Genomic DNA, 110044 nt, shown 5'->3' on the forward strand with positions numbered 1-110044 from the left:
CTAGAGCGAAGGTCGTCGTCGCCAGCAGCGCCGCCGCCCTCGTCAGTGATCGGGCTTATAGACCCCCATCCCCGAACACGTCAACAGGGATTTTCATGGACCCGACATAATTCTAACAACGTATTGAAAACAAACGGTATTTCTATCAACAAGCAGCAACGGTCACTTTCCGCACATGAAAACGGGCGGAAAACCGCCGGCAAAGGTGGGTTAACCGGCCTTGGCCTCGTCGTTGCCCCGCAGCAGGCGGATCAGAGCCGAAAAGTCCTCGCCACCATGACCGAGCTTCTCGAACATCGAATAGAGTTGCGCCGCCTGCGCGCCCATCGGCGTCGTCGCTCCGGCGGCACTCGCCGCCTGCTGCGACAGCTTCAGATCCTTCAGCATCAGGCTTGCGGCAAAGCCCGGCTTATACTCGTTGTTGGCAGGCGAGGTCGGAACCGGGCCGGGCACCGGGCAATAGGTCGTCAGCGACCAGCACTGGCCGGACGAGGTCGACGCCACGTCGAACAGCGCCTGGTGCGACAGGCCGAGACGCTCCGCCAACACGAAAGCCTCACAGACACCGGCCATGGAAATGCCGAGGATCATGTTGTTGCAGATCTTTGCCGCCTGGCCCGCACCGACACCGCCACAATGGACGATCTTCTTGCCCATGGCGTCGAGCAGCGGCTTGCCGCGCGAAAAAGCCTCGTCGCTGCCGCCGACCATGAAGGTCAAGGTGCCAGCCGAAGCACCGCCGGTGCCACCGGAAACCGGCGCGTCGAGCGAGGGGCAGCCGATCTTTTCCGAGAGCGCATGCGCCTTGCGGGCGCTATCGACGTCAATCGTCGAACTGTCGATCAGCAGCGTGCCCGGATCGACGAAACCGAGAAGCTCGTCCCAGACGTAAAGGACATGGGCGCCGGCCGGGAGCATGGTGATGACGCATTCGGCGCCGCGCACCGCATGTGCAATCGAGCCGGCAACGGAAACACCGGTCTTCGCCGCAGCGTTGCGCGAGGCCTCCGACAGGTCGAAGCCCGTGACCGCATGGCCCGCCTTCACCAGATTGGCGGCCATCGGACCGCCCATATTGCCGAGCCCGATAAAGGCGATCTTCGTCATGGCATTCCTCCTCGCATTGAAACCCGGCCGAAGCCGAACCGCGCCCCGTCCTCAGGCGCTAGAACAGTGATAGATGATCCTTCCCGTCGAAGCGCGACAGCAGGGCCGGCGTGACATCGGAGAGCCCAACCGACCATTTCGGATTGCGGTCCTTGTCGATCACTGCGGCGCGCACGCCTTCGTAAAAGTCTGGATTGGCGAGCATGCCGAGCGTCGCGGAATACTCCCGCTCCAGGCATTCGTTCAACGAGACACTGCGGCGACCGGCACGCAGGAGATCGAGCGTCAGCTTCATGCTGAGCGCGGAACGGGAGTTCAGGAGCGCAAGCGTTTCCCGGGCGAAATCGGAACCATCGGCTTCGAGCGCCGCGAGGATCTCTTCGATCGTATCGAAGGCAAAGCAACGGTCGATCAGGGCAAGATGGTCTTGAAGCGGCGTTGCCGGCGCTTGCGAAGCATGCTTGGCAATCACGCCGTCGACATCCGCAATGCGCGTGCTCGGCGCGAGTGCGGCGAGGCCAACGATCAGTGCTTCCAGCTTGTCCGCAGCCACAAAACTGTCCGCGAGCCGCGCATGGATCGCGTCGGCCGCAACGATATCCCGGCCGGTGAGACCGAGATAGGTGCCGAACTCGCCCGGTGCCTTTGGCAGCAGCCAGGTGGCCCCGACATCCGGGAAGTAACCGATGCCGGTTTCGGGCATTGCAAGCCGGGTGCGCTCGGTGACGATCCGATGGCTGCCATGAGCGGAAATCCCGACGCCGCCGCCCATGACGATGCCGTCCATGATAGCGATATAAGGCTTGCGGTAGCTGGAGATGCGGCTGTTGACGACGAACTCCTCGCGCCAGAACTGGGCGCCCTCCTCCGGACGCTCGCGGCCGCTTTCATAGATCATGCGGATATCGCCGCCGGCGCAGAGCCCGCGCTCGCCCTCACCGGTCACAAGCACGGCGGCCACTGCCGGGTCGTTTTCGAATGCGGTCAGCGCTTCGGCGATCAACCGGATCATCGGCACGTTGAGGCTGTTGAGCGCGCGCGTACGGTTCAACCGGATCCGACCGATCGCGCCCTGGCGCTCGACGATCACTTCCGGTGCTGGCGTCTGCATTTCCATGAGCGGTCTTTCCCGTTTCTGGCCTATTTCCGGCCGATAAGCGAACGCGCAACGATGAGGCGCATGATCTCGTTGGTGCCCTCAAGGATCTGGTGCACCCGGAGGTCCCTGACAATCTTCTCGACGCCATAATCTGCGAGATAACCGTAGCCGCCATGAAGCTGCAGCGCGTCGTTGGCGACGGCGAAGCAGCGGTCGGTGACGAAGCGCTTGGCCATGGCGCAGAGTTTCGTCGCTTCCGGGTCGCCGGCATCGAGCGCCGAAGCGGCGCGCCAGAGGAAGGTGCGGGCGATTTCGAGATCGGTCGCCATATCGGCGAGGCGGAACTGCAGCGCCTGGAATTCGCCGATCGCCTTGCCGAAGGCGCGACGCTCCTGAACGTAGGCCAGCGCCTTTTCGAAGGCGGATTGAGCACCGCCAAGCGACGCGGCCGCGATATTCAGGCGGCCACCATCAAGCCCACCCATGGCGATCTTGAAGCCGTCGCCTTCGCCGCCGAGGCGGTTTTCAGCGGGTACCCGCACGCCGTCGAGCATGACGGCGCGGGTCGGCTGCACGTGCCAGCCCATCTTCTTCTCATTGGCACCGAAGGTAAGTCCCGGCGCATCCTTCTCGACGATGAAGGTCGAGATGCCCTTGGGGCCGTCCTCGCCGGTTCGCGCCATGATCACGTAGAGGCCCGATTCGCCGGCCCCGGAGATGAACTGCTTCTGGCCGGTCAGGACATAATCTTCGCCGTCCTTGACCGCCTTGGTCTTCAGCGCCGCGGCGTCCGAGCCGGAACCGGGCTCGGTCAGGCAGTAGCTTGCGAGCACGTCCATCGTCAGGAGCTTGGGCAACAGCCGCTGGCGCTGCTCGTCGCTGCCGTAGCGGTCGATCATGCCGGCGCACATGTTGTGGATCGACATGAAGGAGGCGACGGCCGGACAGCCGGTCGCCAAGGCTTCGATGATCATTGCAGCATCGAGCCGCGTCAGGCCCGTGCCGCCGACATCGTCACGGACATAGATGCCGGCCATGCCGAGCGCCGCGGCCCCGCGCAGCGTATCGACCGGAAAATGCTTCTGCTGATCCCAGTCGATCGCGTGAGGGGCGATCTCGTCGCGGGCGAAATCGAGCGCCATTTGACGAATGGCCTCCTGTTCCTCCGACAGGCGAAATTCCATATGCATGTCCTCCCTGACCGCATACCGCTGCAGATTTCCTTAAAACCCGCAGCAACTCAGAGCGCCACAGCGACCTTTAAGCGTCTCAGAGGACGCACGTCGCTGCAGGCAATTGAGGCCTAGTTACACCAACTTTCCGCCAGGCCCAGATGCAACTTCTCACAGGGTCTGTTCAAAAATGAACAGACGGCCCGATCAACTCTCGCTTAGACGATACGGCAGAGCGCCACGTAAGTCATGATCCACAATCAGGCGACGCTTCAAGGGCGGTACGGCGCGGCTCGCGCATTTCGTCCTTTCGCAGATACGGCAGGAAATGCCGATCGGGTCGAAGGCGGCACGGTTGCCGAGGTCCATGTCGTCGGCATAGACGAAGGCGTCGGCGTAGGAGACCTCGCAGCCGAGCGCCAGCGCATAACGCGGCTGCGCGGCGCGGAAACCGCCGCCACCCTTGGTGATCTGGGTGGCGAGACAGAGATAGCGAACGCCATCGGGCGTTTCGGCCAGTTGCCGGATGATCCGGCCCGGCGTCTCGAAAGCCTGGTGCACGTTCCAGAGCGGACAGGCGGCGCCGAAGCGCGCGAATTGCAGCTTGGCGGCGCTATGGCGCTTGGTGATGTTGCCGGCGCGGTCGATGCGGGCAAAGAAGATCGGGATGCCCTTCTGCCCCGGCCGTTGCAGGGTCGAGAGGCGATGGCAGACCTGCTCCAATGAGGCGCCGAAGCGGGCGGCGAGCAGCTCGATATCGTGTCTCAGGTCGCGGGCGGCCCTTGAGAATGCCTGGTAGGGCAGGATCAGTGCACCGGCAAAGTAGTTCTGCAGGCCGATGCGACAGATCTCATAGGCCTCTTCGGTGCGGAAACCGGCGCTGCCGGCCACCCGGTCGATCTCCTCGCGGGCGTGAAGCTGGGCGATCTGTAGGGCGATCTGAAAATCGCGCGTCGCGGGCGGGGCATAGGGGTTGAGGGTCAGGATACGGGCACGCGGATCGAAGCGACGGATGGCCTCGTCGCCGGCGGCACCGCGTACGACACGGACGCCATGGCGTTGCTCCAGGTGGCTTGCCAGTGCCGCGTGGTTGTCGCCTTCGCCGAGCCCGAGTTCACTCGCCAGCCGCTCCGCGAGCATATCGATCTCGTGGATGTAGTTGTCGACGAAATGGAAGAAGTCGCGCACTTCCTCATAAGGCGTGGTTTCGACGAAAGGCCCGCCGCGGCCGATCGTGTCGTCGATGCTTGCAAGCTGCTCGCTGTTGCGGCGATAGGCCTGGTGGCAGGTGATCAGCGCATGCGCCAGCCCCGGCGCGTTCTGGGCGACGAGCTTCAACTCCTGCAGGCTCGCGGAATAGGTTTCAAACAGGGGGTCGCTGAGCGCTTCCGAGAGCGCCGAAAGCAGGCGATCGCCCTCTCCTGTCGAAAGTTCGGCAATATCGATCTGGAATTTTTCGGCGAGCGCCAGCAGAACCGCCGCCGAAACCGGCCGCTGGTTGTTCTCGATCTGATTGAGATAGCTGGTGGAAATGCCGATGCGTTCAGCGAACTGGCCCTGTGTCGCCTTGTTTGCTTCGCGCATTTCCCGGACCTTGCGGCCAATATAGAGCTTGCCGATCGCCATGTTTGCAACTTTGCAATTTACGTTTCACAAATTTCTCTATTTCACATTTGCACATGAAGAGACGTTTTTCCATCCAACCTTCGACGCTATTGCGAAGGTCGAAGTGCCTCTGCACAATCATTGAAAAAGCCGGGCATTAAAAAAATCGGGAGGGCACCATGCGCGCCATACTAGAACAGGTCGAAGCCCGCCGGGCGGAAGCAAGAGCCGGCGGCGGCCAACGGCGGATCGACGCCCAGCACGGCAAGGGCAAGCTGACGGCGCGCGAACGCATCGAGGTCTTGCTCGATGAAGGCTCCTTTGAAGAATACGACATGTATGTCACGCACCGCTGCGTCGATTTCGGCATGGAGGGCCAGAAGGTCGCGGGCGACGGCGTCGTCACCGGCTGGGGCACGATCAACGGCCGCCAGGTCTATGTCTTTTCCCAGGACTTCACGGTGCTCGGCGGTTCGCTGTCGGAAACCCATGCGCAGAAGATCTGCAAGATCATGGATATGGCCGTGCGCAACGGCGCGCCGGTCATCGGCCTCAACGATAGCGGTGGCGCCCGCATTCAGGAAGGCGTGGCGTCGCTGGCTGGTTACGCCGAGGTATTCCGCCGCAATGCCGAGGCCTCGGGCGTCATCCCGCAGATCTCGGTGATCATGGGGCCCTGCGCCGGCGGCGCCGTCTATTCGCCTGCCATGACCGACTTCATCTTCATGGTGCGTGACTCGTCCTACATGTTCGTGACCGGGCCCGACGTCGTAAAGACCGTGACCAACGAGATCGTCACGGCCGAAGAACTCGGCGGTGCGGGCACGCACACGAAAAAGTCCTCCGTCGCCGATGCGGCCTACGAGAACGATATCGAAACGCTGGAACACGTCCGGCTACTCTTCGATTTCCTGCCGCTCAACAACCGCGAGAAGCCGCCGGTCCGCCCGTTCCATGACGATCCGGCGCGGCTCGAAATGCGTTTGGACAGCCTCATCCCCGATAGCGCCACCAAACCCTACGACATGAAGGAGCTGATCCTGGCGCTTGCCGACGAAGGCGACTTCTTCGAGCTGCAGCAGAGCTTCGCCAAGAACATCATTACTGGCTTCATCCGCATGGAAGGCCAGACGGTCGGTGTCGTCGCCAATCAGCCGATGGTGCTCGCCGGCTGCCTCGATATCGACAGTTCGCGCAAGGCCGCGCGTTTCGTGCGCTTCTGCGATGCCTTCTCGATCCCGATCCTGACGCTGGTCGACGTGCCTGGCTTCCTGCCCGGCACCGCGCAGGAATATGGCGGCGTCATCAAGCACGGCGCCAAGCTGCTCTTCGCCTATAGCCAGGCGACCGTGCCGATGGTGACGCTGATCACCCGCAAAGCCTATGGCGGCGCCTATGACGTCATGGCCTCCAAGCACATCGGCGCAGATGTCAATTATGCCTGGCCCACCGCCGAGATCGCCGTGATGGGCGCCAAGGGCGCGACCGAAATCCTCTATCGCTCGGAGCTCGGCGACGCCGAGAAAATCGCGGCGCGCACGAAGGAATACGAGGAGCGCTTCGCCAATCCGTTCGTCGCCGCCGAGCGTGGCTTCATCGACGAAGTGATCATGCCGCATTCGTCGCGTCGCCGCATTGCTCGTGCCTTCGCATCCTTGCGTAACAAGCAGGTCGATGTCCGCTGGCGCAAGCACGACACGATCCCGCTCTGATGGAGGCGATGATGGAACGGGAGCCGGAGCGCGTGATGACGCCGGAAGAAGCCCGACGCGACCACTGGCAGATGCTGCGCTACATGACCGTCAACGCGCTGATCGGCGTGGCGATCGGGGCCATAACGGCCGGCGTTCTCATCTGGTTCAATATCGGCGCGGTCGGCACCCACATCATCCGCTCGACGAGCCCGGTGCTTGCCACCCTCATGGTCGTCGTGCCCTTCGGGCTGCTTTTCGGCGGCGCTGCAGCGGCATCCTCGATCGCGCTTCTGCCCTATCGCCGCAAGTTCAAACGCTGACGCGCAGTCCTCAGGATTTGAAAGAGAAACAGATGTTCAAGAAAATCCTCATCGCCAACCGTGGTGAAATCGCCTGCCGCGTCATCAAGACCGCAAAGAAGCTCGGCATCGCCACCGTTGCCGTCTATTCCGACGCCGATCGCGACGCGATGCATGTGCGCATGGCTGATGAGGCCGTGCATATCGGACCGTCGCCCTCCGCGCAGTCCTATATCGTCATCGACAAGATCATCGATGCTATCCGCAAGACCGGCGCCGATGCCGTTCATCCGGGCTATGGCTTTCTCTCGGAAAATGCCGCCTTTGCGCAAGCGCTTGAGAAGGAGGGTGTTGCCTTCATCGGCCCTCCTGTCGGCGCGATCCAGGCGATGGGCGACAAGATCACCTCGAAGAAGCTCGCGGCCGAAGCGGGTGTCTCCACGGTGCCTGGCCACATGGGCCTGATCGAAGATGCCGACGAGGCGGTCCGGATCGCCGGTTCGATCGGCTATCCCGTGATGATCAAGGCGTCCGCCGGCGGCGGCGGCAAGGGCATGCGCATAGCCTGGAACGACCAGGAGGCGCGCGAAGGCTTCCAGTCCTCGAAGAACGAGGCGAAGAACGCCTTTGGCGACGATCGCATCTTCATCGAAAAATTCGTGACCGAGCCGCGCCATATCGAGATCCAGGTACTTGGCGACAAACACGGCAATACGCTCTATCTCGGCGAGCGCGAGTGCTCGATCCAGCGTCGCAACCAAAAGGTCATCGAAGAGGCCCCCTCGCCCTTCCTCGACGCCGAGACCCGCAAGGCCATGGGTGAGCAGGCGGTCGCGCTTGCCAAGGCCGTCGGCTACCACTCGGCCGGCACCGTCGAATTCATCGTCGACGGCAAGCGCAACTTCTACTTCCTCGAAATGAACACCCGGCTGCAGGTGGAACATCCGGTGACCGAACTCATCACCGGGCTCGATCTCGTCGAGCAGATGATCCGGGTTGCCGCCGGCGAAAAGCTCGCCTTCGGCCAGGACGACGTGAAGCTCAACGGCTGGGCGATCGAAAGCCGGCTCTATGCCGAAGACCCCTATCGCAACTTCCTGCCGTCGATCGGCCGGCTGACGCGCTATCGTCCCCCGGTCGAGGGCACAAGCGACAACGGAACGGTGACGCGCAACGACACCGGCGTCTTCGAGGGCGGCGAGATCTCGATGTTCTACGACCCGATGATCGCCAAGCTCTGCACCTGGGGACCGGACCGGCAGACGGCGGTCGAGGCCATGGCCGACGCGCTCGATCAGTTCGAGGTCGAAGGCATCGGCCATAACCTGCCGTTCCTGTCGGCCGTCATGCAACAGCAGCGTTTTAGAGAAGGCCGGCTGACGACCGCCTACATCACGGAAGAATTCGCCGACGGCTTCCATGGCGTTGCGGCGGAAGCGCCGGCGCTGCGCAAGCTTGCCGCCGTCGCGGTTTCGGTCAATCAGGCCCTGCAAGAGCGCGCCAGCCAGATTTCCGGGACGATCGGCAATCACCGGCGCGTGGTCGGCCATGACTGGGTGGTCAGCCTCGGCGATCACGCCTTCGCGGTAACGGCAGGGTCATCCGCCGACGGCGCCTTCGTCCGATTTGCCGATGGCAGCTCGGTTACCATCGCCGGAGACTGGGTGCCTGGTCGCACCCTTGCCACCTTCAACATCGACAATGAACCCTTGAGCGTCAAAGTCGATCTAGTCGGAACCGCCATCCGGCTCCGCTGGCGCGGCATCGACGTCGTCACGCATGTCAGAAGCCCGCGGGTTGCGGAGCTGGCGCGGCTGATGCCGAAGAAGCTGCCGCCGGATACGTCGCGCATGCTGCTGTGCCCGATGCCGGGTGTGATCACCTCGGTCACGGTCAAGGCCGGCGATACGGTCGAGGCCGGACAGGCGCTTGCCGTGGTTGAAGCGATGAAGATGGAGAACATCCTGCGCGCCGAAAAGAAGGCCGTGGTCAAGCGCGTGGCGGTCGCCGCCGGCGCCAGCCTCGCGGTCGACGAACTGATCATGGAATTCGAATGACTGTCATAGCCGCCCTCATTCCTGTGCTTGTCACAGGAATCCAGCAGCGTCGCGTCTGCGATGCGAAGAATTCACTCTTTCACGCGAAGGACTTCGCGTGACTGGATCCCTGTGACAAGCACAGGGATGAGGCAAGGAAGGCGCCCTTTTTGGGCAAGGAGCTAACGATGAGCCAAAAGACCATCAAGGACTGGGAAACGCTCGCCGAGCGCGAACTGAAGGCCGCGCCGGAAAGCCTCACCTGGCAGACGCCCGAAGGCATCGCGGTGAAACCGCTCTATACGGCTGATGACCTCGACGGCATCGATCATCTCGCGTCACTACCGGGCTTCGAGCCGTTCGTGCGCGGGCCGCGCGCCACCATGTATGCCGGCCGCCCCTGGACGATCCGCCAATATGCCGGCTTCTCCACGGCCGAAGCGTCCAACGCCTTCTACCGCAAGAACCTCGCGGCGGGACAGAAGGGCCTCTCGGTTGCCTTCGATCTCGCGACCCATCGCGGCTACGACAGCGACCATCCGCGCGTCGAAGGCGATGTCGGCAAGGCGGGTGTTGCGATAGACTCGGTCGAGGACATGAAGATCCTGTTCGATGGCATTCCGCTCGAGGAGATGTCGGTGTCGATGACCATGAACGGCGCGGTGATCCCGATCCTCGCTTCGTTCATCGTCGCCGGCGAGGAACAGGGCGTGTCGCGCGACAAGCTCTCAGGCACGATCCAGAACGACATCCTCAAGGAGTTCATGGTCCGCAACACCTATATCTACCCGCCGGAACCCTCGATGCGCATCGTCGCCGATATCATCGAGTATACGGCGAAGGAGATGCCGAAGTTCAATTCGATTTCGATCTCCGGCTATCACATGCAAGAGGCCGGGGCGACGCTAGTGCAGGAGCTCGCCTTCACGCTTGCCGACGGGCGCGAATATGTGCGCGCCGCCCTTGCCAAGGGGCTGAACGTCGATGAATTCGCCGGGAGGCTTTCTTTCTTCTTTGCGATCGGCATGAATTTCTTCATGGAGGCGGCGAAGCTTCGGGCGGCGCGCCTGCTCTGGACCCGGATCATGCAGGAGTTCGAGCCGAAGAAGCCGTCATCGCTGATGCTCAGGACCCATTGCCAGACATCGGGCGTCTCGCTGCAGGAGCAGGATCCCTACAATAACATCATCCGCACCGCGTTTGAGGCAATGTCGGCGGCCCTCGGCGGCACGCAATCGCTGCACACCAATTCCTTCGATGAAGCGATCGCGCTGCCGACGGAGTTTTCCGCCCGCATCGCCCGCAACACCCAGCTGATCCTGCAGCACGAGACCGGTGTCACCAAGGTCGTCGATCCGCTCGCCGGTTCCTATTATGTCGAAAGCCTGACCAACGAGCTCGCCGAAAAGGCTTGGGCGCTGATCGAGGAGGTCGAAGCGATGGGCGGCATGACCCGTGCGGTCAACGCCGGCCTGCCGAAGCGACTGATCGAAGAGGCGGCAACGCGCCGCCAGGCCGCCGTCGACAAGGGCGAGGAGATCATCGTCGGCGTCAACAAGTACCGCCTCGACAACGAAGAGCCGATCGACATTCTGGAAATCGACAACAGTGCCGTGCGCGCTGCACAGATCCGCCGCATCGAGGAGACCAAGCGGCGGCGCGACAGCGCGAAGGTGAAAGAGATCCTTGCTGCGGTTTCAAAGGTCGCATTGAGCGGCGAAGGCAACCTCTTGGCGGCCGCCGTCGAAGCGGCGCGAGCGCGCGCCACCGTCGGCGAAATCTCCGATGCGATGCGCGGCGCCTTTGGCGACCACGCCGCCACCCCCAAGGTCGTCAGCAAGATCTACGGCAAGGCCTATGAGGGCGAGCCGGAACTCGAAGTGCTCTCCGGGCGTCTCGACGAAGTCTCGGCGAAACTCGGCCGCAAGCCGAAGATCATGGTCGCCAAGCTCGGCCAGGATGGCCACGATCGCGGCGCCAAGGTGATCGCGTCGGCCTTTGGCGACATCGGCTTCGACGTGCTTGCCGGGCCGCTGTTTCAGACGCCGGAGGAAGCGGCCGACATGGCGCTTGCGAGCAAGGTCAATGTCATCGGCGTCTCTTCGCTTGCTGCCGGCCACAAGACGCTGATGCCGCAATTGGCCGAAGCGCTGAAGAAGCGCGGTGGCGAGGATGTCATCGTCATCTGCGGCGGCGTCATCCCGCGCCAGGACTATGACTACCTGATGGAGAATGGTGTCTCCGCGGTGTTCGGTCCCGGCACCAACGTGCTCGACGCGGCCCGCGCCGTGCTCGACCTGATCGAGGGCAAGCGCCGCAACATCTGATGCCGGGCGACGCGGAGGGCATTGTCCCTCCGTTCGCCCCAAGCGGTTGTCGTTACCGGCCGACGCAACTATGGTGTCGGCATGACGTCGATCGCCGAAGTGTTCGGACCCTTTGCCCTGATGGCGCGCCTCTTCGCCCGCTTCTGGCCGCAGCTCCTGCTGATCGGCGCCTGCGGCGCCATCGCGCACGACCTCCTGATGCGGGCAGCGGTCTGGATCGGGATGCAGCATCCGCTCGGTGGCATGGTCACGCTCTCCCTTGTCGTGCTGGCGAAGCTCGTCGTCATCGTGCTGATGTTCATGGTCCTTCGACCGGGCTTGCCGGCACTCGAAGCGCTCCGCCAGCAACCGGCGACGGCGCCTGTCGAGACAAAGGCGCCTATGGCCGAGCGCAGGCTGCTCGCCGTCACAGCCGCTGCCCTGCTGCCGTTCTTTGCCTACTACGCCGCCTGGGGGTTTCTCGGCGATACCGTGCGCGAATATTCGCGATCAGCACTTGCTGCCGTGGCTTTCGGCGAAAAAGCCAACTTCTTCGATATTCTGGGATCGCGCGGCGTTCTCGTGTCGATCGCGTTCTGCTGGCTGTTGCGCTGGGGCGCAAAACGCATGAGCAAACGGAGCGAAGCGCCCTTCTGGCGTCTTCTGATCGTGGCCGCAGATGCCAGCTGGATCTTCATCGGTCTCTACGGCCTGTCGGTCTGGAAGGACCAGGTGATCACCTGGCTTGGCGCCGGCAAGCTTTTGAGCATGAACGGCTTCGCCTTCACCGGCATTGCGTACGCCGCCGAGACCTTCGTGCCGGTGGAACTGAGAAAGCCTGACTGGAATAGCGAGGCGACAGGCCTGTTCTTCTATGCGCTCCTTCCGGTCATCTGGCTGGTCATGGCGGCCATCATCAACGGCTACGAACTTTCGAGCGCAACACAGCGCGCCCGGCCGGCATCGGCAAAGCCGCGCCGCGCCCGCACGCTGCGCAAATGGGTCGCCGATTTTCTCGACCACTTCGTCAGCGATTATCGCTCCCGTTATGCGCCGATCTGGACCTGCCTGAAGCTGACGCTCGGCTCGGGACTGGCGGCACTATTCGCTTTCATCGTCGCCTACAATGCCATTTCCTGGCTCGGGGCCTGGGCCTGGTATGCGGCCACACGGACGCTGGACGTGGCTGATTTCGCGAACTGGCGGCTCGTTTTCAATGCCTTGAGCCTTTTCATCGGCAGTCCCAGCGATCTCAACGGCGGCATCGTGCTCGATTCCCTGCGCATCACCCTTTTGGCAGCGATGCTCGAACATGCCGTTTCCCGTCAGGCCGATAAGGCAGAGATCAACTACGCGTCCACTTGAGCACCAGCGTCTCGTCACTGGCGCCTGGATATTCGATCCGGAGCGAAAGATCCCGCGCCTCCGCCGGAACGATGAAGCTCTCGGCCATGCGGACGGCCGTGCCGGCCTTGGCATCGGCAAAGGCCAGGACACTGCAGCGCGGACGCTCGGCCACCTCCGGATACATCTTTCGCACGATCGGCTCGGTCAGGGTGACCGGTTCGAACTGACGTCCTTTGCCGTCGATCAGCCGGACGCGGCAGGCGCCCTTCGACAAAGCGGCGAGATCGGTCGACGATGCCTCGAATTCGGCGAGAATAACGCGTGCGTCGTCGGTGCGCGGCAGGCGCCGCATATCCATAAGCTTCCATTGCCCGCCGGCGAAGGCCTGCGCTGCCCCATCTTCGACGACGATTTCCGCACTGCCGCCGGCGAGCCATTGGCTCTCAAGAAGGCTGTCCCATGCGCGGGCGACGAAGGCGAGTGGCAGCGCGATAATCAGGACCAGCAGGCAGGTCCAGAAGGTGCGTTTCTCGCTCATGACTGCCTCCCTCAGCGCGCGGCCAGCGTCCAGGGCGCGCCGCTGCCGCTGCGCGCAATGGTGACGGTCGGCTTGATCTCGGCCGGCTTCTTGTCGCCGAGCACAATCGAGAGTTCCTCGGCGAGCGGCGACACACGACTGCGTGCGACGAGCAGCGTGCCCTTGTCGACGGCGGCCTCGGGGAGCTCGAAGGCAAGCAGCACGGGCCTCGGCAGGCCAGGCTCGAGCCGCTCCGTCGGCAGATAGCCCGGCACGGTCGAAAACCGCTGGCTCAGTGCATAGCGCAGGCCATTGCCCGCCAGCCATTCCGCAGACATCAACGTCATCGTTTCCGTCTTGGCAACGGCCGCGCCCTCGATGATCAGCCAGACACCTGACGTGGAGTAGTCCTTGACCCGCCCGAAACTCTCGACCGTGAGCTGGCGCGCCAGATGCACATTGGCCGCGCCGAAGGCGAAGTCGCGCGTTTCCGCCCGCTCGCCGACAGCACCGTGAATGGCGATCGGCGCGGTGATGTCGCCGTAGCCGGGCGTGCTGTTTCGCATCGTATAGAGCGCGGCGATCGCAAGGCCGCAAAGCAGCAGCGTACGGAAAGCCGACATCATTGCTCCGTCGTCTCCGAGGCCTGCGTGACCGGCAATTCGACGACCGCAGCCTCACCGTCATCGAACCAATTCGGCGCGCCATAAAGATTGTCGCGCGGCTTGTAGATCTGTTTTCCGATCGCCAGCGAAAGCGTCTGCGGTTCCGGGCGGTCCGCCGGCCACTCCCAGGCCGCGACCAGTCTTTCCGGCATGTTCGGATTGATCGCACTGGCGATCCATTTGTCCCGCGCAAGGTAATAGGTGGGCTTGGGCTGCAGCGGAGCGGCGTCATCCTGGATCGTGATCAGGTTCATGAAGCCGTTGCTCGTGGCGACGGACTGGTTGTCGACTTCGAGATCCACCAGCAGGAACCGCTTCGGTTCGAACGGTTTCGTGCCGGTCGGCGGCAGGGACGACATCTGGGCGCCGTTGATGGTCACTTGCCACCGGCCCGTATCGACCGCCTGGCCTTTGCCTATGACCGGCACGGGAACCGGATTGGCTGCATCATAAACCGCCGAAGCAAAGGAAATCGCAGCCGCCGCCATGCCTCCGACACCGGTGACAAGCATGATCAGCAGGCGCTGCCTGATCTTCGATCGCCGTACGATCGGCATATGTCCTCCATCCACCCTGCAGATGTTGCAACCGGAAGATAGGAAAGTTTGTCGCGGAAATCAAAACACGCGTGTCGGAAACGGTTTCTTCGGCAGACGCGGCGTCAGAACGAAAGCTCGAATGTGGAATATCGGAGCGTTGGAACGAAGCCCTGCGTCACGTAGACCGCACGAGCGGCTGTTGCCGACGTATCCATGCTGAGAAAAACCGCGCTGCACCCTGCGGATCGCAAATCGTCCAACGTCGCCCGGACGAGCGAGGTCCCGATCTGCCGACGGCGCGCTTCGGGCGCAACGGCCAAGTACTCTAGCCGCCCGAAATCCGTGTCCGCGACCTTCAGCCAGACCGCCGCACCGAGAACGGCGTTGTCACCGTGCACATATCCAGCGTGATACCCTTCCGCCAGATATTCCCTCAACCGACCGGCGCAGTCGTCATCCCATTGAAAATGGTCTGCCAACAAAGTCGCAAGCTGAGGCAAGCGAGGATCGTCACGGCCAGTCAGTCTTTGCACGGTCCAGGCGCCACGCCCTCCCGCCTTCGGTTGACCCTCGGCAACCCAACCCATTTCCTGATTTTCGCGCCCCTCCACCCAGCCTCGGTTGAGGACGATTTCGCGCAGGTCGAGATTTGCAGCGCTGACGCAAAGCCGGAGAAAGCCAAAACGCCGGCCTGCCAGCCGCTCCATAAAAGCGAGCACGTCCTCGGTCGCGACGGCCGCTTCGTCGAACCGATAGGGTCCCACGGCAACCGCAGCCTCGCTGCGATTTATCATCGTCCTACTCCCGAGATCCTCGGGGCTATAGAGGAGACCAAAGGCGGCGACAGGCCTTCCATCCGCCGCTTCAAGGATTCTCAGTTCCCTTCGCCAGTCCAAACCGTAGAGCTTGAACTCGGCGATGAGTTCCCCCGTCGTCTTGCATCTCGGATAGGCTGTGCCGCTGTCAGGGTTGTCGAATTCGCGCTGGAGCCGCGCCTCCAGCAAGGGCAGATCCGCGCTGCGGATCGGCCTGAGCTTCAAACTGTGCATCGTTGGATATCCTCTTCAGGCACGGCTCAGCAGTGCAGGGTCTTGTCGAAGGAGACCCTCTGAGACATGGGGCTGCAGTCGCCGCGGCCTCGGACACCAGTGGCGGTTGACCGTCGTCGAACGATGAAGACTTTGCCGGCTTTTGAGGAGAGCCGCCGGCCGGTGACCGGCGAATTGGATCAGATGCGGTGAATCTGCTGCTGCCCCTCGTCGGAGACAGGAGGCCTCTTCTCAAAGGTCGCGCGAATGGACATGGGCGCGCCATCACCGCGCGACACCACCATGAACATCTGCAGTTGGCCGCCACGCCGAACGAACTGGATGCCGAAGCTTCTGCCGCCATAGGCGCCGGAAACGGTTGGCTGCCACTGTCCCTTGCCTGCGGCAAGCGGCAGGTCGGCAAAACGCTCGACGTTCGCCACGGCCTGCCAGCCATTGTTGCTGCTCACGGTCAAAAGGTCGCCGTGACGGACGATGCCGATATAGCATTTGTCGCACTGCCCGGCCGTGGAGGTCAGTTGCCGCCACTGTCCGACAAACGCATCACCATCAGCCCTGACGGGAGCAGCAGCGGAAAGAAGCAACAGGCCAGCGACGCCGGCTTTGTACAGGATCTTCATGCTTCCCTCCTCGTCGCCGACCGACAGACACAACGCGACACAGTCTTTGATTGCGTCGCACAAGAAAAACAACCAAATCGAAGGCGGTCAAGATCAGGTGGGCTCAAAGCTGTGCATTGCCCGGCCACAACACGTTCGCCGCCCGCCAATTCCCCCGTGATTGGCGCTTGCCTTCTGCCCGCGACGGGCGACAATTGCATGCGGTGGAAAGCGGGGCCAGGAGCCATTCGGCCCACATTGTCCGCCGATCCGGGGAGGCCGGCTATGCGCAAACTGCAATCGCAAGGCGTTCACCACATCACGCTTGTCGGGGCGGACCGGCAGACGTCGATCGATTTCTGGGAAGGGCTGCTCGGCATGCCCTTCATTTTCGAGCAACCGAACCTCGACCGGGCGAGCGAAAGCCACCTCTACTTCGATCCGGGCGACGGCCGCCTGATCACGGTCTTCACCGACGAGAACCGCACGCCAGATCCCGAGCGCACCCCGACCGACATGGGCTGCGTGCACCACATCGCCTTTGCCGTTTCGCGCGCGACATTCAACCAGGCCGTGGAGCGGCTCGACGAGCGAAAGATCCGGCACAGCGGCGTCAAGGATCGCGGCTTCATGGATTCGATCTACTTCGAGGATCCGCTTGGATTGCTGGTCGAATTGGCGTCCTATCGCTTCGAACCGCCTGCGGGCCACAGCCACGCCGAGGTGTTGATGGAAGCCCACAAGATCAGGATTGCGCGCGGCGACTACAACATCGCCGAGGTTCACCTTGCCGATGCGATCGAGGCGCTGGTCGAGCGCACGCGACCCACGCTTTCGCCCGATCGCCTGGCAAAAGACCCGTACGGCCGACGCTAGCATCGGTCGGCGCAGGGAAAGGCCGCTCGATTTGCGCAGGTGGCTCAAGCAAGAGCAGCACCTGCCGAATGGCGCTAAAAAGGGAGGAATGCCATGTCCGCAATCCAGCTCAACGTCATCAAGCCCAGCGTCAACAACATGACGGCGCGCGTGTTTCTCAGGGCAGCCAATCTCGATTTCAGCGAAAACGACGTCTACGGCCAGACGCGCACGCCCGAATATCTGGCCCGAGCGCCCTCGCACCTGACACCGATGATCGAGACGGCGGACCTGCCCAAGGGCGCGCTTTGGGAAAGCTGCGCGATCATGCAGTACCTCTGCAACAAACATGGGTTGGATGACTTCTACCCGAGGGAACCAGAGGCACGCGCGATGATCGACAGCGCCATGTTCTATCTAATCGGCACGTTCTATCCCTATCTCGCCCGCGCAACCTATCCGGCGCTGAACTTTCCGCTTTACGCGGGCGAAGTCGGCTGCAGCGATGCCGATGCGGAGACGAAGGAGATCGCCCGTCAGGCGGCGGTTGCAGCCCTTGCCGAACCGCTCGAGGTATTCCGCACGTTCTACATCGGGGACAAGCCGTTCATCGGGAGTGCCAAGCCTTCGATCGCCGATATCCGGCTCGCCGCAACGCTCGAGTTCCTGGCCGCGATCGACTATGAGCTGCCGGACTGGGCAAAGACCTACATGGCGAACATCGAACGAACGCTCGGACCTGCCTATGCCGAGCCCGCCGCCGATGTCCGTGGCTATATCGGCTATGTGAAATCGCAGCGTCAGTAGGCGGCTGCCTTGCGCTTCATTGGATGAGAAGAACGACGCCGGTTGCCCCGAGTGCGAGCGACCAAAGACGATCGAAATTGATCCAGGCCGAACGCAGGACCGCAAGATCGAACCAGGAGAAGACGGCAAGCGCCAGCGCGGCGGTCACCGTCAACATCGCGATGCTATGCACCGCGACGGCCGCGAGCGAGATCGGCAGCGAACTTGCCATCGCCAGGTCGCCTGCGTGACCTGCAAGACAGAGGCTGAGCACCGCCGGCACCAGCATGAGGCCGGCCCCGTGGCTCGTCGCCATCAGGAAGGACCAGAGCGCAAGTCCCGCCATGCCAGCCCGCATCCCGATCCGGACGCGATGGCGATGGCCATAGATGGCGGTGTAGCCGGCGGCGCCGAGAATGAGCACCGCCGCAGCGATCCTGAAGGTGTTCGGATCGAGCACCGAGCCGAATGCTGCGAACACCGCCAGCACGGTCGCGACCGAGATCGCGTGACCGACCGCAATGGGTGCCAGGGACAGCCAGACGACCCGGCTGCTCTGGCGATGAAGCCCGAGTGCCACGGCGAACAACCAGCCCATCGCAGGATTGAGGCCGTGAAAGGCGCCGAGGCCGGCGAGCGAGAGCCATGGCCAGACCGCCGTCATTCCTCGTGACCGGGCTGCACTGCGCCCTCCTCCTCACGGATAACAATAGGAATCGGACGAGCAGTCGCCACCTTCGAGGCGAACCTGATGCGGACGATGGCCCTTCGGCCAGTCGACAAAGAACTTCTCGTCGAAGGCTATTCCGCCACTATCGGCGACATCGAGCTTGACCATCCAACCGTCGATGCCTTCGGGATAGAACTGCGGGTCGATGGCGCCATAGAGCGAGTTGGTGAAATAGACCCGCTTGCCGTCGCGGCTGATCTCGACCATCTGCGGCCCGCCGTTCAGCGCGCCGTTTTTCGCCTTCGGATGGCTGGCACGCGAAACGATGCCACCGATCCTGACCCGCCCCGTTTCCTTCGGTGCGAAGGGGTCGGAGACGTCGTACTGGATCATGTCGCCGGTGCCCCAGCAGGAAACGTAAAGGAACCGGTCGTCCATCGAGAGATCGATGTCGGTGACGAGCGGCGCGACCGCACTGAAGCCTTTCAGCACCGGCGGCAGCAGATCCGGATCGGCCGGTTCTGCCGGGATCTCGATCACCTTTTTGACCGCCCATTTGTCGCCGTCGCGATACCAGGTCCAGATCGACGCCGAGAGATCCTTGAGGCTGATGACGCAGCCAACGAAACCATAGGCCTTGGTCGGGTCGTGCGCCGGGCGCAGTTCGAAGACGAGCTGGTGTTCCTCGCCAAAATCGATCTCCTGCACGTGCTTGCGCTTGTGCAGGTCCCAGAAATGCAAGCGCCGGCCGTACTTCGAACCAAGCAGCACCTCGGGAACCAACCCGTTCTCGAACGTATCGGGCGTGCCCCATTCGCTTGTTATCATCGTGTCGTGGCCGAGATGCCACCAGAAATCATAGGCGAGCTTCTGCGGCCCACGGTCCATTTCCCATTGGCCAAGAACGTCGAAGCTCTGATGGTCGAGCAGGAAGATGCCGCCGGGCGCCTTGCCGTCGCGATCGGCAAGCGCGTTGACGTAGATGCCCTCAGGCCCGCAATGGGTGGTGTGCAGCCGCGAATAGTTCGCCTTCTCGGCGATTTCGGCGGGCTCGATCACCCGCACGATCTTCGGATTGCGCGGATCCGGCTTGGTGTCGATGATGTGCAGACGCGAGGAGCGCAGGCCCGGCACCACCAGGTAGCGGCGCTCGACATGCGGATGCGGCGCGTTGGGGCACAGGCACGAAGAGCAGGCGTTCCAGCCGAAATGATGCAACTCGTCGCCGACATTCGGCATCTCGACCTGCCCGACGATCTGCGAATAACTCGAGGACGTCGGATCGACGTCGACGACGGCGATTGCATCCGGCCGCCTTCGCTCCGGATCGAACGCCGCCACATAGGCGAGCGTCTCCTTTGGAGCCTTGGCCGCCATGCGCGGTGATGGATAGAAGGAAGGATCGGGTCGCCACGTCGCCATTGCCATTCTCCCCCAAGAGAAGTCCCGAATGCGCGGTTCCTGATGCAGGCTCCGGTCATGCGGCAAAAACGCGTCGGAAATGCGGCCCTTGCCTTATTTCCTGACGGGGAACGGAACGCTTCTGGTTGGATGAGACGGGACCGCGACCAGCAGAGGTCGGTTTAGAGACCTCACGTCTCGATCCGCAGCTTCATCCGGTCAGCGGCAAAACGGCTACGGGAATACTCGATCGGTTTGCCGTCGAGATCGGCGTTGATCGACTGGGCTTCGAGCACGATTGCGCCGGGCGAGAGCTTCAGCATCGAAAGCTCCTCGGCGTCGGCATGCCGGGCGACGATCTCCGTCGAGGCGCGTACGTAATCATCCAGGCCTTGGGCTGCAAAGGCCTTGGTGACGGAGTGCAGCCGTTCGAATTCCTCGGCCATGCGCGGAAAGCGATGCGCCGGATAGTAGCTCGACGACACCGACAGCGGCCGCCCGTCGCCACTGCTGACGGTCCTGAGCTCGATCACCGGCTCTCCGAGGGCAATAGCAAGCGCCTTTGCGACCTCTCCGGTCGCCGGCAGTTCGGCATGGCCGAGCAGCCGCGTGCCGATCTCCTTCACCTGGTGCCCGAGACCTTGCGAGAAGCGCGTGCGCTTCGAGATCGGGTAACTCACCCGTTCCTTGCGCTCGATCATCGTGCCGCGCCCCTGGACGGCGCGCACCAGACCCTCTTCGGCGAGCGCCGCCAGAGCGCTTCTGACCGTGTGCCGGTTGACGCCGAACTCACCGGCAAGCACCGTTTCCGGCGGCACCATGCCGGTCGCATCATAATCGCCATTGCTGATTGCCAGGCGGATCCGGTCGGCGATCTGCCGCCAGAGGGCGACGCCGGTCTGGCGCTCCACCACTTTTCGCATCGCCGTATCTTTTCGCATTGGCATGTCACAAGCCTGTCATTTGCGGACGTTATGAAAAAGTATAAGATGTATAGTTGTCTAGATCAATAGACATTTGAGGTGAAGATTATGGATGCGAAGCTGAAACAGGAAAGCCCGCCGGATCCGGCGCGCAAGAAGGCCATGGGGCTGCTCGCCCGCGCAACCCTCGACGAGCTCAACGCCGCCTGGGAAGCGCTTGCCGACAAGCCGGACGTTCATCCGGTCCGCGGTCCTGAAACCGGCCTTGTCATGGTGCGCGGCCGAATCGGTGGCGGCGGCGACGCCTTCAATCTCGGAGAAGCCACCGTTTCGCGTGCCACAATCCGCCTTTCGACTGGCGAGATCGGCCACGGGCAGTTGCTCGGCACGGACCGGCAGCGCGCGCGGCTCGCGGCCATCTTTGACGCCCTTGCCCAACGTGATGGCGACAGGGTGGGCGTCGAGGCCCTGCTTGGCCGCGTGGCCGACCGGCTTGCCCAGGAAGAACGCCGAAAGGCGGAGGAGACCGCGGCCACCCGCGTCGACTTTTTCACCATGGTCCGGGGAGACGACTGATGGCCAGCCAATCGCAGATTTATGCCGGCGCCTTTGCCGATCCGGTCTTTGCAGCCCAGTCCGTCTTCCGTGACCTGATGGATGGCTTTGCACGTCCGGGCACGATCAAGCGCCTTGGCGCGACCAGCACGCCCCCCGTTCCGCTCGCTGCGGCCGCCGGCGCCGTGGCGCTGACCTTGTGCGACCATGACACCCCCGTCTGGCTGACGCCGGCGCTTTCCAAATCGGCCGTTCCGCAGTGGATCGCCTTCCACACGGGTGCTCCACTTACCACCAGCAAGACCGACGCGCGCTTTGCCTTCATCGAAAAGGGCGCAGCCTTCCCCGGTTTCGACCAGTTCTCGCTCGGCACGCAGGAATATCCGGACCGCTCGACGACGCTCGTCATCGAAGTCGAGGCGCTGACCGGCGGGCCGGTGCTGACCGCCAAGGGCCCCGGTATCAAGGACGTAACGGACGTTGCGGTGAAGGGGCTGCCGGACGTCTTCCTTGAATTCTGGACGGCCAATCGCGCGATTTTTCCGCGCGGCGTCGATCTCGTGCTGACGGCCGGCGACAAGCTCGTCTGCCTGCCGCGCACCACCCGTCTTTCGCTCAAGGAGGCGTGAGCCATGTATGTAGCCGTCAAGGGCGGGGAAGCCGCCATTGCCAATGCCCACCGCCTTCTCGCCGATCGCCGCCGCGGCGACCGCAATCTTCCCTCTATCACCATCGACCAGGTGGTCGAGCAACTCGGCCTTGCCGTCGATCGGGTGATGGCGGAAGCCTCGCTCTACGACCGCACGCTCGCAGCGCTTGCCGTGCGCCAGGCGCGCGGCGATATGATCGAAGCGATCTTCATCCTGCGCGCATACCGCACGACGCTGCCGCGCTTCGGCTATTCCGAGCCAGTCGATACCGCCAACATGAAGGTTGAGCGCCGCGTTTCGGCGACCTACAAGGATCTGCCGGGCGGTCAGCTGCTGGGCCCGACCTTTGACTACACCCACCGCCTGCTCGACCCGTCGCTCATCGCTGACGAGGCTGTCGAAGAACCGGCGGTCAAGGAGCCCGGCGAACACGTGATGCGCGTTTCCGACATTCTCGACGGCGAAGGCCTGATCGAGGGTGACGGCCAGATGCCCGAAGGCCACGTCATGGGTGACCTCACCCGCGAGCCGATGGAGTTTCCGATGGCCCGGGACCTCCGCCTGCAGGCGCTCGCCCGCGGTGACGAAGGCTTCCTGCTGGCGCTCGCCTATTCCACCCAGCGTGGCTACGGCCGCACCCATCCCTTCGTCGGCGAAGTCCGCATCGGCGAAGTGGAGGTCGAGCTCGACCTGCCGGAACTCGGCTTTGCCGTCTCGCTCGGCTCGATCCGCGTCACCGAATGCCAGATGGTCAACCAGTTTATGGGCTCTGCCAAGCAGCCGCCGCAGTTCACCCGCGGTTATGGCCTCGTCTTCGGCCAGAGCGAACGCAAGGCGATGTCGATGTCGCTGGTCGACCGGGCACTGCGGACCGACGAATTCAATGAGGACATCGTCGCCCCCGCCCAGGACCAGGAATTCGTCATCTCGCACGCCGACAACGTCCAGGCGACGGGCTTCGTCGAGCACCTGAAGTTGCCGCACTATGTCGACTTCCAGGCCGAACTCGACCTCGTCCGCCGTATGCGCCGCGACTACGACGCCGCGAATTCGGGCGAGGCGTCGAAGGAACAGCGGGAGGCGGCCGAATGATCGGATTTTTCTCCAGTCTTAACGGCTCAGTCGCCGCCACCGTCCCCGCCGCCGCAATCGCTGCCATCACCGGCATGGACGCCACCGGCGTGGCCCCCGCCGTCGTTGTTGTGCGCTCGGCTGTCCGGTTCTCGCGCCTCCCGGCGGGCAATGCCGAACAGGCCTGCGACCGCGGAACACACCACGAAGATTCCAACCACCCAAACGAAAATCTCGCTCAAATCCTGACCCCATCAGCGGTCGACACACTCAAGGGTAATCGGCGATGAACGACCTTGCTACCTATAATTTCGCCTATCTGGACGAACAGACGAAGCGGATGATCCGTCGCGCGATCCTGAAGGCGATCGCTATTCCCGGCTATCAAGTGCCCTTCGCCTCCCGCGAAATGCCGATGCCCTATGGCTGGGGCACCGGCGGCGTCCAGGTGACCGCCTCGATCCTCGGACCGCAGGACGTGCTGAAGGTCATCGACCAGGGCGCCGACGACACCACCAATGCCGTCTCGATCCGCGCCTTCTTCCAGAAGGTCGCCGACGTTGCCGTCACCACCCGGACGAAAGAGGCGACGATCATCCAGACGCGCCACCGCATCCCGGAGGAGAAGCTCTCCGAGGGTCAGACACTCGTCTACCAGGTGCCGATTCCGGAACCCTTGCGCTTCCTTGAGCCGCGCGAGACCGAGACGCGCAAGATGCATGCACTCGAGGAATACGGGCTGATGCATGTGAAGCTCTACGAGGACATTGCCCGCAACGGCCATATCGCGACGACCTACGCCTATCCGGTCAAGGTCGAGGGTCGCTACGTGATGGACCCGTCGCCGACGCCGAAGTTCGACAATCCGAAGATGCACATGTCGGAAGCCCTCCAGCTCTTCGGCGCTGGCCGCGAAAAGCGGATCTATGCCGTGCCGCCCTATACCGAAGTCGTCAGCCTCGATTTCGACGACCATCCCTTCGAGATCCAAACGTTCGACAAGCCCTGCGCGCTCTGCGGCGCAGAGGACGTCTATCTCGACGAGGTGATCCTCGACGACAAGGGCGGACGCATGTTCGTCTGCTCCGACACCGATCATTGCGAAGACCGCCGCGCCTGCGGCCATGCAGGTCACATGCTTGCCCGAAAGGAAGCCGCAGAATGAGTACGCTCCCGCTTCTGAAAGTGAACGACGTCTCGAAGTTCTACGGAAGCCGCATCGGCTGCCGCAACGTTTCCTTCGAGCTCTATGCGGGCGAAGTGCTCGCCATCGTCGGCGAATCCGGCTCGGGCAAGACGACACTTCTGTCGTGCCTCTCGACCCGTCTGATGCCGACCTCCGGCATCGTCGAGTACCACATGCGCGACGGTCAGTACCGTGACCTCGCCCGCATGGGCGAAGCCGAGCGCCGCTTCCTGATGCGTACCGACTGGGGCTTCGTGCACCAGAACCCGGCCGACGGCCTGCGCATGACCGTGTCTGCCGGCGCCAATGTCGGCGAGCGGTTGATGGCCGTCGGCGATCGCCACTACGGCAATATCCGCGCCACCGCCAGCGACTGGCTGGAACGGGTTGAAATCGGCATCGACCGCATCGACGACCAGCCGCGCGCCTTCTCGGGCGGCATGCGCCAGCGCCTACAGATCGCCCGAAACCTCGTCACCTCCCCTCGCCTCGTCTTCATGGATGAGCCGACCGGCGGCCTCGACGTTTCGGTTCAGGCACGCCTGCTCGATCTGGTGCGTGGTCTCGTGCATGACCTCGGCCTTGCCGCCATCATCGTCACCCACGACCTCGCCGTCGCCCGTCTCCTCTCGCACCGCATGATGGTGATGAAGGATGGCGCCGTCATCGAACAGGGGCTGACCGACCGCGTGCTCGACGATCCGCGCGAGCCCTACACCCAGCTTCTCGTCTCCTCGATTTTGCAGGTCTGATCATGGCTACGCCCCTTGTTGTTTCCGAAGTTGCAAAAAGCTTCACCATGCACCTGCGCGACGGCATCCGCCGGCCGGTCGTCGCCAACGTCTCCTTCTCGGTGAAGGCGGGCGAATGCGTCGTTCTCGGCGGCCCCTCCGGCGTCGGCAAGAGCTCGATCCTGAAAATGCTCTACGGCAATTATGGCGTCGACGAAGGCCAGATCCTGATGGATCACGACGGCAAGCTGGTGAACCTCGCAACCGCCGAGCCGCGCACCGTGCTTGAAGTCCGGCGCACCACGCTCGGCTATGTCAGCCAGTTCCTGCGCGTCGTGCCGCGCGTCTCCTCGCTCGACATCGTCGCCGAGCCGCTGCAGGCTCGTGGCATGCCGCTCGAAGAGGCCCGCACCCATGCGGCCGAACTGCTGAACAAGCTGAACCTGCCGCGCGAACTCTGGAGCCTGCCGCCGGCAACCTTCTCCGGCGGCGAGCAGCAGCGCGTCAACATCGCCCGCGGCTTCATCACCGACCACAAGATCCTTCTGCTCGATGAGCCGACCGCTTCGCTCGATGCGAAGAACCGGGCGGTCGTGGTCGAGCTGATCGCCGAGAAAAAGGCCAAGGGCACGGCCCTGATCGGCATCTTCCACGACGAAGAAGTGCGCGACGCGGTTGCCGACCGCATCCTCGACGTTTCGGCCTTCTCGCCCAGAAAGGCTGCCGCATGAGCCAGAAGCTCGGGCTCGAGCCCTTCATCCACCCGACGGCGAGCGTCAACAATTCGACGCTCGGCCGCTATACCGAAGTGCAGGAGCGCTCGCGGCTCGACGAGGTCGAGTTCGGCGACTACTCCTACATCATGCAGGACGGCTCTATCTGGTGCGCGACGATCGGCAAGTTCGTCAACATTGCCGCTGCCGTGCGCATCAACGCCACCAACCACCCGACCTGGCGCGCGACACTGCACCACTTCACCTATCGCGCACCGAACTACTGGGATGATACCGAACTCGACCACGACCTCTTCGCCTGGCGGCGGTCGAACCGGGTGACGATCGGCCATGACGTCTGGATCGGCCACGGCGCCACAATTCTGCCGGGCGTCACCGTCGGCAACGGCGCCGTCATTGGTGCCGGTGCGGTGGTCTCGAAGGACGTCGCGCCCTACACCATCGTCGGCGGCGTCCCGGCGAAGCTCATCCGCGACCGTTTCAACGAAGGCGTCGGCGAGCGCATGGACGCGCTTTCCTGGTGGGATTGGGACCACCAGCGCCTGCGCCGCGCACTCGACGACTTCCGCGAGTTGACGGCCGAGGAATTTTTGGTGCGTTACGCCTGAGTGATACGGCGCCGGGCAGAGGTTCGGCGCCTTTTCGAACTGAGAACGCGGCGGTTACGGCCCGTTCACCAGCCTCAGGATCAACTGGTGAATGTTGCCGCCATCCGTCAGTTCCACCTGGTCGAAATCGCGGCTGCGCTGGCGTTGCGCCTGCGAGAGCGCACCCAGACGCTCGGTCATGACTGTCCTGATCTTGCGGCATTTCGGATCGTCGGGAACGGTCAGCCCCAACGTTGCCTGCTCGATCGCGTGCACCATCTCCTTGATGAAGTCACCATGTACGAGCTCGTGCTTGCGTACGCCGTCGATGAAGACGTCCCAGTTTTCGCGCGTGCCTGAAGGCAGCGGCTTTGCCGGTTTCGGCAGGGTGTAGGTGATGATCAGCTTCGGTTTTGCCACCGTCAGCACGCAGGCGCCGCCCTGCTCTTCGTATTTTCGCGTCCAGGTCAGCTTGAAGTTGGTGTGGGCGATCGCCCTGCCGATACCAGCCTTGGGGCCGCGCTCGCCGATCGAGGCATAGAGCTCCGCGCCCGTCTGTCCGTTGACGGTGTAGAGCGCTTCCTTTTCGACCGCTTGCCATTCCGCCGAGGCGGTGTGCGGCGCACTTGCGAGACAAAGGGCAATCAGCCCAAAGCAAAGGCTTCTGTTCAATCCGGTCCCTCGACATTCGCTCTTATGGCGCCAACTCCCGCTGGTCTTCCTTAACCGCGAATCGGAGGATGGCAACAGCGCAAAATACAAAGGCACCGCACGCTCGTCTGAGTGTGCGGTGCCTTTGTTGTCATATGCGTCCCGTCGAGCCAGCCATGGGAGGAGCAGCGGCCCGCCGCCGGACGTTAGTTGACGGCCGTCAGCGTCATCGACGTGCCGGTTGCGGCCAGGTTGAGGCCGATCTGACCGGTCACGCTGATCGTCTGCAGGTGGATCGACCCAGAGGTGCCGCCGACGAGGATGTTGGCACCGATACCGGCGCCGACGGTCGCTTCCGCGGTTGCACCCTGATAGAGGCCGCCGAGCGAGCCGCGGTGGTAGCCGGCGGTCGGGGCGAACACGGCCCAGATCAGGCGGCTTTGCGTCGTGAAGCCGACATCGACGCCCATCTTGCGGATGGCGCCCGAATAGTGGTCGGACGCTTCGGCGCCCATGGTCGAGCGGAAGACGCAATCGACTTCCTTGGCCGACCCGAGCACATAGCCGACACCGCCGGCGATATTGCAGTCGAGGTAGCCGATCTTGACGCCATTGCTGGTGTCGGGCTCAGGCTGCGGTTGAACTGTCGCGAGATCGGCTGCGTTTGCGGCGATCGCGCCAGCGAGAACCAGAGACGCTGCGGACACCTTCACGGCAAAACTCTTTTTCATTCTTGTCTCCTTCTCGGAACGTCAGAAATGATTGTCATTTGACCGGCGGCACGCGAACTCAAAAACATAGCGCACGCTGCAGGAAAACAAAGCCATAGCCCGCGATCGGGCAATTCCGTGGCAAGCTTTTAGCAGATGATAAAATTGGTCGGGTTTCCCCAACAATGACTGCAGATAGTGTTGAAAAAGCCACGAAAGGCGGGGCTTGAGCCTTCTGCCAACGCGTTCTGGCGCGACATCGTGTGACGGCGGCGCCGAACGGCGCAGAGGGAGGCGGTCACATCGGGAGAGGTTTCCGATCGGGCGGCGACGCCGCCCGATCGGAGGAGACAATTAATCTCAGGCCTTTGCGGCCTGCGCCAGCACATCGGCGGCAACGCGAGCCGTCAGCGCCAGCGAAACGGCGCCAGCGTCCGGATGGCCGATGCTCTTTTCGGCGAGCGGCCGTGCACGGCCGAGCTTCGGCGTCAGGCTGGACGTGGCTTCGGCCGCTTCGGTCGCAGCCTTTGCCGCCGCCTGCCATGCCTCGATCAGCGGCTTTCCGGCGGCAAACTCGCGCTCGAGGGTCTCGACGAAAGGCACCAGCGCATCGACCAGCGTCTTGTCGCCGATACGCGCGCGGCCCAGGCGGGTCACGCCATCGAGCGCACGGCGGGCGCCGTCGACAATAGCGGCATCGCTCGGGGCTGCATCATCGTTGAAGGCATTGCTCCAGGCGCGCAGCAGCAGGCCCCAGATCGCGCCCGACGTGCCGCCGGCCCGGTCCGCCCAGGCATCGCCCGCGACCGCCAGCACGCTGGCGGCACCTGCGCCGGCAGCCACAGCGGCCTTTGCCGCTTCGTCGGCCGCCGCCGAACCGCGGCGCATACCCTGTCCGTGGTCGCCGTCACCGGCAAAGGCGTCGATGCGACCAAGCTCGTCTTCCGCCTGCTTCAGCGCTTCGGCCATTTCGCCGATCAGCCGCGCAATGCACACGCCGCTCTGACGGGAAGCCTCGGAAGCCGGCGCGAAGGAGATCGCTTCGTCATCGTCCTTGAGCGTATCGGTCGCGGGTTCCGTGGCGATGATTGCGCCTTTGCGCAGCGCCGGCGCATCGCAGGCAGCGCGCCAGTAGGTCTCGAGCTCGTCGTTCAGCCACATCAGCGTCAGCGAGCAACCCTGCATGTCGAGGCTGGTGACGAATTCACCGCATTCCGGATCGACGATCTCGAGGCCGGCCGCCTTCAGTTCCTTTTCGATCGCGACCCAAAGCACGAAGAGTTCTTCATACTTGGTCGAGCCGAGGCCGTTCAGAAGCGGTGCGACCTTGCTCACGTCGGCCGGCCGCTCGGCAAGCAGCTTGCCGACGAGCAGCTTGGCGAATTCTGTCGCCGAAACCATCTTCTCTTCGCGGATGCCCGGTTCGCCGTGGATACCGAGACCAAGCGCCATCTCGCCCTTCGGCACGGTGAAGAGCGGTCCCTTGGCGCCCGGAAGCGTGCAGCCACCGAAAGCAACGCCGAAGGAGACGGTGCGGTCGTTGGCAAGACGGGTGACGCGCTCGACCTCATCGAGATTGAGGCCCGCTTCGGCAGCAGCCCCAGCAACCTTGAAGACCACGAGGTCGCCGGCGATGCCGCGGCGCTCGGCCGGCGTTTCAGCCGACGCGCTGGCGACGTCATCCGTCACCGGCACGATGCGCACGTCGATGCCTTCGGCCCGCAGGCGCTCGGCGGCAACGCCGAAATTCAAGACGTCGCCGGCATAGTTGCCGAAGCCAAGCAACACGCCGCCGCCCTGGTCGGCCACCCGGCAGACGCGGGCAACGGCCGCCGTTGACGGCGAGGCAAAGACATCGCCTGCCACGGCGGCATCCGCCATACCCGGGCCGACATAGCCGGCAAAGGCCGGATAGTGGCCGGAGCCGCCGCCAACGACGACGGCGACCTTGCCCTTCGGCACCTTGGTCGAGCGCACGACCCCGCCCTTCACGAGACGGACGTTGCGCGCGTAGATCGAGCTGAATCCGGCAAGCGCGGTGGTCGCAAATTCTTCCGGTGCGTCAAAGATTGTGGTCATCGCGTCTCTTCCCTTAGTCGCGAGGCAGGATACGCCTCAGATAGTCCCGATTGGCGGCGCTGACGGAGAGCCCGTCGCCACCGTAATGCTCGCAGAGGAACGGGCTGTCGAAGCCATGCGCCAAGGCCATGCGAATCGCCGCCCGATAGTTGATGACGCCGAACTCCAGCGGCGCCGGATGAGTAACCACCAGGCCCGAGGTCTCATCCTCGGTGCGGTAGTAGTTCTTGACGTGCCAGTATTTGGCAAAGGGTGCAACCTTGGCCATCATCGGCTGCCAGTGCTCCACCGGACGGTGAAGGCGCACGAGATTGCCGAGGTCGGCATTGATGCCGACGTTCGAAAGGCCGACATCGGTGACGAAGCGCACAGCGCTATCGGCCGAGCCGATATAGGTGTCCTCGTACATTTCGAGCGCGAGCTCGATGCCGAGTTCCTCGGCATGGCGACCGAGTTCGCGGATGCGCTGAACCGCTTGTCTCCAGATTGCCGGATCTTCCGGGTTCTTGACGCCATCGACGGTCCAGAACCAGAGCGCCTTCTTCTGGGCGTCGGTCAAGGGCCCGAAGAAGCCGAAGGAGACCGAGCCCGCGCCGATCGCCGCGGCCGTGTCGATGACCCGATGCCCATAGGCGAGATATTCGTCGCCATGTTCCGGATCGATGACGCTACGACGCGCCGTCGAGATTGCAGGCATGGAAAGGCCGAGGTCTCGCGTCAGCTTGACGAAGTCATCCCGGCGCGAGGCCGACAGATCGGCGAGCCGGATCCAGCTGTCGGTGGGGTCGAGCTCGGTGAAGCCGGCGTCGACGACATCGGCAAGCGTTTCTGCCCATTGTTCGACCGACTGATCCTGAACGGAGCTGCCGTCTGCTAGCACGTTCGGATACTGGATCATCGCGGCCGCGATCGGCCAGGTTTCACGGGTCCATTTGCGCGATGGCTTCGCCATGGTTTTCCTCACTCATTCTTGCGACGCAGTCCCGAAGGGGGCCCGCGCCGCGTTTTTCCGATGCGCTCGTTTGGGGTGCGGCGGCTCCGTCAAGCCGCCGCGCTGCCGTCGCCATGCGGCGTGGCCGCATCTTGCTTGCGCTTGCGGGTGAGGCCGATCAGCCCGAAGACAAGCGGCGACAGCAGAAGGGCAAGAGCAAGCGCCATCAGAGAGGAAACCAGCGGGTTTGACCAGAAGATGTTCAGGGTGCCGCCGGATAGAAGCATCGACTGGCGGAAGGCGTCCTCAGCCTTGTCGCCGAGCACCATGGCCAGAACCAGCGGCGCCAGCGGGTAGTCGAGCTTCTTGAAGACATAGCCGAGCACACCGAAGCCGATGACCATGAAGATATCAGAGACCGAATTCGCCACCTGATAGGCGCCGGAGAAGATGACGGCGACGATGATCGGGCCGATGATCGCAAAGGGCACGCGCAGGATCGAGGCGTAGAGCGGCACGGTGGCGATCACCAGGAAGACGGCGACGACGTTGCCGAGATACATGGACGCGATCAGGCCCCAGACGAAGTCCGGCCGCTCGGTAAAGAGCATCGGGCCGGGGGTCAGGCCCCAGATCATCAGGCCGCCCATCATGACGGCAGCCGTTGCCGAGCCGGGAACGCCGAGCGCCAGCATCGGCAGCAGCGCCGAGGTACCGGCCGAGTGGTCGGCGGTCTCGGGTGCAACGACGCCGCGCGGGTCGCCCTTGCCGAACTTCGACTTGTCACGGGCCGAGCGGCGGGCAACGCCGTAGCTCATGAAGGAGGCCGCGGTCGGGCCGGCGGGCGTGATGCCCATCCAGATGCCGATGATCGTCGAGCGCAGGATCGTGAACCAGTAGCGCGGGATCTCGACCAGCGTGCGGCCGATCTCGACGAGCTTGACGCGCGCCTTGATGCCTTCGAAGCGCAGGCCTTCTTCCGTCGTCAGCAGCAGTTCGCCGATGCCGAAGAGACCCATGACCGCGATCAGGAAGCTGACGCCCTTGATCAGGCTCGGGATATCGAAGGTCAGGCGCAGGTCGCCCGAGATCGTGTCCATGCCGACGGATGCAAGCGCAAAACCGAGCATCATCGAGACGAGCGTCTTGAAGGGTGATTGCGCGCCCATCGAGATGAAGCTTGCAAAGGCCAGGAAATAGACCGCGAAATATTCCGGCGACGAGAACCGCAGCGCGAAGTTCGCGACCCAACCGGAAAGCAGCGTGATCATCACGACGCCGGCCAGCGCACCGATGCCGGCGGAAACGAAGGCGAGCGTCAGAGCCCGGCTCGCCTGCCCGGCCTTGGCCATGGGGTAGCCGTCGAACGTGGTCGCCACCGACGAGGGTTCGCCGGGAATGTTGAACAGGATCGATGTGGTCGATCCGCCGAAGAGTGCGCCCCAGTACATGCAGGAGAGCAGGATGATGGCGGAGATGGGATCCATCGAGAACGTCAGCGGCAAAAGCAGCGAAACGCCGTTCGGCGCGCCGAGGCCGGGCAGCACGCCGACCAGAATGCCGAGCGTGACGCCGATCATCATCAGCAGGATATGGTTCCAGCTGAGGATGTGGCCGAAGCCATCGATCAGAAGACCGATATTTTCCATGTCATTCCTCCCGGGGCTTAAAGCGCGTCACGATCCTTGAGGTCCGCTCCCTGCGCTTTAAGTCTTTGATTTTTTGCTTGTCGTTAGCGCAAGAGCGCCGTGCGCGCTTGCGCGACATGCCCTTGGGCGGTCGGGATCAATACATCCCGAACCAGTGCTCGATCGGTCCCTTGAGCAGCGGAACCTTGAAACCGAACTCGAAAATGATGAAGAAAAACAGCGAAACGGCGATACCCGACGGCAACGCGATCCACCATTTGTAGCGCCCCTGGAAGAGCATCGTTCCGGCGATATAGAGCGCCGTGCCAACGTAAAGGCCGAGCCAGGCGGATACGCCGGCAAAGGCGACCAGCGGCAGCAGGAACGACGTCACCACCTTGGCGCGGTGGCCGTCGATGAAGATCTCGCCGGACCCGCGATGTTTCACGAGGGCGTGGATCGCATTGGCGACGCTTCCGAGAAGGATCAGAAGGCCGACATAGAAGGGAAAATAGCCGGCTTCGGGACCGAATTCCGTCCAGCCCGCGCCGATATCGAGAGATCCGTAGCAGACCGCAGCACCGAAGGCGCCGGTCAGCGCGGCAACACCAAGCTCAACCGCGAAGCGGGAGACCCCATTCGCACCGTTCTCGCTCATGATCGTGACCTTTCAAAGCGAATGACGGGCGCCGGATGGCACCCGTCCCGATCGTCGCCTGTTAGTTGGCGAGCCAACCTTCGCGCTTCAGCACTTCGCCGACAGCAGCGCCGTCCATCTCGATGGCGGCCTTGAAGTCGTCGCCGGCGATGTAGGCGGGCGACTGCGACGTGTCGGTCAGGTACTTCGCCCATTCCGGCGTTTCCGAAACCTTGCGCATCAGGTCGGCATAGAACTTGACCACGTCCTGGTCAACGCCAGCCGGCAGCCAGACGGTGCGCGGCATCGAGTAGTTGTCGATGGCGATGCCCGATTCCTTGCAGGTCGGAATGTCGCTCCAGCCCTTGTCGCCAGCAACCTTGGCGTCGTTGGTGAGCTTGACGCTCTTGAAGACGCAAAGCGGCTTGACCATGCCGGCCTGCCACTGACCGAGGTTTTCGCTCGGGTTGTTGACGTTGGCGTCGAGGTGCTCGCCGGCGAGCTGGACGGCTGCTTCGCCGCCGCTCTTGAACGGGATGTAGTTGATCGTCGCGCCGGTCGCCTCGTTGATCATCGAGGTCAAGATCTGGTCGACGTCCTTCGACTGGCTGCCGCCGATCTTCAGGCCGCCTTCCTTCGCCTTGGCGGCAAAGTCGGCTGCGGTGTTGTAGGACGCCTTGCCGTTGACCCAGAGGATGAACTCGTCGGAGGCAAGCGCTGCAACCGGGGTCAGGTCTTCGATCTTGTACGGAACCTTGGCACGGACCGGCAGGAGGTAGGCGTTGTTCGTGCCGAAGGTGAGCTTGTAGGCATCGCCCTTGTTGGTCGCCGTGTAGACGAAGCCTTCGGCGCCACCCGCGCTGCCCTTGTTGGTGACGACGACCGGAGCCTTCATCAGCTCGTACTTGCCGATGATCGCCTGGATCGTGCGCGCGAAGATGTCGGTGCCGCCGCCGGGACCGGCGGTGACGACGAATTCAACCGGACGGTCGGGCTCGAAAGCGGCGGCCGGAGCGGCAACGCCGAAAACGGCTGCCATGATGCATGCGATGGATACGGTATTCTTCATGCGGGTCCTCCCGTTTATGTGGTTCTGCGGCGCAAGACCTCCTCCTGCGCCGTTATTGCTTGAAAGCGTGCGAAATCAGGCAGCAGCCTCGAGAGCCGCCTTTTTCTTCGCCATGCGCACGGCCAGAAGCAGCGCTTCGCGGCTGGCGCCGACGTCGGCAATGCCCTTGCCGGCGATGTCGTAGGCAGTGCCGTGAGCCGGCGTGCACAGCGGGAACGGCAGGCCGCCCATCATCGTCACGCCCTTGTCAAAGCCGATCAGCTTCATCGCGATCTGGCCCTGGTCGTGGTACATGGTCATGACGGCGTTGTAGCCTTCCTTCAGCGCACGGCCGAAGACCGTGTCGGCCGGGAACGGGCCATCGACGTTGAAGCCGAGCGCTTTGGCCTTTTCGACGGCCGGCTCGATGATGTCGATCTCTTCCATGCCGAAGCTGCCGCCGTCGCCGGCGTGCGGGTTGAGACCGGCAACAGCGATCTTCGCCTCGCTGTAGCCTGCTTCCTTGAGGCAGTTCTGGGTCAGTTCGAGCTCGGCAAGGATCGCCTCGACCGAAAGATTGTCGGCCACTTCCTTGATCGGGATGTGCGAGGTGACGCGGGCGTTCCAGACCTTCTCGAGAACGTTGAATTCACGGATCTTGCCGGTGAAGCTCAGGACGTCGGAAACGAAACGGATCTCGTCGTCGTAGCCCGGATAGGCAAAGCGCATCGCCTTCTTGTTGAAGGGCGTGAAGCACACCGCCTCCGCCTTCCCGGCATGCGCCAGCTCGAGCGCTGCGCGGAAGTTGCGGGTCGCAAAGGTGCCGCCCGCAAGCGTCGCCTCGCCGCGAACGACGTCGGCCGGATCGAGATGACCGAGGTCGACGAAAACATGCCGCTCGGTTCCGGCGGCATCGAGGCCTTCCAGGGTCGAGGACGCGAGGTCGAGTGTAACGCCGGCAATGCGCGCGCCTTCATCGAGGATGCGGCGATCGCCGATCGTGATGATGTGGGCAGCCTCGCGAATATCGGAAAGCGCCAGCAGCTTTGCCGTGAGTTCCGGGCTGATGCCGGCCGGATCGCCCATAGCGAGCGCGATGACAGGACGCGCGCCGGTAGCGGCTACACCGTTGGTCGTCATGAGAGATGTCCTCCACTTCATTCTTTCGAAAGCCGTCATACGTTATTCAAAATTCTGCATCAAGTCTTTTGTATTCTGTATGCAGCATTTTCTGTTGACGATATCGGAGCCCGTCTCCATGCTTTAATGAGACAGCGCTGATTCAATTGGCGCGAACGGGAACAGACGGCCGACACTTCAGTCGCCAGATGCAGAAGCGAAACGATGAACGAAATTACCTCTCTGGAGAAACGCCCCGAGGGCGGCCCCGGCCCGATCCGACGCACTGCGCTGCACGACACGCTGGTCACGCATCTGCGCGACATGATCATCGAGGGTGATCTCTCGCCCGGCACGCGTCTGCATGAAGGTCAACTCGGCGAGCAGCTCGGCGTCTCGCGCACGCCGCTGCGCGAAGCCATCAAGTATTTGGCAAGCGAGGGGCTGGTGGAGCTGGTGCCGAGCAGAGGTGCTGTCGTCAAGCGCTTCAGCGGCAAGGATATCCGCGACATGCTGACCGTGCTGCGCACGCTCGAAGAGCTGGCCGGCCGGCTTGCCTGTGACGCTGCGAGCGACGCCGGCATCGCCGAAGTGCGGGCCCTGCACGACGAGATGGTCCGCCGCTACAAGGCCGGCGAGCGGCTACAGTATTACAAGCTCAATCAGCAGATCCACTCGGCGATCGTCCAGCTCTCGGACAATGCGCCGCTCGCGGATATGCACGGCGTGCTGCAGACACGCCTGAAGCGCATTCGCTTCATCGGCCACGAAGGCCCGGAGAAATGGGCCGCCTCCGTTGGCGAGCACGACGAGATGATCCTCGCGCTCGAAGCACGCGACAAGGACCGGCTCTCGGAGGTTCTCTGCCGCCATCTCACCAACGCCTGGGAACGGGTAAAGTCTTCGGTTTGAGGCGCCGCCGCGGCGACGTCCCCTATCGGGCCCGCAAGGGTCGCTCTCTCCTCCCTTGAATCGAGGGCAGCGCGGGAAGCGAGCCCCAGCGGGGCTCGCGCGACAGCGTATCCTTATCAGAACTTCGAATAGGCGTTGGTAACGGCCTTTGCGCTACCCGCTGCAGTCTGCTTTTGCAGCCCGAGAAGGGCGTCGCGGAGCGCCGGATTTGCGGCCAACGCCTTGTTTCCCGCCAGATCCAGACTGGAAAACCTGGAAATCAGGCCTGGCGTCGTCGCCAGCGGACCGACCCCACCGAGCGAGGCCGAGAGCGCTTTCGACAGCGGGTTCAGCGACGTCAAATTCGTCGGCGAAAATGAAGAAATCGGGGGCTTCGGCATGCTCCCTCCAATCGAGGTGATCATCTTTCCAATTCCTTTGATCGCAAACACAAACTCTCTCCTCATTATATTTGGTTCCGCCACTGCTGGCATGGCGCGCGCCGATGCAGCCATGGAGTGCACAACCATTACAAGAAAATATACTTCTAAAATCGCCTTTTCGAATATTGTATTTTAGACAAACCCCTCCTCCCAATTTCCCGCCGCCAATGAGAATGCAGGCCGTGCTCGCTCGTTCCGCGCCCAGTGTTGCAGCTCTGCCGCTGAGGAGAGGCGCATCAACCTGAGCTTAATTAAGAATATTCGAATTCTATTGACTTTACGCTGATCGAAATTCACTGAATCACGGTGGGGCGGAGACGGGAACGAAGATGGGGCGGCAACGGCTTCGGGGACTGCTTGCGACAGTGGCAATCCTCTGTCCGGGCCTAGGCTTGGCGGAGCCGGTTCAAAGAACACCGCCCGTCGCCGGATCGGTGATTGCCCGCAAATCCGGTGAGGAAGTGCGCTTCGTCGACGTTTCGAGCTGGCGTTTCGTCGATCTCGCACAGGACCTTTTGTCCGGCGATATCCTGCGCACGAATGCGACCGGGGCGCTGGCGGTGCTTTTCTCTGACCACACCCAGATCCGACTCGGCCGCAACACGGCGCTGCGCGTCAAGCGCATGGGGACGAATACGGGCGCGGGCAGCGATACCAGTCTCGAACTGCAGTCGGGCACGATCTGGGCGCGGGCGGAACGGGGTGGCCAGGGCCTGACGATCGACACGCCGGCGGCAACGGCCGCCATACGCGGAACCGACTGGACGCTGACGGTCGCCGGCGACACGACCTCCCTGACCGTGCTCGAGGGCGTGGTCGAACTCAGCAACGACCTCGGCAGCGTCACGGTGAAGCAGGGCGAAGGCGCTGTTGCCGCGATCGGGAAGGCGCCGACCAAGATCGTGATCGTGACGCCGAAGGACCGCGAACAGATGCTCTTCCATCTGTCCTTGCGCGACGCCTTTGCCTTGATGCCGTCAACCCCGCTTAAGGTGCGCGACATGCGCAATGCGCGCGACCGGATCGAAGCCCGGCCGGAAGCGTCGCGCTCGGCCGAAGACTGGCTGACGCTGGCTGAAATCCAGCTGCGGTTCGACGGGCGGTCCCAGGCCACGGCCGCCCTTCAACAGGCCCGACGCCTCGGCCTCAACCGGTCTCAAGCCGCGCGCGCCTATCTCGTCGAAGCGCTGATTGCCGGCTCCGAAAACCGCTACGGCGATGCGGCACAGCTCTTCGAAAAGGCAGCCCCGGGGCTTGACGCAGACCGCCGGTCCGTTGCGGCCTTCGGCGGCTATTTTGCACGCGCTCTCGCTGACCCGGACCGGATCGAGGAGCCACCGTCTCAGGCAACGGGTGCCTATGGCGCCTTCGCTGCCGCCTGGACCGCAGGCTTTCGCACCGACATTCGAGCAGCGATCGACACGATCAAGAAGGCGGAAAGGCGATATCCGGACGATCCGTTCCTTCCGGCGGCCCGGGCGCAATTCGCGATGCTGCTCGACGATCGAGGCGAAACGCGCGCCGGCATCGAAAAGGCGCTTGCGAACGATCCTGATGATCCGACCGCGCTGGAATCGCGCGCCAAGTATCGTTTGCTCATTGAAAACGACCGGGAGGGCGCGCTGGCGGATCTCGAGCGGGCCCTGGAAATCACGCCGGGCGACCCGTCGCTCTGGAACTGGGTGGGCCTGGCAAAGAGCGACCGTGGCGACAATCGCGGCGCCGAGCAAGCATTCAAGAGAGCCGTTGAACTCGATCCTGCCGATCCGCTTTACCACGCCAACCTGGCCTACCAGTATTTGGATGAAATGCGGCTCGTCGAGGCGAAACGGGAGATCGACGCGGCGCTTGCGATCGACCCCTCTTTCGACCTCGTGCTCGTCGGGCGCGGCCGATACCATTTGCAGAACGGCGAAATCGACAAGGCGATCGACGATCTCCTGGCCGGTTCGACGGCCAACCCCGCCTATTCCAACGCACAATTGCTGCTCTCGGCGGCGCACTATGAAAAGGGCGACCGAATCCCGGCCGCCCAGGCGCTCGACAATGCCGACCGGCTCGATCCGAATGACCCTGTCGTCGCGACCGTGCGGACCGCGATTGCGATCGACGAATACGATTCCGATGCGGCGATCCGATATGCGCAGGAGATCATGCGCAGGACGCGGGCGCGCGGCGGCGAGAGCGCCCCGCTCGGCGCCAACCAGGACGCCGGGTCGACGCTCAACGACGCCTTCCGCCTGCAGGGACTGAACGCCTGGGGGCAATATTACGGCGATGTGGTCTTCGATCCGTTCACGGGATCGAGCTATGTCGACCAGGCCATCCGCGGCAGCGTCAATCCGCTGTTCAACACCTATGATTTCGACGGCAGCCCGGTCGTCAACACCGCCAATCCGCAGAGCTTCTCCGCCTTCTTCCAGGGGCTGCTGATCGAGCCGCATATGCTGGCAAGCCGCGAGCGCACGGCAAACCTCGTCCAGCGGCCGTTCTTCGAGGCCGCGGTCGCAGGCGGCATCATCGCCGACAGCGACCATGAGGGCGGGATCGGCGAAGCGGAACTGCGCGGACTGACGTTCTCGCCCTTCCCGATCAGCGTCTACGGCAATGTCCATTGGGAGAAACCCCAAGATACGATCGATATCGGCAATGGACTGGCGATCGAGCGGGAAGCGCGCCTGCTTGGCGGCAATGGCTACGTGACGGCCACGCCGACGCCGGATGACAGGGTCGTCGCCTATGCCAACTACGGCGATCTCGACGACAAACGCAGTATTTTCGACATCCCGGATCCCCGCGCCGCCCCTCTCAAGCTCGACGGACTGAGCGACGACGATTCCTCGCGACTGCTCTCGGGCGTGGCCTGGAGCCACACCTTCGACTACCGCAACATCGCCAATGCGGCGTTCTTCTTCTCCGATCAGTCCACCACGGAAAACGAGCGGGTGAGGCTCACGGACCCGCGCTTTCCAGATATTGCCACCAGCCGAAGCGAGGACAAGCAGCGAACCTATATCGCCGCCGTCAATCACCTTTACGGCGACGGCGATTTCACCTGGCGCTACGGCATCGAAGGCGGTGTCGTCAGGTCATCGCAGTCGTTTGATATTTTCGATCCGTTGGGCGTCAGCACCGGCAGCAGCAATGTGCCGGTCATCGCATCCGGTTCGACGTCCGCGACACAGACCGTCGCCAAGGCCTATATCGACACGATCTACGAAATCACGCCCGACCTGAAGACGGAAGGCGCCCTCTTTGCCCGCTACATCGAAGGCGTCAACGGTGGCGATGTTCGGCTAGAGCCGAAAATCGGCATCGCCTGGGCGCCCGCTGAAGGGCACTGGCTGCGCGCGGCCGCCATGCGCGACGGTCTCAACTTCGACGTGGCCACCCTTGCGCCGATCGGCATCGTCGGGCTGCAGCCGAACCAGTTGCGCTTCGGCGCCGAAGGCTATGCCGATACGCTGGCGCTTCGTTGGGACGCGGAGTGGAACAGTTGGTTCTTCACCGCGCTCGACTACCAGCACCAGGAGGTGCGGCAACTCGCGCTCGACATTCCGCTTTCCACCACCAGTCTTGCCTATGCCAAGGTCGGGCTTGACCGGGTTGCGGCGACCGCGAACTTTGCCATCGGCCATGGTTTCGGCCTGTCCCTGACCGCGGCCCACACGGAAGCCGACGTCAAGGAACACACCGGCAGCCAGCCCGGCGAACTGCTGTTCGTGCCAGAAAACACCGGCCAGGCAGCGCTGACTTGGGTCAGCACGGCGAACGTCAAGACGACCGTTGCTGCCAACTATGTCGGCGCGCGACCCGGTGGTGGAAAAGACCTCGACGATTTCTGGACACTCGACGCGGCCTTGCAGTGGGAGCCGTTTGACAAGCAGATCGAGGTCGATCTGGCGGCCTTCAATCTGCTCGATGAAGATTTCGAACTGGGCAATGGCCTGCCCGGCTGGGGACGAACGTTCAAGGGCACGATCAAAGTGCGGTTCTGATGGAGGAGCGCGTTACGGTGCAGGCATCGAGTGGTCGGCCCGGACGATGGGACAGCCCCCGTTTCCTGCAACGGCGGTTGAAGCTTCTCGCGCTCGCGGTGTTCGTCGCCATCGCGCTGTCGCTCGCCACCTTGACCAATGCCTGGCGGCTGAACGAGTTGCGCAGCTTCGACTACCTGTCGACTATCGACGGCCCGCCGCTCCCCGAGGACAGCCCGATCATCGTCGCCATCGACGAACCGTCGATGGCCGAAATCGGTCGCCAGTGGCCGTGGCCGCGCGCGCTGCATGCGCGCCTCATCGAGGCGCTGCGCAAGGCCGGCGCACGCGCGATCGGGATCGACGTGATTTTCGCCGAGCCTTCGGCCGATCCCGCCAACGACGAGGCGTTGGAAAAGGCGCTCGGCGCGGACGTGGTTCTTGCCGGCGACCAGACGCTGGTGGAGACGCCTCAGGCCGACCAGTTCGTGCGCACCGAGCCGCTCGCCCGCTTCATCGCAAAGGGCGCCTGGACCGGGATCGCCTCTGTCAGCCTCAGCGGCGACGGAACGTTGCGTGCCGTTCCCGACTATCCGGACGGCTTTGCCGCAGTGCTCGCGGCAATTGCCGGTGCAAAATCGCACGCACCGCCAAAGGACGCGCTGATCCAGGTTTTCGGACCAGCGCGGACCTATCCCACCGTTTCCTATTACCAGGCGCTCGATCCCGACAATTTCCTGCCAGAAGGCATGTTCGAGGACCGCGTCGTGCTCGTCGGCCTCAGCCTGCAAAATGCGCCATCGATCGCCGAAGGCGGGGCCGATGCCTTCACCACATCGGACACCGTGCATTCGAACAAGCTCGTCTCCGGCGTCGAGATGCAGGCAACCATCTACGACAATCTGGCCCATGAGCTTTTCATACAGCGCGCCGCGAGGCCCTATGTGGTTGCAGCCATTGCGCTCTCTGCGATGTTGGCGGCCTTCTCGGTGCTGCGCACGACCGGCTGGCGCACGCTTGCCTATGGCGCCGTCGCCATCGGCCTCATCATCGCCGCCAGCTATGCCGCGATGCGCCTCGGCCACGTCTTCCTGTCGCCGCTTGGGCCTGGGCTTGCGTTCCTTGCCGTGACTGCCGGCCAGGCCGGGCTCGACTATGCGGAGGAGCGCAGGAAGCGCCGGGAAATCACCCGCGCCTTCCAGCAGTACCTCTCCCCTGCCCTTGTCGAGCGTTTGGCGAAGGACCCGTCACACCTCAGGCTCGGCGGCGAACGGCGCACGCTGTCGATCCTCTTTTGCGACATCCGGGGCTTTACGACCATTGCCGAGGAAATGAAGGAGGATCCAGAGCGGTTGACGGCGCTGGTCAACCGGCTACTGACGCCGCTTTCGGAAGCGGTGCTCGAACAGGGCGGCACCATCGACAAATATATCGGCGATTGCCTGATGGCCTTCTGGAACGCACCGCTCGACGATCCCGACCATGCCATGCACGCCGTCGGGGCGGCGCTCGATATGCTTGCGCGGCTGGAACGGGTGAACCGGGAACTCGAAGATGAGGCGAAAAGGGACCGCCGATCGGCCCAAACCCTGAGGATCGGCATCGGCATCAATACCGGCGAATGCGTTGTCGGCAACATGGGCTCACACCAGCGCTTCGACTATTCGGCCCTTGGCGACGCCGTCAATCTGGCCTCCCGCCTCGAAGGCGCATCGAAGGAGTACGGCATCTCCCTGCTCCTCGGTGAGGAGACCGCGCGTCTTGTCGAGAAGACCTTCCCGGTCGCCGAACTCGATCGCATCACCGTCAAGGGCCGCAGCGCCGTATCGCCGGTCTTCACCGTAGCCGTCGGCGCGAAGAAAGAAGCGCTCGAACGCCATCAAACCTTCGTGCAGGCCAAGTATGACGGCACGCTTCGGGTGCATGACGTGGTGTTCGACCAGTTGAAGAGCGCCCTGCCGCCGCTCGCGCGCTACTACGAAAGGGAACGCACCCGCCTCGATACGTCAAGGCGAGAACCCAAGTGAACGAGCGAAAGTGACCGGGCGAAAGCAGTCGCGCGGTCAGCGGAGCCCGCCGACGCCGAGCAGCCGCTCGACGGCGTCGCGATCTCCCGCCAGCGCGTCCGGCGCGCCGGACCAGGCGATCCGGCCGCGTTCGAGCACAATCACCCGATCGGCAAAGTCGAGCGCACTCTGGATGCGCTGTTCGACCAGCACGATCGTCATGTCGCCGGTCTTTGCCAGTTCGGCAAACGCCTTCATCAGTTCTTCGCAGATGACAGGCGCCAGGCCCTCCAGGGGTTCGTCGAGCAGCAGGATCGACGGACGGCCAAGGATCGAGCGTGCCGTCGACAGCATCTGCTGTTCGCCGCCGGAGAGCTGGCTGCCGAGATTGCGCCGACGCTCGAAGAGACGCGGAAACATGTCGTAGGCTTCCTGGATCGCGCTTTTCGGTCGGCTCTTGAGGCCGACGAAGAGGTTCTCCTCGACGGTCAACGTCGGGAAGACGCAGCGCGCCTGCGGCACGAAGCCGAGGCCCTGCATGGCGCGCGCAGCACTCGGCAACGCAGTTACGTCCGTACCGCCCATGCGGATGCGCCCGTCATAACGGCGGGTCTGGCCGGCAAGCGTCGCAAGCAACGTCGTCTTGCCCATGCCATTGCGGCCGAGCACGGCAAGGCGGGCGCCCGCCGGAACGGCAAAGGATACGCCTTCGAGCACCCGCGTCGGCCCATAGCCGGCGGACAGGTTTTCCACCTCAAGCGGCGTGGCTGGCATTGGCATAGCTCCCCAGATAGGCTTCCCGCACGCGCGGATCCTTCGTCACGTCGGACGGCGAACCGTCGAAGATGATCGCGCCGGCGGCCAGCACGACCACGCGCTTGGCAAAGCGAAAGACGAGATCCATGTCGTGCTCGATCATCAAGACGGCGAGATCGGCGGGCAGGTCGGCGAGCGCCTGCTCGATCCGGCCGGTGTCGCTCTGCGGCACGCCTGCGGCGGGCTCGTCGAGCAGCAGCACCCGCGGTTTCAACGCCAGTGCAACGGCGATTTCCAGCAAGCGCTGCTGACCGTAAGCGATCTCGCTCACCTTGCGGTGCATCAGTTCCCGAAGGCCGAGCTTGCCAAGAAGGTCTTCCACCTCGGCCATGACATCGGGCATGCCGAGAAAATTGCCGAAGAGGCGGCCGGCTCGGCCGGTGCGTTGCAGGACAGCAAGCGCGACATGCTCGGAAGGCGTCATGTCGGCGAAAAGCCGCGTCACCTGGAACGAACGCACAAGCCCGCGCCGCACCCGGCCGATGGCGTCGACGCTGGTCACGGCCTCACCGTCAATGCGCACTTCGCCCGAATCCGGCTTGAGATTGCCGGTCACGAGATTGACGAAGGTCGTCTTGCCGGCACCGTTCGGCCCGATCAGCGCGACCCGGTCGCCCGGCGCCATGCTGAGGCTGACGTCATTGGTGACCGCAAGCCCACCGAAGGCGCGTTTCAGATTGCGGACTTCAAAGATCGGCTGCATCACCGTGCCTCCTTGCGGCGGGCGAAGAACGCAGCCGCGGTGCCATAGATGCCCTTCGGTGCGAAGAGTACGACGGCGATCAACAGCACGCCGACCATCGTCAGCCAGTGGAAGGGATTGGCGGCCGAGACGACGTCCTCGAAGAACATGAAGACGACAGTGCCCGTGAGCGCGCCGAAGAGCGAGCCGGTACCGCCGAGCACCAGCATGACCAAGCTTTCGGCCGACATGGTGAAGGAGAGGCTGTCGAGCCCAACGACCTGGGTGGATATCGCGTTCAGAGCGCCACCGACGCCGGCAACGGCACCGGATATGACGTACATCTTGGTCAGCGCGATCTTCGGCGACGCCCCCATCGAGCGGATGCGGATCGGATCTTCCTTGATGCCGCGGCACAGCATACCGAAGGGCGAGCGCACGATCAGCCGCAGCACGACGAAGACGATGGCAAGCAGAGCCACGCCGAAGACATAGGCCGTGCGGCCCCAGAGGTCGAACTCGTAGAGGCCGAGAAGCGCCGTCGGCGCAATGCCGGAGAGCCCGTCGCTGCCGCCGGTCCAGGACGAAGCCTTGTTGGCGAACTCGTGGAAGAGATGGATGAGCGCGATCGACAGGACCAGTTGCGGTAGCCCGTGGGCGCGCAGGATGACGACCCCGCAGATAAGCCCGGCGACCGCGCCGGCGACGATGCCGAAAGCGAGCATCGCCAGCGGATCGTTGATGCCGTAATGCGCCGAGGCGATGCCGGCCGCATAGGCGCCGGCGCCGAAGAGGGCCGCATGCCCGAGCGTTGCGACGCCGCAGTAACCGGTGACGAGGTCCAGCGACAGCACCAGAAGCGCGGCTGCGATGATCCGGGTCAGGAGCGCCAGATTGTTGGGGAAGAGGAAGTAGCCAATCACCGCGACAAGCAGGATCACCGCCAGTCCGATAAGGTCTCCGCCACCGAACCGCCGACGCGCGGGAGCGGTCGCGATCAAGTCGTTCGTCGTCGTCATGGTCATCCCTTGGCCCTCCCGGCGAGCCCGCGCGGGAAGACGCAGATGATCGCGATCACGGCCAGATAGAAGAAGAATTCGCCGAATTCCGGCATGAGATAGCGGCCGGTCGTATCGATCGCGCCGAGCAGCAGGCAGGCAACCAGCGCACCCGGAATCGAGCCGGCACCACCGACGGAGACGACAACGAGGAACGTCACCATGTAGCGCAGCGCATAATAGGGTTCGACCGGCAGAAGTTCGGCGCCGACCACACCGCCGAAGGCGGCAAGTCCGACGGCGACAGCAAAGCTCACGGCATAGACGATTTCCGTGCGCACGCCGAGGGCGGCCGCCATTGCCGCATTATCGACGGAGGCCCGCAGCTTGACGCCAAAAGCGGTCTTTTCGATTGCGTACCAGAGGCCGGCAGCGACCGCGAGGCCGCAGACGATCGCAAAGATGCGATGGGTGGCGATCGCCCGGAAGCCGAGGTCGACGGATCCCTGCAATTCGCCAGGCAGCGGCACCGTCTTCAGCGTCGGGCCGAAGACATAGTTGGCGATGCCGATGATGCAGAACGTGATGCCGATGGTCATCAGCACCTGGGTCAGTTCCGGTGCACCGTAGATCCGCCGGTAGAGCAGCCGCTCGATCGGCACGGCGATGATGATGGTGCCGAAGATCGCGAGCAGCACGGCAAAGCCGTAGGCAAGACCCAAATCGCGCGCTGCATAGGAGGCGATGTAACCGCCGATCATGGCAAAGGCACCATGCGCCAGGTTGACCACGCGCATCAGGCCCATGGTGACCGAAAGGCCGATGGAGATGACGAAGAGCACCATGCCATAGGCAAGGGCGTCGATCGCAATGCTGAGGACGGTTTGCATGGGGCTATCCGTTGCCCTTTCTTCCAAATTTGGCTGCGCCGGATTCGGTGCGCATACTATGCGCGGAGCGGCAGTCCGGCGCCAGCATTCGCGGCGCCGCAGGGCGCGCCGGTCGCTCGAGAGCAACCGGTCACCGCGTCATCGGTGGCGGCGGGCGCGTGGGCGCCCGCCCAAGTCGGCTACTTCAGCGCAGCGAGACCGGGGTCCCCCTGCTTCTCGAAGGTCTGGATTTCCTTGTTGTAATAGGTGCCATCATCGGCCTTGGCGACTTCGCGCAGATAGATGTTCTGGGTGATGTGGCGCGATTCCGGATCGATCGTCACCGGACCGCGCGGGCTGACCCAGGAAAGGCCTTTGACGGCTTCCACGGCCTTTGCCGCATCCTGCTCGCCGCCGGTCGCCTCGATCATCTTGTAGATCACATGCATGCCGTCATAGGCTCCGACCGAGGGGAAGGAGAGTTCGGCCGGGTTGCCGATCGCCTTGCTCGCCGCTTCGACGAAGGCCTTGTTCTCCGGCGAGTCGTGCGAGACGGCGTAATGGAAGGTCGTCTGGATGCCGAGCGCGGCCTCGCCGAGAGCAGGCAAATCGGATTCCTGCGTCAGGTCGCCCGGGGCGAAGAACTTGATGCCGCCGTCCTTCAGGCCGTTTTCCTTGAAGGCCTTGACGAAGCCGAGCGTCGTCGGGCCGGACGGCAGGAAGGCAAATACACCCTCGGCACCGGAATCCTTGATGCGCTGCATGATCGGCGAGAAGTCGTTGGTCGCAAGCGGCATGCGGATCGCTTCGACCACTTGCCCGCCGGCCGCTTCGAAGCCCGCCTTGAAGGCGTTTTCGGCATCGACGCCCGGGCCGTAGTCGCTGACGACGGAGATGACCTTGGAAACGCCGGCGTCCTTGGCAACCTTGGCGATCGGCGTCGAGGTCTGCCAGGTGGTGAACGAGGTGCGCACGACGAGCGGGCTCTTGGTGACGATCGCCGAAGTCGCTGCGTTCATGATGACGAGCGGGACATTCGCCTGGGTAAGCAGCGGCGTCACCGCCATTGCATCCGGGGTGAAGTAAAAGCCGGCGAGATACTGCACGCCTTCCTTGACCACCAGTTCCTGCGCCAGCGCCTTCGACTGGGCGGGATCGGCCTGCGGCACGTCGCGGTAGATGATCTCGATATCGTCGTCGCCGACCTTGCTGCCGTTCAGCGCCATATAGGCGTCGATGCCAGCCTTGAAGTTCTTGCCCTGCAGGGCGAAGGGGCCGGAGAACGGTCCGACGACACCGATCTTGATCGTGTCGGCATAGGCAGCACCGCTCATTGCCAAAGCCGCAACCGCAGCCAGAATCATCCGCTTCATATTTCCTCCCTGAGATGCCGGCCACTCCCGCGCCCGCATCCTCGTCGCAAACGACTGTCGATTTGATGGTTGTCAGCTTGCCATGCCAAACGGTGATGTAAAAATGAAATATGGGGTGCCAATCATAATTTAGGGGTTATGTTTTGGCACAGGCGACGCCCCTCGACCAGCCGAGGGTGCCGAAATCCCCAGCGCACGACACGCACGTTCCCGCACGCGCGCCAGCCCATTGCGATCGACAACAGGGAGCATAGCAAACGACACCGTGACGGCGCGATCGCGGGTTCGCGGCCTATCGATGCTGCCTGTCTAGATCGGCGGCAGATTTTCCGGTTGCGCCATGTCGATGAAGACCTGAACGCGCTTGGCTCGCAACTTGCCGGGCTCGTACTTCTTCAGCCATTCGCCCGTTTCATCGAGGAATAGGCTGGCCCCGGCGCCCTCCGACGTCCCGACGCGCGCCGCCCTGTCCCGGTCGGACTTCTTCTTTGCCGTCGCCTCTCGGACAGAGCGGAAATAATAGTGGTTGAACAGCCGGTTGAACTCCGTGAAGTAGATATCGGCGGCGCGCCGATCGCCACGGATGAGCAGCATGTTTTCGTCGTTGTCGTTGGTCGACGCATCCGAGAAGTTCGCCGAACCGGTAACGACCATCGGATCCGCACCGAGGGGATCAGCCAGCAGAAACTTCGAATGCACATAAGCGACGTGAGTGTTGAGCCCGAGCGCCCGCGCATTGGTTTCCCGCGCCCACTGATAGACCGGATCGCGCAGATACGAGCCCCAGGCCTGATAGACGTTTTGTCGCGCCGTGAGCGGAATGAACGGCTTCTTTGCCTTGGCCTTCGGCTGGTCGCGCTTTTCCAGGAGTAGGAAGAGCACCGGATGCACGCCGGACTGTGCGCTGTTGTCGAGAAACGCTTGCTTGAAGCGGTCGTTGATCCCGAAGGCGAGCGTCACGCCGCCATAGGAGCGAGCCTCGTCCAGCGCCTTCACATACATATCGAGGACAGCGCTTCCGGCACGCGGACTGAAAATCGAGGTCACGCCGCCTGGAATATCCGCAGGCGCCTGCGGCACTTCGGCGAGGTCGGAGACCGCCTTGCGGAAGGCCTTTCGCTTTGCCCTGCTCGCGGCAGCATTGTCGGTCTTTGCCGCGCCGGGATCCCCGGCGAGCAATTTCCAATAGCTTTCGAACGCCTTGGCGAGATCGGCGTCGCGGACCCAATGCCCGACATTGGTCTGGCCATGCACCCCGCCCATCGAGAGGTTCGTCGAGCCGGTCCAGACCTGCGGCTTTCGGCCCTGATCCTTGGGGAGCAACACCATGAACTTGTTGTGCTGTATGTCGGCGGGATTGTTCTCGCGCCACCGTGCGATCGCCGCCTTCGGAAGCCCTACGGTGCGAACGATCTGCTTGTTTTCCTCGCGCGGAAAGCTCTCGTGGAACTTACCCTTCTTGTCGGTATAGGCATTTTCCTTCGCGTCGAGCACGAGCCTCACGACGACGCCGCGCTCGAAGGCGGCCTTCAGCCTTTCCACGACGGGGCGATATCTGAATTCATAAAAGCAGCCGAGCAGCGTGTCCCCCGCTTCCGCCTCGTCGATGAAACGCAGCAGTGCTTCGTCAAGGTCCCGGCTCAGCCACTGCAGCGCCTCGAGCGTCTTTTCGCGCGTTTCCAGCCTGTCCGGCGGCTTGTTTCCGAAACGGCGCCGGTAGGCCTGGCTGCTCGCGACACCGCGGTTGAAGAAGACGTCGTGCGTCTCCTCGCTGAAAAGCGGCTCGGTCTTGATGCCGATCCGGATGGCAGGCGCCGAACGATCGATGTTCTTCGCATGGCCCGTGAGCGGATGGAAGTAATAGTCGTAGCGCCGACCGGGCTTGGCCGTGAAGTCGTCCCAGACGAAACTCTGGACGGGATGGTCGTAGGTCAGAACGACGGTATCCTCATTCGGATGGGAGATCACCGTTTCGAAGACCTTAAAGCCGTACATGTAGTACCGCTCGCCTTCCGCGGGATCATGCCGCTCGACTGCAAAACCGAGAAGCCCGGTAGTGTCGGCATTGCGATAGTCGATCGCGAACGAAACCGTGTTGACCCCCGACACGGCAAAGATCTTGTACCCGCCAACCGCATCCGAAACGAAATGCATGCCGCCCTCCCGCGCGTGGTTGCGACAAGCATACTCGCTCAACCTCAAGGAATTACAACAGCGACAACTAAAAAGGCGCTGGATTGGTACCCCTCGCGCCGCTGTCCGGTGGCAGCGGCAGCGCCACGAAAACACCGCCACACTTGTTACTCCCGCTCGCGCTTTTGCGGTGTCAAGCTCTCCAGGAGAGCAAGGCATCCGCCTTGCGTTGAGCAGCTTTGCTGAAACGAGGAGAAACGGCACAATGACCCAGACTATCGAGAAACGCGACAACGGACGCGTGGACGCCGAGCCGGCGATGCAGAAGCCGGCGGTGGTTTCACAGCAGGCCTGGGAAACGGCCCGGCAGGAAATGCTGGTAAAGGAGAAGGCGCACACCCGTGCCCGCGATGCGCTGGCCGCCGAGCGCCGGCGGATGCCGTGGATGGCAGTGACCAAGACCTACGTGTTCGAGGGTCCCGACGGCAAGGCGAGCCTGCATGACCTCTTTGCCGGCCGGCGCCAGTTGATCGTCTACCGCGCCTTCTACGAACCGGGCGTGCACGGCTGGCCCGATCACGGCTGCCGGGGCTGCTCGATGGTCGCCGATCAGGTCGCGCATCTGTCGCACCTCAACGCCCGTGACACAACCCTGGTCTTTGCCTCGCGCGCCCCGCAGGCGGACATTATCAAGCTGAAGGCGCGGATGGGCTGGACCATGCCCTGGTACACCATCACCGACAGCTTCGATGCCGATTTCGACGTGGGCGAGTGGCACGGCCACAATGTTTTCTTCCGCGACGGCGAACAGCTTTTTCGCACCTACCTCGTCAACAGCCGCGGCGACGAACAGATGGGCGGCACCTGGAACTATCTCGACATCACTCCGCTCGGCCGACAGGAGGTGTGGGAGGATTCGCCGGCCGGATATCCGCAGACCCCGACCTACAAGTGGTGGAACTGGAACGACAGCTACGTCGAAGGCGCTGCCCCGGACAAGAGATGGGTCGAAGTATCGGATGCCGGCGAGGCCGCGATGCGCGCTTCCGACACGAGCGCGAAGCCATGAGCATCGGCGCCCGCTCCGGTGAGCGCGACGGGCGGGCGCCCTCCCTCGCCCGTTTGATAGCGGCGGGGTTGGCGCTTGCCGCCGCCCCCACCTTCGCCCTGATGGCCGTTCTTTCGAACATGGGAACCGCCGGGGCCGATCCGATGCTGTGCGGCGTCACCGGACATGCGGCGATCGGCGGGATGACCGCCATGTATCTGCTGATGGGTGCCTTTCACCTTCAGCCCTGGCTGAAACTGATCGACATCAGAAAGAGCTAGCGATCGGTCTTTGCTCTCGGCGCCTGGCAGTTGCCGGCGTCGGGAGCTAAAAAATCATCCAGCGACATGCTATTGTCGCACGGCACGCAAAAGATGTGGAAACGCCGATGGGCATATGTCCCTGAAATCGGCGAGTGGGCATGCTGCCCGAGTCGGAGAAGCAAGTGACTTCTCGGCTTGAAGTACGGAACGGTTCCACTAGGTAGATTTGGCAAGATATCCGGCAATTGAATCGGCCGGAGAGATCAGTCGCTTTCCACCTGTGACCGGATCCGTTCGGAAAATACAGCGAATCAGGAAGTTGACCTTGAGTGTTGCCGCCTCTCAACCGAACCCGACACGTTTCAAGAACCGCCTGTTGCCTTTGGCAGGCGGCCTGCTGCTTTTCGTTACAGCCGCCGCGGCATCGCTCTACTATATGCGTGGAGCGAAAGAGCCTTCGACGGAGGTCGCAGCCATCGCCCCGGTTGTGACCCGCGCCGAGGTCGACGCCACGATGATGCAGTTGCCGAATTTCCAGATCCTCTTCAGCGACGGCGATCGCGGGCTGATGGTCTACGAGGGTTACGTCTATGTCGTGCGACTCGGCGACAAATTGCCGAATGGCCGCCGCATGATCGGATTCCAGAAACGGGACGGAAACTGGGCTGCGGTGACGCTTTGATGGCTTTCATCGCCTCCACATTGTGGATGTTAACGCTTTGTTAACGCTCGCTTGCAAGGCACGGGGAACCCCCATTTAGCCACGGTTGCCACCCAGGGCGAACTGGCGCAACTCTTTGTTAAAGAGTCGTGAATCAGTGCTTTGGATGGTGCAGAATGATTAACAAGAAGCTACAGGATGAGCTGGTCGAGCTCGACGAAAGCCCTGCGTTCGAAGGCCGTTCCGTCATGAGCGAACGCGCAGTTCAGGGCATTCCGCTCGCAATCGAAGCGGTCATCGGACGCGCCAAGCTGACGGTGTCGCAGATCTCGAAACTCCATCAGGACGACACGATCCATCTCGATCGCAACTTCGGCGAACCGGTGGAGCTCAAGGTCAACGGCATGGTCATCGGCCGCGGCGAGATCGTCTTCGATGAAGCCACCAACGCCATCGGCATCAAGATCATCGAAATCTCGCCGATCGGCGCCCAATAGGCTCCGGCACCTAAGGCGGCTCGTCGTCAGCGGAACTTGGCTTCGACAGCCAGCAAGTCTATGTCGGTAGTTCAACGACACGATCCGGTACGGGAGGAGCCTCATATGCTGATCGATGGAAAAGTCTTTATCGTTACCGGTGGTGGGTCGGGTCTGGGGGCGGCCGTCGCGCGGCGGCTGCACGGCGCGGGCGCCCGCGTGGTCCTTGCCGACGTCAACGCCGCAGCCGGCCAGCAGATGGCCGGCGAACTCGGCAGCAACGCGCTCTTCCAGAAGACGGATGTCACCAGCGAGGCGGATGGCGCCACAGCCGTGGCAGCGGCCCTCGACCGGTTCGGACATCTGCACGGGCTCATAAACTGTGCAGGCATCGCGCCAGGGGAAAAGGTGCTCGGCCGCGACGGCCCCCATCGTCTCGACAGCTTTTCGCGCGCGGTCGCGATCAACCTCGTCGGCACCTTCAACATGCTGCGGCTCGCCTCCGAAGCGATCCAGCGCGAAGAGCCCGGCGAAGATGGTGAGCGCGGGGTGATCGTCAACACCGCCTCGGTTGCCGCCTTCGACGGACAGATCGGCCAGGCGGCCTATGCCGCTTCCAAGGGCGGCGTCGTCTCGATGACGCTGCCGATTGCCCGCGAACTCGCGCGCTACGGTATCCGCGTCGTCGCCATTGCACCTGGAATCTTCGAAACGCCGATGATGTCCGGCATGCCGCAAGAAGTGCAGGATTCGCTCGGAAAGAGCGTGCCCTTCCCGCAGCGCCTCGGCAAACCGGACGAATTCGCAGCACTCGTCCAGCACATCTGCGAAAACCGCATGCTGAACGGCGAGGTCATCCGCCTCGACGGCGCCCTGCGCATGGGCGCCCGCTGACACGATTGGAGTTGGCGGCGCCCGTCGACGGGCGTGCGCCAGGCCGTTGCCCTGACAGGATCAGGCGGCCCGAGCGGCCTGCTTGACCACATAGGCACACCGTCGCGCGCCGGCCAGGATATGCTCGGCGCGCTCGACTTCGACGCCGGGGCCGAGCACCGCGCGGAACACGCTCAGTTCTGCCCGACAAAAGCCCTGGCAGCTGGTCGCGGCAGCGCAGATCGGACAATGGTTCTCGACGAACAGCAGCGTACCGTCGCCCGGATCCTCGCAAGCCGCCATATAACCTTCCTGCGACCGCAGTCGAACGAGCACGTCGACCCGTTCGCGCAGGCTCTCCTTCTCCACCATCGCCGCACGATAGTTCTGACGGGTCTCGTCCTCGCGGGCGGCGATCAGCCGGTCGATCGCCTCATCGCCAAGCGTCTGCCGGATGGTGCGCAAGAGCTGAACGGTCAGCTCCGCGTGTGTGTCCGGAAACTCCGCGTGGCCAGCAGCGGTTAAGCCCCAGAACTGCGACGGACGACCGACACCTTTTGCCTCGGACCATGACATGGCCAGCCCGTCCTCGGCGAGACGCACGAGCTGCTGGCGCACGGCCTCTCCGGTGATCGCCAGGCGTTTGCCGAGCGCTGCCGCGGTCTGCGGCCCGTGTAGCTTCAGGGCCAGCATGATGCGTTCGCCCGGGGTGCGGCCGGCGCTTTGCTTTGGATTTAACAAGTGATCGCTTGACATATTCCCGCGCGCAGATTTACAAAGAATTGTCTTGCTAAATATACTCTCCTACGTTCGCAGACAAGTGATCCGAGAGTGCCCCGCCCGCAAAGGATTTGACCATGGCCTTCGAACTTCCCGCCCTTCCCTACGCCGCCACAGCACTCTCGGACAACGGCATGAGCGCCGAGACGATCGAGTTTCACCACGGCAAGCATCACCAGGCCTATGTCACGGCACTGAATGGCTTCGTCGACAAGGATGCCTCGCTCGCCGGCCTGTCGCTGGAAGAGATCATTCGACTCAGCCACGGCAAGGCGGAACTGGCCCCGGTCTTCAACAATGCCGGCCAGCACTGGAACCACATCCTGTTCTGGAACAACCTTTCGCCGAAGGGCGGCCAGATCCCGGGCGTGCTTGAAAAGAAGATCACCGAAGATTTCGGCAGCGTCGCTGCCTTCAAGGATGCCTTCAAGGCAGCTGCCACCAGCCAGTTCGGTTCCGGCTGGGCCTGGCTGGTACTCGGCCAGGACGGCAAGCTGAAGGTCACGAAGACCGCCAATGGCTCCAACCCGGTTGCCACCGACGAAGGCAAGGCGCTGCTCGGCCTCGATGTCTGGGAACACGCCTATTACATCGACTACCGCAACCGTCGCCCGGACTACACCTCGAACTTCCTCGACAAGCTTGCCAACTATGAGTTTGCCGAAGCGGAACTGAAGTCGGCCTGACCGATTGAAACGCGGCGCGGACTGGAAAACGTTCGCGCCCCGATCGGTCGAAGAGTTGCAGCAGCCGCTCGCCCCCGCCTGAGCGCAGGCTTCTGCAAATCCCGTGGCGTCTCCCCGCCGCCACGGGCTATTTCATCTTGGAAGAAGCCCCATGCGCCAGACACCTCCGCCCTCCCTCGCCATCGACGCCCATGCGGCCCTCGCCGTGTCGAAACCGGCGTTCGCCGACACCCTGTCGCATCTCGCCGCAACCGTCTGCGTGGCGAGCGCCGGCAAGGGTGCCGACAGTCTTGGCCGGACGGTGACGGCCACCTTCTCGCTCTCCGCCAACCCGCCCTCGATCGTCGTGTCGATCAAGGCGGACAGTCCGCTTGCCGCGCTGATCGCCGCCGAGCGGGGGTTTTCGCTTGCCATGCTGGCTGAGGGCCAGGAACTGATCGCAGATGCCTTTGCCGGCAAGATCGACGCGTCGAAGCGCTATCTCGTCGGCATTTGGGCAGACTGGCCGAGCGGACGGCCAAGGCTGCTCGGCGCGGCTGCCACGCTCGACTGCCTGCTCAGCGCTTCGATCGAGGTGGGCGACCATATGCTGTTCGTGGGAACAATTGTCGCAACCGAGACATCTGCCCATGCCGCCCCCTTGATCTGGGGCCGCCGCCGGTATCAGTCTCTCGAAAGGACGAGATCGCTGCCGGCGCTGGCAAGCAATGGGCATGCGCCCCTTACCCCAAGCAAGCCTGCGGCCTGAACCGGCGATCGCGGAGGAGGAAGCCATGCGGCAAGTGCTCGAAAAGCTCTTACAGGACGGCAAGGACGACGCCCTTTTACGCTTCACACTCGGCAGCATCTGCCTTCAGGAAGCGGATCTCGAAACCGCCTTGGCCCATGTCGAGCGGGCACTCGCCTTCGATCCGGACTATTCGGCAGCATGGAAACTGCGCGGCGCGATCCTCCTCAAGCTCGGCCGCCACCAGGAGGCGATTGCGGTCTGGCGCGAGGGCCGTACAGTCGCCGAGCGGAAGGGCGATCTGCAGGCGGCAAAGGAAATCGGCGTCTTCCTGAAGCGCCTCGAGCGCCAGTGTCTCGCCGCCAACGGAAACGAATAGCCGGCCCGCGGTCAGGATGGAGCGGGCCCGGCAAGCCATGCCGAGCCCAGAGGTATCGCCGGCGATCAGCTCACCGGAAGACCGAGGGCAACCAGAGCGACAGCGCCGGAATGTAGGTGACCGCCATCAGCACCGCGATGCTGGCGCCGAAGAACGGCCAGATCGTGCGCATCGCTTCGCGAATGGTAATCCCACCGACGGCGCAGCCGACGAAGAGCACGGTTCCAACCGGCGGCGTGTTGAGGCCGATGCCGGCGTTCAGGATCATCACCACGCCGAAATGCACCGGATCGATGCCGAAGGCCTTGACCACGGGCAGCAGCACCGGCGTGCAGATGATCACCATTGGCGCCATGTCCATGAAGGTGCCGAGGATCAAAAGGATGATGTTGATGACGAGCAACACGATGATCGGGTTTTCCGAGATCGCGCCGATGGCGCTGATCATCAGTGCCTGCACCTGCAGGAAGGCCATCAGCCAGCCGAAGGACGCCGCCATGCCGATGACGAGCAGCACCATCGCCGTCGTACGCACCGCCCCCATGACCGCCTCGACGAAGCCCGTCCAATTGAGCTCGCGATAAACAAGCATGGCGACGAGGAAGGCATAGAGCACGGCAATGCACGAGCTTTCCGTGGCGGTGAAGACGCCGGAGCGCACGCCGCCGAAGATGATGCCGATCAGCACGATGCCGGGAAACGAGGCGAGCAGGTAGTAGAAGACCTTGGCAAAGCCCGGAAACGGTTCGGACGGATAGCCTCGGCGCCTGGCAACGACATAGGCCGTCACCATCAGCGCGAGCGCAAGCAAGAGCCCCGGGATGATGCCGGCGGTGAAGAGATCGGCGACCGAAACATTGCCGCCGGCGGCGATCGAATAGAGGATCATGTTGTGCGACGGCGGAACCATCAACGCGATGATCGCCGCATTGACCGTGACGTTGACGGCATAGTCGCGGTCATAGCCGCGCTTGGCCATCTGCGGGATCATCAGGCCGCCGACCGCCGAGGCGTCGGCAACGGCCGAGCCGGAAATGCCGCCGAAGAGCGTCGAGGCAACGATGTTGACCTGGCCGAGGCCGCCGCGCAGGTGGCCGACGAGGCCGGCGGCAAACTGGATCAGCCGGTTGGCGATGCCGCCGCGCACCATCAGGTCGCCAGCGAAGATGAAGAACGGGATCGCCATCATGGCAAAGACGTTCATGCCCGAATTCAGCTGCTGGAACACCACCACCGGCGGCAGGCCGAGATAGAGCACGGTCGCGAACGAAGCGATGCCGAGGCAGAAGGCGATCGGCATGCCGATGAGCATCAGGAGGGTAAAGACCCCGAAGAGGATAGTGTAAGCCATTCAGGCCATCTCCTGCACGACGACATCCGCCGCGAGTTCGACACCGAGAAACTGGTCGAGAAAGCGCTCCGCCGCAAAAAGGGCGATCATGGCGCCGCCGACGATGAGCGGGAAAAAGTCGACGCCGCCGGGCCATCCGAGAACCGGAATGGTCGCCGTCCAGGTGCCGGCCGAAAGGAGCAGGCCGTAGTAGGCCATCGCCAACCCGAAGACGACGATCAGCCCGAGGCTCGCCAGATCCATGGCCAGCTGCACCGACGGCTTCATCACGTGTCGGACGACATCAAGGCCGAGATGCACGCTTTCCCGCACGCCGACGGCAGCGCCGAGCATGATGAACCAGGCCATGAGATGGAGAGCCAAGGGCTCCGACCAGCTCGGCGAGTCGTTCAGGATATAGCGGGCAAAGACCTGCCAGCCGACGATCAGGGTCATCGCGACCATGCCGATGCCGGCGATGTAGAGCGAAGCGCGGCTCAGCGCGCCTAGAAACGGACGTATCGTCCGCATGAAACGACGCATGTGTCTTCCTCCTCCGCAAAGGCGATCCGGTGAACGGTAGCGAAAGCCGGCCCCGATCCCGGAGCCGGCCTCACCGCTGTCACTTGACGGCCTTCACCCTTTCGAGAAGGTCTTTCAGCTTCGGATCGCTGACGAACTGGTCGTAGACCGGCCCCATGGCGGCCGCGAACTCCTCCTTGTTGACCTTGATCACGTTCGCACCGGCAGCGCGAACCTTCTCCTCGGACGCCTTTTCGCGCGCGCTCCAAAGCTCGCGCATCTTGCCGACGCTGTCCTTGGCCGCCTGGCGGAGCAGTGTCTGGTCTTCAGGGGAAAGCTTGTCCCAGCTCATCTTGGAAATGACGAGGATTTCCGGATTGAGGGAGTGTTCGGTCAGCGAGTAATTCTTGGCCACCTCGAAATGGCGGGCGGATTCGTAGGACGGCCAATTGTTCTCGGCACCATCGACGACGCCCGTCTCGAGCGAGGAATAGACTTCGCCCATCGGCATCGGCGTCGGATTGGCGCCGAAGGCCTGCATCATCGCGATCCAGAGATCGGACTGCTGCACGCGGATCTTCAGGCCCTTGAGGTCGGCGAGTTTCTCGATCGGCTTCTTGGTCGTGTAGAAGGAGCGCGCACCGCTATCGTAGAAGGCGAGACCGATCAGCCCGTGCGGCTCGAAGGCGGCCAGGATCTCATCGCCGATCGGACCATCGACGGTCTTGTGCATATGTTCCGTCGAGCGGAACAGGAACGGCATGCCGAGCACCATCGTCTCCTTGACGAGGTTGTTGAACGGTGCCGCGTTGACGCGGTTCATGTCGATGACGCCGAAGCGGGTCTGCTCGATCGTGTCCTTTTCGCCGCCGAGCACGCCGTTGTTCATGACCTCGATCTTGATGCGGCCGTTGGTTCGCTCGGAGAGCAATTGCCCCATGTACTTGACCGCATCGACGGTCGGGTAGCCATCCGGATGGATGTCTGCCGAACGCAGGGTGATTTCCTGCGCCTGCGCCGCTGTGCCGGCAAACGCCAGCCCCATGGCGACGCAAAGCATGCTTGCAATTTTCTTCATGTTTTCCTCCTCCTCTAGTCGTGCTTCGGCCTCTCCCAAGACCGGGTTGCTGCCCGTCCGGGCCGGCATGCGAAATCTCCAAGTTGTGGGTTCCACGGGCGCCTCCCAGCACCCGCGGCAACTACACCGCGGCGAAGGCCGGCAGCTTGAACAGGCGTTCAGGGTTCTCGACGAGGGCCAGATGCCTGGTCCGTTCGTCGGCAAGCCAGCCGAGCACCAGGTCGGTCAGCCGGGCATCGTCGGGATAGTCTTCCGTCTTGCGGATCATGTTGTGCGGCCAGTTGGAGCCCCAGACGATGCGTTCCGGCGCGTGCGCGGCAATCTTCCTGGAGACGGCGGCCACATCCTCATAGGGCCACCCGTCGCGCGAACTCTCGTAGGCGCCGGCGAACTTGAACCAGACATTGCCGCGATCGATCAGCGTCAAGAGAGCCGCAATCTCCGGCCCATTCGGATCGACACCGGCGAAGAACTTGCCGTGATGATCGAACACCCAGCGCGAGCGGATGCGCGCCAGCCGCGGCAGATGGTCGAGCAACCGGTTGCCGTCGAACTGGACGGCGATCATCCAGTCCGCCGCATGCGCCCGCGCATCGACCGCCTCCAACGCGTCGAGCCCCACCGCCCCGCCGGGCAGATCCATGATACGGGCGCCGACGACGCCCGCTTCGCTGAGTGCGCCCATTTCTGCATCCGATGTGGTTTCGTCGATGACGGCGACACCGCGCGCGACATCGCCCATTTCGGCGAGGCAAGCGAGCAGATTGGCGTTGTCCTTCTGATGGGCGTTGCCCTGCGTGATGATCACCCGGTCGATCCCGAGCCAGTCCATGACCTCGCGGTAGGCCGCAGCATCCGGTAGTGGCGCGGCCGGCAAGGGCGGCCCTCCGGCAAGCGACGGAAACCCCGGGAGATACATGTGCATCTGCGCGTCGACCGCCCCTTTCGGCAGGCGCGGTTCAGGCGGGCGGCCGGTCAGGGTTCGCTCGATCATTGTGCGCTCTCGGGCATCTTGAACTGGGCAAGTGCGTCGCGGTCGATCTCGATGCCAAGGCCGGGCGCGTCGGGAATGGCAACGACACCGCCCTCCGCCTCGATCGGCGTCTTCAGCACCGCCTGTCGGAACGGATTTTCCGTCCGGTCGAACTCCAGGATCGGCTCGATCGGATTGATCCGCACCGGATCCGGCGTCATTGCCGCCATGAACTGCAGTGCGGCAGCGATGTGCACGCCGGTGCCCCAGACATGCGGCACGATGCGCACGCCGTGCAGCGTCGCAAGGCTTGCGATCTTCGCCATCTCGGAAAAACCGCCGCAGCCGCAGAGATCCGGCTGCAGGATATCGACGGCGCGGCTTTCGATCGCCGGCCACATGCCGTAACGGCTATGCCAGGTCTCCCCACCGGCAACCGGGATCGGCTGCCCCGCCCTGACCTCGCGATAGGCCGAAAGCTGCTCCGGTACCACCGGTTCCTCGAACCAGTCGATGTCGTAGTCGGCCGCCGCCTTGCCCAACCGGATCGCCTCGGTGACGGTATAGCCGTGGTTGGCGTCGATCATCAGCCGCATGTCGTCGCCGATCGCCTCGCGCACCGCGCGGATGACCCGCAGGTCTTCCTCGATGCCGAAGCCGATCTTGATCTTGCAGGCGTGAAAGCCTTGCGCCCGGCGCTCCGCCATCTCCAGCGCATTGTCGGAGACCCGGTCGACGCCGTCGCGCTTGAAGCTGCCGGTCGCGTAGGCCCGCACGCTCTCGCGCCAGCGCCCGCCGATGAGCATCGAGACGGAGGCACGATAGTGTTTGCCCTTGATGTCCCAGAGCGCGATATCGATGCCGGAAAGGGCGGTGATCGCAAGTCCGCGCTGCCCCTGGTCCCGCAGTGCATTGTAGAGGATCGCCCAGAGCTTTTCCGTCTGGCGCGGATCCTGGCCGATCAGCCAGGGCGTGTAAGCCGCAACCACCGCCGCATTCGGCCGCGCCGGGCCGAGGCATTCGCCCCAGCCGATCGTGCCGTCGTCGCATTCGATCTCGACCAGCACATGGGCGCGACGGTCAAAACGCATGGAGGCGCTTTCGAACGGCACGGCCAGTCGATGTTCGAGAAGATGGGTACGGACGGCGACGATCTTCATGGGCTATCCTCGCAATACGCTCATTTCCGACGCTTGTTCGCACCGATGAGCGCGTCGAGCATGGCGACTTCCTCCTCGGTCAGGTCTTTCAGCGGCGCACGCACCGGACCGGCATCAAAACCCTGCAGCCGCACGCCGGCCTTGATCGCCGACACCGCATAGCCCTTGGCGCGGTTGCGGATCGCCATGAACGGATAGAAGAACTCGTTGAGGATGCGCTCGCAGGTGGCGCGCTCGCCGGCGCGAAGGGCTGAATAGAATTCGTTGGCAAGGCCCGGCACGAAGTTGAAGACGGCCGAGGAATAGGTGGTGAAGCCGGCACCGAGATAGGCCTCGGCAAACAGTTCCGCCGTCGGCATGCCGCCGAGATACATCAGCCGGTCGCCCATCTTGGCGGTGACCTGGCGCACCAGCCCGATATCGCCGGTGCCATCCTTGAAGCCGATCAGGTTCGGGCATTCGTCGCAGAGCCGCGCCAGCGTATCGGCCTGCAGCACCGCGTTGTCGCGGTTATAGACCATGACGCCGATGCCGACCGACTGGCAGATCGTCTTCACATGGGCATAAAGCCCCTCCTGCGGCGCATCGATCAGGTAGTGCGGCAGAAGCAGGATTCCGTCGGCGCCGACGCGCTCGACCGAGCGGGCGATGTCGACCGCCATCTCGGTGCCATAGCCGCAGCCCGATACGATCGCCGTGTCGCCGGAAACATCCTTGGCCGCCCGGACGATGCCGGGGATCTCGTCCGGCTTCAGCGAAAAGAACTCGCCGGTGCCGCCGGCGGCAAACAGCACCGGCGCCTTGTAGCCGGCCAGCCACTCGACATGCGCCCGGTAGCTGTCGGGCGCAAAACGACCCTCCGCATCGAAATGCGTCACCGGGAACGAAAGCAGGCCCGATCCAAGTGCGGCCTTGATTTGCTCAGGGGTCATAACGTGCGGGCCCTCCCTCAAACTCGACAAGACCTACTAAGCAAGTCATCACACGCATGTCAATATGTCATAATACAAGTCATCATATGAGATATCGAGATTTCCCTCGACCGCTGACCGAACAAGAACTGGGTTGAAGCCCAAAGCCGCGCGGCTCTCAAACGAACGAGCGAACACCTGCCCCGATGAACGTTGCAATATAGATATATTATATGTTAGCGGTCATCATATGACATGCAGGTTAGCACTCGCGGATAGCGTTGGCGCCAGCATGAGGGAGGACAGGCGATGGAACGACTTCTGATCACCGGCGCAGCGGGCCAGTTGGGCCGCGTCATGCGCCAAATGCTGGCCCCGATGGCAAGGACGATCCGCCTGTCAGACCGCGCACCGCTCGATCCGCCGGGTGAAAACGAGGAATGCGTTCAGTGCGACCTGGCAGACCGCGGCGCCGTCGACGAGCTTGTCGCCGGCTGTGACGCGATCGTGCATCTGGGCGGCATCTCGGTCGAACGCCCCTTCTCGGAAATCCTCGACGGCAACATTCTCGGCCTCTACAATCTCTATGAGGCGGCGCGCGCCAACAACAGGCCGCGTATCCTCTTTGCCAGCACCAACCACACGATCGGCTACTATCCGCAAGGCGAACGGCTCGGCCCGAACGCGCCCTATCGGCCCGACGGGCTCTACGGCGTATCGAAGTGCTTCGGCGAAGCGCTGGCGCGCATGTATTTTGAGAAGTTCGGCCAGGAGACCGCTCAGGTCCGCATCGGCTCCTGCCTGCCCGAGCCCGTCAACTACCGCATGCTCTCCACCTGGCTTTCCCATCAAGACTTCGTATCGCTCGTCGAGGCCGTCTTCCGTGTGCCGGTTCTCGGTTGCCCGGTCATCTGGGGCGCATCGGCCAACGACGCCGGCTGGTGGGACAATTCGCATGTTTCCTGGCTCGGCTGGCGCCCGAAGGACAATGCCGAGGTGTTCCGTCAGAAGATCGCTGAAAACACCCCCAAACCGCAGCCAGGGGATAGTCTCGTGCGTTATCAGGGCGGCGCCTTCGTCGATGATCCGATTTATTGAGATATCGCCCCTGGTTCCGGCGCATTGCAGCCAGCCATGGATTGCGCCCTCGATCGGCAATGGCGTATCCAGACACACAACATCCAAGTCGCAGAAACGGCCAAACCCATGAGCAACGTCACCGCCCCCGACACACCCGCCCCTCAAGGCAAGACGCTGGTGGCCAAGGTGACGGACGCCCTCAGCGGCCAGATCGGCACCGGGCATTACAAGCCGGGGGACCGCCTGCCTTCGGAAGCGCAACTGACCCAGGAATTCGGTGTGAGCCGCACTGTCGTGCGCGAAGCGATCGCGGCGCTGCGCTCCGGCGGGCTTGTCGAGGCGCGGCACGGTATCGGTGTCTTCGTGCTGGAGCCTGCGCCTTCGACCCCGCTGCCGTTCCACGGAATCGATCTTGCGCGCGTCTCTTCGCTGATCGAAATGCTGGAACTGAGGACCGCCGTCGAGGGCGACGCCGCAGCGCTTGCCGCCCTTCGCCGTTCGCCGGCCCAGGAAGAAAAGATCGCCGAAGCCTTCGACAGCTTCTGCGCAAGTGCAGCGGAGGGACGGCCAACGGCGGAGGCCGATTTCAACTTCCATCTGGCAATCGCCCAGGCGACCAACAACCCGCGCTTCAGCGAGTTCCTCCAGATGCTGGGCACGGCGCTCATCCCCCGACGCGCGGTTTCAGAGAGCGGCGAGGAAACCGTTCTGGCGTCGGCTGAACTGTCGCGATTGATCGCGGAGCACGAGGCCATCCTCATCGCCATCCAGGATGGAGACGAAGACGGGGCACGCAGCGCCATGCGCCAGCACTTGAAAAACAGCCAGGTACGCTATCGCTCGATGTTGCGCGCGGCCCGCTGAAGGAACCGGCCGCGAGCCCGCTCAGGCGCGGCCGAGCCTGCGTATGTTGCCGACGAGTTCGCCAGCCAGACGAAGCGCCGCCGCCGTCGCACCGGCCATCTGCGGCATGATCAGCCATTCCAGCGTCCAGGCGGCGCCGGAGCGTTCCTGTTCGTGGACCAGCGCATGGTGCATGCCGGAAAGCTGGGTCGCGTTGAACCGGGCGAGCGCCACCAGAACCTCGGCGGCCACCGGGTTCTGCTTGTGCGGCATGGCCGACGAGCCGCCGCCGCCCGCAAGTTCGATCTCGTCGCCCTGCTGCGCCATCAAGGCGACGTCCTGACCGAACTTGCCGAGGCTGCCTGTGATCAGTGACAGCGCATTGGCGAAATCCGCCACCTCCGAGCGCTGGCTGTGCCATTGCGGAAAGTCGGCAAGGTCGAGCTCTTCGGCAAGCGTCGCGCGCACATCGTCTGCGCGGTCCCCGAGCTTCTCCAGCGTGCCGGCGGCACCGCCGAACTGAACGGCGAAGAGATCGCGGTCCATGGCTTCCAGCCGGTCCTTGTGATCGAGCAGCGGCTCGATCCAGCTGCGCAGCCGGTCCGACACCGTGATCGGGATCGCCGCCTGCATGCGGGTGCGCCCCATCAGTGTGTGCTCGCCCCATTCGTTGTCGCACTCCTCGAGCACCGTGACGACGCTGCCGAGCCGGACGGCGAAAAGCTCGGCGACCGCCTTCATCCGCAGCATCAGGCTGGTGTCGATGACATCCTGGCTGGTGGCGCCATAATGCACGTGGTCCGCCGCCTCGCCGCCGACGATCGCCCGCAACTGCCGCACGAGTTCCGGAACCACCACCCCATCGGCCGCCACCGCCCGCCGCAGCGCGCTGACATCGGGCGAAAAGGCGCGGCAGGCCTCGGTGATCCGGTCGGCGGCCTTAGCCGGGATGATGCCGTGCACCGCCTCGGCCCGCGCAAGCGCCGCCTCGAAGGCGAGCATCGCATGGATATCGGCGGAGGCCGAGAACTCGGCGGCAACCGCCTCATCCCCCAGCAACCCGGAGAGATAAGGGTGGTCGAAGGCGGAATAGGTCATGATTTCCCCGTTTCTGGTCGCGGATGCGGCTCGCCGAACGAAATGCCACCTGCTGCCCGGAATGCCGCCCATCAGGCACTCCATGTCCAGGCGTGACATTCCTGTTCAGATGTCGAGGAAGACCGTTTCCTTCTCACCTTGCAGGTGAATGTCGAAGACATAATTAGGCGCCGTTCCGGTCGCGACAAGCGTGGCGACGCGATGGCGATGCTCGATGCGCGCAAGCAGCGGGTCGGCGGCGTTGGCTTCCGCCTCGTCCGGGAAATACATGCGGGTGTGAAGCCCCACATTGATGCCACGCGCGACGATCCAGAAGGTGATATGCGGTGCCATCTGCCGGTCGTGGCTGTAGGGAACCTGCCCAGGCTTGATCGTCTCGAAGGAAAAGACCCCCTCGTCTGCACCGGTTGAACAGCGCCCCCAGCCGGTGAAGTTGGCGTCCGCAGAACCGCGTATCTCGGTCGGCGAATTGTAGAGCCCGGCGGCGTCCGCCTGCCAGATCTCCACGAGCGCGTCCTTCAGCGGCGCGCCGGCGCCGTCGATCACCCGTCCGGTGACGGTGATGCGCTCGCCACGCGTCTCGCCGTTCACCATCCGCGATCCGAGGTCGGCCTCGTAGACGCCGCCAATGCCGCAGAAGTTCGGGGTGAGGCCAATATGCACATAGGGACCGGCCGTCTGCGAGGGCGTCTCCTTGAGGTAGCCGAGTTGCTGAACCATCAGTTGCCCTCCAGCCGGTTCTCGAACAGTGTCGAGCGGCGTCCCCGCAGCACGATATCGAACTTGTAGGCCCGTGCGTCGAAGGGAATGGTGTTTGCCCAGTCGAGCGGGGCGATCAATTGTTCGACCGCCTGGCGGTCCGGGATGGTGTTGACGATCGGACACTTCCAGATCATCGGATCGCCCTCGAAGTACATCTGGGTGATCAGCCGCTGCGCGAAGCCGTGGCCGAAGACCGAGAAATGGATATGCGCCGGGCGCCAGTCGTTGACGCCGTTCGGCCAGGGATAGGGACCGGGCTTGATCGTGCGGAAAGCATAGCCCCCCTCCGCATCGGTGATCGTGCGGCCGCAACCGCCGAAATTCGGATCGAGCGGCGCGAGATAGCTTTCCTTCTTGTGGCGATAGCGGCCGCCGGCATTGGCCTGCCAGAATTCGAGCAGCGCCCCGGGCACGGCGCGGCCGCGCTCGTCGAGCACCCGGCCATGCACGATGATGCGCTCGCCAATGGCGCTCTCGCCCGGCTTGGCAAAGTTGTGGATGAGGTCGTTGTCGAGTTCGCCGATGATCGAGTGCCCGAAGACCGGGCCGGTGATTTCCGAAATCGTGCCGTCGAGCGAAAGCAGCGCCTTCTGCGGCGAGCGCAGCACCGAGGTCTTGTAGCCCGGCGTCAGCGCCGGCGCATGCCATGCACGGTCGCGCGCGAAAAAGGCGCCCGTCTCCGGCTTTCCTTTGGTTCTGTCGGACATCGCTTCCTCCCGTCAGGCCGCCGTGCCGGCATCGATCTCGGCAAACACCTGCTTGGCGATCTTGATCGCGTGATTGGCCGCCGGCACGCCGGCATAGATTGCCACGTGCAGCAACGCCTCGCAGATATCCTCGCGGGTCGCGCCGGTGTTGGCGGTCGCCCGCACATGCATGGCGACCTCGTCGTCCTGGCCAAGGGCTGCGAGCAACGCGATCGTCACGATCGAGCGCTCGCGCTTCGTCCAGGTTGGCCGCGACCAGACATGCCCCCACGCCGCTTCGGTGATCAGTTCCTGGAAGGGGCGGTCGAATTCGGTGGAAACCGACTGCGTCCGATCCACGTGATTGTCGCCGAGCACCGCTCGGCGTGTGGCCATGCCCTGGCGATAGCGGTCGGAGGGCGCAGAAGCGTCACTCATGGGTCCTGTCTCCATGCATTGCAATTTCGAAGAAGGCGCGAAGCACCGCGGTCAAGGCTTCCGGGTTCTCGACGCAGGGAATGTGGCCGGCATCGCGGATGACTTCGTAGTGTGCGCCGGGAATGAGGCGGGCGGTGGCCAGCACCACATCCGGCGGCGTCGAGCCGTCCTGATCGCCGACAACGCAAAGCGTCGGCACGGCGATGCGCGCAGCCGCCTCGGTATAGTCGGCATCACGGATAGCGGCACAGGTGGCGACATAACCGGTCACCGGCTGACGGACGAGCATGTTGCGGTAGCCGGAAAGGGCAGTGTTTTCCGGGCGGCGAAAGGCGGGCGTGAACCAGCGCTCGAGCACGCTGTCGGCAATCGCCTCGATGCCCTTGTCCTCGACCGCTGCGATGCGCGCCGCCCAGCTCTCGGCCGTACCGATCTTGTGCGCCGTGTCGCAAAGGACGAGCGCCCGCACCAGATCCGCTCGCCGCTGGTAGAGCGACTGCGCAATCAGGCCGCCGACCGAAAGGCCGCAGATGATCGCCTGCTTGACCGAGAGCATGTCGAGCAGGCCGGCCAGGTCGTTGGCATGATCCTCGATCGCGTAAGGGGCCGGGCCGATATCCGAGAGACCGTGGCCGCGCTTGTCGTAGAGAACGATGGCGTAATCGCCGGCCAGCCGGACGATGACGTCGCGCCAGATGCGAAAGTCCGTGCCGAGCGAATTGGCGAAAACCAGCACCGGCCGGTCGCCGGTGGCGCCGATCACCTGATAGTGGATCGTGATGTCGTTGATGCGGGCAAACTGCACGGGCTCTCTCCTCCGCCACCAAATTGGATATTTAATCTGGTTAGGTAAAATGATATTTCATGGCATTTCATTAACTTGAGGGTTATGAATTCCATGATCGACGCCCGGGTCAAGTTTCGCCATCTGCAGACATTTGTCGAGGTCTCCCGGCAGAAGAGCGTGATGAAGGCGGCCGAGCTGCTGCATGTCAGCCAGCCGGCGGTGACCAAGACAATCCGCGAACTCGAAGAGGTGCTTGGCGTCGCCGTCTTCGAGCGCGACGGGCGCGGCATCAAGATAACCCGCTACGGCGAGGTCTTCCTGCGCCACGCCGGTGCGGCGCTGACGGCGCTTCGCCAGGGGCTCGATTCCGTCTCGCAGGAACGGTCCGGCGACGGCGTGCCGGTCCGCATCGGAGCGCTGCCGACGGTCTCGACGCGGATCATGCCGCACGCCATGACGCTGTTCCTCAAGGAAGACACCGGCGCCCGCATCAAGATCGTCACCGGCGAGAACGCAGTCCTCCTCGAGCAGCTGCGCGTCGGTGATCTCGATCTGGTCGTCGGGCGGCTTGCGGCACCGGAAAAGATGACCGGCTTTTCCTTCGAACATCTCTATTCGGAACAGGTGGTCTTTGCCGTCAGGGCCGGGCATCCGCTGCTTGCCGGTGCGCATTCGACGTTCGCGCGGCTTGCGGATTTCCCGGTGCTGATGCCGACGCGCGCCTCGATCATCCGTCCCTTCGTCGAGCGCTTCCTGATCACCAACGGCATCGCCAGTCTGCCGAACCAGATCGAGACGGTGTCGGACGCCTTCGGCCGCGCCTTCGTGCGGGCGAGCGATGCGATCTGGATCATCTCCGCCGGCGTCGTCGCCGCAGATGTCGACGATGGCACGATCGCGATCTTGCCGATCGACACCAGTGAAACGAAAGGTCCTGTTGGCCTGACCATGCGCGCCGACGCAGCGCCAACGCTCGCCCTCTCGCTTCTGATGCAGACCATTCGCGAGGCGGCGACGGCAGTCTCGGCCAAGCTCTAGGCGCGGGATCTACCGGCGCTGCGCGGCAGGCGACGGCGAACCCGTCGCCTATCGATCGAACCGGCCGACCACACGCTGGCCGTTATCTCGCAACGGCAACCGCTCCCACGTTCATAATCCGGCTGCTGCTTAACAGACCGGCCGCCTGCACCAGCGGATAGCCGGCGGCTGCGATATCGGAATTGATCCGGTGGAGGTCGCGCACCAGATCGATGAAGAGGGCATTGTCTCTCGCACCAGCCGCCGTCTCCACATGCTCGCCGCCGAGATGCCGCCGGACGATTTCGTCTTCGAGTTCGCGAAAACGGTCCTTTTGAGCCGCGAGCCGCGATGCGGCCGCAACATCCCTGGACGAGAGAGCCGCCGGCAGCAGTCTCAGCGACGCAACGATCACTTCGGAGAGCGCCTCGATCGCCGCGCGCTGGCTCGCCGAAAACTGGATGTCCTGTTTTATCTTTGCCCGAATGCGATCGGCGAGGCTCAGCTTGATGACGTCGCCCGCATGTTCGAGATTGCTCGCAAACAACATGATCTCATGGGCCCGGCTCGTCTCTCCGGCCGGCAAGCGGTCCTGTGTCAATTGCCCGAGATAGGCGTGCACCGAGGCCATGTAGTTGCCGAGCCGCGCATCCACGGGCAACAGTTCCTTCAGATTTTCGAGCCTGCCGGCCTGCAGCGACGTCAGCGCCATCCGGAACATGCGCTCCAGCAATTCGCTCATGCGGATCGTTTCGGTCGTCGCATTGCTGAGCGCGATTGCCGGCGTCTCCAGCGACATGCTGTCGAGATAACGCGGGGACGCCAGGGGATCGGCGGCGCTCGGCGCCTGTGGAACCAACCGCTCCACAAGGCTGACGACGAAGGATGACAGCGGCAGGAACACGGCGGCAACAAGCAGGTTGAAGGCAACGTGAAGGCCGACGGCGACGTGCAACGGATCCGTGGGCAGACGACCGGCAATGTCCACGATCTGCCGCGCGAGGGGCAGCAGCGACACGGCCAGGAGGCCGCGGCAGAAAAGATTGGCGATCGGAAGCTTGCGGGCGGATGGCGGTTGGTCGAGCGTGGCGCTGACCGCCGGAAGTCCGCCGCCGAAATTGATCCCGAGGATGAGCGGGACGGCGCCGGCGACTTCGAGGCTGCCGTTCATCAGGAGCGAGGCGACGAGCAGGATGACGGCAAGTGTCGAGTGGAACAGCCAGGCGAGCATCGCCCCGACGAGAAAACCCAGCACCGGTTCCGTTGCAACCGCTTGCAGGACGTCGTGGAAAAGCGTGGCTTCGCGAAGTGGCGCGGTCGCCGACACGATCACCTTCAGGGCCATCAGCATCAGGCCGAGGCCCATCAGGATGCGACCGGCGTTTCGCGGCCGGAATTCATCGGACACGCTGAACGCGACATAGCCGGTCAGGAGAAACAGCGGAGCGAGCACGCCCGCCAACGACGAGCCGGAGGCAAAGAGGCCGGAGACGAGCGCCGAGCCGATATCCGCCCCGAGCAGCACGGCCAGTCCGGTTTGCGCCGAGATTGCGCCTGCGCCGGCAAGCCCCGAAACGATCAGCGCCATCGCCGTGGCGCTGCCGAGCACGGCGGTTGCAAGAACCCCGCCACCGAAGGCGGCAAGCCGGTTCGACAGGCGCTCCTCGACAAAGCGCTGCAGCCGGTCGCCCCAACCGCGCATGACGCCGGTGCGCACCATGCGCACGCCCCATAGAAGCAGCGCCACACCACCCAGAAGTTCCAGGATAACCAATGTTCCGGAGTTCATCTCATGCCCCTCGCTCGCCGCAAGTATCAGTCGGCGACGAAATCGTCGGGTGCGACAGATCCGATGTTGTAGCCCTCCAGCTGCGCCGCCATGCTGCCGCGCCGCGGGAAATGCAGGATGGTCGCCGTCCCCGGCGTCACCGGGACGACGCGTGAGGGCGGAAGGTCGAGGAATTCGTGGCAGGCGGCGCGCACGACCCCGCCATGGGCAACGACGAGCAGGTCCCCTTCGGTGCGCGACATCCAGTCGTGCACACCTTCGGCCACGCGGCCGCGAAAGGCGCCCCAGGTTTCGCCGTTGGCCGGCGTGAAGGTGCCGGCGCGCCAGGCTGCATATTCTTCCGGCCGTTCGGCGATCAGGTCCGGCTTGCGCCGTCCCGTCCATTCGCCCATGTCCAATTCGCGGAAGCGCTCGTCAGTTGGCGCGTCCGGGTGACCGATGAGGGCGACCGTCTGCCGGGTGCGGCCGAGGTCCGAGGCAATGATGCGAACCGGCTTCAACGCCTTGGCGTAGGGGCGAAAACGCCTGACCTGCGCGACCCCCCGCTCGGACAGAAGCGAGTTGTCCTGTCCCTGAAGGCGTTGTTCGGCGTTCCACTGGGTCTCGCCGTGGCGCATGAGGATGAGCCTCATTGTTGGATCCTTTCTCCGGTGGCGGCGAAAACCGCATCGGGTGTGCGAATGAAGGAAAGGGGGATCGGCTCCCCCGGCGTGGCGGTGAAGTAGCTGTCGGCCATCGCAGTGATGCGCAGGTCGCCGACCATGGCGGTCACCATGGTTCGGCCCGCGATCGGGGCCGCTTCGGCAAAGCGGGCCGTAAGCGACGGCGCTCCGGCGACCGCGCCGACGCTCACGTCTTCGGCGCGGTAGAGCAATTGCGCATCGTCGCGGCCGGCGGCCAGGGAAGCCGGCGCGAGCACCATATCGCCGAAGACGAGACCGTCGCCGGCGCGGTGCACCGGTATAAGGTTTGCCGGCGGCGTGCCGAGGAAGGTCGCAACGAAGGTGGTCTGCGGGTTGCGCAGGAGATCGATCGGCTTACCGAACTGTTCGACGCGACCGTTGTTGAGCACGGCGACATGGGTCGCCATGGTCATCGCCTCGACCTGGTCGTGGGTGACATAGACCGACGTCGCCCCGGTCGCCCGGTGAATGCGCATCAGTTCGCTGCGCATCTCGATACGCAGCTTGGCGTCGAGGTTCGACAGCGGCTCGTCGAACAGGAGGATGCTCGGTTGCGGCGCGATCGTGCGGGCGATCGCCACGCGCTGCTGCTGGCCGCCGGAGATCTCGGCTGGATACCGTTCGGCCAGCATGTCGATGCCGAGAAGCGCAAGCACTTCCCGCACACGCTGCTCGCGCTTGTCGCGCGGCCATCTGGCGACCTTCAGCGGCCAGGCGATATTGCCGGCGACCGTCATGTGCGGCCAGAGCGCATAGCTCTGGAACACGAGCCCGGCGTTGCGCTTGCCGGCGTCGGCAATGACGCCGCCCGCGCCGCTCGACACGGTCTGCCCGACGAAGGCGATTTCGCCCTCGCTCGGGCTTTCAAGCCCGGCCAGCATGCGCAGAAGGGTCGACTTGCCGCAGCCCGAGGGGCCGACGAGCACGAGGAAGGACCCCGCTGGTACCGAGATGTTGACGTCCTTGACGGCGGTAAAGGCGCCAAAGCGTTTGACGAGACTGCGGATCTTGATGGCGTCCGCGGTGCCGGTTGCTAAGGCATTCATGGTGCTTTCCATTTCTGGACACGGTTCTGCAGGCTGTGGGCCACGAAGGAGGCAGCCAGGCAGACGACGAGGATGACGAGGGTGATGGCATTGGCGAACTGCATGAAGCCTTCCGCGGCATAGCGATAGGCGACCATGCTCAGCACCGGCGAGGTGGCGGTGAACAGCAGCACGACCAGCGAGAGGTCCCGCACCATCTTGACGAAGACGAGGATCGCGCCGGCAAAGAGGCCCCGGATCGCGAGCGGAAAGATGATCGCGAACAGGCGACGGATCAGTCCCGCGCCGGTCAGCCTTGCACTTTCCTCGATGTCGGCGGAGATCTGGCCGAGCACCGACCGCCCCGACTGCACGGCAAAGGGCAGATTGTGCGCCGATGCGGCAATGACCAGCAGCGCGAAGGTGCCGTAGAGCGAAGGCAGCGGCCCGATCGGCGCGCCGAAGAGCGCGATATAGGCGGCGGCAAAGGCGATGCTCGGCACCAGGAGCGGCAGGAAGGCGAGCTGGCTCAGCAGCGTCGCAAGCAGGCTGCCGCGGCGCTGCACGATGGTATAGGCGAGCGCCAGACCGAGCAGCATCGTGGTGAAGGCGACGACGAGCCCAAGACGGATCGTGTTCCAGATGGCGTCGATCAGCACCGGATTGCGAAAGATACCCGCCTGCCCCTGCGCCATCTCGCCGCCGCCTTCGCCGATCCAGAAATGCAGCGTCCAATTGGAGAACAGCGCGCCGCTTTGCGGTGCCAGGCTCGATGCGGCCAGCACGAGAACCGGCAGCACCGTGGTCAAAAGCCCGATGACGACGGCGATGGCAAAGAGTGGCCAGCGCCAGGCGCCGAGCGGGAAGCGCTTGGTCCGCCCGCCTTTGCCGGTCACAGTGATGAAGGCCTTGCGCCCGGAGACGATGCGATCGGAGAGCCACAGGAACAGCGCCGAGACCGCAATGAGCAACAGCGCAAGCACGAAGCCGCGTTCGTTCTGGCCCGTCTCGATCATGCCGAAGAGGCGCGTGGAAAGCGTCTGCATGCGCACCGGCAGGCCGAGCAAAGCGGGGGCTGCGAAATTGGCGACAGCCCCGGCGAAAGTCAGCGACGCAGCCGCAATCAGCGCCGGCGTGACGACCGGCAGGATGATGCCGAAGAAGATGCGCGGGCGCTTGGCGCCGGCCATCTGGCCTGCCTCGACGAGATCGGCGCCGACCGAGCTCAAGGCCGCGGCGATGATCGTATAGGCGAGCGAATAATAGTGCGCGATCAGCACGATCGCCGTCGGGATCAGGCCCCAGGCGAGCCAGTCGGGAATGGCAAGACCGCTGGTCTCGAAGAAGCCGGCCGAGCCGCCGAGACGCGAATTGCGAAACAGCGTGCCCCAGGCAAGGGCTGCGGCAAAGCTCGGGATCATGTAGGGCAGCGATGCCATCAGGCCGAGGAAACGGCGGCCCGGGACGTCCGTCAGCACCACCAGCCACGCAAGGAAGCCGCCGATGAGCAGGCAGCCGGCGCCGACGCTGAAGCCGAGGATCATGGTGTTGAGAAGCGGTCGCCACCAGAGATTGGCGGAGAGCGGGCTGGCAAGCACCGCCTTCCAGGCCGCGATGCCCTCGGGCGTCAGCGTCGTGAAGAGGATGCGCAAGAGCGGAGCGACGACCAGGATCGCGACGATGGCGACGAGAAGTGCCGGCAAGAGGAAGCCCGATCGGAGCAGCCGGCTGCCCGATGGTGCGGATATCGATAGGGATGTCATGTCAGGGCCTCGGCGTCTGTCGGCACGCCCGGTGTAGAGCATGCCGACAGACGGTTTCCGTTACTGGAGCGTGATGATCAGGTCGGCGATGCGTCCGCGCGCGGCGGCCGTTTTTGCCGGATCGATCGTCCAGGCTTTCAAGTCATCGAGTTTCACCGAGTCCGGATGGTGGGCGATGGTCTTGCGGGTTGCGTAGTCGCCGGGGACGTTGAAGGGCTCGAAGCCCGCCCCGCCGGTCGGCGTGTCGTCGCCGAACATGAAGTCGATCAGCAACCGAGCAGCCGCCGGATGAGGCGCCTTGTCGGCGACCGTCAGAACCGCCGGAAACAGGATGCCGTTGGCCGGCTCGACATTGTTGGCGATCTGCAGCGCCCAGCCTTCCTTCTCATTGTCGCGACGGTCGGAATAGGTGCCGAAACCGACCGGCGGGTTCTTGGCGTTGACGTCGCCCACCGACTTGTTGAGCACATCGCTGTTGGGAACCAGGATCAGGTCGTTGGCGAAGAGGTCCTTGATGAACTGCTCGCCGGCGCCCTGAAGATCGCTTTCCACTTCGATATCCTTGCCGAATTGCGCCTTGTAGGCGGCTGCCATCTCGTCCGGATGCAGCGCGATCTCGGTCAGGAGGTCGAGCAGTTCGCCACGCTGGCTCGGATCGACCATCAGCACCCTTCCCTGCCACTCTGGCTGTGTGAGTTGCCAGAGATTGCTGACGGGCGAACCGTCAGGAAAGGCCTTCTCGTTGTACATCAGCACCTTGGTCGAGAGGCGCTGCGTCAAAAGCGGCGCCTTGTAGCGGTCCTCCAGTTCATTCGCGACCCGCGGCGGCACGTAGTTCACGATCCGCTTTCCCTCCAGAAGCTTGGTGAACACGACAGGCGTATCGGCGATATAGAGCACGTCGACCGCATGCACGCCGGCCTGCTGTTCGGCTTCGATGCGGGCGATCTGCTTGGTCGAACTCATATCGAGGCCGATGAGGTCGATGCCCGGATAGGTCTCTTCGAAGGCCTTTTCGATCTTGGCGATGCGGCTCGACAGCGAGAAGACGGTGACGCTTCCCTCCTTCTGTGCGAGCGGCAGCAGTTGCTGCGGCGTCAGGCCGTCGAGATCGGACGCCATCGCCAAGGTTGGCAATGCGAAACACGCGGCAAGCGCGGCACTGGTCAGTTTCTTCAGCATTTCGTTCTCCTCCCTTTGTAGTTCCCCCCTAGAGCATCCTGCCTTCAAGTGGGATCACTTTCTGGCGTAAAGATGCTCTAGAATCAAAGCATTAGCGTCGTTCTTGCGTTCATGTGAACGCACGACGCTCTAATCGAAGTCGTTGAACAACTCCGACAACTTCTCCAGCCTGCCGATCACCTGCCCCTGGTGGCGGCCGGCGATCGTGAGCACGATGGCGTTGACGATCGCAAACGGGATCGTCGGTGTCTGAAATTCGCTGCCCGAGCGCCCCCTCGGCGCTGCGAGCATCAGATCGGCGGCGGGCTCCATCAGCGGCCCGACCAGATCGGAAACGAGGATCGATTGCGCACCGACCCGCGTCGCGTGCCGCACCAGCGGGCCGTAGCTTTGCGGCTGCTTGCGAAAGGCAAGCGCCACGACCAGGTCGCCCGCCTCCATGCCGACCAGGCGCTCGGCGATGTCCCGGCCGCGCCCCGTCAGCTGGATCGTGGTCATGCCGAAGCGGTCGAGGCGACGCTGCAGGAAACCGGCAACCGATTGCGCGTGCCCCTGCCCAAAGATGAAGACCCGGCGCGCCGAAAAGATCATGTCGGCCGCCCTGTCGATGTCCGCCTGCTCGACCGAGCGGGCGAGCGTTTCGAGCGCGCTGATCTCGGCTGCGATCAGATCGGTCAGGTAGTCGCCATGCTCGACCTTCGAGACCGAGCGGCGCATGCGGTTGGCCGCGTCCTGATCGTCCAGCACCTCGCGCTGCAACTGGGCGCGGAGATCCGGAAAACCCTTGTAGCCGAGCTTCTGCGCCAGTCGGGTGGCGGTCGCCTCATGCACGGAGGCGCGCTGCGAAATCTGCGGGCCCGACAGGAACGCGGCCTCCGCCCGGTTTTCCAGCATGGTCGTGATCAGCTTCTGATCCGCATCGGTAAGCCGCCTGGAATGCGTCTTAATGCGATCGAGTATCGTCATGACGTCCCCGCAAGTTCATTTGCAGGATCCATCGTTCCTGCAATTTTCCATGCCGTCAATAATAGAAATGCAAGAATCTTTGCAAGGGTCTGCAACGGCCGATGCCACCTGGTTGCGGATGGGCTCCCCGCCCTGCAGGCCACCCGCCACAGGCCCCGACGAACCTACCTTCGCGCGCTTCGCGAAAGCGCATCTGCAACCTTTGCGGTTACCCGACAGATTCTTTGCAAAGCACCGCAAACCGACGCCGCCGGCCGTGGTTGCGCCGGGATGGCATGGGTCCTCGAACGTTTGCTCCTCCGATTTCGGCGCCCTCTCCACGCAACCCACACACGGCCTCAACGAATCCTGTGCCTTCCGGTTGCACCGCTGATTGCAGAGAAACTCCGAGAACCACCATGAGCGATCCCCAAACGACAGACCTAGCCGTCGGCCCAATCCCGAGCAGCTATCCCAAGAAAAGGGAATGGGCGATCGGAGGCTTCAACTGGCTTCTGACGAAGCACATGTTTCTGGCGGTGACAGCCACCATTGGTGTGCTGACGTCGGGATCGTTCATTTACATGTACGTCCTCTACCTGATGCACTCGGACGCGGTCCTCGAACCGGTCACCCTGGTCGAGCTCCTGGTGATGGCCGCGGTGCTCGCCGTCAGCCTCATCATCGCTGCGATCATCGGCGGTCGCCTCAGCCACCGGATCGTGAACGCGCTGGTGCTCATCCGCGATGCCGCAAAGGCGATTGCAATGGGAAACTTCTCCACCCGCGTGCCGGTTCGATCGCGACGACTGGGGGAGGTCGACGACGTGATCGACCATTTCAATCGCATGGCCGAGCTGCTGGAGAGCGCGGAGAAGGAGTTGCAGTACCAGAACAACGCCATCGCCCATGAATTGCGAACGCCGCTAACGGTGCTGCGTGGCCGCCTGCAAGGCATGCGCGATGGCCTCTTCGAACCAACCACCAAACTTTACGATGGCTTGATCGGCCAGATCGATCACCTGACCAGCATCGTCGAGGATCTTCGCATCCTGGCGCTCTCGAATGTGGGGCGGCTGGAGCTCCGCCTGGAGCCGGGCGACATGGGCGAGGAGGTCGAGACCGCCGTCGCCGCGATGCTCGGCGAGTTCGACAAGGCGGGGATGCCGGTATCGCTCGACCTCAGCCGGGCGCCGATGACGCTTGATCGCGCCAAGGTTCGACAGGCCCTGCTGGCAATCATGCACAATGCCACCCGCTATGCACCCGGCAGCCGGCTCTCCATCGTGGCGAAGATGAGAGGTTCGGAAGCCATCTTCCAATGCCAGGATACGGGCCTCGGCATGTCCGATCTCGACATCGAACACGCGTTTGATCGGTTCTGGCGCGCGGACGATTCCCGATCGCGAGCGAGCGGCGGCAGCGGCCTCGGCCTCTCGGTCGTTCGTGCGATCGCCGAAGCCCATGGCGGTTCGACCAGCGCAAAGCGAAACGAGTTCGGCGGCATGACCTTTGAAATCGCCTTGCCGACCGAATGCGGGAGCAAAGGCGCGCAAAGCGTACTCTCTCCATGAAACCCGGATGAACTCTGCGCGGAACCTGCAAGCAGATGAGGCAAATCGATCGCATTGAACGGGCCGGACCGGTCCGCGACAATAAAGGAAACGATCGATGACACTCAACTTCAAGACGGCCGCGCTTGCTCTGGGCGTTGCCGCAGCCGCTTCGGCGGCGCAGGCCGCTGATTTCAACAATTCGGGCGTCGACTTTGCCAATGTGGATCGTTGGACGGGGACCTATGCGGGTGGCCACATCGGCACCGGCTCCTCGAACCAGAAGGGCAGCAAGAACAAGATCAACGGCGGCGTCCAGGTCGGCTACAACCAGCAGTTCGGCCAGTTCGTGGTGGGCGGCGAGATCGAGGCGGCGCGCGCCGGTGGCCTGCAGTATCAGGTCGGCAAGGGCGGCGCCTTGCAGCAAACCTGGAGCGGCACCGCCCGCGCCAAGGCCGGCTACGCACTCGACAACGTCTTGCTCTACGGCACGGTCGGCGTCACCACCGCGCGCTTCGAGGGCAAGGGCACCGTGACCTCCGGCGATCGCTGGCACACGGGCTGGACCTATGGCGCCGGCGCCGAGATGGGGTTCACCGAAAACATCTCCGGCAAGGTCGAGTATAGCCAGACCCGCTTCAACGGCGTGGACTCCACGATCGGTGGCGTGAAGGGCTCGAACAATCTGGTCAATCACGCGATCAAGACGGGCCTGAATTTCCGTTTTTGATCTCGAATACGACCGGTTCTACCGTCCCCCTAGCACCGGTCGGGCGAGCGGCAACACCTCGCCAACCGGCGGCGCCACAATCAAAATCGGGCATGTCCCCCGAATGTCGGCCGAACCCGCCCCGGGCGAGCCAACGCCGAACGGGCCGCATCGGCGCCTTCGATCTCGGGCGCTCGCGAGCGCGTTTCAGGCGCCCTCGCCGACGAAGCTGCAGCCCAGTCTTTCCAGTTCTCGGTCAACCCAGGACCGGTCGATCTCGCCGAGCACCGTCGCATTCATCTGCTTGGCCTCGGCCTCGTGCTTGGCGCGGGTCGCCTTGAGAACCGTGTCGGCATCGGCTCTGGGTATGCACACCACGCCGTCGAAATCTCCCAGAATGAGGTCGCCTGGATTGATCACCATGCCGGCGATCGAGATCTGGAAGCCGATTTCGCCGGGACCGGTGCGGTAGGGTCCCCGGTGCGTCACGCCGATTGCGTAAAGCGGCAGGTCCTGGGCGCGAATGGCCTCGGCGTCGCGGATCGCACCGTTGAGGACGAAGCCCGCGACCCCACGTTTTACCGCATGGGCCAGCATCAACTCGCCCATCAACGCATTGGTGGTATCGCCGCCGGCATCGACGACGATGACGTCGCCGGGCTTGGCGATATCGATCGCCTTGTGCAGCATCAGGTTGTCGCCGGGGCAGGTCTTGACCGTGAGCGCCGGGCCGCAAAGCACGCCGCCGCCATGCATCGGGCGCAGCCGGTCGCCGCCGGCGACCAGCCGGGACATGCTGTCGGACACGTTGGCGACGGGCAAGGCGCGGAACGCCTCGATATAGGAGGGATCGACACGTTCCATGTCGCTCTTCACTCGGAAACCGATCGGCATATCTTGTTCTCTCCTCGGAACGGTTAGGCTGGCCGTTTGCGCAGGCCGAGGCTCTTCGGCGTTGCAAGGCTGAAGGCGTCGGGCGCTTCGCCGCCGAGCACGCTGATGATGTGCCGCGCGGCGATTTCCGCCATGGCCTTCGACGAGCCCTTGGTCACGCCGCCGATATGCGGCGTGGCGAGCAGGTTCGGCGCCGCCCACAGCGGATTGTCGGCAGCCGGCGGTTCCGTGGCGAAGCTGTCGAGGGCGGCACCCGCGATGCGCTTGTCGCGCAAGGCGATGGCAAGCGCTGCCTCGTCGATGAGGCCGCCGCGCGCCGTGTTGACGATGAACGACGTCGGCTTCATCAACGAAAGGCGACGGGCGTCGATCAGGTGGCGCGTCTCGGCCGTCAGCGGGCAATGCAGGCTGACGATATCGGCGTGGCGGACAAGGTCGTCCACGCCGCTGACGGTTTCGATGTTCGCCTCGGCGAGCCCCGCCGCCGCATGCGGATCGTAGACGATCACGTCCATGCCGAGCGCGCGGGCCATCGCAGCCGTCTCGCGTCCGATCGCGCCATAACCGACGAGCCCCATCATCGTGCCGATGATATCCCGCCCCATGAAGGTCGGCTTCGGCCAGCGGCCGTCCTTGACCGCTGCCGTCAGCGGGCCGATCTCCTTGAGCAAGGCGAGCGAAAGGGCGATCGCGTGTTCGGCGACCGCGCGCGCGTTCGATCCCATGGAACGCAATACCGGCACGCCCCGGTCAGCCGCCGCCTGGATGTCGACATTGTCGACGCCGACGCCATGCTTGACGATGACCTTCAGCTTCGGCGAGGCGGCGATCACCGCCTCGTTGATCTGGCCCTGGCGAACCATGATCGCGTCGATACCGAGTTCGGCCGCACGCGCGGCGACGATGTCGGAGGCATCGTAGGGCGGCGAGAAGAAGACGTCGCAGTCATGCGCGTTGAGCAATTCGACCGCACTCTCGGCGATCGAATTGTGGGTCACGAGAACGCGCCATTTGCGGCGCGCTCCCATGGCGCTGGAAGGATTTGACACTGTTTTCTCCAATAGGCTTCCCCACGCTGGGGGTGCGGTCAATGTGAGGCGCGCGTCAGCAAGGCGCGGGCGCGCGTGACGATCGGCAGGTCGACAAACTTGCCCTCGAAGACAAAGGCACCGACGCCGTCCGCTGCGGCCGCATCTGCAGCCTCGATGAGGCGCCGGGCGCGGTAGATCTCGGCCTCGGACGGTGAAAAGCCGTCGTTCAGCAGGGCAACGACACTCGGGTGGATGCAGGTCGCGCCATCGAAGCCGAATTCCTTGGCCTCCCTGATGGCTGCAGTCAGTGCCACCTTGTCGGCATAGTCGGCCGTGCTGCGCAGCAAGCCGAAGGACATGATCCCCGCCGCCTTAGCCGCATAATGGATCAGGAGCTTCGGAAGACGCAGAACCTCCGGCGTCGGCTGTGCCGCCATCGATGTGGCGAGGTCCTCGCCACCGGCCGAAAGTGCAAAGACCCGCGGCCCTGCCGCGATGGACGCGACATTCTGCAATCCGATCGGATCCTCGATCAGCGGCACAAAGCGCATCGGGCTGCGCTGCTTCGCGGTTTCGATCGGCGTTAGATGGCGGTCGAGCCGGTGCAGAAGCTCGGGCGAGGACACCTTCGGCACGTAGAGCGCGTCGGCGCCGGCTTCGCAGGCTGCCGCTGCGTCCGCGAGCATCGCGGCCTCGTCATGGGTGTTGATCCGGACGATGACGATGGCACCGCGCTGCCCGACCATCGGCAGGTTCTTGCCGAGTGCCGCCCTTGCGGTTTCCTTTTCGCTCGGCGCGACCGCGTCTTCGAGATCGACGATGATCGCATCGGCGCCGCGTTCGTGCGCCTTTTCAAGGAACCGGGGCGAACTGCCGGGGACGTAAAGGAGCGAGCGCAGCCTCATTCGGTTCGTCCTCCCATGATCAGATCGATCTCGTCGGTCGACAGACCGGCTTCCGCGAGCACGTCGCGCGTGTTTTCGCCAAGCGACGGCGCCGGATTGCGCCAGACGCCGGGCGTTCCCGACATCCGCGGCAGGATGTTGTGCATCGGCAGCGAACCGAAATCACGATCCTCGACCTCGGTGAAAACCTCGCGCTCGACGAAGTGCGGATCGCAAAAGGCATCGGCGATGTTGTAGACGGGACCGACGGTCGCTCCCGCCTCCCGCATTACGTCGAGTGCGTCATCGCGATCGCGCGTCGCGAACCAGGCCCCCACCGCCTCGTCGACCAGCGGCCGGTTGAAAACCCGGTCGGTGTTGGTGGCAAAGCGCGGATCGTCGATCATGTCAGCCCGGCCGATGATCTCGAAGATCCGCTTCGCCACGGCCTGGGTCGAGCCGGACAAGGCGACGAACTTGCCGTCCGCGCAGCGATAGACGTTCCGCGGCGAGGTCGTGTTCGAACCGCTGCCGACACGCTCCTTGATCTTGCCGGTGGTCTTGTAGATCGCCGCCTCAGGCCCAAGCACCGAGAACATCGGCTCAAGCAGGGAAAGATCAAGGACCTGGCCGCGGGCAATGCCTCGCTCGCGGGCCAGAAGCGCCGTGCTGACGGCGGACGCGCCGTAGATGCCGGCGATCATGTCGGCAAGTGCCAGCGGCGGCAGCACCGGCTCGCGATCCGGAAACCCGGTGCGCGCCGCAAAGCCGCTCATCGCTTCCACCAGCGTGCCGAAACCGGGAAGCTCCGCGTAGGGACCGGTCTGGCCGAAGCCGGAAATGCGCACGATGATCAGATCGGGATTGCGCGCCAGAAGCTTCTCGGGCGCCAGCCCCATCTCTTCGAGCGTGCCCGGCCGAAAGTTCTCGATGAAGACATCGACCGTGTCGAGCAGCTTGAACAGCGCGTCCATCGCCGCCGGTTCGCGCAGGTTGAGCATCACCGACCGCTTGTTGCGGCCGTAGGTCTTCCAGTAGAGCGAGCTTCCGCCGTCGCGCCAGTCGCGCAACGGATCGCCGGCCGGCGGCTCGACCTTGATCACGTCTGCACCGAAATCGCCGAGCTGAAGCGACAGCATGTTTCCGGCAACGAGGCGGGACAGATCGACGACACGAATGCCGTGGAGCGGCCCCTTTGCATCCGCATCGAAGCGTTTCGGTTCCCTGGTCATAGGATGATCCGTCCTCATGCGTCAGGCCTGCGGGCGGGATTGCGCGGAAAACAGGGTCGAAGCTTCCGGCGGCACATAGACAAAGACCTGGCTGTCGGCGATCTCCCGGCTCGTCTGCACGCGGAAGGTGCTGCCGGCGCCAACAAGCTCATACTGATAGACGGATCCGAGATAGGCGCCGCCCTGCACCGTCGCCTGCACGACGTTGTCGCCGGCGCCGCTGACGATCTGCAGGCGTTCCGGACGGACTGCCACGACCACCTTCTCGCCCGTGCCGCCTGCACCGGCATTGGCGCGGATGACCGTTTGATCGTCCAGGCGGACGCTGGCAGCCCCACCGCTGCCGCCAACCACGGTTCCGCTCAGGAAGTTCGAGGAACCGATGAAGTCCGCGACAAAGGCGTCGGCCGGCGTCTCATAGATCTCCTTCGGCGTGCCGAGCTGCCGGATACGGCCGGTGTCCATGACCGCGATGCGGTCGGAGACGGCAAGCGCCTCGGCCTGGTCGTGCGTGACGTAGACGGTCGTGACGCCAAGCCGTTCCTGCAGTTCACGCAGCCAGACGCGCGCCCGCTCGCGCAGCTTGGCATCGAGGTTGGAGAGCGGTTCGTCGAGAAGCAGGAGGCCGGGGCGGTAGACTAGGGCACGCGCAAGCGCGACGCGCTGCTGTTGTCCGCCCGAAAGCTCAAACGGGTAGCGCTCGGCAAAGCGCGCCATCTCGACGAGTTCGAGCGCCTCCTTGATCCGCTCGTCCTGCTCGGCGCGCCCGATCTTGCGCAGTTTCAGCGGATAGGCGAGGTTCTGGGCGACCGACATGTGCGGCCACAGCGCGTAGCTCTGGAAAACGAGGCCGATGTTGCGCTGCTCGGGCGGCACGACCGTTCCGGTTCTGCCGTCGAAAAGCACGCGCTCGCCCATCCGGATTGCGCCGGAGGTTGCGTGATTGAGCCCGGAGATCGCAAACAGCGTGGTCGATTTTCCGCAGCCGGAAGGTCCGAGCAGCGTCAGGAACTCTCCCTTCGGGATCGTCAGCGAAACGTTGCTGACGGCCTTGTAGGAGCCGTAGCTGATGGAGAGGTCGTCGAGGATGAGATCAGCCATAGATCTTGGCTCCCAGTAGACGGCGCGCCATGAAGACGAACAAGGCCGTGATGATGACTTGGATGGTGGCCAGCGCGGAGACGGGTCCGTTGTCGCCCTGGGCGTAGAGCTGGAGCATGGTCGAGCCGATGATCTCGGATCCCGGCTGATAGAGGAAAACCGCGGTGACGTATTCCTTGAAGAAGTGGATGAAGAGCAGCGCGAAGCTTGAAAACAGCGCCGGCTTCAGGAGCGGCAGGACGATGCGGGTGACGGTCGTCCACCAGTCGCCGCCGGAAATGCGGGACGCCCGGTCGAGTTCCTCGCCGATCTGCGACAGCGCCGGGGCGATCGCACCGAAACCGATCGGAATGTAGCGCACGACGAAGGCGGCGATGAGGATCCAGATCGTACCGCGAATCATGTCGAGGCCGGGAACCCAAATCACCGCATAGAAGAAGCCGAGACCGGCAATGATGCCCGGCAACGAGCGCGGGAACAGGGCCACATATTCCAGGGCGCGGCGGAAGCGGTACTCGGAGCGCTTGGCCACGAGAGCGATCAGAACCACGCAGGCCGTGCCGATGATGCCGCCGAGGAACGAGATGACCACCGAATTGAGGATGGCTCTGATGTAGCCGGGTTGGCTGAAGATCAGCTCGAAATTGGCAAAGGTCAGCAGCTTCCAGAACGGAACCAGCGGCGTGAGGAAACTGACGCTCGCCCGCATGAAGATGCCAGCAAAGACGGCGACGATCGTGAAGAGCACGTAGGCGGCGACCGCCGCGAACGCGACCCATCGCCATTTCCCGAGATCGACGAGCGACGGGCGCGAGGCCTTGCCGCGCACCGTCACGAAGCGGCCGCTGTCCTTCATCAGGCGGCCCTGCAGCCACACGAGCAGGCCGACGATCACGAGCAGCATCACGGCCCCCGCGCCGACGATGCCGTAGTCGGATTGCACGGCGGCGTTGATGCCCTGGTCGTAGAGGAAGGTCGTCACCGTATGGATGCCACTCGGACCGCCGAAGACGAGCGGGATCGCCAGCATCTCGATGCCGATGACGAAATTCAGGACTGCGGAGTAGACCATCGCCGGGCGCATCATCGGAACGGTGATGTTGAGCAGCGCCTTCATCGGGCTGGCGCCTGCCGAACGGGCAGCGTCCTCGAGCTGCGCATCGGCCTTGGTGACCGCACCGATGCACATGAGATAGGCAAGCGGCGCCTGGCTGAGGCCAGCGACGATGCTCATGCCGGTCAGGCTGTAGAGGTTCCACGGGGTAAGCCCGGTCCCCGCCTTGACCGCAAGGGTGATGTAGCCGGACGGGCCGTACATCGTGAACCAACCGAAGGCCATGACGAGGTTGCTGACGAACAGCGGCCAGATCAGGATCTCGCCGATCCACTTGCGGCCGGGCAGATTGGTGCGACCGACGATGACCGCCATCACCGAACCGAATAGCTGCGCCACCACCATCGTCACGACGGCGAAGAAGAGCGTGTTGAGCACGATCTTGCCCATGCCGGCCTCGGTGAAGAGGCGAACGAAATTGCCGGCGGTCAGCGCGGCATCGGGCTTGTAGAGCGGCTGGTCCAGGAAGGCCTGGAGGATGATGGGCGCAATCGGCCCGATCACGAGGATCGTGGTCAGGATACTCACGGTCCAGAAGATAGCGGTCGATCGGTCACGCCCGGCGTGCGCTGGCGACCCTGCTGCGAGTTCGGTCATGGCAATAGTCCTCGAAGGCCGTCCGCATGCGCGAAAGACGGGCGTCAGGCTTCGTATTGTTAAGAAAAGGGGACAGGCCGCCGACCGGTATCGGTTCGCTCGACGGCCCTGCCCGTGGCCGTTAATTGCCAGCCATCGCAGCGGTCCACTTGGTGGCCAAGCCCGCCGCGTCGTCGATCAGCGCCCGGTCGAAACCGACGGCGATGAGATTTTCCATGCCGACCTTCTCGGCGATCGCCTGGTAGGTGTAGCGAACCTCGGCTTCATCGACGTCTTCGCGATAGGGGGTCAGCCCGCCCTTGCCGATCTGGGTCTGGCCGTTGCGGCTGAGCAGATAGTCGACGAACAGTTTTGCCGAATTCGGGTTGGCGGCTTCGTTCGGAATGCCGAGGCCGCGCAGCATGACCGGGGTGCCGTCGTCCGGGAAGGCAAAGCCGAGGATCTCGCCACCGGGCTGTTCCAGGCGCGGGAAAATCGTGATGCCCGAGACGGCGATGCCGACGAGATATTCGCCCGTGGCAATCTTCTCGTTCATCGGGCCGCCGGAGACTTCGCCGCGGATCATCGGTCCGATCTGGCGCAGTTCCTTCCAGCCTTCGTCACCCTTGACCTGTAGGGTCTTCCACCAGGCGGCGAGGCCGAAGGAATTGCGCGCCGCGTCATAGGTGGTGATCTTGCCGTCGAAGCTTGCCTTGTCGGCCGCCGCCGCCTTGACGAGCGACGAGAAGCCGGTCGGGCGCTGACCTTCGGGAAGCAGGGCGGCATTGTAGGTGATGACGAGCGGATCCGCCGACATCACGAAGATGCCCGGATAGGGATTGGCGAAACCTGGCAGGCTCTCGATTTCCGGGCTCGGATAGTCGAGCATGCGGCCCTCGGTGCCGTAGCGTGCCCAGCGGTCGTTGGCGCCCGACACCAGGACATCGGCGGTGCGCGCGCCGCTGCCGGCCTCGGCCTCCCAGCGCGTGTGCACCGTGCCGGATCCAAGGTCCAGCGTCTCAACCTTGATCCACGGATAGAGTTCGTTGAAGCCCTTGATTACCGGCTGCCAGTTGTTGTCGGCCATGTTGGAATAGACGACGAGCCCGGCTTCCTTGCGCGATGCGTCGACGAGCTGGGCGTAGTCGGCCGGATAATAGTCCGGCAGCTTCGGCTCCTGCGCGTAAGCGCCGGTCGAGAACGCTGCCGATGCCGCGACGAGCCAGCCGGCCAGTTCTCTTTTCATATAGGTCATTACTTCCTCCCGTGGGTTTTCCCGTTCTTCATCACGCGGCGCGAAAGCTCCTCACTTGCGCGGCGCGCAGCCTCGACCGTCGCCTTGGTGACGCGTTCGAGATTGTTGGCGATCCGCTCGCGCGGACCTGAAATATTGACGACGGCAAGGATGCGGCCGTCCGGATCGACGATCGGCGCCGCCACACCGGCAGCACCCTCGACACGTCCGTAGAGATTGGCGACATAGCCGTCGCTGCGGGCGGCGCTGACGCGCTCGGCGATTGCGTCCGGATCGTCCTCACGTGCGACGTTGCCGCGCAGATAGGCTTCGAGGTCGCCGTCGTTCAGCCCGGAAAGCAGCATGAGACCGCTGGCAACGTAGTGCGCAACGCGCGGCGCAGCGATGTCGCGGTCGTAGCGGATCTCCCGCATCGGCAGGATCTTGTTGAGGTAGCGGACCTGGCGGTCGTCGGTGAGAACGGCGATGAAGCCCGTCTCTTCGATCGCACCGACCGTCTCGCGAAGGATGGGCTCGGCCACCCGCAGGATCGTGCCCCAGCCATTGTTGTCCGCCGACGGCTCGCCGGGCAGGCGGATCAGCAGATAGCGACCATCGGCCTGCCGGGTGACGTACCCGCCCTCAACCAGCGTCCTTAAAAGAAGCAGCGTGCTGCTCTTCGGCAGTTCAAGCGCCTGAACGACTTCCGCCAGGGTGGAGGCCTCGCCGCGCGACGCGAGCCACTCGATCAGATCAAGAATTCTTTCCGCGCCGCGACCGCTCATTCAAATTTCCTCTTGTTCAATATATTGAACGCGTGCTATATTGTGAATGCTACGGAAGCGCCTCGCCTTTGTCAAGGCGCTCGCCGGCGTCATCCCGTTTCGTGAACATGTGAGGCTGCCAGGACGCCGTCCCCGAACCCGCGGCCATCCGACCCGATCTCACGGCCCAATGCCGCAAACGCGTCTCACCGAGGCGGCATGCCGCGTTGGAACTCGCAACCCACGCGCGGAAAGATCTCGGTCACCGGCAGGTGGACCGAGCAGCATGCAAGGACGTGGCTGAGTGGAGAGGATGAAGCAGGGGGCGGAACCGGGAGCCGCGCCCGTTGCGCGGGACACCGGCATCATGAAACGCCTCTAGCGGCGGCCGCGTGCCAGAATGCTGGCGATCGCCTCTGCCGCCTGTTCTGCTGTCAAAGAAGTGGTATCGAGCGTTTCGAGCCCAAGGCTCCGGTACTCGGCAGCGTCCGAAAGCGCAGAGCCGATTGCCGCATCTTCCTCGCCTCGACGCGTGAGCCTTCTCGTCCGCTCGCTGTCGCTACAATCAAGCACGAGCCATTGGCCTTCGGGCCAATCTGAAAGTTCATCCGGCGTACAGACGCCAAGCAGGACAACACGGGCGGGATCCGCGATCTCGACCGCCCTCCTGACGAGCGCGGCATAGGACGACCATGTCGCCTCGGTCTCGCTGATATCGCAGCCGGCAAGCAACCCGGCCGGCTCCATCAACGCGTCCCAATCCAGGATCACCGACTGGGGAAGCAGGTGACGCAAATGCGCGACGACGGCCGTTTTGCCGGATCCCGGCGCGCCGAGGACATACCACATCTTGCCTTCTCTCATGGCCATTTCGCCGCCTCGGGTCGTCAGCGGCTGCGCACAAAGCGCACCGTTCCGTACCCGCTGCGCTCCGCACCAGGGAGTTGCAGATATAGTCACCCGAACACGGCGATCAACGCCCGGCGCGGCTATCGGCTGCCTCCGGGCGGTCAATGTCGTGGTCATTCATCAACCCCCATGGAGCCACTGAAGCCCGAAAACTTCAGCGCCCCAAGCGCAACCGAATGAACGCTCGCCTAAAGGACCGGATTGGCGGCGAGCCCAGATCGGGTGGGTTACTCCTCGATGTCGACCTTGTCGAAGCGATGCGAGCCCAGGGGCTCCATCACGTAGTTCTTCACCTTTTTCGACATCGGCAGCACGACGGTGGAATGCGCGATCGGAACCCAGGGCGCCTGATCGCTGATGATCGCCTGGGCTTCTTCGTAGAGCTTCGTCCGCTCGCCCTGGTCCGCACTGGTCCGCGCCTTCTGGAAGATCTCGTCGAGCGGCTTGTAGCACCAGTTGGCATTGTTGGCGCCGCCGACGCCGGCGCAGCTGAAGAAGTAGCTGAGCAGGTTGTCCGGATCGCCGTTGTCGCTGGTGCCGCCGAGGATGACCGCGCCATCACGCGCCTCGTCGCGCACCTTCTTCAGGTACTCGCCCCATTCATAGGAAACGATCTCGACGCCGATGCCGACCTTGGCGAGGTCCGACTGCATCAGTTCCGCGGCGCGCCGGGCGTTCGGCATATAGGGGCGGCTGACCGGCATCGCCCAGATCTTCATCTTCAGATCCTTGACGCCGGCCTGGTCGAGAAGCTTCTTTGCCGCCTCCGGATCGTAGCTGTAGCCCTCGATCGAGCCGTTATAGCCCCACATCGTCGGCGGCAGCACGCTCTTGGCGACCTGTCCCATGCCCTGGTAGACGGAATCGACGATCGCCTTACGGTCGATCGCCATGTTGATGGCGCGGCGCACTTCCAGCTTGTCGAACGGCGCGACCAGCGTGTTCATCGCCAGATAGGAAACGTTGAGCCCCGGCTGCTCCATGACATTGAGATCAGGATTTTCCTTCAGCTTGGCGATATCGGCCGGCGCCGGATATGGAGCGATGTGGCATTCGCCCGCCTGAAGCTTCTGCATGCGGGTGGTCGGATCGGTGGTGATCGCGAAGATGAGGTTATCGATCTTCGGCGCACCGTCCCAATAGTCGGCATTTGCGACAAAGCGGATCGCCGCGTCCTGCTGGTAGTCGACGAAGCGGAACGGTCCGGTGCCGACCGGCTTGCGGTCGAGATCCTGGCGCCGCCCCTCCGCCGCCAGCTTGTCGGCATATTCCTTCGACACGATCGAGCCGAAGTTCAGCGCGAGCTTCGACGGCAGCGACGCATCCGGCTGGTTCAGCACAAACTTGACAGTGCTGTCATCGACCTTGACGATCTCCTTGATCGCCGCCGGTATTTCCATCGCGTTGAACATTTCCCAGTTCGCGCCGGCGAAATAGCTGTGCCACGGATCGTCCTTGTCCATCTGGCGGTTGAAAGTGAAGAGCACGTCGTCGGCATTGAAATCGCGCGTCGGCGTGAAATCGTTCGTCGTCTGGAACTTCACGCCCGAGCGCAGCTTCAGCGTATATTCGAGATTGTCGGCGGAAATGGTCCAGCTTTCGGCGAGACCCGGAACGACATTGGTGGTGCCGGGGGCGAATTCGGTGAGCCGGTCATAGACCGTCTCGGCCGATGCGTCCCAGGTGCTGTTGGCCGAATAGAGTGCCGCGTCGAACCCTTCCGGCGCACCTTCCGAGCAATAGACGAGCGTTTTTGCCATGGCCGGCGTCAGTGCCGCGCCCGAAAGCATGGTTGCTGCAAAGAGCGAGACAAGGGTGCTGCGCGTCCGCGCGAATTTCATGTTCATTGGTCTGTCCTCCCTAAAGGAATGGAATGCGATGTGCCGGCATCGGCGCCGGAAAGATCAGTCGGCCTTGCCGGCGGTGGTGCCGAGGCCGCGGCCGGGCGTCCAGACCGGGTCCGGCTTGGTCCAGAGCACGTCGTTGCGGATCAGCTTCACCAGTTCGCTCGCCTGCAGGTCGAGGAAGCGTTCGCCCTTCTCGGCGGTCGCGCTGCGCGGATCGCCCCAGGTGCCGGTGACCGGCGCGCGCTCGGAGAACGAGTAGAAACGCGACACGTCGGCCGGCACGTCGACCGGATGCTGCTGGTTGCCGAAAGCCTGGCCGAACATCTCGGTCTTCACCGCGTCCGGCACGATCGCCAGCATGACCGAGGCCTCGCCTTCGCAGGCATGGTGCGCGCCCGTGTCGACCTCGAAGATCTTTGACGCATCCTCGGGCGCCAGCATCCAGGGCGTCGTGGCGACGATCGGCATGGCGAACTCGACCGCCAGTTCGCGCACGGCGACGGCGAGCGGGTCCATGTTGCCGCCGTGACCGTTGACGATGAACAGGCGCTGGAAACCGAGCGTCTTCAGCGAACGGACGATGCAGCGGATGAGGCGGCTCAGCGTATCGTAGTCGAGCGTGATCGTGCCGCCGAAGGGCAGATGATGTTCGCTCATGCCGGTCCACAAGCCCGGAAGAACGGCGACCGGAATGTCATCGGCAACCAGCCGGGCGGCGCGGATCGCAGCTGCGGACGCGCTCGCCGTGTCGGTGATGACGGGCAGGTGTGGGCCGTGCTGCTCCAGCGAGCCGATCGGCAGGATCGCAAGCGCGCCCGGCTTGCCGGCAATTTCGCGCAGGCTCGGCGCGGTCATGCGCGCCCATTCAACTTCCTTGGTCATGTCAGGCCTCTTTCATGTCTTCAAAGCAAAATCTGTTCGCCGCCACGCCGACGGCATGCGCCTATGTCTGGCGTCCCCTGGCATCGACCCGCAGCGTCACCGCCCGCCCATCGGAGTGCCGCAGGGTGGCGGTGTCGAATTGCGCGACGACGGCGCAGGAATGATTGGGAAAGATGCGGACGCGGCTGCCGATTGCGGGCGCCATGTCGGTGAAACGGACAAAGCCGTGCTCCCCGGAAAGGCGGCGGGCGATCGCAAGGCTCTTGTGGGTCTTGATATGAGGGCGCAACGTGACACCTGAGGCAGCGGCCCGCGCCTGCCTGCCGCGCAGATTGCGCATCAGCCGATCTTTATCAATTTCGACAAAGGGCGTCGGCAGGTCGGCGGGGTCCGGACGACGAAAGGCGTCGAGCAGCGTTGGGTCAGTCAATCTCATCTCCGGCAAGCGGCGGGATCGCAAAAGGGCAGCCCCGATTGGCAAGCGCCGCCCGAAGGCGGCGGCTACAAATTTGCACAGTCGGAAATATCAAGCAAATTATTTTTCCTATAAGAAAATTATATTTCTCAAACTATCGCAACTGCGCATCAAATGAGACAGACGGCCCCGCACCGCGCCGCAGGTTACGGCCGGTAGGCGCGGATCTCGCATGTGTTCTACGCCTCTACGTCTGCGCCAGGTGACACCTGACATGGCGAGCGCTCTCGCTCAGGCGCCGCAGCACCTGGCTGGCCTCACAGCCGCCGCCGATCCGGTCGCACCTCTGCTTGTAGAAGCAGCCCTCCGGCAGATTGCGGTTGTTGGGAAGCTCGCCGGCGCGCACCTGGGCAATGTCCGGCAGCGGGCTTTCGAAACTCGGAGCCGCGGCCAGAAGCGTCTGGGTGTAGGGGTGACGAGGATTGCGCAACACCGCGTCGGCCGGGCCGGATTCGACGATCTGGCCGAGATACATCACCGCGACATCGTCGCAGAAGTGCCGCACCAGCGCGACGTCATGTGAAATCAGGAGATAGGTGAGCCCGCGCTCGCGCTGCAGCTTCAAAAGCAGGTTGATGATCTGCGCCTGCACCGAGACATCGAGCGCCGATGTCGGCTCGTCGAGCACCATCAGCTCCGGGTCCGTGCTGATCGCGCGGGCAATGGCGATGCGCTGGCGTTGGCCGCCTGAAAACTCGTGCGGCAGGCGGTCGAGATGTTCCGGACGGAGCCCGACGGCAACGGCCAGCTCCTCCGCCTTCTCATGCAGTTCGGCCCTGCTGTGCCCACCGCGGATATGCAGCGGCTCGCTGATCAGCCGCCAGACCGGCAGGCGCCGATCGAGCGAGGATTGCGGGTCCTGAAAGACGATCTGCATCTTCTGTCGAAGGGCGCGCTTCTGTTTGCCCTGGGCTTTCTGAAAATCCTCGCCGTCGATCGCCACCCTGCCCTCTTCGTAAGGCGCAAGCCCGATGATCGCCTGGGCGAGCGTACTCTTGCCGCATCCGGACTCGCCGACGATGCCGAGGCTCTTGCCGGCGCGGACCTCAAGCGTCACGCCATTGACCGCATGCACGTAAGACGTGGGCCTGCCGAGCCAGTTGCGGGAGGCCGGGAAGCGGACATGCAGGTCGGAGACCTCGAGCACCGGTCGGGCCATGGTACCAACGCCTTCGATCATTGCCGGCCTCCCCGTTCTACAAGTTCCGTCGCGCCACCGCGGCGCCAGCAGGCCACCTGCTGGCCGCCGGGCCCCGCCAGTTGCGGAGACTGGGATCGACATTGGTCGACCGCTTCCTTGCATCGCGGCTGGAAGTAGCAGCCGGCCGGTGGGCTGAGGAGGTTCGGCACGACACCGGGGATCGCTTCGAGTTCCTGCTTCGGCGCCACCCGCTCCGGCAAGCAGCGCAACAGCGCCTGGGTATAGGGGTGCTGCGGCGTCTCGAGCACGGTCCGCGTCGCGCCATGCTCGACGATCCGCCCGGCATACATCACGTAAAGCCTGTCGCAGAGCTGCGAGACGACGGCGACATTGTGCGAGATGAAGATGACCGAAGTGCCTGTGCGGCGCGCCCGGTTCTGGATCAGCCGCAGGATCACCGCCTGGACGGTGACGTCGAGCGCCGTCGTCGGCTCGTCCGCAATAATGAGACCGGGATTGCAAGAGAAGGCCATGGCGATCAGCACCCGTTGCCGCATGCCGCCGGAGAGCTCGAACGGGTAAAGATTCATGACCCGCTCAGGCTCGCCGATCAGCATGTCGGCCAGAATATCCCGAGCGACGCGCCTCGCCTCTGCCAGGCCTATCTCCTCGTGGCGTATGATGACGTCGGTGAGTTGTTTGCCGATCCGGATCGTCGGATTGAGGGCGTTCATCGGCTCCTGGAAGATGGTGGAAACCACCTTGCCGCGCAGGTCCTGCAACTGATCGTCGTCCATGGAAAGCGTGCTGTGGCCAAAGAGCCTGACGGTGCCACCGGTGATGCGGTAGCGCCCCCTAGGCAGAAGCCCTGTCGCGGCCATGGTCGTCACCGACTTGCCGCAGCCGGATTCGCCGACAATGCCGACGATCTCGGCCTTGCCCACGTTGATCGTGACGTCGTCGAGCGCCTTGATGGCACCGCTGAAGGTTGGAAACTCCAGCGACAGATTGTTGATGGCCAGCGCCTGGCCGCGTGGTTCTGCCGTTCCGGTCATCATCATCTGCCCCTCAAGCGCGGGTCGAGCATGTCGCGAATGCCGTCGCCGACGAGATTGCACCCCATAGCCGTGATCAGGATGGCAAGGCCCGGGAAGGTCGCGTACCACCATTGATCGAGCATGTAGCTGCGACCGCTGCTGACCAGCGCACCCCATTCGGCGGTGGGCGGCTGGGCGCCAAGGCCGATAAAGCTGAGGGCGGCCGCGATCAGCACGACGCCGCCAAGATCGAGCGTTGCCTGGACGATGATCGGCGACATCGCGTTCGGCAGGATATGCCAGCGCAGGATGTAGAAAGGCGAGGCGCCGAAGGTGCGCGCCGCTTTCACGAAGACCTGCTCGCGCAGCGAAAGCGTCTGGCCGCGGGCCAGGCGCACATAAGCGGGGATGCGTACGATCGCGACCGCGAGCATGGAATTGAACAGGCTCGGACCAAGGGCTGCGGCCAGCGCCATGGCGAGCACTAGCGCCGGCAGGGCGAGAACGACGTCCATCAGCCGCATGATGGCGGTGTCGACCCGGCCGCCGACGACGCCAGAGAAGCAGCCGATCAGCACTCCGACCGACATCGAGATCAGGACGATCATGAAGGCGGCGCCACAGGACGCCCGCGCCCCGTAGATCACCCGCGAGAACAGGTCGCGGCCGACCTCGTCCGTGCCGAACCAGTGGACAGCACTCGGCGGCAACAGGCGCGCCGTCAGCGACACCTTGTCCGGATTGTAGGGTGCTATGACGGGTGCGGCGATGATCATCACGAGGACGAGCAGGATGATCGCGACGCCCACCAGCGTCAGCGGGCTGCGGCGGCTGAGGTACCAGAGATAACGCAGCCGCTCGGAGAAGGGCTTGGCCCTGCGGATCGCTGCGTTCGACGCAACAGGCTCTGTCGGCATGACGGCGGACATGATCAGACCTCCCTGATCTGCGGGTCGGCGAGCATGTAGGCGAGATCGACCAGGAGGTTGATCAGCACATAGCCGATGGATGCGACGATGGTGAAACCCATGATGGCGGGGAAATCGAGCGTCTGGATCGAGGTCACAACATAGGTTCCCATGCCCGGCCAGGCGAAGATCGTCTCGGTCAGCACCGCGCCATAGAGAAGATCGCCGAGCGCGAGCCCCAGCAGAGTGATCGAGGGGATGAGCGCGTTTCTGAGCGCATAGTTGAAAATGATCATGCCCTTGCGCAGCCCGCTGGCGCGGGCAGTGCGGATATAATCCTCCTGCAGCACGTCGAGCATCGAGGCGCGGATCTGGCGGGTGATCACGCCCATATTGGCAAAGGCCAGCACGAAGCCCGGCAGGATGATGTGGTAAAGCGCGCTGCGGAATGCGTCGAAACGGCCCTGCAACAGCGAGTCGATCAGCAGGAAGCCGGTGATGCGCTCAGGCGCCACTATGCCCATGGCCAGGCGCCCACTGCCGGGCAGGATCTGGAATTTCGCATAGAACACATAGATCAGGATCAGGCCGAACCAGAAGACTGGCATCGAGATGCCGCAGACCGAGACCGTGCGTGCCACCTGATCAATTGGACCATCCTTGTAGACGGCCGAGAGCACACCGAGCGGCACGCCGAGACAGATCGCGATGAAAAGCGCGACCACGCCGAGCTCCAGCGTCGCCGGCAGGAAGGTGCGGATATCGGCGGCAACCGGGCGGTTGGTCCTGAGCGACGTGCCGAGATCACCCTGCAGCAGATTGCCGATATAGATGGTGAACTGTTCAACGACCGGCCGGTCGAGACCCAGGTTGCGCCGGACATTTTCAAGTGTCTCGGCGCTTGCCCGGTCGCCAGCGATCATGCGCGCCGGATCGCCGGGAATGAGATGCGAGATCGTGAACGTGATGACCGCAACCCCGAGCACGACGAAGAGCAAGAGGATCAGGCGCGGAAGAATGATGCGGGTGATTGCCATGGACGTCAGCCCTTCCGGCACGGGAACCCCGGCCTAGCTTGGGAAACGGTGAACTCCTGCCGCCGTCGCCCTGAGGCCAGCGGCAGGTTTTCCGGGAAACGAGGTCAGCCAAGCGCAGCTTGACCGTTCCTCCTCATTCCGTTTTCGACATCGTTCCGAAGTTGTAGACCTGGATCAGCATCGGATTGTAGACATAGCCCTTCACCGCGGCGCGGCGGGCGAAGATGTCATTCTTCTCCATGATGTAGAGGTACGGCGCGTCGTCAGTCGAAAGCTTCTGCGCCTCGATGTAGAGAGCCTTGCGCTTTGCTTCGTCGACGATCGAAGCTGCCTCTTGGACGAGACCCGTCACCTTGCTGTTGTTGTAGAAGGAACGGTTGCCCGGACCGCCCATCTTACCGGCGTCGAACCAGTAGTTCATGAACATGTAGGGGTCGGCGAAATCAGGCGTCCAGGCGCCGGGCGCCATGTCGAACTTGCCGTTGGCGACCAACTCGCGCTTCGTCGTGTCGGCGACCGCCTGCAGATCGAGCTTGACGCCGATTTCTGCGAGAGAGGCTTGCAATGCGAGACCGACCGGCTCCCAGGCAGGATCGGCCTGAGAGAAGGTATAGGTCAAATGGATGTCGCCCTTGCCGGATTCGGCAAGCAACGCCTTGGCCTTCTCGATGTCGTAGCTGTACTGGAAACCCTGCGGATCATGGCCCCACATGCCGCTCGGTACCGCGCCGCGCATCTGCTTGGCCTGACCGAGCATGATGCCGTCAATGATCCCCTGATAATCAACCGCGTAGGAGATCGCCTGGCGCACCTTGGCGTCGTCAAGCGGCGGCTGGCGATTGTTCATGTAGATGTAGTTCACATACATGCTGGGATTGCTCTCGACGACGACGGAGGCATCCTTCTGCAGCGCTTCTGCCTGATCGAGCGGGATCTGTTCGATGATGTCGGCATCACCGTTGGTCAGTTGCAGGCGACGGGCAGAGACGTCGCCGACGATGCGGATGACGACTTGCTTCAGTGCCGGCTGGCTGCCCGAGTAGTGTTCGTTGCGGTCGAGCACGATGCTCTGGTTGCGCTCCCAGGAGGCGATGCGATAGGGCCCGCTGCCGGCCGAATGTTCGGCAAGCCAGGCCTTCGCCATGTCGCCGTCCTTCTCATGCTCCATCACCTTGGGATTGACGATCGCAGCGCCGGAGACGGCAAGCGTCGAGATGAAAGGCGCAAACGGCGCGGTCAGGTGAAATCTCACGGTCTGCGGGTCGACGACTTCGACCTCCTTCAGCACCGGGAACGCATCGGACGGGCCAGCCTTCAGCTTCATCAGCCGATCGAAGCTGAACTTTACGGCCGCGGCATCGACCGGCGAGCCGTCATCGAACTTGTGGCCCGCCGCGATCTTGAAGGTCCAGACGAGGCCGGCATCGTCGGCAGTCCAGCTTTCGGCGAGTTCCGGGCCGACTTCGGTCGACCCGCCCTTGTAGGCGACCAGTCGCTCGTAGGCGGCGTAGATCAGTGTGTAACCGCTGTTGCTGATCTCAATGCCCGGATCGGCCGTCGGCGGATCTTCCGCGCGTGCCAGCACCAGCACGTCCTGCGCAGCAAGGGCGCCGGAAAGCGGCGTCGATGCCAGAAGCAATGCAATGCCGATCGATTTCCACTTGGAACCGTTCATCTCGTAGTCCTCCCCAGAACTGCGGCGTGCGATGCCCTCCCGGCACCCACCGCTGTGCTAGACTAGGAAACGATTTTCCTAAGTGCAATATTTTTTCTTATCGTATTTGTTTTTTAGTTTCGATCAGCTTTTGAGCTTGATCGTCTGCGCGTTTGCCAGCGTGGAAACCAGCTCGGTTTCCGGGGTCGAGCAAACACAGAGAATTTGCGCCGGCTCTTCGCTGACGCTCAGATAGGCGTGCCCCATCATCGCGTCGAAGTAGCAGGAATCGCCCTTCTTCAGCCGAAGGGGCGCGTAGATCTCGGTGTGGAGTTCCAATTCGCCGTCGAGGACGTAGAAGAATTCCTCGCCCTTGTGCCGGATCAGCGGCCCGAACTCCTCGAGCGTGCGCGCCCGTGCCATCGCCAGGATCGGGACCATCGACTTCTTGGAAATCTCCGTGCAAACATAGAGATAGTCGTAGTTCTGCGTGACGATCTCCCGACCGTCTCCGGATTTGGTATAGGTGCGCCGCCCGAGCATGCTAGGGGTGTCTTCCGCGCCCGTCATAGTCCCGAACAGCTCGACGATGTCGACCTTCAGGCCCTGGGCAAGCTGGATCAACCGGTCGTAGGTCAGCTGCATCTGGTTGTTCTCGACCTTGGACAGGGTCGAGACCGCAAGCCCGGTCATGGAGCTGACTTCGGCCAAGGTCCAGCGGTTGCGATTGCGAATATCCTTGAGGATCTCGCCGAGGCTGGATTTCGCGTCGGTCATCGTTGGCGTCTCCATTTGCCTGCAGCCATCGAAGTGCTCGCCGGGTTTCGCCCGCCCGCGACACAGAATCCGATTGGCATGATAGGAAAACCATTTCCTATAATACGTGACCGAAAGCAACATCGTGTTCTCGGCAATCCTTGCCCCACAACTGCTTGCAGCCTCTTGTTGCCTCCTATTCGGCGAACGGGTTGTCGACCTTTGGCCAATAGGGGCGCGTCAGCTTGGTGAAGGCCAGATCCTCGAAGGTCGGCTGCAAGGCGCCTGGCGCGCTGACATAGAGAATGTCGCGCGCAATGGGTTCGAAGCCGGCACGGAAGTGGTTGCTGGACTTCACCACCACGACCTTCTTTTTCGCCGGATCGAGCCCGAGCGCCGTCATGCATTCCGGATGAAAGGTCTGGGTGCGCACGGTGTTGAGCACGATGTCGACGCTGCCGGCAGACACCCAGACGGCATCGCCGATGCCAAGCGGCGTCGGCCCGAAGCGCTGGGTGATGCCCGAGGCCACGCGCCTGACCGTTACCGTCAGGTCGAGCGGGTCGCCGGAGGCCGGCCCCACCTTGCCGCCAATCCTCAGCGCCAATGTGGCGCCCTCTCCCGCCTCGCGGCACATGCGCACTGCAATCGGATCCCAGTAGAGGCAGGAGGCCACATCCTCGATGCCACGCTCTATGATGCGGCGCAGGATGAACGTCGAATCTCCAGGCGCCCCGCCGCCTGCATTGTCGGAGACATCGGCGATTACGATCGGGCCGCTCGTAGCGTCAACCGCCCGGTCGAGGGCTTCGTCAATGCCGAGATAATCTCCGCGCATCTCTTCGCGCGCCTCGAAGATCTCCCGGCCGAAAGATCGCGCCGTGCGCGCGGCCTTTTCCGGATCGTTGTCGGTCACCACAAGCATCTTGGCGCCGACATCTTCCACGTCGCCCCAAGGGAAGCCGTGGCCGAAGGAAACCGAGAGTACACCATCCTGCCCTTCCATCGCCTTCATACGGTCGACGATGCCGCGCAGCGGCGCGCGATGCGGGTGGAAGGTGTTGATCATACGGCAATCATAGAAGCCCATGGTCGGCCGCACTTGGCCGGCGAGTGTGCGCTCCATCATCCGGAACAGCTGTTCGGCAACCTCCTCAATGTCCGTATGCGGATATTCCTTGTAGGTGGCGATCATGGTCGCACTGGCAACCATGCGTTCGGTGATATGGCAATGGAGATCGAGTTCGGCCGCAACTGGCACATCGGGCCCGACCACTTCCCGAACTTGCGCAAGCAGATCGCCTTCGACGTCATCGTAGCCATCGGCGACGCAGGCGCCGTGCAGGGCGAGCATCACGGCATCAACCGGCAGAGCGGCCTTGAGATCGTCGAGGATGGTGGCGCGGAAACTCTCATAGACCGCCCGCGTTGTCCTGCCGCCGGGCTCGGCCACGGCGCACAGGCTCTCGACCACGTCCCAGCCCTTATTCTGCGCGGCGTTGCGCCAGACGAACATTTGCGAAGAGCAGCAGTTGAGCGGCTTGCCGGTGGCGTCGCCATAGGCGATCAGGTTTTCGCGGAAGGCCTCGATGCCGGTCTGCATGGGCGAGAAGGTGTTGGTCTCCGTATCCAGCCCCGCGATGAAAAGTTTCATTTTCGCCTCCCGCCCATCAAGAAAGATATTTTCTAATCATAAAACTATGTTTATCGTCGGAAAGTCAAATGTATTATCCGCGCTTGCGCGGCTGACCGGGGAGGCAGGAATGCGCATCTATATTTCCGCTGACATCGAGGGGATCGTCGGGGTCGTGAGCCGCGACCAGCTGATGCCCGAAGGTTTCGAGTACGAGAACGCCCGGCGCTGGATGACGGACACCGTGGTTCACGCCTGCGAAGCTGCGCATGAGGAAGGTGTAGAAGAGGTCATCCTCAGCGATTCCCACGGAAATGGCGAGAGCATCCTGATCGACCGCCTGCCGGACTATGTGCAGATCGTGCGCAGCTGGCCGCGGCCTCTGATGATGATGCAGGGCGTCGAACTCGGTTCCTTCGTCGGCGCGATGCTTCTCGGCTACCACGCCGGCGCAAGCCATGCGAGCGGCGTGCTGTCGCACACGATCGGCGGCACCGCCTTTGCTGAGGTGCGCATCAATGGCACCGTCATGCCGGAGGCCGGCATCAACGCCGCCATCGCCGGACATTTTGGCGTCCCGGTGCTGCTCGCATCCGGTGACAACATTGCCTTGGAGGAAATCAAGGAGCGGATCGGCGATATCGTGACGGTGCCGGTGAAGCAGGTCTACAGCACGCAATCGGCCATCACCCTGACGCCTGCCGTCGCCCATCGCCGGATCCGCGAAGGCGTCAAGAAGGCATTGTCGAGGGCCGGTTCGGCAAAGCCGTTCAAGCTGGAAAACCCCATCCTTGAGATCGTCTTCCGCAACCGCCTCCCGGCCGAATATCTCTCCTATCTCAAGGGCGTCGAACGCACCGACGGCTACACGATCCGCTACCAGGGCGACGACATGGTCGACGTCTCGCGTTTCATCCAATTCGTGGTCGGGTATAATTCCCGCCTCACCTTCTGACGAGCATTTCCGCGGAACCAATCCATGACCACCTCAATCGTCCTCGGCGCCGGCATGGTCGGCGTTTCCACCGCGCTCGCCTTGCAGGAGGTCGGGCACCAGGTTGTGCTGATCGACCGCAAGGCGCCGGGCCGGGAAACCAGTTACGGCAATGCCGGCATCATCCAGACCGAGGCCGTAGAACCCTATGCCTTTCCGCGCTCCCTGGCCGAGATCGTCAGGGTGGCGCTGAAGCGCGGCAACGACACGGACTTTCGGCTCGGCGACATGCCGCGGCTGGCGGGGCCGCTCTGGCGCTATTTCACGCAATCGGCGCCTGCGCCCTATGCGAGGACCGTCGCGGCCTATTCGAAGCTGGCGCTGCGGGCGAGCGATGATCACGCGCGCTTCGTCGAGCCGGCCAATGCCCGCGACCTGATCGTCCGCGAGGGCTGGCGCGCGGTCTACCGTTCGCCGGCAAAGCTCGACGCGGCCATCGCCACCGCCGAGCGCCTGAAACGGGAATACGGCGTGCCGTCTAAGGCGCTCACGTCAGACGAACTTGCGGCAAGCGAGCCGGCACTCAGAAGCCGGTTGGCAGGTGCGGTCCACTGGACCTCGCCCTGGACCTGCCGCGACCCGGGCGATCTGGTTTCGCGCTACGCAGCGCTCTTCGTTGCCCGCGGCGGGAAGGTCGCCCAAGGCGATGCCATGTCGTTACAGCAGACCGGCACCGGCTGGCGAGTGCTGTCGGAAGGTGGCGATATCACGGCTGAAAACGCGGTCGTCGCCCTCGGGCCTTGGTCGCCGATGCTTTTGGCGCGGTTCGGCTATCGTGTTCCCATGGTGTTAAAGCGCGGCTACCACTGGCACTTCGGCGGCAAGGACGGCCCACGCATTTCGATGCTGGACATCGACAGCTCCGCCCTGATCGCCCCTATGAACGCCGGGTGGCGGGTCTTGACCGGCGCGCACCTGGCGCCACTCGGCGCCGCCCCTGCATCGCGACAGATACGGCATGCCGTCACCGCCGCACGCACGCTTTTTGCGCTACGCGACCCCATCGAAGCGGCGCCATGGTCAGGTACCCGCCCATGCATGCCCGACATGCTTCCCGTCGTCGGGCCCAGCCGGCACAAGGGCCTGTGGTTTCACTTCGGCCATGGGCACCAGGGCTTCACCCTCGGGCCGACGACAGCGCTTCTGCTGGCGGAGCAGGTTGCTGGGCGCGCTGCCAATCCGCTGGCCCTGCCCCTGTTGCCGTCGACCCGAGACTGGGCATAGCGGAACGCTAAAGCCCGGTTATTGCCGCACGGTCGAAAACGTGCGGTCGGCGAGCCGCGGTAACATGAGCCGGAAGGCGACGCTGCGGGCGCTTTGGAACAGGATGAGCGCAATCCACAATCCGTCATTGCCAAAGACCGGCTGCAGGACCGCCCAGGCAGCAAAATAGATCACCAGCGAAGCGACCATCAGGTTTCGCATCTGCTTCGACCAGGTGGCGCCGATATAGACGCCGTCCATCTGGAAGGCGACGATGCCGAAGATCGGTAGGGCTGCGACATAGGGCAGGTAGGCGTGCGCAAGGGCTGACACGCTTTCCGACGGAGCGGTGATGCCGATCACCCAGTCACCGGCGACAAAGAGACAGAGCGCGACGAGCCCGGCAAAGACGAAGCCCCATACCGTGGTCAAACCAACGGCACGGTCGAACGCCGGCCGATAGCGCGCGCCGACGGCACGGCCTGCCAGCTGCTCGGCCGCCGTTGCCACCCCATCGAGAAAGGCGACGCCGAAGAAATAGAAGCGTAGCAGGATCGTATTGGCCGCAAGGATTTCGATGCCGAGCATGCCGCTCTGGCGGGTGAAGAAGGACAGACCGATCAAAAGCGCGAAGGAGCGGATCATCATGTCGCCATTGACCGAAAAGGCGCGGCGGAAGGCCGTCAGATCCGGAAGGTTCCATGCGGTCCGGTCGGTCTTTGCCCAGATGAGATAGAGCCCCGCCACAGCCGTGACGGCTTCGGCGACGAGAGAGGCGGCCGCAACGCCCGCCACACCCCAGCCGAGACCGAGGACCCAGTGCACGCTCAAGCCGGCGTTCAGCGCATTGAGCAAGGTTTGCAGGATCATGCCCCAGAGCGCATCGCCACGCCCGATGATCCAGCCGAAAACCACGAAATTGAACAGCACGAAGGGCGCCGACCACACCCGCCAGGCAAAATAGGTGGCGGCCGCTTCGGCGACCTTGCCTTCGGCTCCCATGGCGGCAAGGCCAAGCGCGCCGATCGGCTTTTGAAGCAAAAGCAGCGCCAGACCCGCCACGAGTGCGATGATGAGGCCGCTTGCGAGCATGCGCTGCTCTTCGCGCCGGTCACCGGCACCGAGCGCCTGGGCGGTAAAGCCGGTGGTCGCGCCGCGCAGGAAATTGAAGGTGACGAAGATCACGTCGAAGATGACGGTCGAAAGCGCCACGCCGCCGATCAGGGTCTCGTCGCGCAACTGGCCGATGACGCCGGTTGCGACGAGCCCGACTAGCGGGCTCGAAAGATAGGCGATCATCATCGGCAACGCGATGCGAAGCACGTCGCGATGCGCAATGTCGAAGGGGCGGAGCGTGACCGCAGCGTGGTCGGAAGACGCGTGTTTCACTCAATCCAGCCGGTGTGGTTCGCCGAGCGTATGCATCAGCCGGTTGGCCCAGCCGAAAATCGCGACCGCATGGATGAGGTCGAGGATCTGGAGGTCGTCGAGGCCGATCTCGCGCAGATGGTAAAACTGGTAGGCGCCGACATTGTCGGGATGCGCCGTGAGGTCGACGCCGAAATTGAACAGCGCCTGCTCGAATTCCGGCAGGTTCGCGTCGAGGCCGCTGCCATAGATTTCGTCGACCACCTCCGGCCGCTTTTCGAGCTGGATGTAGCGCGCCGCATGCACCGAAGCGCAATAGATGCAGCGGTTGACGAAGGATGCGGCAAGCGCGCCGATCTCCCGGCCGCCGCGCGAGAGCCCACCCTCGCTATACATGATGTCGTTGAAGAGCGGCGTGCGCTCCTTCAGGGTTTCCGGCTCATTGGCGAGAACCAGCACATAGTCCGAAATCTTCTTGTTGGACGGCGTGATCTTCAGCGCGTCGAGCTGCTCGGGGGTGGCGGTCTCGACATCGACCGGCTTGACATAGGGCTTCCAGTCGAGCGCCTCGACGGTGAATTCGTGCACGGCTTGCGACATGTCAGTTATCCCTCAGCATCTTGAGGCCGGCCACCACCAGCACCTGATAGTTCACGAAGGCGATCAGGCCGGCGAGCGTGACGATGTCCCGGTCGTCGAGGCCTGCGGCCAGCAGCTTCTCGACATTGGCGCGCGTCGCCTCCTTCGGCGAAAGCGTGACCAGATCGACATGGGCGAGGATCGCCTGAAGGCGCGGATCGGCATCTTCGGCACCGTTGCCAAGATCGGCAATCGACGCCAACGCGGAGCCCTCGTCCTCGCGTTCGAGCAGCGCCCGGAAATGCACGGAGAGCTCCTGCGACTTCCAGAGTGCCGCCATGCGCGCAGCAAGGGCTGCTCGGAGCGCATAGGAGAAGTTGCGCGGATCGGCAGGGCGAAGGGCAGCCTGATAGCTCGTCTGGCTCAACTGCTTCAGCTTCGCCCGCTGTTCGCGCAGCGCCTGCAGGTCGGGAAAGCGATCGAGCCCGAGCACCGTGTCAATTACGTCAGTTGTCGATGGAGAGGTCATTGGTTTTCCTGTCATCTGAAACGCGGGAGGTTCAGGCCGTCTTCTGTGCCGGCGTCGGCGCGTCGGCATCCACCCATTCGGTCCCGTCGAGCTCCGGCTTTTCGTAGGCGATTAGCGCTTCCCAATGGTAGTCGACATCCCGAATGAAGAGCGAAGCCGCGACCCCGCGCGCGAGCCACAGGGCGCCCTCGCTGATTGCGGGGATGTCGCCGCTGACCTTGCCGACGCTGACGGAGGCGCCGTAGTTGAAGCAGTGGATGTCCTTCAGCCAGGGGGCCGTTCCCGGCTCCTTCTCGGTGAAGGAGAAGTCTCCGTTCAGCCAGGGGAAACGCCCGAGCCCGGGGTTCTCTTCGCCCGGTGGCGGCGCGTAGCGGTCATCCCAGCAGGCGATCTGGTCCTGATAGGGGGCAAGCTCGCTGCGGCTCAGCGGATCGATCGAGAAGCCAGTGCCGAGGATGACGAAGTCGGTGCGGAAGATGCGGCCGTTCGTCGTGGTGATAACGACCTCGCTGCCCTCTTCCCTCATCGACCGGATGCCGCAGTCGAAATGGAAGTGAGCGTTCGGGTGCCGGCTGACGCGCAGCGTCGAATTGTGCGGCGCCGGCGTCTGCTGCTTGGCGGCATAGTCCATCAACCGCCAGCGCCACTCCGGCGAAATCTCGGCAAAACCTGCGGTGACGCCATAGGAGCCGATGCCCATCAGCTTGTTGACCGTCGGCATCTCCTTGCGGCGGGCGAGAAGGCGGACTTCCCCTGCCCCCTGCTCCAGCGCTTCGGCAGCATTGTCGACCGCCGAAGCGCCGACGCCGATGACGACGACCCGTTTGCCCTTCAGGCGATCGAAGTCGATCTCATCGGCCGAATGCGCCCAGGAGGTATGCCGCTCCATGGTCTTGACGAAATCCGGAATGGTCGGCTCGCCGAGCCCGTCGCGGCCGGTCGCCATCACCAGCTTGCGGGTGATGATCGCAGGCTTCGCTCCGCCGGCGATTTCAAGTTCCAGCAGCCCATCGGCGCGCGCCACGACGCGGGTGACGTGCGTGTCGTTTTCGACCGGGATGTCCATGACATCGCGATACCAGCGCAGGTAATCCATCCACATCGGCCGCGGGATGCGGAAGAGCTCCTCCCATTCCGCATCACCATGGAGCGCAGTGAACCAGGCGCGGAAGCTGAGCGAGGCAACGCCGAGCGCCGGGCCGAGAAGGATTTTCGGCGAGCGCAGCGTCTCCATGCGCGCATAGGTGACCCAGGGACCCTCGAACCCCTTTGGCGCGCGGTCGACGATGCGCAGATTGGCGATGCCGGCGCGTGTGAGCGCGTGCCAGGCAACAAGCCCGCACATGCCGCCGCCGATCACGACCACGTCGCTGACGTCCTCGCCCGCCGCCGTCGTCACCGGTTTCGACCAGTTGGCCGGCGGGTAGTTGAGATAGCTCAGGTCCTGCCTTACCCGCGCATTGAGCGCGGCAAGCCGTTGCTGCTTTTGACTGTCGGTCATCCCCGATCTCCCTTCACTTCGCCAGCAGGACGGCATCGCGGTCGCGCCACCCCACCCAGACGTCGTCCCCTTCGATATGCGAAAGCGCCACCGGATCGATCTGCGCCACGAGTGTGTTGCCATTGTCGAGAACGACGGTCAGCGACGTGTGGGCGCCCTTGAAGACGCGCTGGTCGATGCGCCCTTTCATCGACGGGCGGTCTTCGGGCTTGCGCGACAGGCAGAAAACCGCCTCCGGACGTAGCGCAACCGTGGCATCGTCTCCCGGGATCGGCGACGTGCCGTTCACATCCGCATGCACGACATTGCCGCGCCACTCGACGGCGGCGATCCCGCCCGCAACCGATGCGACCGTGCCTTCGAGGAAATTGCTCTGGCCGATGAAGTTCGCAACGAAACGGCTGCGCGGCCGGGCGTAGAGCTCGTCCGGTCCGCCCATCTGCTCGATCCTGCCCTTGTTCATCACGACGATGACGTCGGACATGGTGAGTGCTTCTTCCTGGTCGTGGGTGACGAAGATGAAGGTCTTGCCGGTCTTCTTCTGGATCGACTTCAGCTCGATCTGCATCTGCTGGCGGAGCTTCGCATCGAGTGCCGAAAGCGGCTCATCGAGCAAGAGCACGTTCGGATCGGGCGCCAGCGCCCGCATCAGCGCCACGCGCTGGCGCTGCCCGCCCGAAAGCTGCGCCGGCATGCGCTCGGCATGGTCCTGGAGGGAGACGAGGGCAAGGAGGTCACTGACCCGCTTGTGGATCGCCGCACTCTCCATGCCCTTCAATTCCAGGCCGAAGGCGATGTTGCGGCCGACCGTCAGGTGCGGGAAGAGCGCGTAGTCCTGGAAGACGATGTTGACGTTGCGCCTGTTCGGCGGCAAGTGCGAGATCGGCTTGCCCTCGAGGTAGATCTCCCCCGACGTCGGACTGTCGAAGCCGCCGAGCATGCGCAGCGTCGTCGACTTGCCGCAGCCGGAAGGGCCGAGCAACGTGACGAACTGGCCCGGCGCGATCGCAAGATCGAGATCATCGACGGCGGTGAGCGCCCCATAGGACTTGTTGACGTTCTTGAAATGGACGACAGGCTGCATTGCGTCAGCTCCTGGAACGGCGGGTGATATGCTCGGCATAGATGCCGACGGCAGTGGTGACGACGAGCACGATGGTCGCCATGGCGTTGATTTCCGGCGACATGCCGCCTTGCACCTTGGCGAAGATCAGCATGGGCAGCGTCGGCTGGTAGCCGCCGAGGAAGAAGGTGCGGACGAAGTCGTCGATGCTGGTCAACACGCAGAAAATCATGCCGCCGAAGAGCGCCGGCATCAGATAGGGGATGGTGACGCGCAGGAAAGCGATGAAGGGATCCGCGCCGAGATCGCGCGCGGCATCGACGAGATTGGCCGGCATCGACCGCAGCCGCGTCAAGACCATGATGACGACGAAGGGCACGGCATGAACCGTATGCGCGAGGATGATCGCGAAGGTTCCGGTCGGAATGTCGACAGCGCGAATGAAAATGCGCATCGAGATCGCGTTGATCAGCCCGGGCACGACGGCCGGAAGGCAGGCGAGCGCGAAGATAACCGCCTTGCCCCAGATGTTTTCCGCCGAAACGAGAAGCGCAATCCAGACGCCGATGATCGTCGCCGAAATCGTGGTGGCGAGTGCGATGCCGATCGAATAGAGCGAGGCTTCGAGGAACTGCTTGTCCTGGATCACCTTGCCGTACCAGGACAGCGTCCAGTTGCCGATCGGGAAAGCGATGAAGTTCGCATCCTTGAAACTCATCGCCATCATCAGCGCCAGTGGCAAGACCAGATAGACGGCGAAGATCCAGTAGGAAGCGCCAAGCGCGGTTTTCGGAAGGTCGTTGAAATAGGTTCGCATCGGTCCACCCTCACATCAGCCGGACGGAGCGGCCGCCGACGACCCGCATGAACAGCCCGACGGTTGTCAGCGACACCACGAGCATGATCATCGAGAAGGCGGCACCCTCCGGCCATTTGTCGTTCGACCCGTGGAACAGCGTCGCGATGACCTCGGGAAAGATCACCGAGTTCGGGCCGCCAAGCAGCAGCGGTGCGGCGAAGACGCCGACAGCCGTCAGGTAGACGAGGCTGCAGCCCGACACGATGCCGTCCTTCGACAGCGGAAGGATGACCCGGCGGAACCGCTGGAAGGGTCCGGCGCCGAGATCGGCGGCGGCCTGGATCAATGGCGTCGGGATCTTCTCGATCGCCGAATAGAGCGGCAGCAGCATGTAGAGCGCCAGCAGGTAGATGACGCCGAAGCTCAGCGAGAAGAAGGTGTAGAGCATCGGGATCGGGCGGTCGATGAAGCCGAATTCCCTAAGGAGCACGTTCAGTGCCCCGCGGTTGGCAAGCAGCATGATGACCGAGAAGGTACGGATCAGCTCACCGGCCCAGAAGGGGATCAGGAGCAGCAGCAGGGCCCGCATCCGGTTCTTCGGCTGTACGATCTTCGCGACGTAATAGGCAACGGGATAGACGATCACCAGCGTCGAGATCGTGACCACGGCGGCAAAGATCAGGCTGCGCACGAAGGGCAGGAAATAGAGCCGGTCGGAAAAGAACAGCGCGTAGTTCGAAAGCGTGTATTCGCTGCTTTTGTCCGGCTGTGGCGGGTAGTTGGCAAGAAGGCTGATATTGGCCATCTGCAGGATCGGACCGATGTGCAGCATGGCGATCCAGACAAGCGGCACGCCCGCGAGCACGGCGAGACGCACGCGCCGGCTTTCGACGAGCAGTCCGATCGTATGGCGGTATAGACCTGAGCGCGCCGCCCTGCCGATCCATCCGGCATAGCGCGGTACCGTCGACAAACCGACGGATGGCGGTTGTGTTGTCGTATCCAGCATTCTCTTTGTTCCCGGCTCTGGAAGAGTCCATTTTTTGACGGGCGACCGGCCTCAGCCGATCGCCCTGATTTGAGAGGTCAGGCCGACTTGATCTCGGCCGTTGCCTTGTCGATCATCTCGTTCTTCATGTCGCGGTTGACCGAGCTGAAGAACTGGATGCGCTCGACCTGCTCGGGCGGCAGCGACAGAGCGGCGCGCTCCTTGTCGTCAAGCACCTTGTCGACGCCGTCGAAGGCCGACGAGAAGCCGGACTGGCGGGTCATCGCAGCACCAATCTCCGGCGAGGACAGGATGGCGTCGAGGAAGGTATAGGCAGCGTCCGCGTTCGGCGCGTTGTTGACGATGTTGAAGGAATAGAGGAAGCCGAAGGTCCCTTCCTTCGGCACCGAGATCTCGATCGGATGGCCGTCCATGATGAGCTTGGCGGCCGGTCCAGACCAGGCCTGCGCGAGATAGATGTCCTCGTTGACGAACATCTGCTGCAGCTCGGAGCCGGCGTCGTAGTATTTGCGGACCTTGTCCTTGTGCTGAATGAGGAAGTCGCGGGCCTGGTTGGTGGCGGCCTGCGCAACATCGGGCTTGTCGCCATAGGTCACGTAGTCGCCGTCGTTGCCCTGGTAGCGCATGACGATCGAGAGGAAGTCGCTGACGATATAGGAGGTCAGGTTCTTGTTTTCCTCGTCGAACATGATCTCCCAGCTGTCGGAGGCCTTGGCGTATTCGGTGTTGCGCACCAGCCCCTCGAAGCCCGCAAGCAGCGGCACGCCGAAGGTCTTACCGTCGACGGTGAGCTGCGGCGCGCCCTTGTAGGCGGCGGCGAGCTTGCCCCAGTTCTTCAGCCGCCCGGTGTCGAGCGTCAAGAGCAGGTTCGATTTCATGAACTGCGACAGACGGTGACCGGTGACGGTCACGATATCGGTGGAAGGTGCGGCACCCTCGGCGGTCAAGAGGTTGTACTGCTTACCCTGGTCGTCGGTCAGGCGGATGCGCACCTCGATGCCGGTATCCTTCTGGAACTGGTCGATGAAGGACTGCGGTACGAACTTGTCGTAGGTCGTGATGTTGACGACCTTGCTCTGGGCGAAGGCCGGGCGGATGATCGAAGGTGCCGCGAGCACCCCCGCCCCGGCTGCCAACAGCTTCATTGCCGACCGGCGGGTGACATCAAAATTGTTCATCTCGTTCTCCTCATTTTGGCAGGCTCAATTTCCGTGTGAGCGTTGTAGAGCTTTTGCTCCCCTTTATTTCACCGCCGGGTTGTCCGGCGGCGCACCATTGCCGGCGTTCCTGCCGGCAAAGCTCCTTTCGGCGATACGCGCCATCTGTTTGGGATCGTGCACGGTAAGATCCGGCATCCGCTCCGAAGCGATCCGCGCTATCCGTTGAATGAGTTCCCGGACGCCGGCCGAGAGCGGGCGCGAGCCGGCTGACAGGATCGCCCACAGGAAGGGGATTTCGACATCGAGAGGCCGAACGACGATGGGCGCCGATTGCAGGCCGTAGGCCGTCGCCGGCTCGATGATCGCCACGCCGAGGCCGAGCGACGCGACTTGCACGGCGTTGTTGGCCGCGTTGGTCGCGATGATCCGGCTGGGTCGCACGCCAGCCGCATTGAGCACCTCATCGACGCTATGGCGAAGCCGAAACGGATTGGACATGGTGACGAGCGTGCGCCCGGCGAGATCGGCGATCGAGATCACGTCTTTCGCAGCCAGCGGATCGTGCGGCGCAACCGCGGCGACGCAGCGCCCTTCGAAAAAACCCTGAACGTCCAGGCCGGGCTGATCGGCCGGCAGCGACGTCACGCAGAAATCCGCCGTGCGCGCAAACACCGACTGCACGGCGGCCTCGGCCGGCATGCTGCGCAGATTGATCGTGTGGGGCAGCAGATGCTCCGGCAGCGCGGCAAGCGCCATCGGGATGATGCCGCTCGCGAAGGCGGGCGTCGCGGCGATTTCGATCGGCTCCGGTTCCTTGCCGGCAATCGCCTTGGCGCGATTGCGCAGGTGGCCTATGCCGCTGACGAAGCGCTCCGCATCCTCATGGAAGGCAATGCCCTTATCGGTCGGCGCGATCCTCGGGCCATTCCGCTCGAACAGCGCAAAGCCGAGCGTCGTCTCCAGGTCCTGGATGAGGCGCGTCACCTGCGACTGCGAGCGGTCGAGCAGGCGGGCGGCACCGGTGATGCTGCCCGTCGACATAACGGCGAGAAAGGCCTCGAGATCGCGTACTTCCATCGGCTATCATGCGCTCCCTGCATGGTGGACGATCAATAGTGCATAAAACGCATTCTTAGTTCTAGTGACAAAAGACAATTTTTCTCGGACGGGGGACGAAAGGGCCGGATCAGGCCGGCCCTTTGGGCCTCACCAGTCCATGACGACCTTTCCGGAGTTGCCGGAGCGCATCGCTTCGAAGCCGTCGCGGAACTCGTCGATGGTGATGCGGTGGGTGATGACCGGGGCAAGGTCGAGGCCGCCCTGCACGAA

General features: G+C 63.6%; 106 protein-coding genes and 1 pseudogene. 33 read left to right on the forward strand and 74 right to left on the reverse strand.

Going from position 1 to position 110044, the window contains the following annotated elements; genetic code table 11:
• Positions 1 to 210: 210 nt before the first annotated feature.
• The 4 genes from mmsB to M2267_RS28540 form a co-directional block, all read right to left on the reverse strand.
• Positions 211 to 1107 carry a 3-hydroxyisobutyrate dehydrogenase gene (gene mmsB, locus M2267_RS28525; protein WP_043625090.1) on the reverse strand — a complete coding sequence of 299 codons (897 nt, stop codon included), beginning with the start codon at positions 1105 to 1107 and terminating at the stop codon, positions 211 to 213.
• 58 nt (positions 1108 to 1165) lie between these two features.
• Positions 1166 to 2224 carry an enoyl-CoA hydratase/isomerase family protein gene (locus M2267_RS28530; protein WP_429119291.1) on the reverse strand — a complete coding sequence of 353 codons (1059 nt, stop codon included), beginning with the start codon at positions 2222 to 2224 and terminating at the stop codon, positions 1166 to 1168.
• 23 nt (positions 2225 to 2247) lie between these two features.
• The gene (locus tag M2267_RS28535) at positions 2248 to 3390 is read right to left on the reverse strand and encodes an isobutyryl-CoA dehydrogenase (protein ID WP_429119292.1); all 1143 of its coding nucleotides are present in this window, start codon (positions 3388 to 3390) and stop codon (positions 2248 to 2250) included.
• Between the two features lie 195 nt (positions 3391 to 3585).
• Positions 3586 to 5004, reverse strand: a complete 1419-nt coding sequence (locus M2267_RS28540) for a helix-turn-helix domain-containing protein (protein WP_429119293.1) — start codon at positions 5002 to 5004, stop codon at positions 3586 to 3588.
• A 158-nt stretch (positions 5005 to 5162) separates the two neighbouring features.
• Between M2267_RS28540 and M2267_RS28545 the strand changes: the two genes are divergently transcribed.
• From M2267_RS28545 to M2267_RS28565, 5 genes are all read left to right on the forward strand, one after another.
• Positions 5163 to 6695: an acyl-CoA carboxylase subunit beta gene (locus M2267_RS28545; protein WP_402325177.1), complete on the forward strand. Its 1533-nt coding sequence runs from the start codon at positions 5163 to 5165 to the stop codon at positions 6693 to 6695.
• A gap of 11 nt (positions 6696 to 6706) precedes the next feature.
• Positions 6707 to 6997: a hypothetical protein gene (locus M2267_RS28550; RefSeq protein WP_429119294.1), complete on the forward strand. Its 291-nt coding sequence runs from the start codon at positions 6707 to 6709 to the stop codon at positions 6995 to 6997.
• Between the two features lie 32 nt (positions 6998 to 7029).
• Positions 7030 to 9033, forward strand: coding sequence for an acetyl-CoA carboxylase biotin carboxylase subunit (locus tag M2267_RS28555; protein ID WP_429119295.1), 2004 nt, complete (start codon positions 7030 to 7032; stop codon positions 9031 to 9033).
• Between the two features lie 167 nt (positions 9034 to 9200).
• Positions 9201 to 11339 carry a methylmalonyl-CoA mutase gene (scpA, locus tag M2267_RS28560; protein WP_429119296.1) on the forward strand — a complete coding sequence of 713 codons (2139 nt, stop codon included), beginning with the start codon at positions 9201 to 9203 and terminating at the stop codon, positions 11337 to 11339.
• 21 nt (positions 11340 to 11360) lie between these two features.
• Positions 11361 to 12683 (forward strand): hypothetical protein, encoded by a 1323-nt coding sequence (locus M2267_RS28565; RefSeq protein WP_429119297.1) that lies wholly within the window; start codon positions 11361 to 11363, stop codon positions 12681 to 12683.
• Here the strand turns inward: M2267_RS28565 and M2267_RS28570 are convergent.
• From M2267_RS28570 to M2267_RS28590, 5 genes are all read right to left on the reverse strand, one after another.
• Positions 12664 to 13203: a hypothetical protein gene (locus M2267_RS28570; RefSeq protein WP_429119298.1), complete on the reverse strand. Its 540-nt coding sequence runs from the start codon at positions 13201 to 13203 to the stop codon at positions 12664 to 12666. The two genes, M2267_RS28565 and M2267_RS28570, sit on opposite strands and share 20 nt — an antisense overlap.
• A gap of 11 nt (positions 13204 to 13214) precedes the next feature.
• Positions 13215 to 13805, reverse strand: coding sequence for a hypothetical protein (locus M2267_RS28575; RefSeq protein WP_429119299.1), 591 nt, complete (start codon positions 13803 to 13805; stop codon positions 13215 to 13217).
• The gene (locus tag M2267_RS28580; RefSeq protein WP_429119300.1) at positions 13805 to 14404 is read right to left on the reverse strand and encodes a hypothetical protein; all 600 of its coding nucleotides are present in this window, start codon (positions 14402 to 14404) and stop codon (positions 13805 to 13807) included. The genes M2267_RS28575 and M2267_RS28580 overlap by 1 nt, the downstream gene beginning before the upstream one ends.
• Before the next feature lie 104 nt (positions 14405 to 14508).
• Positions 14509 to 15435, reverse strand: coding sequence for a GNAT family N-acetyltransferase (locus M2267_RS28585; protein ID WP_429119301.1), 927 nt, complete (start codon positions 15433 to 15435; stop codon positions 14509 to 14511).
• 179 nt (positions 15436 to 15614) lie between these two features.
• Complete coding sequence (locus M2267_RS28590) at positions 15615 to 16118, reverse strand: hypothetical protein (protein WP_429119302.1); 504 nt, start codon at positions 16116 to 16118, stop codon at positions 15615 to 15617.
• Between the two features lie 201 nt (positions 16119 to 16319).
• On the opposite strand from M2267_RS28590, the gene M2267_RS28595 reads away from it, so the two are divergent.
• Both M2267_RS28595 and M2267_RS28600 read left to right on the forward strand, forming a co-directional pair.
• On the forward strand, positions 16320 to 16910 hold the full coding sequence (locus tag M2267_RS28595) for a VOC family protein (RefSeq protein ID WP_192450508.1): 591 nt from the start codon (positions 16320 to 16322) through the stop codon (positions 16908 to 16910).
• 93 nt (positions 16911 to 17003) lie between these two features.
• Positions 17004 to 17696 (forward strand): glutathione S-transferase family protein, encoded by a 693-nt coding sequence (locus M2267_RS28600; RefSeq protein ID WP_429119303.1) that lies wholly within the window; start codon positions 17004 to 17006, stop codon positions 17694 to 17696.
• Positions 17697 to 17712: 16 nt separating this feature from the next.
• On the opposite strand, the gene M2267_RS28605 is transcribed toward M2267_RS28600, so the two are convergent.
• From M2267_RS28605 to phnF, 3 genes are all read right to left on the reverse strand, one after another.
• Complete coding sequence (locus M2267_RS28605) at positions 17713 to 18339, reverse strand: hypothetical protein (protein WP_429119304.1); 627 nt, start codon at positions 18337 to 18339, stop codon at positions 17713 to 17715.
• Positions 18340 to 18372: 33 nt separating this feature from the next.
• Entirely contained in the window at positions 18373 to 19767 is a 1395-nt protein-coding gene (locus M2267_RS28610; protein WP_429119305.1) for a selenium-binding family protein, read from the reverse strand.
• A gap of 170 nt (positions 19768 to 19937) precedes the next feature.
• Positions 19938 to 20669 (reverse strand): phosphonate metabolism transcriptional regulator PhnF, encoded by a 732-nt coding sequence (gene phnF / locus M2267_RS28615; RefSeq protein ID WP_429119306.1) that lies wholly within the window; start codon positions 20667 to 20669, stop codon positions 19938 to 19940.
• A gap of 108 nt (positions 20670 to 20777) precedes the next feature.
• Between phnF and phnG the strand changes: the two genes are divergently transcribed.
• The 8 genes from phnG to M2267_RS28655 are packed head-to-tail and all read left to right on the forward strand — an operon-like array spanning position 20778 to position 26204.
• Positions 20778 to 21245, forward strand: a complete 468-nt coding sequence (phnG, locus tag M2267_RS28620; RefSeq protein WP_043623269.1) for a phosphonate C-P lyase system protein PhnG — start codon at positions 20778 to 20780, stop codon at positions 21243 to 21245.
• Complete coding sequence (gene phnH, locus M2267_RS28625) at positions 21245 to 21853, forward strand: phosphonate C-P lyase system protein PhnH (RefSeq protein WP_429119307.1); 609 nt, start codon at positions 21245 to 21247, stop codon at positions 21851 to 21853. Before phnG ends, phnH begins: the two co-directional genes overlap by 1 nt.
• A 3-nt stretch (positions 21854 to 21856) precedes the next feature.
• Positions 21857 to 22966, forward strand: a complete 1110-nt coding sequence (locus M2267_RS28630; protein WP_429119308.1) for a carbon-phosphorus lyase complex subunit PhnI — start codon at positions 21857 to 21859, stop codon at positions 22964 to 22966.
• On the forward strand, positions 22963 to 23235 hold the full coding sequence (locus M2267_RS28635) for a hypothetical protein (RefSeq protein ID WP_429119309.1): 273 nt from the start codon (positions 22963 to 22965) through the stop codon (positions 23233 to 23235). Before M2267_RS28630 ends, M2267_RS28635 begins: the two co-directional genes overlap by 4 nt.
• Complete coding sequence (locus tag M2267_RS28640) at positions 23232 to 24110, forward strand: alpha-D-ribose 1-methylphosphonate 5-phosphate C-P-lyase PhnJ (protein ID WP_429119310.1); 879 nt, start codon at positions 23232 to 23234, stop codon at positions 24108 to 24110. The genes M2267_RS28635 and M2267_RS28640 overlap by 4 nt, the downstream gene beginning before the upstream one ends.
• Complete coding sequence (phnK, locus tag M2267_RS28645) at positions 24107 to 24883, forward strand: phosphonate C-P lyase system protein PhnK (protein WP_043623284.1); 777 nt, start codon at positions 24107 to 24109, stop codon at positions 24881 to 24883. Before M2267_RS28640 ends, phnK begins: the two co-directional genes overlap by 4 nt.
• A gap of 2 nt (positions 24884 to 24885) precedes the next feature.
• Positions 24886 to 25593 (forward strand): phosphonate C-P lyase system protein PhnL, encoded by a 708-nt coding sequence (gene phnL, locus M2267_RS28650; protein ID WP_034800087.1) that lies wholly within the window; start codon positions 24886 to 24888, stop codon positions 25591 to 25593.
• Positions 25590 to 26204, forward strand: coding sequence for a DapH/DapD/GlmU-related protein (locus M2267_RS28655; protein ID WP_043623290.1), 615 nt, complete (start codon positions 25590 to 25592; stop codon positions 26202 to 26204). Before phnL ends, M2267_RS28655 begins: the two co-directional genes overlap by 4 nt.
• A gap of 54 nt (positions 26205 to 26258) precedes the next feature.
• Here M2267_RS28655 and M2267_RS28660 read toward each other — a convergent pair whose 3' ends face one another.
• The 8 genes from M2267_RS28660 to M2267_RS28695 form a co-directional block, all read right to left on the reverse strand.
• Positions 26259 to 26855: a DUF922 domain-containing Zn-dependent protease gene (locus M2267_RS28660; protein ID WP_429119311.1), complete on the reverse strand. Its 597-nt coding sequence runs from the start codon at positions 26853 to 26855 to the stop codon at positions 26259 to 26261.
• A 185-nt stretch (positions 26856 to 27040) separates the two neighbouring features.
• Positions 27041 to 27565: a DUF992 domain-containing protein gene (locus M2267_RS28665; protein WP_034800084.1), complete on the reverse strand. Its 525-nt coding sequence runs from the start codon at positions 27563 to 27565 to the stop codon at positions 27041 to 27043.
• Between the two features lie 339 nt (positions 27566 to 27904).
• Entirely contained in the window at positions 27905 to 29623 is a 1719-nt protein-coding gene (locus tag M2267_RS28670) for a dihydroxyacetone kinase family protein (RefSeq protein ID WP_429119312.1), read from the reverse strand.
• Between the two features lie 13 nt (positions 29624 to 29636).
• Positions 29637 to 30575: a sugar phosphate isomerase/epimerase family protein gene (locus M2267_RS28675; RefSeq protein ID WP_429119313.1), complete on the reverse strand. Its 939-nt coding sequence runs from the start codon at positions 30573 to 30575 to the stop codon at positions 29637 to 29639.
• Between the two features lie 89 nt (positions 30576 to 30664).
• On the reverse strand, positions 30665 to 32203 hold the full coding sequence (locus M2267_RS28680; RefSeq protein WP_429119314.1) for a tripartite tricarboxylate transporter permease: 1539 nt from the start codon (positions 32201 to 32203) through the stop codon (positions 30665 to 30667).
• A 136-nt stretch (positions 32204 to 32339) separates the two neighbouring features.
• A complete protein-coding gene (locus M2267_RS28685; RefSeq protein ID WP_429119315.1) occupies positions 32340 to 32840 on the reverse strand; it encodes a tripartite tricarboxylate transporter TctB family protein in 501 nt (166 codons plus the stop codon).
• Positions 32841 to 32901: 61 nt separating this feature from the next.
• Positions 32902 to 33888, reverse strand: a complete 987-nt coding sequence (locus M2267_RS28690; protein WP_429119316.1) for a Bug family tripartite tricarboxylate transporter substrate binding protein — start codon at positions 33886 to 33888, stop codon at positions 32902 to 32904.
• 75 nt (positions 33889 to 33963) lie between these two features.
• Positions 33964 to 35007 carry a 4-hydroxythreonine-4-phosphate dehydrogenase PdxA gene (locus tag M2267_RS28695; protein WP_429119317.1) on the reverse strand — a complete coding sequence of 348 codons (1044 nt, stop codon included), beginning with the start codon at positions 35005 to 35007 and terminating at the stop codon, positions 33964 to 33966.
• Positions 35008 to 35211: 204 nt separating this feature from the next.
• On the opposite strand from M2267_RS28695, the gene M2267_RS28700 reads away from it, so the two are divergent.
• Positions 35212 to 35898: a GntR family transcriptional regulator gene (locus M2267_RS28700; protein WP_043614689.1), complete on the forward strand. Its 687-nt coding sequence runs from the start codon at positions 35212 to 35214 to the stop codon at positions 35896 to 35898.
• A 116-nt stretch (positions 35899 to 36014) separates the two neighbouring features.
• Here M2267_RS28700 and M2267_RS28705 read toward each other — a convergent pair whose 3' ends face one another.
• Positions 36015 to 36329, reverse strand: coding sequence for a hypothetical protein (locus M2267_RS28705; protein WP_043614691.1), 315 nt, complete (start codon positions 36327 to 36329; stop codon positions 36015 to 36017).
• 320 nt (positions 36330 to 36649) lie between these two features.
• Here M2267_RS28705 and M2267_RS28710 point away from each other — a divergent pair, with 320 nt between their 5' ends.
• Positions 36650 to 40318: a FecR domain-containing protein gene (locus M2267_RS28710; protein WP_429119318.1), complete on the forward strand. Its 3669-nt coding sequence runs from the start codon at positions 36650 to 36652 to the stop codon at positions 40316 to 40318.
• On the forward strand, positions 40318 to 42324 hold the full coding sequence (locus tag M2267_RS28715) for a CHASE2 domain-containing protein (protein ID WP_429119319.1): 2007 nt from the start codon (positions 40318 to 40320) through the stop codon (positions 42322 to 42324). Before M2267_RS28710 ends, M2267_RS28715 begins: the two co-directional genes overlap by 1 nt.
• A gap of 36 nt (positions 42325 to 42360) precedes the next feature.
• Here the strand turns inward: M2267_RS28715 and M2267_RS28720 are convergent, their stop codons facing one another.
• The 6 genes from M2267_RS28720 to M2267_RS28745 all read right to left on the reverse strand — a co-directional run bounded on the left by M2267_RS28720 (position 42361) and on the right by M2267_RS28745 (position 49195).
• On the reverse strand, positions 42361 to 43077 hold the full coding sequence (locus M2267_RS28720) for an ABC transporter ATP-binding protein (protein WP_429119320.1): 717 nt from the start codon (positions 43075 to 43077) through the stop codon (positions 42361 to 42363).
• Complete coding sequence (locus tag M2267_RS28725; protein ID WP_043614699.1) at positions 43058 to 43822, reverse strand: ABC transporter ATP-binding protein; 765 nt, start codon at positions 43820 to 43822, stop codon at positions 43058 to 43060. Before M2267_RS28725 ends, M2267_RS28720 begins: the two co-directional genes overlap by 20 nt.
• Positions 43822 to 44826: a branched-chain amino acid ABC transporter permease gene (locus tag M2267_RS28730; RefSeq protein ID WP_429119321.1), complete on the reverse strand. Its 1005-nt coding sequence runs from the start codon at positions 44824 to 44826 to the stop codon at positions 43822 to 43824. Before M2267_RS28730 ends, M2267_RS28725 begins: the two co-directional genes overlap by 1 nt.
• Entirely contained in the window at positions 44823 to 45689 is an 867-nt protein-coding gene (locus tag M2267_RS28735) for a branched-chain amino acid ABC transporter permease (protein WP_192450487.1), read from the reverse strand. The genes M2267_RS28730 and M2267_RS28735 overlap by 4 nt, the downstream gene beginning before the upstream one ends.
• A 179-nt stretch (positions 45690 to 45868) precedes the next feature.
• Positions 45869 to 47041: an ABC transporter substrate-binding protein gene (locus M2267_RS28740; protein WP_043614704.1), complete on the reverse strand. Its 1173-nt coding sequence runs from the start codon at positions 47039 to 47041 to the stop codon at positions 45869 to 45871.
• 309 nt (positions 47042 to 47350) lie between these two features.
• Positions 47351 to 49195, reverse strand: coding sequence for a phospholipase D-like domain-containing protein (locus M2267_RS28745; protein ID WP_429119322.1), 1845 nt, complete (start codon positions 49193 to 49195; stop codon positions 47351 to 47353).
• Between the two features lie 244 nt (positions 49196 to 49439).
• Here M2267_RS28745 and M2267_RS28750 point away from each other — a divergent pair, with 244 nt between their 5' ends.
• The 5 genes from M2267_RS28750 to M2267_RS28770 all read left to right on the forward strand — a co-directional run bounded on the left by M2267_RS28750 (position 49440) and on the right by M2267_RS28770 (position 52516).
• Positions 49440 to 50243, forward strand: coding sequence for a DUF899 domain-containing protein (locus M2267_RS28750; protein WP_429119323.1), 804 nt, complete (start codon positions 49440 to 49442; stop codon positions 50241 to 50243).
• Positions 50240 to 50503 carry a hypothetical protein gene (locus tag M2267_RS28755; RefSeq protein WP_429119324.1) on the forward strand — a complete coding sequence of 88 codons (264 nt, stop codon included), beginning with the start codon at positions 50240 to 50242 and terminating at the stop codon, positions 50501 to 50503. Before M2267_RS28750 ends, M2267_RS28755 begins: the two co-directional genes overlap by 4 nt.
• A 307-nt stretch (positions 50504 to 50810) precedes the next feature.
• On the forward strand, positions 50811 to 51167 hold the full coding sequence (locus M2267_RS28760; protein ID WP_429119325.1) for a hypothetical protein: 357 nt from the start codon (positions 50811 to 50813) through the stop codon (positions 51165 to 51167).
• A gap of 155 nt (positions 51168 to 51322) precedes the next feature.
• A complete protein-coding gene (locus M2267_RS28765) occupies positions 51323 to 51643 on the forward strand; it encodes a FliM/FliN family flagellar motor switch protein (RefSeq protein WP_051659531.1) in 321 nt (106 codons plus the stop codon).
• Between the two features lie 105 nt (positions 51644 to 51748).
• Entirely contained in the window at positions 51749 to 52516 is a 768-nt protein-coding gene (locus tag M2267_RS28770) for a 3-hydroxyacyl-CoA dehydrogenase (RefSeq protein ID WP_429119326.1), read from the forward strand.
• Positions 52517 to 52576: 60 nt separating this feature from the next.
• Here the strand turns inward: M2267_RS28770 and M2267_RS28775 are convergent, their stop codons facing one another.
• Entirely contained in the window at positions 52577 to 53188 is a 612-nt protein-coding gene (locus M2267_RS28775) for a helix-turn-helix transcriptional regulator (protein WP_429119327.1), read from the reverse strand.
• Between the two features lie 164 nt (positions 53189 to 53352).
• Between M2267_RS28775 and M2267_RS28780 the strand changes: the two genes are divergently transcribed.
• The 3 genes from M2267_RS28780 to M2267_RS28790 all read left to right on the forward strand — a co-directional run bounded on the left by M2267_RS28780 (position 53353) and on the right by M2267_RS28790 (position 55067).
• Positions 53353 to 53961, forward strand: coding sequence for a superoxide dismutase (locus M2267_RS28780; RefSeq protein ID WP_429119328.1), 609 nt, complete (start codon positions 53353 to 53355; stop codon positions 53959 to 53961).
• A gap of 151 nt (positions 53962 to 54112) precedes the next feature.
• Positions 54113 to 54709, forward strand: a complete 597-nt coding sequence (locus M2267_RS28785) for a flavin reductase family protein (RefSeq protein ID WP_429119329.1) — start codon at positions 54113 to 54115, stop codon at positions 54707 to 54709.
• Positions 54710 to 54734: 25 nt separating this feature from the next.
• The gene (locus tag M2267_RS28790; protein WP_043614721.1) at positions 54735 to 55067 is read left to right on the forward strand and encodes a tetratricopeptide repeat protein; all 333 of its coding nucleotides are present in this window, start codon (positions 54735 to 54737) and stop codon (positions 55065 to 55067) included.
• A gap of 70 nt (positions 55068 to 55137) precedes the next feature.
• Here the strand turns inward: M2267_RS28790 and M2267_RS28795 are convergent, their stop codons facing one another.
• The 6 genes from M2267_RS28795 to kdgD form a co-directional block, all read right to left on the reverse strand.
• On the reverse strand, positions 55138 to 56418 hold the full coding sequence (locus M2267_RS28795; protein ID WP_429119330.1) for a TRAP transporter large permease: 1281 nt from the start codon (positions 56416 to 56418) through the stop codon (positions 55138 to 55140).
• Positions 56419 to 56940, reverse strand: coding sequence for a TRAP transporter small permease (locus M2267_RS28800; protein ID WP_192450474.1), 522 nt, complete (start codon positions 56938 to 56940; stop codon positions 56419 to 56421).
• Between the two features lie 79 nt (positions 56941 to 57019).
• Entirely contained in the window at positions 57020 to 57997 is a 978-nt protein-coding gene (locus M2267_RS28805) for a TRAP transporter substrate-binding protein (RefSeq protein WP_043614729.1), read from the reverse strand.
• Between the two features lie 121 nt (positions 57998 to 58118).
• On the reverse strand, positions 58119 to 58991 hold the full coding sequence (locus M2267_RS28810) for an amidohydrolase family protein (protein WP_429119331.1): 873 nt from the start codon (positions 58989 to 58991) through the stop codon (positions 58119 to 58121).
• Positions 58988 to 60130 carry a mandelate racemase/muconate lactonizing enzyme family protein gene (locus tag M2267_RS28815; protein ID WP_429119332.1) on the reverse strand — a complete coding sequence of 381 codons (1143 nt, stop codon included), beginning with the start codon at positions 60128 to 60130 and terminating at the stop codon, positions 58988 to 58990. Before M2267_RS28815 ends, M2267_RS28810 begins: the two co-directional genes overlap by 4 nt.
• Positions 60131 to 60150: 20 nt before the next feature.
• Entirely contained in the window at positions 60151 to 61062 is a 912-nt protein-coding gene (kdgD, locus tag M2267_RS28820) for a 5-dehydro-4-deoxyglucarate dehydratase (protein WP_429119333.1), read from the reverse strand.
• Positions 61063 to 61350: 288 nt separating this feature from the next.
• Between kdgD and M2267_RS28825 the strand changes: the two genes are divergently transcribed.
• Entirely contained in the window at positions 61351 to 62139 is a 789-nt protein-coding gene (locus tag M2267_RS28825; protein WP_429119334.1) for an NAD-dependent epimerase/dehydratase family protein, read from the forward strand.
• 108 nt (positions 62140 to 62247) lie between these two features.
• On the forward strand, positions 62248 to 62985 hold the full coding sequence (locus M2267_RS28830; RefSeq protein WP_043614941.1) for a FadR/GntR family transcriptional regulator: 738 nt from the start codon (positions 62248 to 62250) through the stop codon (positions 62983 to 62985).
• A 21-nt stretch (positions 62986 to 63006) separates the two neighbouring features.
• Here M2267_RS28830 and M2267_RS28835 read toward each other — a convergent pair whose 3' ends face one another.
• From M2267_RS28835 to pcaD, 5 genes are all read right to left on the reverse strand, one after another.
• On the reverse strand, positions 63007 to 64062 hold the full coding sequence (locus M2267_RS28835; protein WP_429119335.1) for a 3-carboxy-cis,cis-muconate cycloisomerase: 1056 nt from the start codon (positions 64060 to 64062) through the stop codon (positions 63007 to 63009).
• Between the two features lie 105 nt (positions 64063 to 64167).
• Positions 64168 to 64782, reverse strand: coding sequence for a protocatechuate 3,4-dioxygenase subunit alpha (pcaG, locus tag M2267_RS28840; RefSeq protein WP_429119336.1), 615 nt, complete (start codon positions 64780 to 64782; stop codon positions 64168 to 64170).
• Complete coding sequence (gene pcaH, locus M2267_RS28845) at positions 64782 to 65531, reverse strand: protocatechuate 3,4-dioxygenase subunit beta (protein WP_429119337.1); 750 nt, start codon at positions 65529 to 65531, stop codon at positions 64782 to 64784. Before pcaH ends, pcaG begins: the two co-directional genes overlap by 1 nt.
• A 12-nt stretch (positions 65532 to 65543) precedes the next feature.
• A complete protein-coding gene (gene pcaC / locus M2267_RS28850; RefSeq protein WP_034801802.1) occupies positions 65544 to 65948 on the reverse strand; it encodes a 4-carboxymuconolactone decarboxylase in 405 nt (134 codons plus the stop codon).
• Positions 65941 to 66753, reverse strand: coding sequence for a 3-oxoadipate enol-lactonase (gene pcaD, locus M2267_RS28855; RefSeq protein WP_429119338.1), 813 nt, complete (start codon positions 66751 to 66753; stop codon positions 65941 to 65943). The genes pcaC and pcaD overlap by 8 nt, the downstream gene beginning before the upstream one ends.
• 93 nt (positions 66754 to 66846) lie before the next feature.
• Between pcaD and pcaQ the strand changes: the two genes are divergently transcribed.
• Positions 66847 to 67773: a pca operon transcription factor PcaQ gene (gene pcaQ / locus M2267_RS28860; protein WP_429119339.1), complete on the forward strand. Its 927-nt coding sequence runs from the start codon at positions 66847 to 66849 to the stop codon at positions 67771 to 67773.
• Between the two features lie 82 nt (positions 67774 to 67855).
• On the opposite strand, the gene M2267_RS28865 is transcribed toward pcaQ, so the two are convergent.
• From M2267_RS28865 to M2267_RS28890, 6 genes are all read right to left on the reverse strand, one after another.
• A complete protein-coding gene (locus tag M2267_RS28865) occupies positions 67856 to 69541 on the reverse strand; it encodes a Na/Pi cotransporter family protein (protein WP_429119340.1) in 1686 nt (561 codons plus the stop codon).
• 26 nt (positions 69542 to 69567) lie between these two features.
• Positions 69568 to 70173: a histidine phosphatase family protein gene (locus M2267_RS28870; protein WP_077963034.1), complete on the reverse strand. Its 606-nt coding sequence runs from the start codon at positions 70171 to 70173 to the stop codon at positions 69568 to 69570.
• A complete protein-coding gene (locus M2267_RS28875) occupies positions 70170 to 71270 on the reverse strand; it encodes an ABC transporter ATP-binding protein (RefSeq protein ID WP_429119341.1) in 1101 nt (366 codons plus the stop codon). Before M2267_RS28875 ends, M2267_RS28870 begins: the two co-directional genes overlap by 4 nt.
• Positions 71267 to 73012: an ABC transporter permease gene (locus M2267_RS28880; protein ID WP_429119342.1), complete on the reverse strand. Its 1746-nt coding sequence runs from the start codon at positions 73010 to 73012 to the stop codon at positions 71267 to 71269. Before M2267_RS28880 ends, M2267_RS28875 begins: the two co-directional genes overlap by 4 nt.
• Positions 73013 to 73072: 60 nt before the next feature.
• Entirely contained in the window at positions 73073 to 74194 is a 1122-nt protein-coding gene (locus tag M2267_RS28885) for an ABC transporter substrate-binding protein (RefSeq protein ID WP_429119343.1), read from the reverse strand.
• Positions 74195 to 74323: 129 nt separating this feature from the next.
• Positions 74324 to 75160, reverse strand: a complete 837-nt coding sequence (locus M2267_RS28890; protein ID WP_192450461.1) for a MurR/RpiR family transcriptional regulator — start codon at positions 75158 to 75160, stop codon at positions 74324 to 74326.
• Between the two features lie 398 nt (positions 75161 to 75558).
• On the opposite strand from M2267_RS28890, the gene M2267_RS28895 reads away from it, so the two are divergent.
• Together M2267_RS28895 and M2267_RS28900 are read left to right on the forward strand one after the other, a co-directional pair.
• Complete coding sequence (locus M2267_RS28895; protein ID WP_429119344.1) at positions 75559 to 76713, forward strand: ATP-binding protein; 1155 nt, start codon at positions 75559 to 75561, stop codon at positions 76711 to 76713.
• 97 nt (positions 76714 to 76810) lie between these two features.
• On the forward strand, positions 76811 to 77422 hold the full coding sequence (locus M2267_RS28900; RefSeq protein ID WP_429119345.1) for an outer membrane protein: 612 nt from the start codon (positions 76811 to 76813) through the stop codon (positions 77420 to 77422).
• 186 nt (positions 77423 to 77608) lie between these two features.
• Here the strand turns inward: M2267_RS28900 and M2267_RS28905 are convergent, their stop codons facing one another.
• The 19 genes from M2267_RS28905 to M2267_RS28995 form a co-directional block, all read right to left on the reverse strand.
• Positions 77609 to 78295, reverse strand: a complete 687-nt coding sequence (locus tag M2267_RS28905; RefSeq protein WP_429119346.1) for an RraA family protein — start codon at positions 78293 to 78295, stop codon at positions 77609 to 77611.
• A 23-nt stretch (positions 78296 to 78318) separates the two neighbouring features.
• Positions 78319 to 79344 (reverse strand): hydroxyacid dehydrogenase, encoded by a 1026-nt coding sequence (locus tag M2267_RS28910; RefSeq protein ID WP_429119347.1) that lies wholly within the window; start codon positions 79342 to 79344, stop codon positions 78319 to 78321.
• Between the two features lie 38 nt (positions 79345 to 79382).
• The gene (locus M2267_RS28915) at positions 79383 to 80231 is read right to left on the reverse strand and encodes an HpcH/HpaI aldolase/citrate lyase family protein (RefSeq protein WP_429119348.1); all 849 of its coding nucleotides are present in this window, start codon (positions 80229 to 80231) and stop codon (positions 79383 to 79385) included.
• Entirely contained in the window at positions 80228 to 81442 is a 1215-nt protein-coding gene (locus M2267_RS28920; RefSeq protein ID WP_429119349.1) for a CaiB/BaiF CoA transferase family protein, read from the reverse strand. The genes M2267_RS28915 and M2267_RS28920 overlap by 4 nt, the downstream gene beginning before the upstream one ends.
• A 21-nt stretch (positions 81443 to 81463) precedes the next feature.
• Positions 81464 to 82543, reverse strand: coding sequence for an ABC transporter ATP-binding protein (locus M2267_RS28925; protein WP_429119350.1), 1080 nt, complete (start codon positions 82541 to 82543; stop codon positions 81464 to 81466).
• On the reverse strand, positions 82536 to 84254 hold the full coding sequence (locus tag M2267_RS28930; RefSeq protein ID WP_043614892.1) for an ABC transporter permease: 1719 nt from the start codon (positions 84252 to 84254) through the stop codon (positions 82536 to 82538). The genes M2267_RS28925 and M2267_RS28930 overlap by 8 nt, the downstream gene beginning before the upstream one ends.
• A gap of 121 nt (positions 84255 to 84375) precedes the next feature.
• Complete coding sequence (locus M2267_RS28935) at positions 84376 to 85488, reverse strand: ABC transporter substrate-binding protein (protein WP_429119351.1); 1113 nt, start codon at positions 85486 to 85488, stop codon at positions 84376 to 84378.
• On the reverse strand, positions 85488 to 86252 hold the full coding sequence (locus tag M2267_RS28940; RefSeq protein WP_429119352.1) for an IclR family transcriptional regulator: 765 nt from the start codon (positions 86250 to 86252) through the stop codon (positions 85488 to 85490). The genes M2267_RS28935 and M2267_RS28940 overlap by 1 nt, the downstream gene beginning before the upstream one ends.
• A gap of 357 nt (positions 86253 to 86609) precedes the next feature.
• A complete protein-coding gene (locus M2267_RS28945) occupies positions 86610 to 87257 on the reverse strand; it encodes an AAA family ATPase (protein ID WP_429119353.1) in 648 nt (215 codons plus the stop codon).
• Between the two features lie 110 nt (positions 87258 to 87367).
• The gene (locus tag M2267_RS28950) at positions 87368 to 88981 is read right to left on the reverse strand and encodes an ABC transporter substrate-binding protein (RefSeq protein WP_429119364.1); all 1614 of its coding nucleotides are present in this window, start codon (positions 88979 to 88981) and stop codon (positions 87368 to 87370) included.
• A gap of 63 nt (positions 88982 to 89044) precedes the next feature.
• Positions 89045 to 89869, reverse strand: a complete 825-nt coding sequence (locus tag M2267_RS28955; protein WP_043614898.1) for a creatininase family protein — start codon at positions 89867 to 89869, stop codon at positions 89045 to 89047.
• A 61-nt stretch (positions 89870 to 89930) separates the two neighbouring features.
• Positions 89931 to 90299: a hypothetical protein gene (locus M2267_RS28960; RefSeq protein ID WP_043614901.1), complete on the reverse strand. Its 369-nt coding sequence runs from the start codon at positions 90297 to 90299 to the stop codon at positions 89931 to 89933.
• A gap of 232 nt (positions 90300 to 90531) precedes the next feature.
• Entirely contained in the window at positions 90532 to 91524 is a 993-nt protein-coding gene (locus tag M2267_RS28965; RefSeq protein ID WP_043614904.1) for an ABC transporter ATP-binding protein, read from the reverse strand.
• A complete protein-coding gene (locus tag M2267_RS28970; protein WP_156134037.1) occupies positions 91521 to 92546 on the reverse strand; it encodes an ABC transporter ATP-binding protein in 1026 nt (341 codons plus the stop codon). Before M2267_RS28970 ends, M2267_RS28965 begins: the two co-directional genes overlap by 4 nt.
• Complete coding sequence (ddpC, locus tag M2267_RS28975) at positions 92543 to 93451, reverse strand: D,D-dipeptide ABC transporter permease (RefSeq protein ID WP_052201716.1); 909 nt, start codon at positions 93449 to 93451, stop codon at positions 92543 to 92545. The genes M2267_RS28970 and ddpC overlap by 4 nt, the downstream gene beginning before the upstream one ends.
• 2 nt (positions 93452 to 93453) lie before the next feature.
• Positions 93454 to 94467, reverse strand: a complete 1014-nt coding sequence (locus M2267_RS28980; protein ID WP_043614907.1) for an ABC transporter permease — start codon at positions 94465 to 94467, stop codon at positions 93454 to 93456.
• 133 nt (positions 94468 to 94600) lie between these two features.
• Positions 94601 to 96142 carry an ABC transporter substrate-binding protein gene (locus tag M2267_RS28985; RefSeq protein ID WP_429119354.1) on the reverse strand — a complete coding sequence of 514 codons (1542 nt, stop codon included), beginning with the start codon at positions 96140 to 96142 and terminating at the stop codon, positions 94601 to 94603.
• A gap of 123 nt (positions 96143 to 96265) precedes the next feature.
• Positions 96266 to 96898 (reverse strand): helix-turn-helix domain-containing protein, encoded by a 633-nt coding sequence (locus tag M2267_RS28990; RefSeq protein WP_043614913.1) that lies wholly within the window; start codon positions 96896 to 96898, stop codon positions 96266 to 96268.
• A gap of 175 nt (positions 96899 to 97073) precedes the next feature.
• Entirely contained in the window at positions 97074 to 98531 is a 1458-nt protein-coding gene (locus M2267_RS28995; RefSeq protein ID WP_043614915.1) for a M81 family metallopeptidase, read from the reverse strand.
• Positions 98532 to 98640: 109 nt separating this feature from the next.
• Between M2267_RS28995 and M2267_RS29000 the strand changes: the two genes are divergently transcribed.
• Both M2267_RS29000 and M2267_RS29005 read left to right on the forward strand, forming a co-directional pair.
• Positions 98641 to 99465: a M55 family metallopeptidase gene (locus tag M2267_RS29000; RefSeq protein WP_429119355.1), complete on the forward strand. Its 825-nt coding sequence runs from the start codon at positions 98641 to 98643 to the stop codon at positions 99463 to 99465.
• A 24-nt stretch (positions 99466 to 99489) separates the two neighbouring features.
• Positions 99490 to 100728, forward strand: coding sequence for an NAD(P)/FAD-dependent oxidoreductase (locus M2267_RS29005; protein ID WP_429119356.1), 1239 nt, complete (start codon positions 99490 to 99492; stop codon positions 100726 to 100728).
• Between the two features lie 18 nt (positions 100729 to 100746).
• Here M2267_RS29005 and M2267_RS29010 read toward each other — a convergent pair whose 3' ends face one another.
• The 10 genes and pseudogenes from M2267_RS29010 to tdh form a co-directional block, all read right to left on the reverse strand.
• Entirely contained in the window at positions 100747 to 102096 is a 1350-nt protein-coding gene (locus tag M2267_RS29010; RefSeq protein WP_429119357.1) for an MATE family efflux transporter, read from the reverse strand.
• The gene (locus tag M2267_RS29015) at positions 102097 to 102675 is read right to left on the reverse strand and encodes a peroxidase-related enzyme (protein ID WP_043614924.1); all 579 of its coding nucleotides are present in this window, start codon (positions 102673 to 102675) and stop codon (positions 102097 to 102099) included.
• 1 nt (position 102676) lies between these two features.
• A complete protein-coding gene (locus tag M2267_RS29020; RefSeq protein WP_429119358.1) occupies positions 102677 to 103183 on the reverse strand; it encodes a CMD domain-containing protein in 507 nt (168 codons plus the stop codon).
• Between the two features lie 31 nt (positions 103184 to 103214).
• Entirely contained in the window at positions 103215 to 104684 is a 1470-nt protein-coding gene (locus M2267_RS29025; protein ID WP_429119359.1) for an NAD(P)-binding domain-containing protein, read from the reverse strand.
• 13 nt (positions 104685 to 104697) lie between these two features.
• Complete coding sequence (locus M2267_RS29030; protein ID WP_429119360.1) at positions 104698 to 105768, reverse strand: ABC transporter ATP-binding protein; 1071 nt, start codon at positions 105766 to 105768, stop codon at positions 104698 to 104700.
• 4 nt (positions 105769 to 105772) lie between these two features.
• Entirely contained in the window at positions 105773 to 106564 is a 792-nt protein-coding gene (locus tag M2267_RS29035; protein ID WP_429119361.1) for an ABC transporter permease, read from the reverse strand.
• A gap of 10 nt (positions 106565 to 106574) precedes the next feature.
• Positions 106575 to 107555: an ABC transporter permease gene (locus M2267_RS29040; RefSeq protein WP_192450440.1), complete on the reverse strand. Its 981-nt coding sequence runs from the start codon at positions 107553 to 107555 to the stop codon at positions 106575 to 106577.
• 77 nt (positions 107556 to 107632) lie between these two features.
• On the reverse strand, positions 107633 to 108733 hold the full coding sequence (locus tag M2267_RS29045; RefSeq protein WP_429119362.1) for an extracellular solute-binding protein: 1101 nt from the start codon (positions 108731 to 108733) through the stop codon (positions 107633 to 107635).
• Between the two features lie 63 nt (positions 108734 to 108796).
• On the reverse strand, positions 108797 to 109792 hold the full coding sequence (locus tag M2267_RS29050; protein ID WP_429119363.1) for a LysR family transcriptional regulator: 996 nt from the start codon (positions 109790 to 109792) through the stop codon (positions 108797 to 108799).
• Between the two features lie 129 nt (positions 109793 to 109921).
• Positions 109922 to 110044: pseudogene (gene tdh / locus M2267_RS29055) on the reverse strand (L-threonine 3-dehydrogenase); the annotation flags it as partial.

The sequence above is a fragment of the Ensifer sp. KUDG1 genome, from assembly GCF_050434285.1.
Classification (GTDB): Bacteria; Pseudomonadota; Alphaproteobacteria; order Rhizobiales; family Rhizobiaceae; genus Ensifer.

Bases quoted from the DNA above. Each gene is read 5' to 3' on its own strand.
- M2267_RS28670 (WP_429119312.1), bottom strand. From the start codon at position 29,623: ATGACCACAATCTTTGACGCACCGGAAGAATTTGCGACCACCGCGCTT.
- M2267_RS29000 (WP_429119355.1), top strand. From the start codon at position 98,641: ATGCGCATCTATATTTCCGCTGACATCGAGGGGATCGTCGGGGTCGTG.
- M2267_RS28905 (WP_429119346.1), bottom strand. From the start codon at position 78,295: ATGCCGATCGGTTTCCGAGTGAAGAGCGACATGGAACGTGTCGATCCC.
- M2267_RS28950 (WP_429119364.1), bottom strand. From the start codon at position 88,981: ATGAAATTCGCGCGGACGCGCAGCACCCTTGTCTCGCTCTTTGCAGCA.
- M2267_RS28610 (WP_429119305.1), bottom strand. From the start codon at position 19,767: ATGGCGACGTGGCGACCCGATCCTTCCTTCTATCCATCACCGCGCATG.
- phnK (WP_043623284.1), top strand. From the start codon at position 24,107: ATGAGTACGCTCCCGCTTCTGAAAGTGAACGACGTCTCGAAGTTCTAC.
- M2267_RS29020 (WP_429119358.1), bottom strand. From the start codon at position 103,183: ATGACCTCTCCATCGACAACTGACGTAATTGACACGGTGCTCGGGCTC.
- mmsB (WP_043625090.1), bottom strand. From the start codon at position 1,107: ATGACGAAGATCGCCTTTATCGGGCTCGGCAATATGGGCGGTCCGATG.
- M2267_RS28770 (WP_429119326.1), top strand. From the start codon at position 51,749: ATGCTGATCGATGGAAAAGTCTTTATCGTTACCGGTGGTGGGTCGGGT.
- M2267_RS28685 (WP_429119315.1), bottom strand. From the start codon at position 32,840: ATGAGCGAGAACGGTGCGAATGGGGTCTCCCGCTTCGCGGTTGAGCTT.
- M2267_RS28600 (WP_429119303.1), top strand. From the start codon at position 17,004: ATGTCCGCAATCCAGCTCAACGTCATCAAGCCCAGCGTCAACAACATG.
- M2267_RS28750 (WP_429119323.1), top strand. From the start codon at position 49,440: ATGACCCAGACTATCGAGAAACGCGACAACGGACGCGTGGACGCCGAG.
- M2267_RS29015 (WP_043614924.1), bottom strand. From the start codon at position 102,675: ATGTCGCAAGCCGTGCACGAATTCACCGTCGAGGCGCTCGACTGGAAG.
- M2267_RS28990 (WP_043614913.1), bottom strand. From the start codon at position 96,898: ATGACCGACGCGAAATCCAGCCTCGGCGAGATCCTCAAGGATATTCGC.
- M2267_RS29050 (WP_429119363.1), bottom strand. From the start codon at position 109,792: ATGGAAGTACGCGATCTCGAGGCCTTTCTCGCCGTTATGTCGACGGGC.
- M2267_RS28955 (WP_043614898.1), bottom strand. From the start codon at position 89,869: ATGACCAAGGAAGTTGAATGGGCGCGCATGACCGCGCCGAGCCTGCGC.
- M2267_RS28595 (WP_192450508.1), top strand. From the start codon at position 16,320: ATGCGCAAACTGCAATCGCAAGGCGTTCACCACATCACGCTTGTCGGG.
- M2267_RS28980 (WP_043614907.1), bottom strand. From the start codon at position 94,467: ATGGCAATCACCCGCATCATTCTTCCGCGCCTGATCCTCTTGCTCTTC.
- M2267_RS28655 (WP_043623290.1), top strand. From the start codon at position 25,590: ATGAGCCAGAAGCTCGGGCTCGAGCCCTTCATCCACCCGACGGCGAGC.
- M2267_RS28830 (WP_043614941.1), top strand. From the start codon at position 62,248: ATGAGCAACGTCACCGCCCCCGACACACCCGCCCCTCAAGGCAAGACG.
- M2267_RS28725 (WP_043614699.1), bottom strand. From the start codon at position 43,822: ATGCAGCCGATCTTTGAAGTCCGCAATCTGAAACGCGCCTTCGGTGGG.
- scpA (WP_429119296.1), top strand. From the start codon at position 9,201: ATGAGCCAAAAGACCATCAAGGACTGGGAAACGCTCGCCGAGCGCGAA.
- M2267_RS28985 (WP_429119354.1), bottom strand. From the start codon at position 96,142: ATGAACGGTTCCAAGTGGAAATCGATCGGCATTGCATTGCTTCTGGCA.
- M2267_RS28675 (WP_429119313.1), bottom strand. From the start codon at position 30,575: ATGGCGAAGCCATCGCGCAAATGGACCCGTGAAACCTGGCCGATCGCG.
- M2267_RS28930 (WP_043614892.1), bottom strand. From the start codon at position 84,254: ATGACCGAACTCGCAGCAGGGTCGCCAGCGCACGCCGGGCGTGACCGA.
- M2267_RS28895 (WP_429119344.1), top strand. From the start codon at position 75,559: ATGAGCGATCCCCAAACGACAGACCTAGCCGTCGGCCCAATCCCGAGC.
- M2267_RS28915 (WP_429119348.1), bottom strand. From the start codon at position 80,231: ATGAGGCTGCGCTCGCTCCTTTACGTCCCCGGCAGTTCGCCCCGGTTC.
- M2267_RS28720 (WP_429119320.1), bottom strand. From the start codon at position 43,077: ATGCCAGCCACGCCGCTTGAGGTGGAAAACCTGTCCGCCGGCTATGGG.
- phnL (WP_034800087.1), top strand. From the start codon at position 24,886: ATGGCTACGCCCCTTGTTGTTTCCGAAGTTGCAAAAAGCTTCACCATG.
- M2267_RS28965 (WP_043614904.1), bottom strand. From the start codon at position 91,524: ATGATCGAAGGCGTTGGTACCATGGCCCGACCGGTGCTCGAGGTCTCC.
- M2267_RS29040 (WP_192450440.1), bottom strand. From the start codon at position 107,555: ATGCTGGATACGACAACACAACCGCCATCCGTCGGTTTGTCGACGGTA.
- M2267_RS28575 (WP_429119299.1), bottom strand. From the start codon at position 13,805: ATGTCGGCTTTCCGTACGCTGCTGCTTTGCGGCCTTGCGATCGCCGCG.
- M2267_RS29035 (WP_429119361.1), bottom strand. From the start codon at position 106,564: ATGCGAACCTATTTCAACGACCTTCCGAAAACCGCGCTTGGCGCTTCC.
- M2267_RS28935 (WP_429119351.1), bottom strand. From the start codon at position 85,488: ATGACCTATATGAAAAGAGAACTGGCCGGCTGGCTCGTCGCGGCATCG.
- M2267_RS29005 (WP_429119356.1), top strand. From the start codon at position 99,490: ATGACCACCTCAATCGTCCTCGGCGCCGGCATGGTCGGCGTTTCCACC.
- M2267_RS28940 (WP_429119352.1), bottom strand. From the start codon at position 86,252: ATGAGCGGTCGCGGCGCGGAAAGAATTCTTGATCTGATCGAGTGGCTC.
- M2267_RS28790 (WP_043614721.1), top strand. From the start codon at position 54,735: ATGCGGCAAGTGCTCGAAAAGCTCTTACAGGACGGCAAGGACGACGCC.
- M2267_RS28835 (WP_429119335.1), bottom strand. From the start codon at position 64,062: ATGACCTATTCCGCCTTCGACCACCCTTATCTCTCCGGGTTGCTGGGG.
- M2267_RS28730 (WP_429119321.1), bottom strand. From the start codon at position 44,826: ATGACCATGACGACGACGAACGACTTGATCGCGACCGCTCCCGCGCGT.
- M2267_RS28680 (WP_429119314.1), bottom strand. From the start codon at position 32,203: ATGGAAAATATCGGTCTTCTGATCGATGGCTTCGGCCACATCCTCAGC.
- M2267_RS28550 (WP_429119294.1), top strand. From the start codon at position 6,707: ATGGAACGGGAGCCGGAGCGCGTGATGACGCCGGAAGAAGCCCGACGC.
- M2267_RS28775 (WP_429119327.1), bottom strand. From the start codon at position 53,188: ATGCTGGCCCTGAAGCTACACGGGCCGCAGACCGCGGCAGCGCTCGGC.
- M2267_RS28545 (WP_402325177.1), top strand. From the start codon at position 5,163: ATGCGCGCCATACTAGAACAGGTCGAAGCCCGCCGGGCGGAAGCAAGA.
- M2267_RS28870 (WP_077963034.1), bottom strand. From the start codon at position 70,173: ATGAGGCTCATCCTCATGCGCCACGGCGAGACCCAGTGGAACGCCGAA.
- M2267_RS29045 (WP_429119362.1), bottom strand. From the start codon at position 108,733: ATGAACAATTTTGATGTCACCCGCCGGTCGGCAATGAAGCTGTTGGCA.
- M2267_RS29025 (WP_429119359.1), bottom strand. From the start codon at position 104,684: ATGACCGACAGTCAAAAGCAGCAACGGCTTGCCGCGCTCAATGCGCGG.
- M2267_RS28765 (WP_051659531.1), top strand. From the start codon at position 51,323: ATGATTAACAAGAAGCTACAGGATGAGCTGGTCGAGCTCGACGAAAGC.
- pcaC (WP_034801802.1), bottom strand. From the start codon at position 65,948: ATGAGTGACGCTTCTGCGCCCTCCGACCGCTATCGCCAGGGCATGGCC.
- pcaH (WP_429119337.1), bottom strand. From the start codon at position 65,531: ATGTCCGACAGAACCAAAGGAAAGCCGGAGACGGGCGCCTTTTTCGCG.
- M2267_RS28540 (WP_429119293.1), bottom strand. From the start codon at position 5,004: ATGGCGATCGGCAAGCTCTATATTGGCCGCAAGGTCCGGGAAATGCGC.
- pcaG (WP_429119336.1), bottom strand. From the start codon at position 64,782: ATGGTTCAGCAACTCGGCTACCTCAAGGAGACGCCCTCGCAGACGGCC.
- M2267_RS28815 (WP_429119332.1), bottom strand. From the start codon at position 60,130: ATGAAGATCGTCGCCGTCCGTACCCATCTTCTCGAACATCGACTGGCC.
- M2267_RS28880 (WP_429119342.1), bottom strand. From the start codon at position 73,012: ATGACATCCCTATCGATATCCGCACCATCGGGCAGCCGGCTGCTCCGA.
- M2267_RS29030 (WP_429119360.1), bottom strand. From the start codon at position 105,768: ATGCAGCCTGTCGTCCATTTCAAGAACGTCAACAAGTCCTATGGGGCG.
- M2267_RS28700 (WP_043614689.1), top strand. From the start codon at position 35,212: ATGAACGAAATTACCTCTCTGGAGAAACGCCCCGAGGGCGGCCCCGGC.
- M2267_RS28920 (WP_429119349.1), bottom strand. From the start codon at position 81,442: ATGACCAGGGAACCGAAACGCTTCGATGCGGATGCAAAGGGGCCGCTC.
- M2267_RS28995 (WP_043614915.1), bottom strand. From the start codon at position 98,531: ATGAAACTTTTCATCGCGGGGCTGGATACGGAGACCAACACCTTCTCG.
- M2267_RS28755 (WP_429119324.1), top strand. From the start codon at position 50,240: ATGAGCATCGGCGCCCGCTCCGGTGAGCGCGACGGGCGGGCGCCCTCC.
- M2267_RS28530 (WP_429119291.1), bottom strand. From the start codon at position 2,224: ATGGAAATGCAGACGCCAGCACCGGAAGTGATCGTCGAGCGCCAGGGC.
- M2267_RS28745 (WP_429119322.1), bottom strand. From the start codon at position 49,195: ATGCATTTCGTTTCGGATGCGGTTGGCGGGTACAAGATCTTTGCCGTG.
- M2267_RS28665 (WP_034800084.1), bottom strand. From the start codon at position 27,565: ATGAAAAAGAGTTTTGCCGTGAAGGTGTCCGCAGCGTCTCTGGTTCTC.
- M2267_RS28885 (WP_429119343.1), bottom strand. From the start codon at position 74,194: ATGCTGAAGAAACTGACCAGTGCCGCGCTTGCCGCGTGTTTCGCATTG.
- M2267_RS28605 (WP_429119304.1), bottom strand. From the start codon at position 18,339: ATGACGGCGGTCTGGCCATGGCTCTCGCTCGCCGGCCTCGGCGCCTTT.
- M2267_RS28570 (WP_429119298.1), bottom strand. From the start codon at position 13,203: ATGAGCGAGAAACGCACCTTCTGGACCTGCCTGCTGGTCCTGATTATC.
- M2267_RS28925 (WP_429119350.1), bottom strand. From the start codon at position 82,543: ATGGCTGATCTCATCCTCGACGACCTCTCCATCAGCTACGGCTCCTAC.
- phnF (WP_429119306.1), bottom strand. From the start codon at position 20,669: ATGCGAAAAGTGGTGGAGCGCCAGACCGGCGTCGCCCTCTGGCGGCAG.
- M2267_RS28735 (WP_192450487.1), bottom strand. From the start codon at position 45,689: ATGCAAACCGTCCTCAGCATTGCGATCGACGCCCTTGCCTATGGCATG.
- M2267_RS28630 (WP_429119308.1), top strand. From the start codon at position 21,857: ATGTATGTAGCCGTCAAGGGCGGGGAAGCCGCCATTGCCAATGCCCAC.
- M2267_RS28690 (WP_429119316.1), bottom strand. From the start codon at position 33,888: ATGAAGAATACCGTATCCATCGCATGCATCATGGCAGCCGTTTTCGGC.
- M2267_RS28640 (WP_429119310.1), top strand. From the start codon at position 23,232: ATGAACGACCTTGCTACCTATAATTTCGCCTATCTGGACGAACAGACG.
- M2267_RS28795 (WP_429119330.1), bottom strand. From the start codon at position 56,418: ATGGCTTACACTATCCTCTTCGGGGTCTTTACCCTCCTGATGCTCATC.
- M2267_RS28635 (WP_429119309.1), top strand. From the start codon at position 22,963: ATGATCGGATTTTTCTCCAGTCTTAACGGCTCAGTCGCCGCCACCGTC.
- M2267_RS28805 (WP_043614729.1), bottom strand. From the start codon at position 57,997: ATGAAGAAAATTGCAAGCATGCTTTGCGTCGCCATGGGGCTGGCGTTT.
- phnH (WP_429119307.1), top strand. From the start codon at position 21,245: ATGGCCAGCCAATCGCAGATTTATGCCGGCGCCTTTGCCGATCCGGTC.
- M2267_RS28810 (WP_429119331.1), bottom strand. From the start codon at position 58,991: ATGATCGAGCGAACCCTGACCGGCCGCCCGCCTGAACCGCGCCTGCCG.
- M2267_RS28900 (WP_429119345.1), top strand. From the start codon at position 76,811: ATGACACTCAACTTCAAGACGGCCGCGCTTGCTCTGGGCGTTGCCGCA.
- M2267_RS28585 (WP_429119301.1), bottom strand. From the start codon at position 15,435: ATGCACAGTTTGAAGCTCAGGCCGATCCGCAGCGCGGATCTGCCCTTG.
- M2267_RS28580 (WP_429119300.1), bottom strand. From the start codon at position 14,404: ATGCCGATCGTACGGCGATCGAAGATCAGGCAGCGCCTGCTGATCATG.
- kdgD (WP_429119333.1), bottom strand. From the start codon at position 61,062: ATGACCCCTGAGCAAATCAAGGCCGCACTTGGATCGGGCCTGCTTTCG.
- M2267_RS28780 (WP_429119328.1), top strand. From the start codon at position 53,353: ATGGCCTTCGAACTTCCCGCCCTTCCCTACGCCGCCACAGCACTCTCG.
- M2267_RS28890 (WP_192450461.1), bottom strand. From the start codon at position 75,160: ATGACGATACTCGATCGCATTAAGACGCATTCCAGGCGGCTTACCGAT.
- M2267_RS28825 (WP_429119334.1), top strand. From the start codon at position 61,351: ATGGAACGACTTCTGATCACCGGCGCAGCGGGCCAGTTGGGCCGCGTC.
- phnG (WP_043623269.1), top strand. From the start codon at position 20,778: ATGGATGCGAAGCTGAAACAGGAAAGCCCGCCGGATCCGGCGCGCAAG.
- M2267_RS28740 (WP_043614704.1), bottom strand. From the start codon at position 47,041: ATGAAGCGGATGATTCTGGCTGCGGTTGCGGCTTTGGCAATGAGCGGT.
- M2267_RS28945 (WP_429119353.1), bottom strand. From the start codon at position 87,257: ATGACCACGACATTGACCGCCCGGAGGCAGCCGATAGCCGCGCCGGGC.
- ddpC (WP_052201716.1), bottom strand. From the start codon at position 93,451: ATGTCCGCCGTCATGCCGACAGAGCCTGTTGCGTCGAACGCAGCGATC.
- M2267_RS28800 (WP_192450474.1), bottom strand. From the start codon at position 56,940: ATGCGTCGTTTCATGCGGACGATACGTCCGTTTCTAGGCGCGCTGAGC.
- pcaQ (WP_429119339.1), top strand. From the start codon at position 66,847: ATGATCGACGCCCGGGTCAAGTTTCGCCATCTGCAGACATTTGTCGAG.
- M2267_RS28695 (WP_429119317.1), bottom strand. From the start codon at position 35,007: ATGACGACCAACGGTGTAGCCGCTACCGGCGCGCGTCCTGTCATCGCG.
- M2267_RS28875 (WP_429119341.1), bottom strand. From the start codon at position 71,270: ATGAATGCCTTAGCAACCGGCACCGCGGACGCCATCAAGATCCGCAGT.
- M2267_RS28555 (WP_429119295.1), top strand. From the start codon at position 7,030: ATGTTCAAGAAAATCCTCATCGCCAACCGTGGTGAAATCGCCTGCCGC.
- M2267_RS28710 (WP_429119318.1), top strand. From the start codon at position 36,650: ATGGGGCGGCAACGGCTTCGGGGACTGCTTGCGACAGTGGCAATCCTC.
- M2267_RS28785 (WP_429119329.1), top strand. From the start codon at position 54,113: ATGCGCCAGACACCTCCGCCCTCCCTCGCCATCGACGCCCATGCGGCC.
- M2267_RS28865 (WP_429119340.1), bottom strand. From the start codon at position 69,541: ATGAACTCCGGAACATTGGTTATCCTGGAACTTCTGGGTGGTGTGGCG.
- M2267_RS28535 (WP_429119292.1), bottom strand. From the start codon at position 3,390: ATGGAATTTCGCCTGTCGGAGGAACAGGAGGCCATTCGTCAAATGGCG.
- M2267_RS28970 (WP_156134037.1), bottom strand. From the start codon at position 92,546: ATGATGATGACCGGAACGGCAGAACCACGCGGCCAGGCGCTGGCCATC.
- M2267_RS28715 (WP_429119319.1), top strand. From the start codon at position 40,318: ATGGAGGAGCGCGTTACGGTGCAGGCATCGAGTGGTCGGCCCGGACGA.